Genomic DNA, 115,343 nt, shown 5'->3' on the forward strand with positions numbered 1-115,343 from the left:
TTAATATCTGCATTCATACGGCGGAATTCTTCCACATGCATGAAACGATTTTCAAAGACAGTTTCCGTAATCATCGATGTGCCCTCTGCGCGAAGCAATAAGGCCATCATTTGCGACTGCATATCGGTTGGGAAGCCCGGATGCGGCATTGTTTTGATATCGACCGACTTCAATTGGTCAGGACCGATCACACGAACGCCATCTGTTTCCTCGATAATCGTCACACCCATTTCCTCCATTTTCGCAATCAAAGAAGATAGGTGTTCCGGTACAGCGCCTTGAACCAGCACATTTCCGCCGGTAATCGCAGCCGCCACCATGAAGGTACCTGCTTCAATTCGGTCTGGAATAATGTTGTGGTCCGCACCAAATAACACATCAACGCCCTCAATGCGAAGCGTACCGGTTCCGGCACCTTTCACACGAGCGCCCATTTTATTCAAGAAGTTCGCTAAGTCTACGATCTCTGGTTCTTTTGCGACGTTTTCGATGATCGTTGTACCCTTTGCAAGGGTTGCCGCCATCATGATGTTTTCCGTTGCTCCAACACTTGGGAAGTCCAAATAAATCTTCGCTCCACGCAAGCGGCCATCTACCTCCGCCTCGATAAAGCCATTTCCGACTTTCACTTTGGCACCCATGGCTTCAAAGCCTTTTAGATGCTGGTCAATTGGCCGGGATCCAATCGCACAGCCGCCTGGCAATGCAACACGGGCACGACCATTCCGCGCTAACAGCGATCCCATCACTAGTACAGACGCGCGCATTTTTCGAACATATTCGAACGGCGCTTCCTCTTTCAACACTCTGGATGCATCAACAACGATAGTATTATTGTTAAAACTAACTTCTGCATTTAGATTGCGTAAAACTTCATTTATTGTGTATACATCGGAGAGTGTAGGTACATCACGTATTACACTTTTTCCGTCACTTGCTAATAATGTTGCAGCGATAACAGGCAGGACGGCGTTTTTTGCGCCTTCAACTTTTACCGTTCCATAAAGCCTTTGTCCGCCGCGGACGATGATCTTTTCCAAGAGTATTCCCCTCCGCGTCCATTTTCTCTATATTAATATTCAATCGTAATAATAGGTGTTCCTACGATAATGGTTGTCCCTAAGCCCAATCCTTCGGAACGCGCACCAATTTGTAAATTCATCCCTTCAATCGAATGGCTGAACATAGGCGATGCGGCCGTTACCGACATGAACTTCTCCTCTTTCAGGGACTCAATTTCATTTGCATTAAAATTCGTTACTAGTTTGTGAACTGTTTTACTTAAAGCCGTATCAATCTTATCACTGACTACGCCTTTCATACAAGAAAAAACTGTCGGTTTTCCCCGAAATATGCCAGATAGCTTATTTTTAAATTCATCGGTGGTGAAAAAGGCCTGTGACGACTTGTTCCATACTTTTCCGCTCACACGATATACTATATACGCATCAATAGGTTGTTTTGTGTGGGTTGCCATAATTTGAAGCATTTCCTTGTGGTGTTCAGATGTTGGAGATACAGCTGTTAGTTCCCATGACTGGTCGCTCTCCTTCACAGACCACTCCCAATCGGGAAACTTTCGTTGAAGCCTATTCGCGTATTCCTGCACTTCTTTTTCACTGCTGAAGCCTGTTAAATGTTCACGTGCATAAAACGACCAATCCTGTAGCAAAATATCTTCGGCTTCTAAAACAGCGCCGATCTTTGCCAAGTCCTGAACGTCTTCTGCTGGAAAAAGCGTTCCGCCTACGCCCGGAGCCTTGTTCTCGTAAATAGCTCCATCCTTGCTGCGAACCTTTTCCGCTGGAAAAAGCCCATTTTTGCTGCTGTCAGCTTTTTCACCTGAAAAAATCAACGCCCCGGCTTTTTCTAAAAACGTCTCTCCTTCGGCGCTTACTTTTTCCCCTTGAAACAAATCCAGACCCCCGACTGCCTCTATCTGCTGGTTCCCAATCACAACCAGGAAAATCACTGTTATCAGGCATAAAAAAAATGTACGATTTCTCTTCATCTCTCTTCTCCCCCTTAATACCATTGTTTCCAAGGAGAAAGAGAGCATACTTGGGAATTATCGTCACTTTTTGACAACAGCTAGTTCCTGCCATCATAGATGTAATACGTCTGACCAATTTCTCGTGACAAATCGAACCCTTTTTCGTATGTAAAAAGAGCCGCAACACGTTGTCGACTGTAAAATACTCGATTCACTTTTAATTAGACGGTGGACATGCACTTTTGGTTTCACGGTGCACTTTTTCCACACAAAGATGATTGTACTCAATTTGTTGTGTTTTGGAAACACATATAAAGACCTAAATTTTTACCAATTTCGGCATTTGCCTCCGATTTAACGTCTGAGTTTGGTATTTGCCCCCGATTTAACACGTTTATTGAAAAATTAACGGAAGCTGTCTGGACCATTGCAGATAATCAAGGAAGAAATTGCTAACAGATGATCCAATGAAAATGGCCAATACTATATACAGCAAACGCGCCTGAAACACTCGGTTCGGCCGGAGCAGTTTCTCCAGGTTAATCGCCTGCAGCGCCCACCACGCAACCGCAATAAACACCAAATGCGACATTATACTAACAAGCGCCATCTGACCAAAATCACTAACCATCCCGCAACCCCCTTTTTATCCTAATCCATTCTAACACATAGACGTACAAAAGTCCTGAAAGTTTCCTTAATTGGTTAATTTTTGGAAGATTTTAAAAATAGGGGTCCTCCTTGGTGTCAGGCACCATGTGAAAATTTTACATGGTGCCTGACACCAACCGTAACGTATTAACTGCCTAAACACCGTTTCCCACACTTTAAACGGTGTTTAGGCAGTTAATTTTCGCTCCATCAATATACCTCATTCCACACCTTATTCAGATTTAGCGGCACATAGACCCGGTCGCCTTGAATTTCGCGGTGGATGATTGGCTCTTCAAATGCCTGCTCCAGCGTCTGCTTTCCTCTTCTCCTATGTCTCGCCCGTTTGTGATCGCCTACTAACTTTTCAAAACTTAGATTTGAATACTTCATATCCATTCTCCTCTCCTTTTAGATAAGCAGGGGCTAGATTGCCCCCGCCCAATTATGGCTGCGTTGATGCAATCACGACTACTCGCCCTTGGTCAAGTTCTTCTTCGAAACGCTCAGCTTCCGCATGGGACAATCCTAATGACTCCATTTTGGAGCGGAGTTCGTCGCCGCGAGTTCGAAAAACGTTAGCAACGGAATCGAGAAATCCCTCTTCTTTGACGCCCACGTCCTGAATATCCAATGAATCCGTCAGATCTTCGGTACGGGTTTCGTCGTGCGCCAACAAATAAATGTCATCCTTCGTGAATCCCTGCAGGTTGAACTGCTCAATCACCTTTTTAGCTTCCAAGCCATTTTCTACTACTCTTACTGTATTCATTGTGCATTCCTCCTTCGCATTTACCGGATATATAACCGCTTTTTGAAAAATTAAAACCTCTTTTTTTAAAGTTAAGTAGATTCGCTCGAAACTGGGACGCCGTGTTGTTATTCGCAGTTATTTTGCAGGTTACAAGGGTTCGATCCGCGGGTATATAGACGATAACGGAGGTGCAAATATGAAAAAACTAGTTTGCAGAAAATGTGGGAACGATCAATTCTATGTGTTACATGTTAATGAAACATTGTGTAAATGCGGGGCACGTCTCAACAAGCTGAGCGATTACCGCGCTGAGTGGCCGCCCGGCTGGAAAAAGCATCTTGAATTAGAACGGGAACGGCAGGCAGAAATCATTGCACGCATCAGCTTACTAAAAAGGCAAATTGACAAAAGTCTAGAAAAACGCGACCAGGCCGGCTTTAAAAAACTTACTAATGAATTAAAGGCCTGCGAGCAGCTGCTGCGCGACCCGAAAGCGAAGTCTGGAAGACAGGTAAATAATGTTAATGGGAAGATGATTACTTAATGAGTGTCTTAAAGTGGCGGTATATGTGACCGAAGCGGTTGAAATTTCTTTATTTAGGGCACGTAGACGGGCCGAAACCGTTTCAATTCGCGCAACTAGATTGCCTCTACTTTACCGAAATAACCGAAACAGCTTCAGTTCGGGCAACAACTAGAAAAATCAAAACAACCAATTTACCGGTTTATTTTTCAAAAATCCGGGTATTTCATACAATACGACACCGAAACTTGAAAGGAGAGAAATATCATGGGATTTATTTGGTCATTAATTATTGGAGGGATTATCGGCTGGCTGGCCGGGCTTATTCTAGGACGTGATGTTCCAGGCGGTATCATTGGGAACATTATCGCAGGATTTATCGGGGCTTGGCTCGGATCGCTGATTCTTGGCGGCTGGGGACCAGTGATTGGCGGATTCTACATTATTCCGGCACTGATCGGCGCCATCGTCCTCGTATTTATTCTCAGCCTCATCCTGAAAAGCGTAAGACATGCATAAAGCACAAAAATGGCTCAGTCGACATACGACACTGAGCCATTTTTTATTTTCCTATCAAGTTAAAGCGGCCTTTGCGTTTCGCTTTTTCCTGAAGATTCGTTTATCCAAAAAATAAGTCGAAATGATGATCGCGGCCCACATCGCAAAATAGTTCAGTACCACGAGAAACGGGTTACTGCTGCCGCCGTGTCCTTCTCTTCCATGAAATTTCCCTTCCCGGAAATCCCCGTCCCGCGCACCCCTAAATGAATTTGCATTGCCATCAATAAAGGTATCCGCCTTACCACTACTAAATGCATTCGTATTCCTATCATTATATGAATCCGATGGGCCACTATTAAATGCATTCGATTGGTCACCATTATTCAAATCAGTGTCCCCACCATTATTTGAAGCCGTTTGACCACTAGGCTGACCACCATTTATAGACGGCCCGCCTTGCTGAAATTGCTTCGGCGGGAAATCACCGATGTTTGTAGCTGCCGTGGAGGAAAACCATTGCATGCCACCTGCTAAAATCGCCAGTGACAAGACGACGGATGCCGTGACACCCTTTCGCAGTTTTCCCTCCTTCGATTTGAATGCTTTTTTACAAACACTCATGACCCATTGCCAGTGAACCCCGATATGCAGACCGACTAACGCGAGCGTTACATCGGCAGCAAAGCCGTGGATGCCGCGGATCGAATGACTCTGCTGAACGGCGAAGCTTGGTAAAACAACCCGTGAAATTAAGATGCCACTAATAATAACAGCAGCCATCGAAATCAATAGCAGTACATTTAACAAAAAGCCGAATCTTGTTTTTCCAGGAAGCTTGTGGTCAAATATCTTTCTCGTTGTGTTAACCACCCAGCGATAGTTCAAACCAATGTGAACGAGAATCGCGACTCCTATGACCAGACCGGCAATTTCATGAAACGGAAGCCCGTTTAACAACCTCGGATTCATCAAGAGCACAAACGTGATCGCCAACATTAAATCCAACACAATTTTTGTATAATTCTTTTTCATTTTACGTCCTCCCAACTCAACAACTGATTCACATTTTATTGGGAGAACCTTAAGAATTCCTTAAGACGTCTTTAGTTACAAATAGCTGCTCACTATTTCTTACACTCGTGCGACAGTTACGCCGTTCCTGCATTCCAAGGCTAATAGACGGTCGGTTCGAGCTCAATAAAGGATCTAAAAAAAGCCCCGGTCACCAATTGGACCGAAGCCTTCAAAAACCTAACCCCTATTTCCCTTTCTGATAAATCCGCTCATTCGGATTAAATTCCACGTAGTCCAGCCCTTTCGGCTTAAACAGAATCGACTCTTTGCTGCCGAGACCGACGAAACCGCCGTCAGCCAGGCTGTTGTAAATCAACCGGTGGACCTTCTGCTGCAGCTCTCTGTCAAAATAAATCATCACATTTCTGCATAGTATCACATGGAACTCATTAAACGAGCTGTCCGTCACCAGGTTGTGCTGGGCGAAGGTGAGGTTGTCCTTCATGATTGGATAAAAATAAGCGTACTGATGGTCGGTAGTGTAATACTCAGAAAATGAATTTTTTCCGCCCGCTTTTAAATAATTCTTCGTATACTGCTGCATTTTTCTCAACGGAAAAGCGCCCTTTTGCGCAGATAAGAGCGCTTTTTCATTCATATCAGTCGCGTAGATTTTTGTTTTATTCGCCAAGCCTTCCTCCTTTATCAGAATGGCCATCGAATAAACCTCCTCGCCGGTTGCACAGCCGGCATGCCAGATGCGGATTTCCGGCAGGTCGCGCAAGAGCGGTACGACCTCGCTTCGAAATGCTGCGAAAAAGCTCGGGTCGCGGTACATTTCCGTCATTCGGATGGAGAGGTCATTTAACAACCGTTCGAGATACGCCGGGTCGTGTAGAATTTTTTCCAATAATGCCGTAATCGTCGGCAGCCGCTCCGCCCTCATGCGGTGAATGATCCGCCGGCCCAAGGATGCCCGGACGTAGTGGCGGAAATCGTAGCCATACTTTTGATAGAGGCCCTCGAGCAGCAAATTAATTTCAATTTGCTCGAGCTCGCTAAGCGGCGTGGACTCCGATGTATCATGCAGTAAAAATTGTTCCATCATTACTGCGCCACCTGCTCCGTCAGCCATACTCGCATTAACGAGAACATTTGGTTAATATCGAGCGGCTTCATGATGTAATCCGAGGCCCCCGCTTCCATACACTTGTCGCGCTCTCCTTTCATCGCCTTCGCGGTCAGCGCGATGATCGGCAGCTGATGCAAGCCAAGTTCCCCACGGATAATCTCCATGGCCTCATATCCGCCCATAATTGGCATCATGATGTCCATGAACACAAGGTCAAAATCGGAACCCTCTCTCAGAATGTCGATAGCCTCCTTGCCGTTTTCCGCAACCTCAACGACGATTCCCTTTCTCTCAAGCGCCGTTACAAGTGCAAAAACATTGCGGCCATCATCTTCAACGAGCAATATTTTTTTCCCTTTAAAAATCAGCCCATCTGAATCTTCACTTTCCAACAGCGCCACTTCTTCCTCTTCTACCGGCTCATAGCTGACACTTGCCGCCGCTTCCTCCAGAGCCAGCATTTTAGGCTGCTCGACCACAACATCCGCCATGCTCGGGATATAAAGTGTAAAGTTGCTGCCCTTGCCCGGTTCGCTTTCTAGCGAAAGAGCCCCGCCAAGCAAATGTGTAAACTCGCGGCAAATCGACAATCCAAGCCCAGTGCCGCCATATTGCCTGTTTGTCGTGCCGTCAACTTGCTGGAAGGCATTAAAAATAATTTGCTGCTTATCAAGCGGGATTCCAATTCCAGTATCAATAACGGAAATTGCCAGTACCGGTTTGTCCGTCCCTAGAATTTCCGGATCTGCCTGTTCAATTTGCACTGTAACCGAACCTTTTTCCGTAAACTTGAAGGCATTGGATAAAAGATTTTTTAAAATTTGCTGCAGTCGTTGGCCGTCTGTTGAAATAACAGGCGGGACACCTACATCAGTTACCACATCAAACCGCAAATTCTTTTTCGCCGCCACAGGATCGAACATCGCTTTCATCATTTGCGGCAGTTCTGTCACGTTGACTTCATCAGTTAATATTTCAATTTTCCCCGCTTCAATTTTGGAAAGGTCGAGGATGTCGTCAATTAATCGGAGCAAATCGCCCCCTGCCGTATGAACGACGCGTGCGGAATCGCGTACTTCCTCGAGCTCCATGTCGTCGTCGCTTTCCATCAGCATCTGTGACAAAATAATGATGCTGTTTAGCGGCGTCCGCAGCTCATGCGACATGTTCGCCAGAAAATCCGTTTTATACTGCGAACTTTGCTGCAGCTTGCGCGAATAGTCCTCGAGCTCGTCCTTCGCTCTCTTCAGTTCGAACGCCCGCTGTTCGGCGTATCGCTTCTGCTCTGCTAAAAATTCGTTGGTCGTTTGCAGCTGCTCCTGCTGCATTTGCAATTCTTCCGACTGTGCCTGGAGTTCCTCGGATTGCGCCTGGAGCTCTTCTGTCATGACCTGCGATTCTGTAAGCAGACGCTCCACCTCCATCCGTCCTAAGACACTGGTAATTGCCGAACCGAACTTGTCCTGCAGCAGATCGAGCAATGTTAGATGCTGCGATTGGAACGGTTGAAGCGCCGCAAATTCGACGACCGCTTCGACTCTTCCTTCATATAATATAGGCGCCACTAATAAACTTCTTGGTGAAGATGCCCCTAAGCCTGTGGTCATTTTGAAATGCTCCTCCGGCAGCTGGTCGATTAGAAAAATCCGTTTATCGACGGCCACTTGTCCAACGATTCCTTCTCCAAGGCGGAAGCTTTGAGCCGAACAGTCATCGTTTGCCAGGGCATAGCCGGCCTCTTTTACGTAAACAGGGTCGCCGCATTGATTTTTACGAAGATAAACCACCCCGTAAACCGCGTCCAGCAATGGGGCAAGCCTCTTTAAAAACAACTCGGACAATTCGGTAATATCGGTGATGCCTTGATAAATTAACGAAATATCGGTGACACTTTTTTGGATCCAGCTTTGTTTTTCAAGGTTGCTGAGCAGGTCATTCATCGCTTCCGCCAGCTCGCGCGTCTCGTCCTTAGACTTCACGTTGATCCGCGTTGTCAGGTCAACGTTGGAATCGGAAGTGGTAATATTCTTAATCGTTGACACGACTTGCCTGATCGTACTGACGATGGAACGTGACAGGTAAAACGCAGTTGCGAGGGTAATCACCGTGACAACCAGAATTATTGCATATAAAGTAATTATTAAATTGGTCGTGTTCTGTTTGAGCTCGTCAATGCGCTGGGTTGTCTGTTTCTTTTCAGTGGAGAGAAATGACGCAAATTGCGTACGCAGCTGATCGGTCACTTTCTTTCCTTTGTAGTTCTTGAATTGCTGGTTCAACTCCTCTGTATTGCCAGTCTTTTTATACTGGATCGCCGCTTCCCCATATTTCGCAACCCAGTCGATAATCAGCGGCTTGATCTCCTCCAGATTACGCTGCTGATTGCCGTTTTGCGCCAGCAGGGAATGGAGTTTGTTGTAGTTGTCGAGCCAGCTGCGGTTTGCCTGATTATACGGTTCGAGATATTCCTCATCGCCTGTAAGAACGAATCCCCGCATCCCCGTTTCCATATCAAGCACATTTTTTTGAATCTGGTTCGCCAAATCGTGGACTTCGACGTCATGCTGCGACACGAATTCGACCTCCTTCTGCAGGGCCGTCATCCGGTTCATCACTATCAACAGAGACAGCACCAAGCAAATCAAGATTGTCAAATAGCCTGTAATTATTTTTGCATGTATATTAAACTTTCTCATGGAAATTACCCTCCTTTTTGTAAAAAAATCCTTTTTTCTATCATATCGTTTTAATGGTGCTGACCCAATGGGAAATAGGACCTAAGATGGGAATTGTCCAGATAGTTTGACAGAAAATCGCATAATCATACGGTATCAGCAGCACCCTGCGATTTTCGAAAAATAGTTCCGCAAAAATCTTTTGAGCCCTTTTTTGAAAAACTAGTTTCAAAGAGTCACCAGCAGGGTATCTAATAGGTAACGACACTTTTGGAGGTAGTTACCATGGTAAAAACAATGGAAAAAGTATCCAATACACTAAATAAACAAGTCGCCAATTTTTCGGTTCTTTATATGAAGCTGCATCATTATCATTGGTACGTGAAGGGTGAAAACTTCTTCACACTGCATGTGAAATTTGAGGAGTTATATAAGGAAGCCTCGTTACATCTCGATACGATTGCCGAAAGGATGCTGGCCGTGGGAGAGAAACCGGCTGCTACCTTGAAGGAGCATTTGGAAATGGCTTCGGTTGAAGAAGCATCCAACTCCGGCGAAGAAATCTCCGCTTCGGAAATGGTTAAAGAGCTGGTTGATGACTTTGACACTATATGTAAAGAGCTTACAGATGGAATTAGTGTGGCCGAGGACAGTGACGACCAGCCAACCGCCGACATGTTCATCAGCATCCGCACATCGTTAGAAAAACATAAATGGATGCTACAGGCATACTTGGGATAATCAATTAATGAAAACGGGCCTTTTTTAATGAAGGGCCGTTTTCTCTTAAGAGAGAGCATGTCATTCGGTAGTTTAAAGACAGTTTTGGCATGGAACCTTGGAATTTTGTCCTTCGTCCTAGCGATGAAGGACATTTTCCATGGGAAACCTGCTTCGTTTGGTCTCCATCACGCCGATGAAGGACATTTTGCATGGGAAGCCTGCTTCGTTTGGTCTTCATCACGCTGATGAAGGACATTTTGCATGCGAAACCTGCTTCGTTTGGTCTTCATCACGCCGATGAAGGACATTTTGCATGGGAAGCCTGCTTCGTTTGGTCTTCATCACGCCGATGAAGGACATTTTGCATGCGAAACCTGCTTCGTTTGGTCTTCATCACGCCGATGAAGGACATTTTGCATGGGAAACCTACTTCGTTTGGTCTCCATCACGCCGATGAAGGACATTTTGCAAAAGAGTCTACTAATTTTGTCCTTCATCCCAACAAAGAAAATTCATTTTTTGTGAAAAGTCCATATCAGCAGAACTTCCGACACTATTTTTAACAACCAGCTGAAATTAGCACCAAACATATATCGTCCTTCGGGGCATTCAGCTGATCCGCACTTAGCTGCAGCCGCTCGAGCAGCTCCTCTGCATCATCGGCAGCACCGACAGAATCCTGAAGGCCGCTAACCAACCGCTCCATACCATCCCCGTACTCGTCCTCGAGCCACTCCGACAGCCCGTCCGTGTAGAGCAGAATCCGCGCCTCTTCCTGATATTCAATAACACCTTTTGTAATCTCAATTTCATCAAAAAAGCCCAGCGCACAGGAACCAAAAGTCAATTGCTTTAACTCATCATCTACAATCGCAATCCCCGCCGGATGCCCGGCATTGACATACTCTATTGTCCGCGCCTCGGTGTCCAAAACAAAATAAATCGCCGTAAAATAGTAATTGATCAAGCTATCTGGCATTTGCAGCTGGTTCATCCGCCGGTTCAGCTCCTGCATAACTGCCTCAGGGTCGGCCATCCCCATAATCGTATCTTTTAAAACAGAATATATGTACATGCACACAAGCGAGGATGAAATCCCGTGGCCCATCACGTCCAGCAAAATTACACCATACCGGGTCGGGGAAATCCGGTACCACGCATATAAATCACCGGCGAGTTCAAATGAAGGCTTGTAGACAGCCGAAATGGTCACATTGTCTCCCAAAAGCGGCCCGCTCAGCATGCTGCGCTGCACCTGCTTCGCCAGGTCCAGCTCATATTGAATCCGCTGGTCCCGCTCCTTCCGCAAGTCCTTCTCCTTTTTCAAACGTAAAACGGAACGCATCCGCGCTAGCAGCTCGACTTTATTGATCGGCTTCAACACGTAATCAAGCGCACCGGCATCCATCGCCTCGGCCATCTTGTAGGAATCGCCCATCGCGGTGACAAATATAATCGGCAGGTCGTGGTACCGCGGATCCGCTAAAATCGTGCGGCAGGCTTCCATCCCATCAATCTCCGGCATCATCAAATCCATCAAAACCAAATCCACCTGAACCTCCGCTGCATGCGCCCCGATCGGTCCAGATACAACATGCGAAGCAGTACCAGATACCGTATCGGATGCAGGTCTCGTCACAGATTCAACCCCAAGAGAATCCGAAGACCCTGCCGCACCTCCATCTATCCGCAGATGCTGATATAATTCCTTAGCAGAGGACATCAAGAGGATTTTTCGATAACCGGCCCGCCTCAGAATTTTTTCGATAATCATGAGATTTGTGGCATTATCATCCACAATAACGATATTCATTGTATGCAACGCTGGTTTCTCCTTTCGAAAAGGTGCCTAACACCCGCTGTGCTCCCATGAACGCAACCGGTGTCAGGCACCTTTATTTCGTGAGTGCTTTTCTGAGTTTTTCGAGCGCTTTTTTTTGCAGGCGGGAGACGTGCATTTGTGAGATGCCGAGGGCTTCGCCGGTTTCCTTTTGGCTTTTGTTTTCTAAAAAAGTGCATTGAAGTATCTCTCGTTCCCTGTCCGTCAACACTGGCAGGGCGCTTTCCAGCAGCAGCTTTCGGTCCACTTTTTCAAAGTTGTCATCGTGCGACCCGATAATATCCAAAGCCGTTACCGCGCTGCCCTCGGAGCTGGTTTCAATTGGCTGATCGACAGAGGCCGCTTGATAGCTTTTGCCCATTTCCATCGCTTCGAGCACATCCTCTTCGGACACATCCAAATACTCGGCGATTTCCTGAACCTTCGGCGAGCGCTGATAGCGGTTGGTGAGCTCGTCCATAACGGAATTGATTTTCGTCCACAATTCCTTAATCCCTCTTGGCACATGGACACTCCAGGTTTTATCCCGTAAAAACCGTTTGATTTCGCCAATGACAGTCGGGATTAAATAAGATTCAAATGATTTTCCGGCGCCTGGCTCGTATCTCCTGATGGCAGCTAAAAAACCAACCATTCCGACCTGCATAATATCCTCATGAAAGCTTCTGCCCTTTGAATATTTTCGCGCAAGGCTTGCGACAAGTCCTGTATAATGCTCAACTAAGATGGTTTGCGCAGCGTCATCCTCGTCCTCTTGAAACCTTAGAATCAACGCCTCGATCTCTTCTTTAGACCGTTTCGCCGTTCGAGATGGATTCGTCACGATTTTCACGCTCCCCACTTAGTTGCTTCATCATGAAGACCGTGACACCTGAATTATTCAACACACGGACCTCATCCATGAGCGTTTCGATTAAAAAGAGACCTAACCCTCCCTCAGCGAGCTGATCGACGGTGCTTGATTCTGTATAAGGCTTGAGGGCTTTTTTCGTCTCAAGAAAATCAAAACTCCTTCCGCTGTCCGCAACCATTATTTCGAGCTTATCCTCGTAAACCGCAAAACCAACAATCATTTCGCCGCCCTCATCATTCGTGTACGCATGCTGAACGCAATTCGTTGTTGCCTCGCTGACGGCAATTTTCATATCTTCAATTTCTGCGTATGTAAACCCCATGCGGCTGGCAACTCCTGATAACGTTAATCTGACAACACCTACGTAGTCCGGTTTGGCCGGAACTTTAATTTCGATATAATCCATCACTTGCTTCATCGTCCTCCACCCTTAATTTGCAGAAATATTCATCACGTGACTTAAGCCGGTAATCTCAAACAGACGCTTCAATCGATCAGACAGTTCGATCAGCTGCAATTCGCCGCCTGTATTTTTCAGTTGTTTAAACAAACCAACAAACACGCCGAGCCCGGTGCTATCTAAGTAGGACACATCCTGCAGGTTAACAATGATTGTTTTGTTTCCCCCTTCCGCCAGGGGCAGTAACTCCTCCCGTAGCTTCGGCGCCGTAAAGGCATCAATCTCACCGGCCAGCTTCACCTCAATTTCCCTATCATTTTTCTGTTTCTCTATTTTTAAATCCATTTCATAATCACCTCTGATAGTTTACTAGTTACATACCCGCTCATTCCGAATGCTAAACCTCTTTTTTGAAAAAATTTTTTCTTTTAAAATTATACCAAAATATGCTAGGCGGCCGAATAGACCATATGACCTAGCGGATTGCATCCCGCTCCCTTATCAGTGACCACCGTTTATGCTTCGAGCGCTTTTTCATTGGAATCACTTCTCGCGGGTTTTCTGCAAGTTTTGTTTCCAATGACCCTGATTGGAATCACTTCTCATGTTTTTTCTCCGAGTTTGTTTCCAATGACCCTGATTGGAATCACTTCTCTCTTTTTTTCTCCAAGTTTTGTTTCCAATGACCCTGATTGGAATCACTTTTCGTGGGTTTTCTCCGAGTTTTGTTTCAAATGACCCTGATTGGAATCACTTTTCTCTTTTTTCCTCTCAGTTTTGTTTCCAATGACCCTGATTGGAATCACTTCTCTCTTTTTTTCTCCAAGTTTTGTTTCCAATGACCCTGATTGGAATCACTTTTCGTGGGTTTTCTCCGAGTTTTGTTTCCAATAACCCTGATTGGAATCACTTTTCTCTTTTTTCCTCTCAGTTTTGTTTCCAATGACCCTGATTGGAATCACTTCTCTCTGTTTTTCTCCGAGTTTTGTTTCCAATAACCCTGATTGGAATCACTTTTCTCTTTTTTCCTCTCAGTTTTGTTTCCAATGACCCCGATTGGAATCACTTTTCTCTCTTTTTCTCCGAGTTTTGTTTCCAATAACCCTGATTGGAATCACTTTTCTCTCTTTTCCTCTCAGTTTTGTTTCCAATGACCTCGAATGGAATCACTTTTCTCCACTCCCTCTGAGACTTTTTTCCAATAACCCGTTTAAACTTTTATAAACAGGGTATTTAAAAGGACAAGGAGGAGAAATCAGATGGATAAACAATATGAAAAGTTAAGGTACTCTGATAATAGCTCCATGGCGCGGGATTTGAAGGAGATCAAAAAGCTTGGCAAGGAAATGGAGCAGGAGAAAACCGGCAAAGAGTTGAAGAAAGAGGACGGGCTCACGCAGGACCCGAAGCAATAACAAAGGGTGTCAGGCACCATGTGAAAATTTCACATGGTGCCTGACACCCTTCACTGTAACGACATCTTTAAATTGCATCTGCTCCGACTGCCGCGGTCTCTTTTCGTTTTCCGTGCATGAAGTAGTAGAGAACCGTGCTGGCTAGGGCGACGATGGCCATGATGAGATATAGGTTACGGTAGCCGGTTAATGGGATGATATAGCCGATTACGTATGGGCCAAATCCCAGTCCGGCGTCCAGTGCGATAAAGTACGTAGATGTTGCCAATCCCATCCTCTCAAGCGGTGTTACTTTCACGGCAATGGCCTGTGAACAAGATTGGATATTTCCGAACCCGAATCCAATCAGGACTGCGGCAAGTAAGAAGATTGTGCCGCTCCCGGCTATACTTAATAAGAATAATCCTGCTGCAAAAAGAAGAAAAGTAGGATACATCACTGAGTTGGCGCCTTTCACATCCATTAATCGTCCTGTGATGGGACGAGATACTAAGATTGCTACAGCATAGACGATAAAGAAAAAGCTTGCCACATCTACTAAATGAATTTCAATCGCAAAGAAATTGATAAAAGATAGGACGCTTGCGTAGCCAATGCTGGCAATCATTGTGACTAATGCAATCGGCAGCGCTTTAGGCTCAATATAATTGGAAAGCTTGAATCCTCCCTTGACCGCCGCTTTTTTGGCAGCTGCTTTCACTTCCGGCACTTTCATAAAAAGGGCAATGATGAAGCTGATGATTCCTAATACTAAGCAGAAGCTAAAAATGGCTGTGTAGCTTGTATGCTGGCTCATGTAAATTCCGATGAAGGGCCCGATAGCAGTGGCCAAAGTGGTACTCATGCTGTAGTAGCCAATCCCTTCACCTTTACGTGCAGCCGGAATAATCTGGGCGACAATGGTTCCTGTTGCGGTACTTGCCACCCCTAAAGCTAAACCATGTACCAACCGGGTAAATAGTAAAAAGCTAACCCCTAAATCAATAAAGTATAATAAAGATGTCAAAATAAAAAAGATCAGGCCGAATAACATCGTTTTCCTATTACCGACAGATTCGATAATGCGGCCGATGACAAGACGCCCAATTAAGGTTCCGATAATAAAAATCCCCGTCGCAAGTCCAGCTTGAGCTTCACTGGCATGGTAATGATCGACGGCGTAAACCGCGATGGTCACCAATAATAAATAAAAGATTAAGTATAAGAAAAAGTTCGCGGCCGAAATAATGATAAAATCCTTCGTCCACAATTTTGGTCTTGTTTCCTCCACTCTCTCCATCTCCTATTGAATAATATTTTTTCGTATTTCCTCCATCATAGTGATGGTCGTTTTTAACTCTTCCTCTGATATCCCCTGTAAAATTTCTTCTTCGTATTCATCAACCGTCACACGAACGGTTTGATACAATTGTTTACCTGCGTCCGTCAATTGCATCCGTTTTTCGCGTTTATCCTCTCCAGGGACATGCGCGACATAGCCTAATTTCTCTAATTGACTAATCGTCCTGGTGATGGTTGGTTTCTCGACACCCTGGTAATTGGAAAGCTCCACCAATGTGGCTGAGCCGAAGTTTTCCAGGTAGTAAATAATTGTCCATTGCGCCCGGTGCAGCTCATGCTTGCCAAGCTCGATATTTAGCCTTCTTTCAAACGGGCGATACAGCATTAGTAGTTGATGAAAAAACTTTCGTGAGTAATTAATTGTCAATCACCGTCCAAATTAGTTATCAAGAGTAATAGTTATCAAAGGTAACTATCTAACGTTAACAGAATTGAGTAAATGTGTCAATACTGTGAACGATTAATCCCCCATTCTTACCTAAAAAGGGTGTCAGGCACCATGTGAATTTTTCACATAGTGCCTGACACCCTTTAACTAGGCCCCTTTTATTTAGTATAGGCAGATATAAAAGCTATTCCACCCCGCTTTCGAGAATTGAAAATGTCACCTTTGTACAATCAATTTCTGCCATTGCCCCATACGGCAAAATAAACTTTGGTTCGGTGTGGCCGAAATTCAAATTATAAAGAATCGGCAGGTCCTCTAAAGAGTATTCCTTCATCACCTTCAAGATTTCATGTTTATATTCTTCGTAATACATCTCATCTTGCGGCTTACCAAAAATAATTCCCTTCGTTTTCTGCAGAATTCCTTGGGCCGCATAATTACGCAGCCAATACCGAATATACGTGGGATCTGGCTTATCCTCAGATGTTTCAAAGAAAAGAATGCTATTTTCCCAATATTTTTTCTCAGGCCAAAGTTCCGTTCCTTTCACAAACTCCAGCACTTCGATACATCCGCCAATCAAACGCCCTTGGGCTATACCTGATCCTTGAAGCAGTTCATATCCCGTGTTCGGCCGCATCTTCCGACGTTTATCTTTATTCGCTTCAATCCACTCCAAACGCTCACTCGTCCATTCTTTAACCGGTTGAATTTCGCCAATAGCCTCAGTGGAAAAAAGCGTCCGCTTCACCATTTCAATCGTATACGGATCCATCTCCACGTTTTCAGCAAAATCAGTTAAAATCGCCGGACCGTAAAAGGAAGAAACCCCCGCTTTATGACAAAATAAATGAGAAATAGTCACATCGGAGTACCCCATAAAAATTTTCGGATTTTTGCGGATTACATCAAAATCAATATAAAGAAGTAAGCGAATACTTTCCTCCCCGCCAATATTAGCAAAGATTCCCTTAATCCTTTCATCGCTAAACGCCGTCATCAAATCCTCCGCACGAGCCTGGGGATTGTTATAAAGATACTCTCCGCCCTTCAAACTATTGGGCATCGGGACAACCTTCAACCCAAAAACCTCTTCCAGTCTCTTTACTCCTTGCTCATAACGCCATCTAAGCTCAGGGTCACCTGCCCCGCCCCAGGAAGGACTTACCGTCGCTACACAATCGCCCGGCTGAAATTTCTTCGGCTTGATTAACACATTCACTCTCTCCCTTATATCCTTCGATTAACAGAAACATTTTTAAATACTTATTCGCTTATCAATATTAGTTTCCTTCTTTTCATTCACAAAAAAAGAGCCAACTTTAAGCAGTCAGCCCGCGGGTTCATTTTGAAAAGTAATTTTTTCATAAAACTTCTGAAAGGCGTAATTGATAAAGGCATTTGTAACAAGAAGGGCAAAAAACATGGTTTGGCTAACCTTAATTTTAAAGAAGTTTATTTTTCTAAAAAAAGCGAGGATCGGAAACGCATATATGTAATCGGCGACGATATTGATTAAGGAATATAAGAAAAATTTCCCCTTCGACAAATGGAACGCCCATAAATTTGCGAAAAAGTATGGTCCTGCAATTAAAACCAGCACATGACACATCATCGCAGCTGGTCCGCCCTTTACTTTCCAAAGCTTGTGAACAGTAAAATAGAAAATCTCGATCATAACCACGGTAGATGAAAATAAGGTCACTGGCAAATATTTAATGAACGATTTCTTTGGAAGCTGCCAGGCCGCCAAAATGGAACATAACACTAAAACGGTTCTAATTATATTTTTTAACATCCGATAAAGTCCTCCAACGTTTTTTTTAATTTGTTCAATGAAAATGATTATTATACCAAGCGGGGCAATGGATTTAGTGCAAATAAAAGTCTGTATCAGCGGATGATACAGGCTTTTATTTAGAATCTTCTATTTCCTAAAAATGTTATAATATAGAAAAGGAGTAAAAGGATGGACTTTATGCTGTTAAACTCTTCACTCGCCTATTTGCTTGGATTTATTGCAAGTTTAGTTTATGTCATTGTTCAATTATGCAGAAGGTTTTTTGGAAAAAAGGAATTAAGCCTGTGGCGGATATTTCTATTTGCTACCTTTTTTATCTATATTTCTGTTGTTATAGGACTTACTCTTTTCCCCATACCAGTAGGTTCTCATTTGTTATCTGTTCTTAGGGGGAATAGTTATTTTTCCAATAATAATTTTATACCGTTCAAATCCATCATCGAAACAGCATCCTTACATATTAGAACAGCAAACTGGTATCAATTAATCAGACAATTAGGCGGAAATCTGTTCTTATTATTTCCTTTAGGAATCTATTTGCCGCTGTTGTTCAAGCTGCGTTTTAAAACTTTATTGTTGCTGGGGATTGGTTCCTCATTATCGATTGAAATGTTGCAATTCCTTATTGGACGGATGATCCAACTAAACTACCGCTCTATTGACGTTGATGACCTTATTCTCAATTCTGCCGGCGCAGTAATCGGTTATCTGATGATGAAATATTTTATGATGGCTTTTTTTAAAAAGAATACTTCACTAAATGAATGGTTGGGGGCTTGAGAAAGTGAAAAATTCGCTTTACACGTTATATTTTGTGGTGCTGGCAATTGTTTCGATTTTCACAGGAGAAATTGTCACATTTGTGATGCTCGGAGTTATATTAATTAGTTTGACCAATATCCATACTACATTAAAAGATATATTAAAAACGTTGAAGGATAAGGGGAAATAACCGGATAAGGTGTTTATATAATACATAGGCGTGCACGTTGGGATTTTCTATGTGCACGCCGCTGGGGCTTTTTCTATTTAATGTGTTCATTGGAACCCTCTATGTGCACTTTTTTAGCAATTTCCCTTCTAAATGTGTTCATTGAAACCCTCTATGGGCACCTTTTTAGCAATTCTCTTTCTAAATGTGTTCATTGAAATCGTCCATATAAAGCTTTTAAAAACTCCTTATATAATAGCGAAATTTTCCTCATCCTAAATAAAAAAAACCCCCTATAAAAGGAAGATTCCGTTTTAGTTTCTAAATGATAGCCCCTTTTCCTCCAACGCTGCCCGAAGCTTCGGCAGTGACGCCTGCCCCATGCCGTGAAATTGCAAAATTTCTTTTTCACTATATATCGCCAGATCCTCTAAAGTGGTAATCCCCTTGTTCTCCAATGCGCGTCTTGCCGGTGCCGAAAGCAATGAAAGAAATCCGCTTTCCGGTTTGCGTTCCTGCTCGCACGTCGGACAGGTTGGACAATCACTGCTTTTATAAAACTTATGTCCTTTCTCGCAAGTTCTTAAGGTCTTTTTGGACGTTGTCATATTAAAATCACCTCTTTTTTTTCTGTAAAAATCTCTTTCATCTGTCATTATATCCCGTTGAATACATTTCCCTCAGTCTCAAGTTCTTTTCCATTGGTAATTCAATAATATAAAGATTCGTTAAGCTATGGCCATTTCCTTTTTTAAAAAATAAAAGGAAATTAATTATCGTAAAGCGAAATAAATGAAGAAGTTTCATTTTAGGAGGATCACCTTGAACAACACGCTGACAATCAAAGCCTTAAAGTTTCCCGATATCCCTCATTATGAGTGGGAAGGAACCATCCTGCAAAAAACGCCTGATTATATCATTGTCCATTGCAAATATGGGCGGAAATTAGTTCACCATACAAAAAAGAAGGTTTTCACTATACCTAATACCTCTATAGAGTATTTTTCATTCAAGGAATGGTTTACCGCCGCGCTGGAAGTTGAAGACAGTGCGCTCGTTTCTGGTTATTGCAATGTTGCCATGCCTTCTGTGTTAAAAAATAATGAACTACAATTTGTCGATTTGGACCTGGATTATATAAAAAAGAGAAACCAGGATTGGGAAGTGGTCGACGAAGATGAATTTGAATCCAACAGTTTGAAATATCAATATCCACCGGAATTAAAGCAAGAAGCTCTATTGGCTTTAGAAAGGCTGCAGGATTTTGTGAAGAGCGGCAGATTCCCTTTTAATCAGGAAATTGTGTCACTATTAAAGCGAAGTTGAAACTGCTCAAAATAATTGGAGGCGATTTTTCAATGATTGAACTAAAATATTTTGACCGCTCAGATTTCAAACAACTGATTGATTGGATTGATTCCCCTCAATTCATGCTTCAATGGTCAGGTCCTACTTTTGAATACCCTTTAACGGAAAGTCAGTTGGAAAAATACATCGAGAATGCCAATAGCGAAAACGCAGAAGCCATGATTTATAAAGTAATAGAAAGCGAAACGGGAAAGGTTATTGGCCATATTTCTTTAGGAAGAATCGACCAAAAACACAAATCGGCCAGAATCGGAAAAGTGTTAATCGGCGACCAAAGTGTACGCGGCAAAGGAATCGGGCAGCAAATGATTAACGAAATCCTAAAAATTGCCTTTGAGGAACTCCACCTGCACCGTGTCAGCCTAGGCGTATTTGACTTCAACACCTCTGCCATCACCTGCTACGAAAAAGCCGGATTCATCAAAGAGGGATTACTCAGAGATTCGAGTAAAAACGGTGATGAATACTGGAGCCAATGGGAAATGAGTATTTTAGAAAATGAATGGCAGGAGATGAAGCACGGACTTTAAAGCGGTAATTTTCCCCAATAAATTAGACCCCACTGGGAACTGGGGTCTTTTTAGTTTAAATTAAAGAATAATAAATGCAAACACGATGGCAAGAAGAATACGATAATACGCGAATGTTGAAAGCCTTACTTTGTCCAGTAATTTTAGGAATCCAATACAGGCGAACAATGCTACGACAAAGGCTGTTACAAACCCGATCACAAAAGTAGTGATATCTCCGGAAGTTATTGCATCCATATTTTTCAATACATCTAAACCTGTCGCTCCCACCATAATGGGTAAGGCTAGAATAAAGGAAAATTCAGCAGCTGTTTTTTGGCTTGCGCCTACTAATAATCCTCCAGAAATGGTAGAACCGGCTCTTGAGAATCCAGGCCAAACAGCCAAGCATTGGAACAAACCAATATATAATGCTTGTTTATAGGATAATTGATCAATGGTGTTTGCCGTAACCGTTGTATTCCTTTTGTCCGCATAAATTAATAAAAAGGCGCCGACGACTAACCCAACCAAAACAACCGTGGTTGAGAACAGGACATTTTTTATAAAATCATGTAATACGAAGCCAACAATAACTGCTGGAAGAACGCCTAAAAATACATGGAGAAGATTGAGTCTCTTCCCGTTGTTTTCCTTTATATTTAGGCTTTTAAAGTCTAATAGTGAAAAAAATCTTTTCCAATATAAAACGACAATCGCTAGTATGGAACCTAATTGAATGACCACTTCAAATGTCTTCGCTCGATCCCCTTCGAACCCTAATAAATGTCCAGCTAATATGAGATGTCCTGTGGATGAAATGGGCAGATATTCGGTTAACCCTTCAACGATTCCCATTATCAAAGCAATAATATGCTCGCTCATATGTATTTCCTCCTAATCAATTCTACCTATTCATCATACCTGTTAATCACCCAAAACCCTCGTTAATTTTCAGTAAATTTTTTGTTAATTTTAAAAAGGGCGAATAGCCTCCGCTCCTTCAACCAAGTTTTCTTTCAACTATAAGAGAGTATGCCCAATTAAAAAGCCATAGAAATACCGCAACTCTATAAGCTGCCGCATTTCTATGGCCTAAGTCTATAAACCTATCAACATATAAAGGACCAATTTTTAAAAAACCATCCGCAATACCATCATCGCGATAATTCCCACGACCACGGTTCCTAGCAAGCTGCGGGTGACAATCGCCACAATGAAAGCCGGCAGCGCGGCGAATAGCTCAAGGTTTTGCCACAATGGTGCAAGTTTTCCATTTGGCAATATTAATTCCTGTCCAACTAAAGCGGCCATAACGGCAATTGGAACGTAATTTAGCCAGCGCATTGCCCAGTCTGGCAGCTCAACACGGCTCAAGACGGCAATTGGCAGCACTCGCGGAATGAAGGTAACCAGGGCCATACCGAAAATGATTAGAAAAATTGACCATCTTACTTCCATTTCTCCACCGCCATTCCTATGGTTGAAGCCACAACAGTCGCGACAATTACGCCCACGCTGCCGGATGTCAGCATACTTACTACTACCACAATGGCAACCGCACTTAAGGCAACAATAATATCTCTCATAATTTTTTTCCGGGCGGCCATCTGCAGGACAAGAAGTCCAATAAACATTCCCGGCAAGGCAAAATCAAGACCGAATTTTTCCGGATCAGCAATCCATGCTCCGAAATACGCCCCCGCCATATTGGCGATAAACCAGTTTAAATACGCCGTAAGATTGAGACCGTGCATCCATTTTTCACTGATCATTGTCTTACCTGCGGCCGCATTCATGGCAACACCAAATGTCTCATCCGTTAGTAAAGACCCAATTAATATATTCTTAGACGGAGTAAGATGACGAAAATACGGTGATATGGCCGCACTCATAAGAAGATGGCGAAGGTTCACGAAGAAAATCGTAAAGATAATGGCGAAAGCCGGGCTCCCCGCCGCAATCATTGCTGCCGCAATAAATTGACCCGAACCAGCGTATAAAAGCAAGGACATCAAGCCGATTTCTACAAACGATAATCCTGCTGTTTTTTCCACGACACCTGCCGCAAATCCAATACTTAAGTATCCTAATACAGTCGGCAGACAATCCCGCGCCCCGGCCAGGAAGCTGCTTTCCTCCCGTAAAAGAACGTTATTACTTATGTTCATCCTCTTCCTCCATAATTCAAACAATTTGTATAATTTATACTTTATCACCATCATTGTATGGCTTCAATGGTATAATTGTATGCAAGACAATTTTTAGGAGCGGTACATATGCCCGTAAACTCATTTGAAAATTACCCTATGTCATGGAAGCCTGATAAAAAACAGCTTACCCCTCCATTGTATCGGTCCATCGCAAGCCTACTAGAATATGACATTCTCAACGGCTATCTTGCACCGAATACAAAACTTCCGCCTCAACGGGAATTAGCGGATTATCTTGATATTAACCTTAGCACCGTGACAAGAGCGTTTAAAATTTGCGAAGTAAAAGGGTTAATTTATGCAGTAACCGGAAGAGGAACCTTTGTGACGCCTAATGTGCGAAATGCTATTTTCATGGCTGACAGTGATGAAAATAAAAATTCTATCGAGATGGGGATTATCAATCCACTTGACCATACAAACACATTGGTTACGCAAGCTGTTAAAAACATTGCCGAAAAGGATTATCTGGAAAGTTTGCTGGATTACCGACATCCATTGGGGATGCCCTATCATCGAATGGCCGCCAAGAAGTGGATGCAGCGCTTTAACATGGAGGTGCCGATTGAAAATATCGCCATCACATCAGGCGGGCAAAATTCGTTTACATTGGTTTTGACGACCTTATTTCATCCAGGGGATAAAATTGCCGTAGACACCTATACGTATCCTAACTTTATTGAGCTGGCTAAGTTCTTAAATATCCAATTAATCCCGATTGATGGGGATGAGTCTGGTATGCTGCCTGAAAGGTTAGATGCCGTCTGCAGCACAAATAAATTGCAGGGGATTTATTTAATTCCATCGTGCCATAATCCTACTGCCATCACCATGAATATGAATCGCAGGAAGGAAATAGCACAAATCATTAACAAGCATGGGCTTATTTTAATAGAAGATGATGTATACTCTTTCCTGGCTCCGCAAGATTGTTTGCCTATCTCACACTTTGTCCCGGACAAGTTTGTATATATCCTTAGCATCGCCAAGTCCCTGAGTTCCGGCATGAGGGTCGCCTTTACCGCTTTTGCCAATCCGTTTGCTGAAAAAATTACCTATGGGATTTTTAACGTTAACGTAAAAACTTCTGCGTTAAACGCAGAAGTCATAACAGAATTAATCAATTCCGGAGCGGCTGACCAACTCATAAAGGAAAAAAGAGAAATTTCGAAAGAACGGAATCAGCTTTTTCAAAGTTATTTTCAAATGGGGAATCCAAGCGAAAACCCGCTCAGCTTTTTTCGCTGGCTCCCGCTGCGCAAGGAATGGGGTCTTAAATCATTTGAGGAGCATGCCCTTACACAAGGCATTCATGTCTATCATTCCCACCGCTTCCTAGTCAAAAAAGACGAATCCCTGCAATTCATTCGCATCTCCCTAACCTCCCCCAAAGATGCCAATGAACTGGACAAAGGACTTCGCATCCTTAAGAAACTGTTACCATGAAGCACGTGGACTCCTAGTTCTTGTGCTTCATACCATCACTTCACCAAATTTCCTTTATAATCCGAATCAACAATCTTGGGATAAACATTACAATATTCCAAATCACTTCAAATATGATTTCAAAAAAAGTATCTTTAAAAAAGCCGTATCCTCTTTTCTCTTTCCTATTTTTCATACTCATCCTCCAAACAAATTATTTCCCCCTGAATGGGATTTTACTAGGTATTAATTGATGAAGAAAATAAGAGGATTTTTTTAATAAAAAAAAGAAATTATACAATATAGGAGAGTGATTTTATCATGAACATAACCACGAAATTTAAAATACTCAAACCAGCTAATGAGGTATTTGAAGCCATTGTAGACCCGAAAAAAATCGGGGATTTCTGGTTCTCTTCCAGTTCTGAAAGATGGGAACAGGGCAAGTCGATTACACTAAGATACGATGAATACGAAGCGGAAGGTGTTATAAACGTATTAGAGATCACGAAAAATAAGAAAATTGTATTCTCCTGGGGAGAAACGGAAGTGACAATGACACTAAAAGATCTGGATGATAAAAGTACAATCATTGAAGTGATTGAATCAGGTTTTAATGAAAACGATCCAGAATTAATTAACAAAATAGTTGATCAAAAAGGCGGCTGGGTTTATATGCTATCCTGCTTAAAGGGCTATTTGGAACATGGTGTTACTAATTTAAGAGCCTCATTCATTCATTAATTACAGTCAAAAGAGCGATTCTTTTGGCTCTTTTTGCTTTAAACAAATAAGTAAATTGGCATTTTCACCACTACATCCATTTTAACATAATGTTCTAAATCCACACATTACTAGCATACAAAAAATCCCCTCTTCTGGAGTACCTATCAAAAACTATTTATAATAAAAGTAAAGCAGTGAACGGAGGTCCCAGCATGAAAAAGATTTTCGCAGAGGTCATTCAATTCCGTGGTACCCACTATCATTTCGGCATAAAACAAGGAGAACTGCTTAAGGATTCCACTTTGGTCAAAAACCGGGAACGGCAATGGAAGGTACGAAAACCGCTTTTTAAAATTGATATAGAAGAGACGAAACAAATTTTCCAGCGGTTGGCACCGCCTATTTGGGAGGAGTTTTTGGGGCTGCAGGATGCACTACAATGGCCGATGGAACGGGTTTTGCTGGAATTCGGCGGATATCGGCTAAATATTCGTCCTTCCGGCTGCTCGATTTATGTTGGTGAAAATTATATGATCCGAAATTATGATTATCACCCGAAAACCTATGACGGACGGTTCACGATTTACCAGCCGACGGACGGAGGATATGCGACTATAGGTCCGAGCCAGAAAATCACTGGGCGCTGTGACGGTTTAAACGAAAAAGGTCTCGCAATGGGCTATACCTTTATGAATCGGAAACGTCCGGGTGACGGCTTTATCTGCCATATGATCGGCCGGCTTCTCCTCGAACTGTGTGCAACTACCGAGGAAGCTGTTGATCTGCTAAAAGAAATTCCCCATCGCGGTTCCTTCAGCTATGTTTTGTTTGATCAACGATGCGAGACACCCTATATTGTGGAGACGTCGCCAAGAAGAGTGGAAGTTCGGCATGGTTATTCCTGTACCAATCATTTCCAGGTTATGACGGAGGAGAACCGCCACAAGCTGGATGATTCTCAAAAAAGACTAGATATAATCGAAGAGAATCAAGGTTTGAGTGGCAGCGAGGCATACCAGCTTTTAAATGCCACCGATCAAGGTGTTTTTTCTAATCTATACGGAAGCTGGGCAGGAACCATCCATACCGCGGCCTATTTTCCACAAGAATTGGAAGTCTGGTTTGCTCTTGGCGGCGACCAGGTGCCGAGCAAGTTTGATTTTTCCAAATGGCTGAATGGCGAAGACCTCCCGATTAAACGAATTGAGGGCGGGGTTGACACAGATATTCCTTTTGTTCATATGGAGAAAGCGGACTGGTATCGGAACTAAACTTATTGAAAGCAAAATAAGAATGGCGTGTAAACTGTAACTAGTTCACACGCCATTCTTCTGTTTTACCTCTTTTGTTCCTTTAAAAGCACTATTGTTCAGAATGGTAAGCTGATCAGCCGCCAAAACGCTGCTTTCCATACGGCCGTTCTTCAGGAATTTCACCCTGTCCGCCTTTCAACTGGCGTTCACGGTACTCGTCTATCGACGACCCCTCTAAAATGCGCCGGCCGCCATCCTCTTGGATATCTAAATCAAGCCCCAGCAAATCCGCTTCCTGTTGTTGATCAGCAGCACCTTTCATGGCCTTACCTTGATCGTCTCCACAGCCGCAGTCCTCCTGCCGCTGCCCGTCCTGTTTCATTCTGCCTTCTTCTCTCTGCATCTGACGGTCATCACTACCACTCTGACCATCATTCTTCCGTAACTCTCTATCACTATTTAAAGAAGCGCCTTCCCTTTCACTTTGCTTACCCTGCCTTTGAAAAACCGCTTCGTCACCATTGTATCCTGCTTGTTCCATATCCTGCTCATCTACATCATTTTTTGCCATGTTCCATTCCTCCTTGTAGTTGTAAGATTGCTGACAAATGCCTGTTGTTTACAAGGTATCCGGACCAGCAGCCCACATACTTCCACACACCTTCCTTCTATTTCAAACTAGATATTGAAGTCAGGTCAGCTTGTTCTAACCTTGGTCATGTTGTACCACGTGGCCTCGTTTTAAAACTACTTTTTAAAAATTAATATGTATTCAAAAGACTCATCAATTTGGTGTCAGGCACCATGTGAAAAATTCACATGGTGCCTGACACCAAATTCCATATTATTCAAAAAAAGACCCTTTCTTTTTTCCTTTTAACAGGTCGCCTGTCCAGCCTTTGATTTTTAAGTATCCGTAAAGCAGCAGTGTGGAGATGATGATGAGAATAATGGATAAAATATAGCCATAATGCCATTTGAGCTCGGGCATGTTCTTGAAGTTCATGCCCCACAGTGCCCCGAACGCCATGATTGGGGTGAAAATCGTCGTGATGACGGTTAAAGTTTTCATAATTTCGTTACCGCGGTGGGAGGAAATGATCTCCTCAAGCTTTATCATCGCGTCCACCTCATGTTCATACTCGTTCAAAAGTGCGAATGCACGTCCAATCCGCTGACTCGTGGTGGCAAAGACCTTGCTAGCCTCATGAAGGCCAATTTCTTCTATTCCCATGCTGACTTCTTTCATCGGAATCAACAAATTTTTCCATACCAAAAGCTCATGCCTCCGCTGATACACAAGCTCCAGAATCCCCGTTTCATTCCGCTTTTTCACACCCCAAATCAGCTTTCGGAGTGCCACCTCATATTGATCAATTTCCACCAGTAGCTCATTCATCAATTCCCCCAGTAACAGTAAAAAGCCCTCAACGGCATTATCCGTCCTCTCCAGCCGATGATGCAGCTCGTCCAAATCTGACAGCGAAAGCTCCGTCAAATCGAGGTCAACGGTCACCAGCATCCCCTTCGTCAGGTAAAAATGGAAAATTTTGAAATCCTGTTCCTTGTTCAGACTCTGCTTATAAACCAGCGAACCTTTTACAACCTTCTCCAAGCCGCTCACCCGCAAGCAATTTGTTTGATGCTGCCGGACCTCCTCAAGCCAGTCGTAGACCGTTATCGGAATCCGATCCCCGCCCGCCTCATTTTCACAAAGCTGCACCCATTTCCACTGTTTCTCACCGATATATTCCTCCAACCTGATCACTCCTTTTTTCTAAAATAAATCCCCCTAAACGCGACTATTGAAACCTGTTTAATGTTTGACGGTTTGTTTTAGAGGGTATGCATAGAACAAATAGGATAAAGGAGGAATTCAATATGAAACGTGTTTTAAGTATGGGTTCTTTATTGGCTGTAGGTGTCGGGGCATCGGCAGTATGGTTATCGAATAAACCAAACCGCATCAAAGCCGAAACCTTCCTACGAGATTTAAAGCGAAAAGTCATACCGACTGTCTATGAAAAAAGTGAGAAGCTTCCGATTGAAAAAGGCGGCCATCCCCACCCGCACGATGTTGAAGACAACAAAATGGTCGACGAGGGTGCGATGTATTCGGTTAAATTTTATAACGAAAAAATGCAGTAATCTTGGGCGGGCGATGGCCCCCCTTTTTTTGAGGTGAACCATGATACTCTTCCTATTCATCTATTTCGTCATCATTTTCGCGGTGATAGAAATCTTTGTGATTTTATTTCGGTTAACAGGATTAAAACGAGATGTTTCCCGGTTCCAAGTCATTTCGATGATGACGGCAACCGGCTTCACGACCGGGGAATCCGAGCTAATCCTCGGCCACCCCATCCGCCGTAAGCTCGCCGCGTTTCTAATTCTATTCGGCGTCTTCTCCCTGGCGGTGATCATTTCGTCGATCAGCCAATTTTTGTCGCGCGGCCTCGGACTGCGGGAAATATTGCTTGGCGCCGCTTTGGTTATGCTGGTTTGGGGTGTTTTAAGGATAAACCGCATGCAGCGGATGCTTGGAGCTTTTTTTCAGCGAAAAATCACCCATCAAATTGAACTAGCCGATCTTCCGGTACGGGAGGTTTTTTTGAAAAATAAACACGACGCCTTGGTCAACCTGCATATTTTTCAAGACTCTTCGCTGGCCGGGCAAACTCTGAACCAAGCTATTGCCGAGCATGACGGGCTGGAGCTGGTTGTTCTGTTCGTTAAACGCGGGAATGTGGTGATTAGGAAAAATATTTATGATACTCGGCTGCAAGAGGGAGACCGGGTTTTGGTGTACGGTCTGGAAGAGGTCATTATGGAGATCTTTGGTGATGATATTGCGGTTATGGAGGAGAGATTGGACAAGCTTGAGATCTCTGAGGATGAGGTGTTGTAGGTTACGAGGCTATGAAAGACAAATTTTTTTGGATTTCATGTAAATCGTCTTTCACCGGCTTTAATGAAAGACATTTGTTACTGGTTTTTCGTTTAAAATGGTCTTCATCATCCTTATGAAGGACATTTCTCTTTGGCTTTTCTTTCAAAATGGTCTTCATCTCCCTTATGAAGGACTTTTCTCTTCGGCTTTTCATTCAAAATGGTCTTCATCAACCTTATGAAGGACTTTTCTCCTCGGCTTTTCATCCAAAATGGTCTTCATCAACCCTATGAAGGACATTTCTCTTTGGCTTTTCATCCAAAATGGTCTTCATCTCCCTTATGAAGGACTTTTCTCTTCAGATTTTCATCCAAAATGGTCTTCATCTCCCTTATGAAGGACATTTCTCTTCAGATTTTCATTCAAAATGGTCTTCATCATCCTTATGAAGGACATTTCTCTTCAGATTTTCATCCAAAATGGTCTTCATCATCCTTATGAAGGACATTTCTCTTTGGTTTTTCATCCAAAATGGTCTTCATCAACCTTATGAAGGACATTTCTCTTTGGCTCTTCATCCAAAATGGTCTTCATCAACCTTATGAAGGACATTTCTCTTTGGTTTTTCATCCAAAATGGTCTTCATCATTCTTAACAAACGCTATATTAATTAATTCATTAACACGAGGTCCTTGCCATAAAAATAACCAAAATTTTTATCATCAAAATCAACTCTATATGAAAATATACCTGATCTATTTTTCTTTTGTTCGCGGATCAGCCCTATTTTATTCTCAAAGCCTTTTAGATAAAAGTAATCTTCTGGCTCCATATTTTGTTTAGATTCATGATCAATCTTTTTAATCTTCACCCATTCCCCCATTTCGAATCTATCGTCAGGAGATATATCCACTTTATTCTCTTCCGAAAGCCCATCATGTTGTTCTTGATCAAAGTCCATATCTTACATCTCCTAGTGTTTTACTAATATATTAATCACTATACAAAAGTGATCACCTATTGTCAACAAAGTTGACGATACGAAAAAATAGCTTTACAATATTTTGTAAACCGGGTTTACAATTTTCGAAATAGGAGATATGGGAAATGTTTAGTATTGGTGATGTAATTATTTATTCGGTGCATGGTTTAAGCAGAGTGGACGATATTTGTGAAAAAACTATTGCCAATGTGACCAGGACATACTATGCTCTGCATCCTCTTGAGCAGTCGAACTTAAAATAGAGGAACAGGTAAACAGTATGATCCAGGAGCCATACAAAAAGAGTTGAAGATCATGAAATGGTCGCCAACTCTTTTTTTTTGCTATATGTTTAATCTGCCCCTACTCCCCAATCTGATTTTAATAAATCCTTCAAGAAGGCTACTTGCTTCTCCCCGATGGTATCGGCAATTTTCTTCTCAAGCGAGGCCTTTAATGCCGCGTTTTTCTCGTAGCACTCCTCTCCTAATGGGGTTAATTTTATGCACTTCTCTTTATTGTTGTTTTCGACATTCATAATCTCGACTAAACCCTTTGACTCCAGCTTTTTGATAAATTTATGGACTGCCTGCCTTGATATATCTACATTTTTTGAAACATAGGAAATCGTTGGCTGCTTTTTATAAATTCTCGCCATGATGAACCATTCCGAATTGGAAATATAAATTTCACTGCTGTTATTCCACAATTTTTCTGTGATTTCACGAAGCAAAAGATGACGCTCACTTAATAAGTCAATTAAATCTAAGTGTTCTAAATCATGATTCAAGCGTTTTCACTCCAATCGATGTAATCCTCAACTACTATACAAAAATATTTTTTATATGTCAACCTGGTTGACATTCGATTGAAAATTAACGTAAAATGACTTAGTCAACTTGGTTGACAATATTTTTTATAAAGGAGATTGTTATGAATTCACAGATTCAAATAAAAAAGCCTAAATCAATGGCCTTTATTTTAATGTTAGGGGCATTTATCGGCTTATTTGGGGAAACGGCATTGAATATGGCGTTATCGAATGTTATGGAGCAATTTTCAATCAAAGCAGCGACTGCACAGTGGCTGACAACCAGCTATTTATTGGTATTAGCGATTCTAGTACCGGTTTCGGCACTGTTAATGAAATGGTTTACGACAAGACAATTAGTTGTTGGCAGTATCATCATCTCGCTGTTGGGAGCGATTTTAGCGGCGGTATCACCAAGTTTTGCGATATTATTAGTCGGCCGTTTAGTACAGGCAATCGGAACGGGGCTTTTATTGCCCGTCATGACGAGTGTTCTATTAGTGATTTTTCCGATTCATAAACGCGGTGTTGTCATGGGGCTTATGGGGCTTGTGATCACATTAGCGCCGGCTTTAGGACCCACACTATCAGGGGTCATTATCAGTACGCTTGGCTGGCACTATATTTTTTGGATTAGCGCCGTTTTCTATGTTTTATTGACCGTTTTTGCATTAGCCATCATTGCAAATGTTTCGGAAATTACCAAGCCGAAAATTGATAGTTTGTCGATTCTCTTATCAACCATCGGCTTCGGCGGCTTAATTTTTGCCTTGGCAACGATGGCAGAAGAAGCTTTTTCATCTGCTAAAGTGTGGCTGCCTCTCCTTGCAGGGATAATTGCACTTGTATTATTTTGTATTCGTCAATTGAAGATGGCGCAGCCAATGGTAAATTTACGTGTCTTTAAGTATCCGATGTTCACCTTAGGAACCGTAATGATGTTTCTTGGTATCTTAGTAATTTTATCAACGGCTATTCTATTGCCACTGTATTTAAAAGGGGCTTTATTATTTAGTGCTGCCGTCGCTGGTTTATTATTGCTTCCTGGTAATGCCGTCAATGTGATTTTGTCACCGATTGTTGGAGCTCTATTTGATAAATGGGGACCGCGTCTTTTCGTTATCCTTGGATCTATCATCGTTGTGATTGGAAACGTCATTTTTGCGTCCGTTATTTCTGCTGCAACACCGGCTTGGCAAATAATCGCAGCGTTTATGGTTTTATTTTTTGGATTAACGATGGTCATGATGCCCTCGCAGACAAATGCGCTCAATCAATTGCCACGTGAGTTATATGGAGATGGCTCGGCCGCGATGAATACACTAAACCAGGTAGCCGGCGCAGCAGGCACAGCCATTGCGATTTCACTATTTACAGCTGGTCAAAGCAGTTTCGTCACCGATGTTCCAGATGCCTCTCAGGAAGAAATATTGGCTGCCGGGGTAAAATATGCCTTCTACTTTATGACAGGGATATCAATACTTGGATTCATTAGTTCTTTATTTGTAAAAAAACCGGGCCAAGTCGTTAAGGAACAATCGGCAGCTTCAGCGGTGAAAACAACAGATCCGGTACATTTGCAGTAGATTAGGTAAATTTAAAAGGAAATGGAGAATTGTTTTCCAATTAAATGGAAAATATAGTAAACCGAGAGAAAGTTGAATTTGTATAGGAGGGAACATACAATTCAGATTTTGGGGTTACTTATGTGGATTTTTGCAGCATGGCGATGGGCAGATTGGCGGAATTGGGAACAATATCATACAACGATTCTTTATAAAATTGCTCTTGCGCTTTTGTATGATGTATTAACCTACAATTATCCATTATGGGAGTATAGCGACTTCTTTGTACCTACTCATACTATAAATGGCCTTGCCATCACATTTATAGGCTTTACTTGCACTGTGCTATTGTTTCTTTCTAATTTTCCAAGCTCAAAGGTAAAACAAATTTTTTATTTTGCCTTCTGGGTGTTGTTAAACTCTGCGATCGAGTTATTTTACCATCTAATTGGTTTATTTAACTATTACCATGGGTGGAATTTTTGGTGGTCCGTGTTTTTCAACTGTATAATGTTCCCTATGCTGATCTTACATCATAGAAAACCTTTGCTGGCCTACGTGCTCTCTATACCAATTATCGTTTTTCTTTTTCTAATGTTTGATGTTCCTTTGAATCGTATGAAGTGATGGAAGCAGCAATTGGTATTTTAGCCTTGGCGGGAAAGGTCAGTGTCTATAATATTATAGGGCGGCCATGTATAATCTTTCTACGTTCCCCTGCGAGCTATTTTTCTTCCTGCTCGGGCACGTAGAATTCCTCTACGTTACCCTAAGCTCTTTTTTTTCTCCCACTCGGGCACGTAGAAACCCCTCTACGTTACCCAAGCTTCTATTTTTCCTCCGATTCGGGCACCTAGACCCCCTCTACGTTACCTCAAGCCCTATTTTCCCTATCGTTCGGGCACGTAGAACCTCTCTACGTTACCCAAGCCCTGATTTTTCCTCCGGTTCGGGCATCTAGAACCCTTCTACGTTACCCTTCGCTCTTTTTTTCCTCCCGCTCGGGCACGTAGACCTTTTCAACTTCTAAAAACCGAATATGGTACCCTTCCGCTTCATGAACCTTAAATGACCAGCCACAAGATTCTACTTCCAAACCACCGAATATCTCAGCGTCAGATATTCGTGACAGAAACCAGCCGCCAATCGTATCGAGATCGTCGGGCATCAAATCAACCCCTAGTAGTTCGTTTATATCCCGAATTGACATCTTTGCATCTATAATATAGTGCTTACCCTCGTCTATCGTGCGGATCTCCGGCACCTCATCGGCATCGAACTCATCCCGGACCTCACCGATAATTTCCTCAATCATATCCTCTACCGTCACCAGTCCGGAGGTACCGCCGTACTCATCCAGCAAAATCGCCATATGAATCCGCTCGCTCTGCATCCGCAGCAACAGATCATGAATCGGAATTGTCTCAATTACATGAATCACCGGCTGGATTAACGATCTCATATCCCAGTCCGACCCCTTCGCCATGATTTGCGAGGTTAAAAACATTTTTACATTTAGCATCCCGATAATGTGGTCCTTGTCCCCTTCCATCACCGGATAGCGGGTATAATGTTCCTTTTTCAGCTGGCGAAACACCTCCTGCCTTGTTGCCTCCACGGAAAGGCAGCTCATCTCTGTGCGCGGAACCATGATTTCCTTGGCGGTACGTTCATCAAATTCAAACACATTATTGAGATATTGCCATTCATTCTGGTTAATTTCACCGCTCTCATAGCTTTCGGCAAGGAGGATTCTAAGTTCTTCCTCAGAATGGGCCAGCTCGTGTTCGGATGCCCGCTTTAAGCCGAAAAGACGACCAAGCAGCCGGGCAGAGCTGTTCAAAGCCCAAATAAAAGGATACATAATTTTGTAAAACAGAATCATCGGTTTGGCAAACAGCAGCGTCATCTCCTCCGCTTTTTGGATGGCGATGGATTTTGGCGTTAACTCCCCTGCGACCACGTGGATAAAGGTTACCACCACAAACGCAAGCGTGAACGAGACGACATGGGTAACCGTTTCGTTCAGGTGAAGCAGCTGCAGCACCGGGCGAAACAACCGCTCCACCGTCGGTTCACCGAGCCACCCAAGTGCCAGTGCCGTCACCGTGATGCCGAGCTGGCATGCCGACAAATATTCATCCAAATGGGTAACCAGCTGCTTCGCCGCAACGGCGCTCCGTCTCCCTTCCGCAATCAATTGTTCGATCCTCGACTTCCGGACCTTTACAATGGCGAATTCCATCGCGACGAAGAATCCGGTAAAAGCAATGAGTATGGCAATAATGACTAAATTCAACAACAGCATCAGTATATCCACCTCCATTTTTTAAAATTTTGCGAGTCCAATTTACTAATCGGCGATTTTTACATGTTTATCGGCGAATCTGGGTCATTTATCGGCGAATTGAAGTGACTTATCAGCGAATTCTAGCCATTTATCGGCAAATCCCCAAAACAGCAACATTTTTAATAAAAACAATCCGAAACCGCCTAAGGATTTCGGATTGTCCGCGCCCTATCCATCTATCAAACTAACAATCTATAAACGGTCGTCTAGTTTGTCGTCAAGCTTCTCTAAATATTTCGCGGCAAATGCCTTTCCGCCTAATCCGAAGGCCAGTCCAAAGGCAAGCGCCAGACCGCCGAGTACGAGAATGAAAGCGGCATTGACAATCGAATGGGCGACGCCGAGCTGATCTAATGCCATAAAGATGGTAATCACGAAGATTGCATATTTAGCCACGGCCGCAAGTGTGCGTGTGTAAGTCGATTTTAAAACGTTTTGTAAGATTCGCTCCACAAGATGGCCTAAATATAAACCGATTCCTAAAATTAACAGTGCGGCTAACAGCATCGGCAAGTAGGCGATGACCCCTGTTGCCAAGCTTACTAAGAAGTCTAAATGAACAAGCTGCAGGGCTTCTGCCGTAAATAACAGGATAATCACGATTTTTACAATCAACCCAACGATTTGGGACAAGGTGTTTTTTTCCGGTGTAAGTGACCCGATACCCATTTGGTGAAAAATCGAATCAAATCGTAGGCGCCACAGCAGCTGTGCAACTACTTTTTCTACCCATTTTCCTAACGCAATACCTGCAAGAATCAGAACGATCGCCGCAATAATGTTTGGAATGAGTGTTAAAATATCATGTAGCATCGCAATTGCCGGATTGGAAATCCCTTTTAGGTCCAATTTTTCTAATGCTGTAATAATCGTTGGAATTAAGATTAGGATGAACACAATATTTCCGATAATACTTGAAAAATTAGGGCCGTCTGGCGTTTTTATCATGCCAAAACGTTCACCAAGCCTGTCCGCACCAATCCCTTTTAAAAAGTTGGTTAAAATATCGCGGACCACTTTTGCAAGAAGCCAGCCAATGAATACGATTAAAGCGGCAGCAAATAGCTTGGGGATGAAGGCTAACATCGCTGACAGGGCATGGGTAAATGGTCCTGAGATCCCATCCATATGCAAAGCGCCTAGTACTCCCGGTAAAAATAGAAGTAAGACAAAGTAGAAGACTGTTTTGGCTATACTATTTACTTTTTGGGCAGCCTCCAGTCTGGTTTTTGCCATATTCCATTTGACTAGACGGTCTTGGAAGTGAAACATGTCAGCTGCTTTTGTAATCAGCAGGCGGATGAAGTAAGCAGCAATCCAGGCAAATAATAGAATGAGGGCTGCTTTTAATAGATTAGGAATCGCTGCAGTTATCATCGAAACCATTTCAACCAACGGTTCAGCGATCAAGTGCAGGTTCAGCATGTTAAAAAAGATAATCCAAACAAACACGAGCAGGATATAGTAGATAAATTTTCCGATGATGTGCTCTGACGAATATTTTCCTTTTCCTACATTCGTAAATAACTTATCATCGAGGCTAGTTTTGCTTAAACCCTTTTCAACGGCTTTGCCAATCGCTTTTGCGACAAGCCAGCCAACTAATAAAACTAACAGTGCTAATAATAGATGAGGAATTTGGTCGGTGTATATGTACCAGCCATTTAGAATATCTCTCCCTTTCATGTACCATCTCTCCTTTTCATCAATGTTTGCTTCATGTAATACCCGGCCGGCCGGTTTTCAAACACCTGTTATCAAAATGTTTCGTTTGCTAATCTGTTGGGAATATAATCAGCAATCCTATTAACCGAAGGAGGAGTTAAAATGAAAAGGATTTTAGCTGGCGGCTTGAGCGTGCTGCTAACATTCGGCGGTTTGGCCGGCTGCGGCGACGGTGTCGACCAGGATAACGGCATTAATGATGGCGAACAGAAGGATGCGGTTGACAAAGATACAAAGAAGGATACAAAGGAAGGCTTTGAAAAAGCGAAGGAAAATATGAAAGAAGTAAAGGAGGATGTTGAGAAAAAGTTAAAAGAAGAAGGCGTTGGGGACGGTGTTGACCAGGATAACGTGGATAACGACGGAAAAACCGACGATAAAGAAGACAACAAAAGACCTTAGAATCAGGATGTTTAGTATTTCTACACGATGGGTAATAGATTAATAGAACGCAATTTAAGAGGAGGAATGGGACATGAATGAAGAAAAAGTAAAAGGCGGTTATGATCAAGTAAAAGGTGAAGCTAAAGATCAATGGGGTAAATTAACGGATGACCGTTCGACACAGGCCGAGGGCAAGTTCGATAAAGCCAAAGGGAAAGTCAAAGAGGGCATTGGCGAACTGAAGGATAAGTTAAAATAAGTGGAAAAAAGCCAGCTGCACGTTAAAGCAGCTGGCTTTTTTGTTGGTGTCAGGCACCAATATTATTTAAAGAAATCCCCAATGACATCCAAGTTGTTTTGCAGGAAGTCGAAGGCGATGTTTGGCATGATGCCTAATAACACGGAGCCGACTACTGCAATAATTAATACGACAAGAATGCCGAATGGGATGTTAAATTTGCTTTCGTCCGCAGCTGGGCGGAAGAACATTTGTGTCATGACGCCGAAATAGTAGAAGTATGACACGACGGTAGTCGCAATCATAATGGAGGCGATCACGTAATGTCCTGGTTCCGCGTAGAACGCACCCAAGAAAATGTTCAATTTACCGATAAAGCCAGCAGTTCCTGGGAATCCGGCAAGTGAAATGAGCAAAATCCCCATCGCGACGGCTAATACCGGTGCGCGGCGGTACAGCCCGGCAAAGTCGGCAATCTTTGTTGAGCCCGCTTTTTCTGTTACCACTTGGATAATCGCAAAGGCACCAAGGTTCATTAACAGATAGGCAAGCAGGTAGAACCAGATTGTCTGGAACATATTCGGAGTCATTGACGTTAATGCCACTAACAAGTAACCCGCGTGGGCAATACTTGAATAGGCAAACATCCGTTTAATATCCGACTGTCTTAAAGCAACAACGTTACCGATGATCATGGTTGCTCCGGCGATTACCGCCAGATAGTTTTGCATGTTAAACAAAATCGGCACTGAGTTCGGACCGTCCGTTGCCGCAAAGCCAAACACTGTCAGCAATACGCGGATGACAATCACAAAACCGGCAATTTTCGAAACGACACTCAAGAATGCCGTAACCGGTGTTGGTGCGCCTTGGTACACGTCTGGCGCCCACATATGGAACGGTGCGGCTGCCAGTTTAAACGCTAAACCAACGACAATCAGCAAGAATGCGATGGTAAGCAGATACACATGGTTGCTATTAGCAAGTGTAGCCAGCTGGCTTGCCATATCAAGCAAATTCGTTGTGCCGGTCAACCCGTACACATAGCTCATCCCGAATAAGGTAATGGCAGAAGAAATACTGCCGTTGATGACATATTTCATCGCCGATTCATTGGACTGGCCGTGGAACTTGCGGATCCCCGCCAAAATATAAGAAGTAATTGATAACAACTCAAGCCCGATGAATAAAGTAATTAAATCACCGCTTGAAGTCATGATCATACCGCCAAGCATAGCCGCTAAGAATAAGTAATAGAACTCTGCCTGATAGCGTTCGACCCCATCTTTTGGTTCATAGCTGATGGCTAAGAATAAGACGAGTGCACCCCCGCCAAGGATTAGCAGTTTAAACGCTAACGCAAAGCTGTCGATTCGGAACGTGTCATGCAGGATCGACTGCACTGGGCCGCCGACCATCGACAATGTATACACCAGCGCTGCAAAAATCGCCGCAATGCCAATCCAGCCGAGGATTTTTCGATCCAGCGTTTTTGGCATAAATAAATCCATTAATACTAGGATGGCAATCACACCAAGGATGATGAACTCCGGTGTCATGATGCTCCAATTTAGTTGTGAAAATGTCTCAAAGCTCATCCTTCATCACCCTCCTAACCCAAGCATAATAGTCTCAAGTGTGGCTTGAAGCGGTGAACTTAGGACACTTGGGTAAACACCAATTAACACAATCAACAGCATCAACACGATGACTGGCACCAATTCCAAGCCGCGAAGGTCAAGCACCCCTTCAAAATCGCGATGTGCTTTGCCATACGTCATGCCAAGTACCGCACGAAGTAGGTAGGCAGCCGTCATGATAATTCCGATTGTACCGACTGCGGCAATCCATGGCTGCACTTTAAATAAGCCTAGGAATGCCATAAATTCGCTGACGAAACCAGACATACCTGGAAGTCCGAGAGAAGCCATTGCCGCGGCAAGTAAGAACCCGGCTGCAAGCGGCATTCCCTTTGCCAAGCCTCCCAAATTGTCGATAAACGATGTATCGGTCCGTTCGTACAAGACCCCCACAAGGAAGAACAATAGTGCTGAAATTAAACCGTGCGATACCGCTTGGAAAATCGCCCCTTGAATTCCTGCTTCGTTCATGGCAGCAAGTCCGATTAACACGATTCCCATGTGAGAAATCGAGGAATAAGCCAATACCATTTTAAAGTCTGTTTGAATGAATGCCAGGAACGCCCCGTACAGCAGGTTAATCACGCCAAGGATGGCAATCAATACAGCAAGCTTTTCAAACTGCTGTGGGAAAATCCCCATGCCAAAGCGGATTAAACCGTAGGCACCGATTTTTAAAAGAATACCAGAGTGAATCATAACAACAGATGGCGGTGCTTGAACGTGCACGCGCAGCATCCAGGTGTGCAATGGAAAAATCGGTAATTTGACACCGAAAGCAATCAATAATGCAATAAACAAACCAAGCTTAGCACCGCCGCTTAAAGGACCTGATGGGTCAGCAACGATTTGCTTCAATAGCTCGATATTCGTTGTCCCTGTTTTCGCAAACAGAATCATGATAACAATCAGCAGAACAGCAGAGCCTAAACCGTTATAGATTAAGAAGCTGTAAGCTGCCTTTTCTTTTTCAAAATAACCCCATTTTCCAATCAGGAAGAATGTCGGAATTAATGTTATTTCAAAGAAAATGAAGAACAGTATTAAGTTTTCCGCTGTGAAAACGCCAAGCATGCCGGTTATTAATAGAAGGAACAGCATGAAATAGCCTTTCCATTCTTTTTTAATAAACTTCACCGCGCCGATTGCCGCAAGTGTTGAGATAACGGAGGTCAATACGACCATCAGCAGCTGGAAGCCGCCCACCGCAAGCTCATAATCCACCGAGAAAATCGGCTCTTGAACGTTAATGCCGCGGAACTGAATCCAAGGAACCGATACGGAAAAATCAGCCAGGCTTTTTCCAGCTAGAAAATGTGCATAGACCGCAAGCGATAGAATCAGTGCCGGCAGGGTTGCGAGAAAGCCAACCGCCTTGATTGCTTTTTCCTGCGTCTTTGGCAGCATGGCTAAAACGATAATACCTAGTAAAGGGGAGAATACTAGGATTGAAAGTATAGAATGTAAATTCATCGTAAGTACCCCCCTGTTAATGCAAAGATGACAACTAGAACAGCGAGACCAAGGAAGGCCACGGCACCGTATGTCTGTACCTGTCCGGATTGCATTTTCGAGCCAGTACGACCAAGCCCTTGAACAATGCCCGTAACGCCTTTGACGAGCCCTTCCACTATGAAGACATCAATGAAGCGAAGCAGATAGCTGAAGCCTGCTACTAACGCAATAATTGTCTTCTGATATAGTTCGTCGATGTAGTATTTGTTGTATAAAACCGTGTGCAGCATGTCGCCTTTGCCGCTGAGCCAGTCAGGAGCAATCGAGCGCTTGCCGTAAATTAAGTAAGCGAGTAAAATTCCTGCTAGTGATACAACAGTAGCAGCAATCATAATCCATGCTGGACCTTCGATATGACTGTGTCCGAGCGCCGGGTTGCCGTCTACGAGCCAGTCGCCAAGGAAAGAGCCAAACCATGGTGTGTTGACATAACCAGCGACAACAGCGAGGATACCAAGCAGCACCATTGGCAGAGTCATAACAGATGGTGACTCGTGTACATTTTTCTGATTTCCGCGGTTTTCACCGGTGAAGACCATGAAGAACAAGCGGAACATATAAAATGCTGTCATGAAGGCAGCGATAAGCGCTAATAAGAAGAGAACTGGATGTCCGCCTTCCCATGCAGCGACTAAAATTTCATCTTTACTGAAGAAACCGGATAATCCCGGTACCCCGCTGATTGCGAGTGTTCCAATTAGGAATAGGGGCGCAGTGAACTTTAATTTTTTCCAAAGCCCGCCCATTTCCTCGATGTTCTGCGTATGTACCGCATGAATGACGGAACCAGCAGCAAGGAATAACAATGCCTTGAAGAATGCGTGTGTCATAAGGTGGAACACACCGGCAACATAACCGGCAGAACCCAGTGCAAGCATCATGTAGCCAAGCTGTGAAACCGTTGAATACGCAAGCACGCGCTTGATGTCGGTTTGCACAAGACCGATGCTGGCAGCAAAAATTGCGGTAATACCACCGATTGTCGCAACAGTTAGTAATGCTGTTTTGCTCGCTAAGAACAATGGGAATAACGCAGCCACTAAGTATACCCCTGCAGCAACCATTGTTGCGGCGTGGATCAACGCGGATACAGGCGTCGGCCCTTCCATTGCATCAGGAAGCCATGTATGGAGCGGGAACTGACCTGATTTCCCGATTGCTCCGACAAAAATCAAGATCGCAGTTAAGGTAATCATTGTATTTGATACCGCACCGGCTTCTACAGCTTTAAAAATTTCGCTGTATTCAAAGCTCTTCGTTTGCCAGAAAAGAAGAATCATCCCAATTAAGAGACCAACGTCCCCGATACGGGTCATGATGAAGGCCTTTTTAGCAGCAGCCTTCGCTTCTTCCTTGTAATAGTAGAAACCGATTAATAGGAAGGAACCAACACCAACTAGTTCCCAGAAAATATAGGTTTGCAGAATGTTAGGCGAAATAACGAGGCCCAGCATTGCAAAGGTAAACAGCCCTAAATAGGCATAAAATATGTGGAACCGCTCGTCTCCGTGCATGTAGCCCTTGGAGTAGGTATGTACCAAGAAACTTACGAGCGACACAATAAATAGCATTAATGCATTTAATTGGTTCACTTCAAACCCCGCTGTTAAATGCATATCCCCTATCGTGAGCCAGTTAAATTTCGCAAGATAGCTCGGCTCTGAAAAGCGCTCAAATAATACTAGAATTGAGAAAACAAGTGACGCCAATGTCAGGAGAATCCCCACATACGCACTAGCTTCCTTAAGTCGCTTACCGATCAGAAGAAGGAGCAAAAACGATAATAGCGGGAAAAGCGGTATCAGCCATGCATTTTCCATCATTATCAAATCCCCTTTTTGAAATGGGTGTCAGGCACCACATAAAGGTTTTCTAGTTTTTCATTTCGTTCATTTCGTCGATGTGGACAGTTTTCTTATTGCGGTACAGCGCCATTAAGATCGCAAGTCCAACGGCTGCTTCGGCAGCGGCCACGGCCATAGCGAAAAGGGCAAATACCTGTCCGTCGATTGACGGGTTTATGCCGTACTTACTGAAGGTTACGAGATTAATATTCACGGCATTCAGCATCAATTCAACTGAAATTAACACGATTACTGTATTTCGTTTTGTCAATGCACCGTACAAGCCGATGCAGAATAATATAAGTGCCAGTGCCAGGAAGGCTGAAGCGGGGATTGAACTCATTCCTCATCCGCCTCCTTATCCTCTCGTTTTGCTAAAATAATTGCCCCAATTAAGGCTACTAATAGTAAGACGGATACGAATTCAAATGGAATAATGTATTTCGTGTATAGCACTTTACCAATTTGCAACGTATTGTCTTCATGTAACGTTGTTGGCACCTGTTGAATATCGAAATTGTAGATTCCAACATAAACCGCAAAGGCAAAGCCAACAACTCCGAGAAAGACGAGAATCTTTCTCCATTTTCCTGATTTTGCTTCACTTTCGTCATATGGCTTCGTTAACATGATGCCAAACAGCATGATGATGGTGATCGCACCGGAATAGATTAATACCTGGACAGCGGCAACGAATTCCGCTGACAGCAGGATGTAGACTCCGGCGATGCTGACGAAGGTGAAAATAAGGGCCACGACCATATGAACGACTTTATTCAGGTTTAATAACAGCACGCCGCCGATGATCGCCACAAGTGCGAGGGCCATGAACGCGAAAAATTCACCCGAAAAGGTCATGGTTTATTCACCTGCCGTATATTTTCATCGTTTTCATCCAACCATTCTAGGTTTTTAAATAACATGTCACGGCTGTATTCAGCGAGCTCAAAGTTATTTGTCATGATGATTGCTTCGGTTGGGCACACCTCTGTACATAGGTCACAAAGGATGCAAATTTCAAAGTTAATATCGTACGTATCGATGATTTTCCCTTTTTTATTAGGGTCCGGATGCTTCTTCCCGGTTAACTGAATGCAGTCTGTCGGACAAATGTTGGCACACTGGTTGCAGACAATACATTTCTCCGGATAGAACTTCTGGATTCCGCGGAACCGGTCCGGAAGCGGCAGCGGTTCATTCGGATAATCATACGTCACCTTTTCACGCGTCAACTGTTTTAGGGTATACTTCAAGCCTTTAGCTAATCCAGTTCCAAGCACGTTGTTCACCCCTTTAAATAATATTCAAACGTAATTAAGTTTTGGTATCAGGCACCATTTTTAGAAAAACAACGACTTAATTAATGCCGTTAAGAAGATGTTCGCAAGTGCGATTGGCATTAGGACTTTCCACGCGAATTCCATTAGTTTGTCGGCACGCATCCGCGGGAAGGTGCTTCGGAACCATAGATAAACGAACAGCACAGCACAGAACTTAAGCGCAAACCAGACGGATGCCGGAATGAAGCTTAAGAAACTAAATGGAGCGAGCCAGCCGCCGAAGAATAGAATGGTCACTAATGCGGTCATCGCGAATAAGTATACATACTCCGCAAGCATGAAGAATGCCCAGCGGAAACCGGAATATTCAACATGGTAACCGGCAACAAGCTCTGACTCTGATTCCGGCAAGTCAAATGGCGTACGGCTTAATTCTGCAACCGATGCGGTTAAAAAGATTAAGAAGCCGATTGGCTGCAGTAAAATAAACCAGCCGTGCTTTTGCGCATGCACAATATCGTTCAGATTCAAGCTGCCTGATAGTAAAATAACACCCAATACGGACATAACTAGCGGAATTTCATAGGAAATCATCTGCGCTGTTGCCCGTGCTCCCCCTAATAGAGAGTATTTGTTGTTCGATGCCCAGCCTCCAAGCAGCACGCCGAACACAGTCATTCCGGAAATCGCCACATAATAGAGAAGTCCTACGTTTAAGTCGGCAAATTGAAACTTATCCGTAAACGGAATTGTTGCCAAGACCATAAACGACGGAGCAAAGGCAATCACCGGTGCGATGATGAACAACGGCCTGTCAGCCACTTTTGGGATAATATCTTCTTTAAGTAAAAGCTTCAGAACGTCGGCCACGGTTTGCAATAGTCCGAAGCGGCCGCCGACTTGGTTAGGGCCGTGACGGTTTTGCATGTAACCCATAACCTTCCGCTCTGCCAGGATTGAGTAGGTTACGAAGCCTAGTACAACTAATAGTAAAACGACGCCGAATAGAAAGAAGATGGCAAAGTTGTACAGGCCGGGACTTGATTGGAGCATATCTTCGATCATTAGCCGTCCACCTCTCCAAGAACAATATCAATTGCTCCTAAAATAGCAATCATGTTTGCAATGTTTTCCCCTTCTAACAGCTTAGGAAGAATTTGCAGATTATAGAATGATGGTCTTCTAAACTTTAAGCGGTACGGTTCTTTTTTACCTTCGCTGGAAATATAGCAGCCAATTTCGCCCCGCGGCGATTCGATTCTGACATACGCTTCCCCTTTGGGCGCCTTGATAATTTTCGGCACCTTCGCCATAATCTCACCTTCAGCAGGGAACTGCTCGCAGGCTTGCTCTAAAATTTTCAGCGATTCTTCGATTTCCTTCGTACGGACATGGTAACGTGCTAAAGCATCGCCGCCTTCTTGGGTAATCACGTCGAAGTCAAAGCGGTCATAAATACTATATGGCTCATCCTTGCGAAGATCCCACTTCACGCCGGTACAGCGAAGGTTTGGTCCGCTCAGCGAATAGTTAAGTGCGTCTTCTTTGGTATACTTGCCGATCCCTGTTACTCGGTTGACGAAAATTTCATTCCCGGTTACAAGAGTATGATAGCCCTTCACTTGTTCTCTCATGTAAGGGATAAATTCTTTTACTTTTTCAATCCAGCCCTCCGGCGCATCCCACTTGACACCGCCAACACGCATATAGTTGAAGGTTAAGCGTCCGCCTGAGAGTTCGTTCAGCATGTTGATAATCATTTCCCGCTCACGGAACATGTAGATGAACGGACTTGTGGCCCCAAGGTCCAGCAGGTATGTACCCCACCATACAAGGTGGCTGGCAACACGGCCTAATTCCATTGCGATGACCCTTAGATACTCGGCGCGTTCCGGCACCTTGATGTTCATCATGGTTTCAACCGCGTGACAGATCACATAGTTATTCGTCATAGCCGATAGGTAGTCCATACGGTCTGTGTAAGGGATGATTTGTGTATATTGCAGATTTTCCGCTAATTTTTCCGTTCCGCGGTGCAGATAGCCGATAACCGGTTCAGCTTTGGTGATCAGCTCCCCGTCGAGGTGTACCAAAAGCCGGAATACTCCGTGTGTACTTGGGTGCTGCGGACCAACGTTCAGGATCATTTCTTCTGTTCTAATCACTGGCTACACCTCCACATCATACGGCTCATAATCTTTTCTCAGTGGATAGCCAATCCATTCTTCACCAAGGAAGATCCGGTGCAGGTTTGGATGCCCGGTAAACTTGATTCCAAGCAAATCATAGGCTTCACACTCAGGCCAATCAGCCCCCGCCCAAATCGGCTGTACCGATTCAATTACCGGGTCATTCCGGTCAATCTTCGTTCTGATGGCAACCGACTGACGGTTTTTGTATGAATATAAATGAACGTAAATTTCCATATGTGTTTCAAAATCAGACCCGTGCAGCTCGGATAAATAATCAAATCCTAACAGCTCGTTATATTTTAAAAACTGAGCAAGCTTGAAGTAAGAATCGCTCTTCACAACCAATGTAGGGACGTCTTTTGAGAGTTTATTAATATAAAAATCTTCCAATACGTCGGAGCCCAGATTTTCTCCAATTACCTTCACATACTTGTCAAGGTATGGCTGGTTTGGTGACGGCTTTGCTTCCTCGGCTTCGATATCCGCTGCCGCCGCACCGCCTTTTGCTGCTGCCGCTGCTTTTGCCTTAGCCGCTGCTGCTGCCTTGGCTTTCGCTTTGGCTGCGGCAATTGCTTTCGCCTTTTCATCATCACCAGCTGCTGCGTCCCCGCCGGCTGCCGCCTTTGCCTTGGCTGCCGCGGCGGCTTTTGCTTTTGCTGCCGCCTTCGCCTTTGCCGCTGCTGCTGCTTTCGCTTTCGCATCGTCCCCGGCTGGAGCATTGTCGCTTTCCGTTGCACCGCCTGCAAGTTCCATCGCTTTTCGTTTTGCAGCTGCTGCTGCTTTTGCCTTGGCTACTGCTGCGGCTTTTTTCTTCGCCAGGTCATCCGCATCGTCGGAGCCACTGGCTGCTGGAGCTTCTGCTGTCGGCTCTTCTTCGTCCGCGATGCCTTCGCGTTTCTTTTTCGCTAATGCTGCTACTTTCGCTTTCGCGGCTGCTGCGGCTTTTTTCTTTGCTAGGTCATCTGTGTCGCCTGTGGTGCTGGCTGCTGTTGCTTCTGCTGCCGGCTCCTCTTCGTCCGCGATGCCTTCGCGTTTCTTTTTCGCTAATGCTGCCGCTTTTGCTTTCGCGGCTGCTGCCGCTTTTTTCTTTGCTAGGTCGTCTGCGTCAGCTGCTGCCGATGCAGCCGTTTTTTCAGGTTCTGCCTGTTTTGGCGTATCCTGCGTTTGTCCCGCTTCGGCTTCCGCTTTTGCCTGACGTCTCGCCAGCGCCGCGGCCTTCGCCTTCTCAGCAGCCTCCCGCTTTAATTGCTCAAGATCTTTTTCCCCGCTCATCGACTAGATCACCTTCTTCCCAGTCTTCGCTTCATATTTTATTTTTTCCTTTAACTTATTAATTCCATAAATTAATGCAGCTGGGTTTGGAGGGCACCCAGGAATATATACATCTACAGGGACGATTTGGTCGACCCCTTTTACAACGGAGTACGATTTCACATACGGTCCGCCCGCAGTCGCACAGGAACCCATGGCAATAACCCATTTTGGCTCAGGCATTTGGTCGTAAAGGCGTCTTAAAATCGGCGCCATTTTTTTCGTTACCGTACCGGAGACAATCATGCAGTCCGATTGCCGCGGTGAAGGACGGAAAAACGATCCGAAACGGTCCAAGTCGTAGTGCGCCGCACCAACGCCCATCATTTCAATCGCACAACAAGCCAGACCAAATGTAACCGGGTACAGTGAGCTGCTTCGTGCCCAACCCTTCACTTGCTCTAGCGACGTCATAAATACATTTCTTTTTAACTCTTGCAATTCTAACTCTGAAATACCATCTACTTTTAAATCCATCGTAGCACCTTCTTTTTCCAAGCATATACCAGGCCGATTAATAGCATGATAACGAACAGCGTCATTTCAATCAATGCAAACACGCCCAGCTTATCATAAGCGACTGCCCATGGATATAAAAACACTGTCTCCACATCAAAAATAACAAACATCAGGGCAAAAATATAATAGCGGACATTGAACTGTACACGGGAATCGTGAACCGGATCAATACCGCTCTCATATGTGGTATACTTCTCCGCACTAGGCTTAAATGGGCGCAGAAGCTTCCCCAAAGTTAACGCCACCACCGGCAGCAAAATCCCCAGACATAGGAACACAAAGACTATCAGATAATTATTCTGATATACATTTAAAAGTTCCATGTCTATCCCCTCCAATGTTAAATATTTTCAAACATACGAATATTGTAACCGAATTCATTATAGCATTGTTACAAACCCCTGTCGACAAGCCTTATTATATAAAAATTGGAATTTTAAGCGCCGTTGAATTTTCCCAAATTGGTTTTGTGAGCCCACTCACAAGGATGTGAGTTTTTGGACGTTTTATTCAAATTACGGCGTATATTCGATTGGGTTTTCCTATTTAAAATACTATGTAAAATTCGACAACAACTCCTATTAAATAACAAATTTCGTTTCCTGTCAGTGAGGTTTGTCAATGTTCACAAAGTTATCGTATTTTTTGCTTCATTAAATCGATTAACTTCTATATATATGGGCGGCCCCGAATAAAGACTTACCCCTACCATCATATTCTTAAGGTTCGGTTTCATTCGAACTTTCCTTAAACTAGGACATCTTCACTATGAATTATTTCGATAATCGAATGAGGCATGCGAACCGTCCCCATGCATTACAAGTTTCATGAAAAAAGCCCCTTTGGAAGGCGCGGTTGCCGTCCAGAGGGGCCTTGTGTTTTGAAAAAAGTTTAGAATTTACGTTCTGCTACGTTGAGGCGGTTGACGGCGCGGCGCAATGCTAACTCGGCACGTTTGAAGTCAACATGCTCAAGCTTTTGCTGCTTCATGCGCTGCTCGGCACGTTCTTTCGCTTTTAAGGCACGTTCCACATCGATGTCTTCGGACTTTTCAGCAGATTGAGCTAGTACCGTTACTTGTTCTGGACGAACTTCTAAAAACCCGCCGCTGACAGCGACCAATTCAGTTTTACCATCCTTCTTCAAACGAACGATGCCAATCTCAAGTGGAGCCACCATCGGCACGTGTCCAGGCAAAATACCAAGCTCGCCTGTCTTAGCCTTTGTACTCACCATTTCCACTTCGGATTCATATACCGGACCATCGGGAGTAACAACACTGACTTTAATCGTCTTCATTTTTTACCCTCCCCGGTTTGATTAGACCTCTACACCCATGCGTTTTGCGGCCTCAACCACTTCTTCAATGCGGCCGACAAGACGGAACGCATCTTCAGGAAGGTGGTCATATTTACCTTCAAGAATTTCCTTGAAGCCTTTAACTGTTTCTTTAACCGGCACGTATGATCCAGGCTGACCAGTGAACTGTTCAGCAACGTGGAAGTTTTGTGATAAGAAGAACTGGATACGACGCGCACGTGCTACGACTAACTTATCTTCATCAGAAAGTTCGTCCATACCAAGGATTGCGATAATATCCTGTAATTCACGGTATTTTTGTAGAGTTTGCTGTACTTGACGAGCAACCTCGTAATGCTCTTCACCAACAATATCAGGTGATAATGCACGAGATGTTGATGCAAGCGGGTCCACCGCTGGGTAGATACCCATTTCAGAAAGCTTACGCTCAAGGTTTGTTGTTGCATCTAAGTGAGCGAAAGTTGTAGCCGGTGCCGGGTCAGTGTAGTCATCGGCTGGTACGTAAATCGCTTGGATTGATGTAACAGAACCTTTATTAGTTGAAGTAATACGCTCTTGTAATTTACCCATTTCAGTTGCAAGTGTCGGCTGGTAACCAACGGCAGATGGCATACGGCCAAGAAGCGCGGAAACCTCAGAACCTGCTTGTGTGAAACGGAAAATGTTATCGATGAACAATAACACGTCTTGTCCTTGCTCATCACGGAAATATTCAGCCATTGTCAAACCAGTTAAGGCAACACGCATACGTGCACCTGGTGGCTCGTTCATTTGTCCGAATACCATCGCAGTTTGCTTGATAACGCCGGAATCTGTCATTTCGTGGTAAAGGTCGTTCCCTTCACGTGTACGCTCACCTACACCAGCGAATACAGAAATACCGCTGTGCTCTTGTGCGATGTTATTGATTAATTCCTGGATTAATACGGTTTTACCTACACCGGCACCACCGAATAGACCGATCTTACCACCCTTAATATATGGTGCAAGAAGGTCAACTACCTTAATACCAGTTTCAAGAATTTCAACCTCAGTTGAAAGATTTTCATATGTTGGTGCTTCACGGTGAATGGAATCACGGCGTGCACTTGCTGGAATTTCACCTTTAAGGTCAATTGCTTCACCTAATACGTTAAATACACGACCTAAAGTTGGCTCACCAACTGGTACAGAAATCGGTGCACCAGTATCTTCTACTTCTAATCCGCGAGTTACACCATCAGTTGATGCCATCGCGATTGTACGAACTGTATCATCACCTAAATGAAGGGCTACTTCAAGGGTTAAGTGAATATCTACTTCAGATTCATTTTGCGCCTTTTTCACGACTCTAAGCGCATTATAGATCTCAGGAAGATGACCATCATCGAACTTAACGTCAACAACCGGACCCATAACCTGAAGAACATGTCCTTTGCTCATCATTTTTCCCTCCTAACTTACTCTTTGCTGAAACATTACCGAACTTATTGTTAAAAAAGGTGTCAGGCACCAATTATTTATTGTCTAGCTCCAGCGCCCTAGCGGCTAGTGTCCTTCGCTCTCCGCCCTACGATAAGTCAACATCGAATCGCCTATACGGCTCTTCGTGTTTCCTTTATCTCAGTTGGAGCGCTCCAGAAGGAAAGCTTCGGCAGCATAGGCATCGCACGAAGAAAAAGTGTTAGCTTTTTCGAGGAGGCCATACGCCGCTGAACAGGGCGCTTCCGCTTTTCTATCTATTCTAATGCTGCGGCACCGCCGACGATTTCGGTAATTTCCTGTGTGATCGCTGCTTGGCGGGCGCGGTTGTAGCTTAGTGTCAGGCCGCGGATGAGTTCTTGTGCATTGTCGGTTGCGTTACGCATTGCAGTCATCCGGGCAGCGTGCTCACTTGCTTTACTGTCTAAAAGCGCACCATAAATCAAGCTTTCTGCATATTGAGGAAGCAGCACTTCTAAAATCTCTTCAGCATTCGGCTCGAACTCATAGGAAGTGAGTTTATGTGAAGATCCTGCTAAATCCGTTAATGGCAACAGTTTCTTCTCCGTTACTTCCTGTGAAATCGCACTAATATAGTGGCTGTAATAAACATATAATTCATCGAATGTTCCATCAGAGAACATGCCGACAGTAGTGCTTGAAATGTCTTTAATTTCTTGGAAGCTTGGCTGGTCGTTAATCCCAATGATATCAAGGACAACGTTATAACCCCGCTTCACAAAAAAGTCACGCCCCACTCGGCCAATCGCAATAATCGCAAATTCGTCATTAGATTTATGACGGCTTTGGATTGTTTGATGGACACGGCGGATTACGTTACTGTTAAACGCACCAGCAAGACCGCGGTCGGAAGTAATCACGATGTAGCCTGTCTTTTTTACAGGACGGTGGGTCAGCATCGGATGAATCACGCCGCCTGCACCAAGGGCAATCGATGCAGTAACTTCCTGGATTTTTTCCATATAAGGCACGAATGATTTCGCGTTCATAACACCGCGATTCCATTTCGCGGCCGAAGTCATTTCCATTGCCTTTGTAATTTGACTCGTCTTTTTCGTCGAATTAATCCGCGTTTTTATATCGCGTAATGAAGCCATAGGTTCTCACCACCCTCATTCAAAGAATGTTCTTTTCATGGGGTCTAACCCCTCTTTCAGCATCCAATAACTTATTGGAATTTGATAGAGGGGTCAGCCCCCTTCGAACTAATGCTAGACCTTATTATTCAGAAACAGCAAACGTCTTTTTGAAGGCGTTGATTGCTTCAGCCATTACATCATCTTTAGGAAGATCCTTCGTTGTCGTAATTTGGTCTAACAGATCTTTACGGTTGTGGTCTAACCAGCTATGGAATTCTCCTTCAAAACGGCGAATATCCTGTACTGGAATATCATCAAGGAATCCACGAGTTAATGCATAAAGAATCATAACCTGCTTTTCAACGGAAAGCGGCTTGTTAAGGTCTTGTTTTAGGACCTCAACTGTACGGGCACCACGGTTAAGCTTTGCTTGAGTCGCCTTATCAAGGTCAGAACCGAACTGAGCAAATGCTTCTAATTCACGGTAGGAAGCAAGGTCAAGACGCAATGTACCAGCAACCTTCTTCATTGCCTTGATTTGCGCAGAACCCCCTACACGGGAAACGGAAAGACCTGCGTTGATCGCCGGACGAACACCGGAGAAGAATAGGTCTGATTGTAAGAAAATCTGTCCATCTGTGATGGAGATAACGTTTGTTGGGATATAAGCAGAAACGTCACCTGCTTGTGTTTCGATAAATGGTAATGCTGTGATAGAACCAGCACCAAGCTCATCGTTTAATTTTGCAGCACGCTCGAGCAGACGTGAGTGTAAGTAGAATACATCCCCTGGATATGCTTCACGACCTGGAGGACGGCGAAGTAACAAGGAAAGCTCACGGTATGCAGAAGCTTGTTTTGTTAAATCATCATATACGATTAATACGTGCTTACCGCTGAACATAAATTCTTCTGCCATTGCAACACCTGCATATGGTGCTAAGAATAGCATTGGAGCAGGCTGTGATGCAGACGCAGACACAACGATAGAGTATTCTAATGCGCCGTTTTTACGAAGCGTTTCAACGGCGTTACGTACTGTTGATTCTTTTTGTCCGATTGCAACATAGATACAAATCATGTCTTGGCCTTTTTGGTTGATGATTGTATCGATTGCTACAGATGTTTTACCAGTTTGACGGTCACCGATGATTAACTCACGCTGTCCGCGTCCGATTGGCACAAGTGCGTCAATCGCTTTAATACCAGTTTGAAGAGGCTCATGAACGGATTTACGAGCCATTACGCCTGTTGCTACTTGCTCAACTGGGCGGGTTTTCTTTGCATTGATAGGACCCATGCCATCGATTGGTTGTCCCAATGAGTTAACTACACGTCCAATTAGTTCCTCACCAACCGGAACCTCCATGATGCGTCCTGTACGACGAACCTCGTCACCTTCTTTAATGTCAGTGAAAGGTCCAAGAATAATGATACCGACGTTATTTTCTTCAAGGTTTTGTGCCATACCCATAACGCCGTTTGCGAATTCAACAAGTTCTCCGGCCATGACATTGTCAAGACCATGGACACGTGCGATACCGTCACCAACGGAGATAACAGTACCAACATCGGTCACTTGAATTTCTGCCTGATAGTTTTCGATCTGCTGTTTTATCAGGGCACTGATTTCTTCAGCTTTGATGCTCATGAGTTTCACCCCTATTCTACATTGCTTTACATATACTTTTCGCAACATTCAATTTCGATAATTGTCCAGCTCCGGCTCCCAGCGACTAGTGTACTTCGGTCTTCTCCCTGCGATAAGTCAACATCGAATCGCTTGCGCTCTTCGTGTTTCCTTTATCTCAGTCGAACCCCTCCAGTCCATACGTCGCTAAACGGTCGCCTCCGCTTTTCGTTCTAGCCTAACATTGTACGTTCTAAACGATCGAGTTTGCCGCGCAAACTGCCGTCATATATACGATTTCCGATGCGCAGCTTCAAACCGCCGAGTAAATCGGAATCAACGAAATTTTTAATATTTAATGCTTTTTTGCCAACTTTCGCTGCAAAAACAGCGGAAACTGCTTCACGCTCTGCGTCAGTTAATGCCCGTGTGCTGTAAACATCCGCTTCAGCAACACCCATTTCCTCATTTGCCAGCGCTAAAAATTCGTCTGCCACTTCTGTTAAATAATCTTCACGGTGGCGGTCAACTAATAACAATAGTGTATTAAGCACATAGCCATTTACAGATGCAAAAGCCTGTGTTAATACTGCCTTTTTCGTTTCTTTTGTCAGCTTGGAAGAATGAAGAACAGCTTTTAGTTCAGGAGTATAGCCGGCAACTTCCTTCACCACGCGAAGGTCTTCGGCCATTGTCCCGAGCAGCTGCTTTTCTTTAGCAATTTGCAAAAGAGCCAGCGCATAGCGTTTTGCTACGATTGAGCTACTCATCGTAATTCTCCTGCCTCTTTAATATAATCATTAATGAGTTTGTCTTGGTCTTGTGCACTTAATTCTTTTTCAATCACTTTAGAAGCCACTAAGACAGACAAGTGTGCCACTTGCTCGCGGATTGCGACAACGGCTTTTTCTTTTTGCTGTTCGATTTCCAATTTCGCTGATTCTTTTAAACGCTCAGCTTCACTGCGAGCTGTTGCAATAATTTCTTCACGCTGAATGTCGCCTTGCTTTCTCGCATTTTCGATTAAGCCCTGAGCTTCATTGCGTGCTTCTTTTAATAGATTACGCTGTTCATCTAACAATTTCTGTGCTTCTTTGCGGCTGTTTTCGGCTGCATCGATTTCACTTGCAACATGCTGTGCACGCTGATCCATGATTCCCATAAGAGGGCCCCATGCAAATTTCTTCAGCAACAGCATTAGAATGATAAACATCACAAGCTGGAATACAATATCACCAGTATTAATACCTGTATGTGCTGCTTCACCTAGTACAAGACTGCTTGTTAACACCTCGCACTTCACTCCCTTCCAGAGACATTCCTTTATATCAAGTTTCGCTTGTATTCAAATTCATTTTTTCAAAAAAACCTGCTTCGCCGCCGAAAAAAGCACGTCTGAAGCTTCCAATGACATAATAGAATGGCGAAGGTTCTCACGAATGATCTTCGCCATCTGTTTACGTCTAAACTCTTAATTATCTGCCTTGAACCATGAACGCGATAACAACCGCGATGATAGGAATCGCCTCAACTAACGCAACCCCGATGAACATTGTAGTTTGAAGCATACCACGTGCTTCTGGTTGACGGGCAATCCCTTCAACTGTACGAGATACGATAAGACCGTTACCAATACCAGCACCTAGTGCCGCTAAACCAATTGCAATTGCTGCTGCTAAAAGACCCATTTCTAAATTTCCTCCTTAAATGTATAAAAAAGTTTATTTGGTTTATTATTAATGGTCGCTGCTCACTTTGTGAGACAAATATACCATTGTTAACATAGTAAAGATAAATGCTTGGATTGCACCAACAAAGACTGAGAATCCTTGCCATGCAAGTGTTGGAATAATCGCACCGATTGTTCCCCATAGGCCTGTTGCCATGCTTCCGGCAAGTAAACCTAGTAAGATTTCACCGGCGTAAATGTTTCCGTAAAGACGGAGACCGAGAGTCAGAGTATTTGCAAACTCTTCGATAATTTTAATTGGGAGCATAAACCAGAATGGTTTTAAGAATTCCTTCGCATATGCGCCTGTCCCTTTTAACTTCACACCATAGTAGTGTGACAAACCAACAACCATTGTTGCCAGTGTTAATGTTATCGCCGGATCGGCTGTTGGTGATTTCCACCAAAGTTGACCGTTAATAACTACTGAGAATGGTAGTCCCAGCATATTAGATACAAATACATACATAATGAGGGTAATTCCTAGAATATGGAATCTGCCGCCATCCTTCCAGTCCATCGTACTGTTGATAATGTTTTTTACAAAATCCATGACCCACTCCATGAAATTCTGCATGCCTGTCGGCTTCATGGCGAGTGCCCGCGTCGATAGAACGGCTAATAAAAATACTACTACTGTGGCAACGGTAATCATAAGCACGTTTGCCAAGTTAAATTGCAGTCCGAGTAAAGTAACTATCGGATTTTCGTGATGCAACAGTATTCACCTCGCTTCCCTGCTATTTATTTATTCTTAATGTGTGTATAAAAAAATCTATCATAATGACAATATAGGATGTCATTAATCCCAAAACAATAGAAATGATATTAAGATAATCCGGATATCTTAGAGCAATGATGACAGCGAATGCTCCAGTAGCCATTCTGGAAAAAGTCCCAAGCGAGCGGATCTTCTGCCCTTTTAGCACTTTATCGCCAAATTGATCGGCTTTTCGGACCATTAACCACAAATTAAAAAGGCTCAAACCCGTCCCAAGAATCAAGCCCAAAAAGACCGATTGATAAGACGTGAACCCCCAGCCAAGTACGTAAATAGCCAGCAAATAAAACATCCATTTTTTACTTCTTGTAAAAATCTCCTGAAGTTCAGGCATGGTGGTTTAATCTCCCGAAAAAAAGTGGCGGATTGAGACAAACATGGAATAAATACCAGCTGTCAGTCCGATGAACAATCCGATGATGAGAAAAATTGGTTCTGAATCCCATTGCTGATCCAGCCATCTTCCTCCGAAAACACCAATCAGGACGGAGCCTGCAAGCTGTGCAAGAATGGCAGACATCAAGCCCATCGCTTTCAATGGATTGCGGTCATTTTTCATATAAAATCATCCTCACTTTCGAGAATGAGAAACGGACTTTACGCTATTTTGAGGGTTGTGACAACTTTGTGAAAACCCTCCCAAGCACACCCTTTGTTAGCATACAATAGGCACCTGTCAATGTCAATGAATTTAAGGGAATTATTCCACTATTCCTCTACCAAAATTTTTTCCAATTGGCATCAATAGTAAACACTATAATTGTATTGTAAATTCGTCCATATTTCCGACAAAAATATGAACAATTTGTGAACATTTTGTTAAGTAGTCGTAAATCCCCAATAAAAAAGATATCACATTTTTTGATTTGTGATATCTTTTTTTAAAATTATTTTAAAATTGTGATCATCGTTTCAATAAAGTCCTCTTTCCCTGCTTTTTTGGCAAATACCTTTGCTAAGTAAGTTCCTTCCGGCGGCAGCTGGTCTGCGGTGAATTCCTGCCTTTTGAGGCCGTTCTTCACATTCACGCTTGTATCCAAAAAGCCGACAAACCGAAAGCTCTCTGGGTTAAATAAGGCAATCCCAAACTCCTCGGCACCGCCTGGTAAGTAGACTTCATAGTGGTACGTTCCTGGCTGGTCCCCTTCGGCAAATTCAAAGCCCATCACCCTCGGATACCCCGGCTCCTCAAGTACATATAAATATGGAATGTTAATGGTTTTCGAACCGGCGAACAGTTTTATATAGCCATCATGAATTTTCTTTTTAAAAACGTCCGGATCCACTGTTAGGTTAACCGTCACATCCTTTGACTGTTTCGGCCCCAATGTGAACGATAACGGAAACCGCCAGTCGAGTCCGTCTTCCTGATACGGAATCGCAAACGAGTATCCCTGCTTTTTATCGCTGGTATTTTCCACATGCAGCCGTACTTTATGCCTGTTGTGCTGATTCGTATACTTACCGAACTTAATGCTCCCGGGAGAGACAAGCGACTCTGTTTTGATGGCATCGGCCACTTGAATCCGTCCGGCCCCCTGCTCATAGGTGCGGTACAGACCAGCAGCGTTGGATTGGCTTTGTTCCCGCCGTTCCGGTTTAGATGTTCTATACCACGGTGCCCCGGCCTCTGTCTTTTCGCCAAGCGGTTTAGCCGTATTCATTAAGGAGGACTTAATTTGCTCCGGCGTCCAATCAGGATGCGCCTGCTTAATAAGCGCGCAGGCCCCGGCAACATGCGGTGCGGCCATACTCGTCCCCTGCAATGACAAGTATCCGCCCGGGACCGTCGAGTTAATCGCCACCCCTGGTGCAAGAATATCGGGCTTGATTTCCCATGTCCCTGTCACCGGGCCTCGTGAACTAAAGTCGGCCAGCTGATCTTTTTCTTTCTTAATCTGGAGCCGGGCTGTCTGTGGTTTCTGTTTTTTTAAAAAATCTCCGTCTTTCTTTGATAACGAACCGACCGGAATGGAAATCTCCGTTTCCAGATTGCCGATGAAGCCGCCGCCGATATTGTTGTAGATAAGGACTGCCTTCGCCCCCGCCTCCTTCGCGTTTTTTGCCTTTTCGGTAAAAGTGAAAGTACCGCGCTTAATGAGGACAATTTTCCCCTGAACATTCTGAAGGTCCTTCTTCCGGCCGAGACCGCCGTCGACCATTTCATACGAGCGGTCCAACGCCCATTCCGCCGAGCCTTCCATCGGCTGAATCCGGATTTTATCCCGCGTTCCTTCTATTAATAAATAAGGGATCTCCATTGTTGGCGTGGAAGCCCCGACCGATATCGCTTTTGACGAAGTACCCGGCGAGCCGACCGTCCAAACATTCGGACCGGAATTGCCGGCCGCCGCCACCGCAACGATGCCTTTCCCGACAGCGCGGTCAAGAGCCAGGCTGATAGGAAGATCTGGTCCGTTAATGCTGTTGCCAAGCGAGAGGTTGACAATATCGACTTTGTCTTTGATGGCCTGGTCGATCGCTGCAAGCACCTGCTCCGTCGTACCGCCGCCGCCCGGACCGAGCGCCCGATACGCTAAGATTCGAGCTTCAGGGGCAACCCCTTTTATTTTTCCATTCGCTGCGATAATGCCGGCCACATGGGTACCGTGGATTGTCTGCCTGCCCGGGGTGAGAGTTTCCATCGGGTCGGTGTCGTTATCGACTAGATCATGTCCGCCTTTATAGTTTAGTTTAAGGTCCGGATGGGTGTAGTCGACTCCGGTGTCAATGACCCCGACGGTGACTCCCTTGCCGGTTAGCCGCTTGTTCTTGCTGTCAAAAAAACTGCGGACCTCATCGACGCCGATAATTTTGACACTTTCCTCCGTTTGCACCTGGTATTTGGTTACCGGCGAAACGTGGATAATTTGTTTTTCCTGCTGTTGCTGCTGTGTTAGGCGGGCAATTGTTTCCGGTGATCCTTGGACGGAAAAGCCGTCTAAAGCCTCATGAAAAATTCGCCTCAGCTTCACGCCTTTGTACGGCTTGATGAGGCGTTTAATCTCCTGCTCGGTGTGCGGTTTGTCCAATACCACAATAGCAACGGTGTCTTTTGTCGATTTTGGGATTGGCGGGTGAACGAGCTGTTTGGGTTGTGTTTGGGCTTGTATTGACACCAGCGTCAGGTTTTTTGCAGCCGGGAATAGTTGAAATGCTAGAAGCATGGATAATAGAAGTTTCATTTGAAGAAGTCCCCTTTTTTCATATCGTTTTCATTGGGCGGGGAAAGTATGCAGTTGTTTGGTAGAGAATATTTTGTCCCTCGCTTTGAGGTAAGGGTTATGGCTTGAATTATAAACTTCTCATGGGAGAATTGTCATTGATGAAGGACATTTTGGGGGCTTTCCTTTACGATTTTGGTCTTCATAAGAGCGATGAAGGACATTTCGGCGGCTTTCCTAATATGATTTTTGTCTTTCAAAACACTATAAAAGACATTCTGAGCTTTATCATAAAGCATTTGTCCTTCATAAATTAAGCACCAAAAAGCCAGGCGTCAACCGCCTGGCTTAGGTAACTTTCAAAAAATTATTTCGTTCCGAACAACCGGTCTCCGGCGTCGCCGAGTCCTGGTACGATGTAGCCGTGGTCGTTCAGCTTCTCGTCTAGGGCAGCGATGTAGATGTCCACGTCAGGATGTTCGTTTTTAACTGCTTCAACGCCTTCTGGTGCGGCAATCAAGCACATGAATTTGATATGTTTCGCGCCGCGTTTTTTCAAGGCATGAATCGCATCAATCGCGGAGCCACCTGTTGCCAGCATCGGATCTACGACAATGAAGTCGCGCTCTTCTACATCATTTGGGAGCTTCACATAGTATTCTACCGGCTTTAATGTTTCCGGGTCGCGGTATAGACCAACGTGGCCCACCTTTGCAGCAGGAATCAACTTTAACACGCCGTCCACCATGCCAATGCCTGCACGTAAAATCGGTACCAGCCCGATTTTTTTACCGGACAACACTTTTGACTGTGTTTTGCAGACTGGTGTTTCGATTTCGATATCTTCAAGCGGCATATCCCTTGTAATTTCAAACGCCATTAATGTAGCTACTTCGTCGACAAGCTCGCGGAACTCCTTCGTTCCCGTATTGATATCACGTATGTATGTCAGCTTATGTTGAATTAATGGGTGGTCGAAGACGTAAACCTTTGCCACAATAATCGCCCCTTTTTATGAAGTATTTAATTTTTTACACTGCGGTTAATTTTACAGAAAAACGATCGAATGAGCAACTCCAATACTTGGCTTATATGTAAAAAAAATCGGCCTACTATTATAGTTAGGCCGATTCTTGGAATTAATATTCAGGATAAAGTTTAAATTTATCAGTTAACGTATTTACGCGTTCACTTGCTTCTGCAAGTTTTGCTTCATCCTCATGGTTTTTCAATGTAAGGGCAATAATAGATGCAATTTCATCCATATCTTCTAACCCAAAGCCGCGGGAAGTAACCGCCGCCGTACCAATGCGGACACCGCTTGTTACGAATGGACTTTGCTGGTCGAATGGAATCGTATTTTTGTTTACCGTGATGCCGACTTCGTCAAGAACGTGCTCCGCCACTTTACCAGTAAGGCCGATTGCTGAAACGTCCACAAGCAGCAAGTGGTTGTCAGTACCGCCGGAAACAAGAGTTAAGCCTTCTTTTTGCAGGCTTTCTGCTAAACGCTGTGCGTTATCAATGATGTGCTGTGCATATTCTTTAAAGCTGTCCTGCAGTGCTTCGCCAAAGGCAACCGCTTTAGCCGCAATCACGTGCATTAATGGACCGCCTTGAATTCCAGGGAAAATCGACTTGTCAATCTTCTTGCCGAATTCTTCGGTTGTTAAAATCATCCCGCCGCGTGGACCGCGAAGAGTTTTGTGAGTTGTTGTTGTTACGAAATGTGCGTATGGCACTGGGTTTTGGTGCAGACCTGCCGCAACAAGACCAGCAATGTGAGCCATATCGACCATTAAGTACGCGCCAACCTCATCAGCAATCTCGCGGAACTTCGCGAAGTCGATTTCACGAGGGTAGGCGCTCGCACCTGCTACAATCAGCTTCGGCTTGTGCTCAAGTGCTTTTTCCCGAACATCTTCATAGTTGATGCGGTGTGTTTTTTCATCTACGCCGTATTCCACGAAATTATATTGAACACCACTGAAGTTAACCGGGCTGCCGTGTGTTAAGTGGCCGCCGTGGGAAAGATTCATACCAAGCACGGTGTCTCCCTGCTCAAGAATCGTGAAGTAAACCGCCATATTCGCCTGCGCGCCTGAATGCGGCTGAACGTTAACATATTCTGCGCCAAAGATTTCTTTCGCACGGTTGCGTGCTAAATCTTCCACGATATCGACGTATTCGCAGCCGCCATAGTAACGGCGTCCAGGATAACCTTCTGCGTATTTATTGGTTAAAACGGATCCTTGTGCCTCCATAACGGCTTCGCTAACAAAGTTTTCTGAGGCAATTAGTTCGATTTTTGCACGCTGACGGCCAAGTTCTTGCTGTATCGCTTTAAAAACCTGCTCGTCCGCTTGAGACAAATGCTTCATGTTCGATCGTCCCCCTAAGTATGTATTAAATAATTTCGAAAATTCCTTTTTTATTGTAGCACGAATAACAGCAAAAATATACTATTTTTCGGTTTTGGTAAAAATAATAATATTTTACTGCTTATTTATTGGTGGTATTTATCCTAAATACGAACATTAATAGTGACTAACACTTATAATTTTCGGTTTTATTCTCATAAACCGCTCTAGCACCGCCGATGAGTTTTGGTCTAGTTTTTGCCAGCGTCACAAGGGCATTGCCGACGGTTTTCTGTGAGACTCGGATTGGCACGGCGACATGTTTTAAATGCATGCCGATTAAGGTTTGGCCGATATCTATTCCTGCTTCCGCCTTGATATGTTCGACAACAACAGCATCTTCAAGGTTGTTAAACGCATATGTCGCCATTGCTCCGCCCGCTTTGCGGACAGGAACAACAGATACCTCTTCCAGCTGCCGCTTTGCTGCCACGGCCCGCTCAACAACAATGGCCCGGTTTAGGTGCTCGCAGCATTGAAACGCAAGCTCGACCCCTGTTTTTGCCTGCAAGTTTTTTAACGCTTGAAAAATCATTTCAGCGGCCTCGAAGGTTCCCGCCGTTCCGATTCGCTCGCCGGCGACCTCACTTGTACTGCAGCCGACGACCAAAAGCTCACCTGGTTTTAGCGATGCCTGCTCGTTAAATTCCATTAAAATCGTTTCCAGCTGTTTTTCCCATTCGTGAATCATGCATCCCCGCCCCTTTCTGGAGATTTTTTATAGTAATGAAGTTTAGTGGTTTAATACGGACTCTCATTGACCGGTTAGAGGGTATTCTTCGTATTTTGGGTAATGGAACCCGCTTTCATTGACCTGATACGGGATTTTTTTGTGTTTTGGGCAATGGAACGCTCTTTCATTGCCCAAAACAAGTTTTCCCACACGCTTTGGTCAATGGAACACACTCTCATTGACCAAAAATGAGATTTCCCTCGCGGTTCGGGCAATAGAATACACTCTCATTGACCAAAAACGAGACTTCCCTCGCGTTTCGGGCAATGGAACACACTCTCATTGGCCAAAAACGAGACTTCCCTCGCGGTTCGGGCAATGGAAACGGGTCCCATTGTCCAAAAACGAGATTGCCCACACGTCTCGGGCAATGGAACCCCCACTCATTTACCTACAACAAGATTAGCTCCGCTCTTACAGATGCTTGTCCTCATACTCGGTAATTTTTCCAACGCGGTTGGCATGGCGGCCGCCTTCGAATTCGCCGGTGAGCCATACAGCCGCAATGTCCCGGGCCAGGCCGGGGCCAACCACGCGCTCACCCATGGCCAGAATGTTGCTGTCATTATGGGACCGAGTTGCCTTTGCGCTGAACGTATCGTGACAAAGGGCACAGCGAATTCCCTTTACTTTGTTGGCTGCAATCGACATGCCAATGCCTGTGCCGCAAATTAAAATGCCGCGGTCAAATTCGCCGCTCGCCACCTTCTCCGCAACCGGCAGCGCGTAATCCGGATAATCGACCGATGTTTCACAGTCACAGCCAAAATCAACGTATTCAATCTTCAATTCATCAAGCAAATTGGCGATTTCCTTGCGAATATGGATACCGCCATGGTCAGATGCAAGTGCTACTCTCATGTCCATTTCCTCCTGGATTGTAATCTGTCTTAATTTTGACATACTGCCTGAAAAATATAAAGTATTCAGACCAAAATAAAAGGCCCTCCATTTTTAAAATGGAGAGCGTTACTCGTTTATTTTTCCGATGACCTTATCAATAAGCTGCTGCAGTTCCCGGAAGGTCTCCTCGTATTCCATCACGCTGCCGCCAAAAGGGTCGATTACATCCAGATCAAATGCCCCGCTGCCGCTAAACTCCTTTAAGGTGAACACTTTTTCCACAGCCTGCGGGAAATGCTGCTGGATCACAGATTTATGGGATCCTGTCATCGTTAAGATCAGGTCAGCCCAATCCACCTCCGCTCCTGTTAGCGGCTGTGACCGATGGCTGCAGGAAATTTGGTTGTTCTCGAGCACCTGCTTGGCATGTTCGGATGCATCACTGCCGTTCGCCGCAAAAATCCCAGCGGACTTCACCTCGATGCCTTCAAGGGCTTTATTTTTCAAAATGGCCGCCGCCATCGGGCTCCTGCAAGTATTACCTGTACAAACAAATAAAATATGCCGCATATGCGCTTCCCCCTTTCCGTCTACTTGTTTATTTCATTTTACCACATTGTTTGTCTATTAAAAAAATGGTTCGAGTATTTGGGCAGGTGAAAATCATAGCCCCAAAACGATTCGAGCCATAGATTTTTAAGCGAAATCCATCCCAAATACCGATCCAAGCTCTCGGCCTCAAATCGAAATCCACTCCAAGCTCTCGGTTCAAAACCTACCCAAAAAACGTGCCCAGCAGCTTGATTCCAAACGCCAGCAGGATTGCCCCGCCCAGCGCCTCGCTGTACGTTCCGAGCCAGCCCCTGACCTTTCTCCCCAACAATAGGCCGGCCCAGGTTTGCACGGTTGCTACAATACCAAAACAAATAATAACCAATACCGTTTTAGCCCCGTATATTCCCAATGTCAGCCCGACCGAGAAGCTGTCGAGACTGACGCTTAATGCGAACAGTAATAGGCCGAAGCCAACCGGAGTAATGACACTCTCGGCTTCTTTTTTCAGGCTTGACCAAATCATTTGCGCTCCTAGGAGGATTAACAGCAGGCCCCCAATCCACGAAGCGAGGGTCCCGAATTTTTCCGATAATAATTTGCCGGCTAAAATTCCGGCCAGCGGCATGATGACATGAAAGATGCCAATCAAGATGCCGATTTCAAAGATTTTTCGCAGCCGCAATTTATACATTCCCATGCCCAGTCCAACCGAGAAGGCATCCATTCCAAGTGCAGCTGCCATGATTAGAAGTGTTAAGAGTTCACCGACTATTTCTGTCATTCTTTCCCGCCCCCTTGGACTAACTAATTCAACTTATGCACGTCCCAGGGGATTTAGAAGCCATTTTGGGAAATCTGGAGCTATACCAGAGATTTCCCCAAACAAAAAGCACCCGAACCTCCTTTTAAAAAGAGGATCCGGTGCTTATCTGGTTATTCGGAAATAATCTTATTCCCCGCCGCCTTTTGCAGGCGGTTCATGATCGCGAGCCCCACTCCTGAGGTCGGGAACATTTCGCTAAAAATAACATCCACATCAACTTGATTAAACTTCCTTAATGTATCATAGAGCGCAGCCGCAACCGTCTCCAGCTCCGCACGCCGGCCGCAAGCCAATACAACATCTGCAGCAAACTCAGTACTATGCTCCTCCGTCGTCAACACCCCTACCCGCAAACCTTCCTGCCGCTTTTCATCTACCAAACGCTGCAAAAATTCTCTGGTGCCTGACACCAAATAAAGCGGCGCATTGGGGGCATAGTGGCGGTACTTCATTCCGGGCGCTTTCGGGCGGGCGTCCCCTTCCGTATTTGTTAATGCCGGGTCCACCCGAACTTCGCCGACGACTTCTTCCAGCTGTTCTTTCGTGACTCCGCCTGGTCTTAAGATGACCGGAATTTCCTCGGTGCAGTCAACCACCGTTGACTCTACACCCACTCCAGTCGGTCCTGCGTCGAGAACACCGGCGATTTTCCCGTTCAAATCATCCACAACATGATCGGCCGTTGTCGGACTCGGTTTACCGGAGCTGTTGGCGCTCGGTGCGGCAATCGGCAGCCCGCACTCTCGGAACAACGCTAATGCCACCGGATGGTCCGGCATTCTCACGGCGACAGTGCTAAGACCCGCCGTCGCCTTTTCCGACAGTACGCCTTCTTTCTTATTAAAAATAATCGTCAGCGGTCCCGGCCAGAACGCGTCGATTAAGTTTTTAGCTTTTTCCGGAACCTCTTTTACAAATCGGTCCAGCTGCACTTTGTCAGCAATGTGGATAATTAACGGATTATCCGCCGGCCGCCCTTTCGCGGCAAATATTTTCGTTACCGCCTCATCATTCTCGGCATTCCCGCCAAGCCCATAAACTGTCTCCGTCGGCAGAGCCACCACTTCATTTTCCCGTAAAAAATGTGCTGCATCCACAATATGTGGATTACTTTCTAATTTATCCACACACTTATCCACTTTCCAAACATTTGTGTTCATAAGTTATCCACCTTCATATTCTTTCAGGCCTTTATCGAATTTTGGCGAATTCAGGCGCTTTGACACATATTTTTCACATAATACGTTTGAAAGTATAAAAGAAGGTGGGCATAAATACAAGCTTTATCCACAATTTGTGCATAAGTTATCAGAAAAAGTGGATAACTTTGGCGATATATCCACAAAGTTATAAGGAAAGTTTTAAAAACAACGAGTTATCCACATTTAGAATATGTCGAATATGCTCGGAATTAAAAAAATTGCCCGGCAGCTCGCTGCGTTCGACCTGCTTAAAGCCCATCAGTTCAAAAAACGGTACCGTCACCGCTTTATTGGTGGCTAAAAATAAACTCTCCATGCCCTTTTCTTTCGCAAACTTCACCATTTGGTCAAACAGGACGAAAATTTCCCTTTCGGCTTGTCCCGGCGAAACGACTAATGACCGTAGCAGCCCAGCCCCTTGAAATACTTCCATTCCAAGTGTACCCTTTATTTCGCTGTTCCCATCCTCCAAAATTAGAAACGAGCCAATCGTTTCAGCCGTTAGTCCATCCGTCCCAAGATTAGCCCTCTCCAAAAATTCCTTCAATGGGACCAAATCCTCTATATTCGCCTTCCGAATCAAAGCCTGCATCCTTTTCCACCTCATTTTTTTAAATTCTATTCTATGAATATGGAAAAATAGGAGAAATAGAACATTGATTCTACTAAATTTTTTAAATAAGAGGATTCCTATGATGTCTTGCGCCGGGAGATGGGTGTTTACCCGTCGACTTTGTTGGATTACCCGCCTAAAATCGAACTTTACCCGTCTATTTTCCCAATTTACCCGTCGAAAAATAAGTTTTATCCGTCCACAAAAATAAAAGAAGAACCACCCCCGAATTCAGGACTGGTTCCTTGTCTTAGTTAAACAGTTTCTCCCACAGTTCGACTACGAAAAATTTCACTTTGATCGGCTGCTCATCTTCTTTTGTGTACACTGGTGTGGTGTCCACAAGTTTTTTAGAATCTGCTTCCGATTGTTCAACTGATCCTTTATTAGAATCTGCTTCTGGCTTTTCAACAGGTACTTCTTTTTCGTATTTAGGTTCTGGTTTTACTACAGGAATTGTTTCTTTGGAGTTATCTACAGAAGATTCAGACTTATCCACAGATGTTTCAGATTTATCCACCGATTCTGTCTTATCCACAGTTTCCGTTTGTGGATGTTCCACTTCCGTTTCCTGTTTTTCCACAGCCGGTTTAGATTCAGCTGCCGGCTGCTCTGGAGTTTCCGCTGTCTCTTCGACAACGTGCTCAGTCACAGCACCGTCTTCCGGTATCGCCGCTGCTGCGCTTTCTTCAAAACCATCACTCGTTACGGCAACCCCATTTGAAAAATCAAGAAAGCATAACGGCGGGTACAGCACGCACCACCAGTTGGCACCTTCACCCTTACCCAAGGTAATTAAGATGGCTTGATACTTTCCGGCTGGATATAAAAATTGACCATATAGTTTAGTTGGAAACTGCACTTTGCGGAATTCTACTTTTACTGATTGATCCGATCCTTGTTCCTGAACTGTTTTTTCAGCAATGGCTTGAATTTCCGGGAGCTTGGATTGGATGACCTCTCTCGCTTTTTCCATAGAGGTCAGATCCTTGACCCACAGCTCGACCTTGGCATTGACGGCATCGCGCACTTTCCGTTTGATCTGCTGGTCCTCTTCAAAGTCACTGTTGGCGAGAATCCTGAGGCGAATCGCTTCCCCTGGAATGACAATCGATTCCTTCGCGACCGCTTCGTTTTTTGGCATATATAAATTTAGCATCGTAGCTAACGATAAAACAAATAAATATCCCCAAACTAATAATTTACTTCTCATTTCTGGCACCATCCCTTCGCTATCTTCATTGTGGTCAAAATGCCAGAATCTTAAACTATTAAATTGAAAAAAATCTATTAAAACAAGTTTTTAAAAATAAAGGCCTCGGAGCCCTACTCTCCGAAGCCGATTTCCGCAAATACCATCCGGTCCTTGCCGTTAATATCATTAACAACCTCAATTTTTGCACCTGGAAAAGTCTCTTGCAAGAGCCCTGCAACCGACTCGCCCTGCCCAGCGCCAATTTCGAAGCAGACAAGCGCTTTGGGTGCGAGCACCTGCGGCAGCTCGTCCATAAAGCGGCGGTAAAAATCAAGCCCATCCTCACCAGCAAACAACGCACGATGCGGCTCATGCTCTGTCACCACCTCTGACATCCATTCCTGATCCCTTACAGGAATATACGGCGGATTCGACATCACCACATCCAACCGCTCACCACGCTTAATAAACGGCCGTAGCAAATCCCCCTCAATAAACTCTACATCCGCCCCCAGCCGGGCAGCATTCTCACGCGCCACATCCAATGATTCAGGAGAAATATCAGTGCCTGACACCATAAAAACACAGGATTCCACCCCACGTGGACAGTCGGTTTCGAGTTTCATGGTGATGGCGATGGCGCCTGAGCCGGTGCCGATGTCGGCGAGTTTGATTTCGGATTTCCGGTCGCTGCCGTTGCTCCCAAGCAGGCGCTGGATTCGTTGCAGTGTACCGTAAACAAGCTCTTCTGTTTCCGGTCTCGGGATCAGCACCTTAGAGTTCACCAGGAAGGTCCGGCCGTAAAATTCTTCCGAGCCGATGATGTACTGTACCGGAACACCGAATGCATGCTCGTGAACCGCTTCTTGAAACCTTAACCAGACTTCATCCGTCAAGTCATCCCTCATCCCAGCAAACAGCTGTGTCCGCGACATCCCGCTCACATGCCGCAGCAGCAGCTCCCCAGCATTGTCATCCCGGCCCGCCTCCGATAAAAAAGAAGAAGCCCATTTGAGAGCTTCGAATACCTTTTTACTCATTTGAGGCGTTTTCCAATCGCTGCGCTTGGTCCTCAAGGATTAGCGCTTCAATCACTTCCTCCAGCTTGCCCTCAATGATTTGATCAAGCTTTTGGATCGTTAAGCCGATGCGGTGGTCGGTCACGCGGTTTTGCGGGTAGTTATATGTGCGAATCCGCTCAGATCGGTCACCGGTACCAACAGCTGATTTACGCACTTGGTCATATTCCGCCTGTGCTTCCTGCTGGAATTTATCGTAGATACGCGCACGTAAGATTTTCATCGCTTTATCCTTATTTTTATGCTGGGAACGTTCGTCCTGACTTGTTGCGACGATACCTGTCGGGATATGCGTTAAACGGACGGCCGACATCGTTGTGTTAACGCTCTGTCCGCCAGCGCCGCTGGATGCAAACGTATCAAAACGAATATCCTTATCGTTAATCTCGATATCAAATTCTTCTACTTCCGGCAGGCAGGCAACCGTTGCGGTAGAAGTATGAATCCGTCCGCCAGATTCTGTTTCCGGCACACGCTGTACACGGTGGGCGCCATTTTCAAATTTAAGTTTCGAATAAGCACCTTGCCCGGTTATCATAAAGCTGATTTCTTTAAAGCCGCCAAGTCCAGTTTCGTTGGCATCCATAACCTCTGTCTTCCAGCCTTGTGATTCCGCATAACGGCTGTACATGCGGTAAAGCGTTCCCGCAAACAATGCCGCCTCTTCCCCGCCGGCCGCGCCGCGAATTTCTATGATGACGTTTTTGTCATCGTTCGGGTCTTTTGGAATCAACAAGATTTTCAAGCGCTCTTCTAATTGCTCAATTTGTTCTTCCAGCTCGTTTACTTCTTCTTTTACCATTTCGCGCATGTCGGCATCCAGCTTCTCATCAAGCATCGCCTTTGCGTCTTGCAGCTGGGACTTCGCTTCTTTATACTGGCGGTAAGCTTGCACCGTTTCTTGGATATCGGCTTGCTCTTTTGAATACTCGCGCAGTTTTTTTGAATCATTTATAATTTCGGGATCACTCAACAGCTCATTCAATCTATCGTAGCGATCTTCCACTGATTGCAGACGATCAAACACAGTCCATTCACCTCTATTTTTTCTATAACATGTTTATAAAAAAAGCAAAATGCTTTGTTCTTTTTTTAGTCCATAACATTCTAATTATAGTATAGGTAAAAACGAAGGTCAAAAACATTTTCTGTTGGGAAATTTTTTCGCAGGGGAAAATTGAAAAAAACATGCCCTGAAATCAGAGCATGCTATCTTCGGTCCTCTTTCACCCGTACTTCGATATTGTATCGTGGCAGGGCTGTGATTAACTTTTTGTGTAGACGGGCCTCGGCATCAATTTTTCCACGGTCGGAAAACATCCCTTTCTTAAAAACGGAAACCCACATCCGGTCGCCGTTAATCCAAACAGAATCGGTGACAAACTCATTCGTTGCGGCCACGACCTCTTTTGCCTTATTTATATCATCGGCTTGGTTGCCGGCACCTGTTTCACTGCCGCTTCCCGTTCTGTTTAGTTCAAGGAAGTTCGGGTTTTGGTTGGTAATATCATTCTCCACCATATGCTGCTCGCCCTTGTCGCGGTCCGCCAAATAATCCGACGTATCCTCAGCATTATTCGCGATGTTTTTGTTGGACATATAATTCGGAGCACTTTTGTCCCTGCGCAAATCATAAGCGGTATCATCCGCATTTTGTTTACCATTTTGGCACCCAGCTGCAAACATTAGCAGCATAATAAACGTGGGAAACATCCATTTTTTCATGTAGTACACCTCCCATTACCATTTATCATGCCCTAGTGCAATGGGGAACTGAACAAGTGAATTGTTTCCAAAGGATACAAAAAAACCGCCCAAAGACGCAAACCTTAGGCAGCTTTCCTTAAAATGGATATTGGTGTCAGGCACCTAATGACAAAAAATAACAGAACCCTATACAAAACCTATAAAAACACCTATACTTCTTCCACCGCTGCTTGGTAAGCGGCTGTTTTTGGTACTTCGTGGTGGTGGCGGCAGCGTGGTTCGTATTTTTCGGAGGCGCCGACTAGTATGACGGGATCGTGGTATGATGCCGGGCGGCCGTCGATTAGGCGCTGTGTGCGGCTTGCCGGCGATCCGCAAACGGAGCAGACTGCCTGCAGCTTTGTAACGGATTCAGCGATGGCCATTAGCATTGGCATTGAGCCGAACGGTTCGCCGCGGAAGTCTTGATCGAGCCCAGCGGTAATTACCCGATGGCCCTGATCGGCGAGCTGCTGTACGACGCGGAGAATGCCCTCATCAAAAAACTGAACCTCGTCAATCGCAATCACATCCATATCGGCTTCCACATGGTGCAAAATTTCGATGGAATGGGAAATTGGTTTCGCTTGAAAAGAAGATCCATTATGGGATACTACAGATTGGTCGCTGTAGCGATTATCAATTTTCGGTTTAAACACTACGATTTTTTGTTTGGCAAATTGAGCGCGGCGCACACGGCGGATCAATTCCTCTGATTTTCCAGAAAACATACTGCCACAGATAACCTCTACCCATCCGCTTTGCTTCATTACATACATAAACGGTGTCTCCTTCCTCTTACGAACCCTTTTAACTAAGTATCTATACGACTTTTTTTAAAAATCCAGCCGCAAAAACGGTGGATGCCATTGCAAACGCAAACGACCCTTCCACCGGTATTTAATCTATATATGTCATGCCCCAGCGGCTTATAAAACTCACGAATCATCCGCTGTTGCTATTATCCTGTCTAAATTAAAGCCGCCTTTAGGCCTAGTGCCTGCACAAGGCTTTTTGCCCCCAAAAAGGCAATCTCATTTTTATCATAACCAATAAAAAACAGGCAAGTCGGATTTCTTCTTGCCTGTTCCTCGCAAAAATTATTGTTGCTTAAGGCCAAATCTCTTGTTGAAACGGTCAACACGTCCGCCAGCTTCAGCGAATTTTTGACGACCTGTATAGAATGGATGGCATTCTGAGCAAGTTTCAACGCGGATTTCGTTTTTAACAGAGCCGCTTTCGAAAGTGTTGCCGCAAGCACAAGTCACCATTACTTTTTTATAATTAGGATGAATTCCTGCTTTCATTCTTTTCATCTCCTTCCGCCCTGAATCATTCGAAACAGAGTTATAAATCAAAGTGCTTGTCTGAAACAGGCACTTGAAGTTACTAAAAACACACTGTACACATTATAACAACGCATGCTTACTTTTGCAAGCTGGGATTTTTAGGAACGATACAATTTTTTTAAAAGCCGCGAGGGCTCTTAAACCCCAAAAACCTACGATCTGCGTGCTTTTAATTCCACGTCTAGTTGTTCGAAAAACTCGTGGTTTGACTTGGTATGCCTTAATTTTTTCAGGAAGCGCTCGGCAAAGTCTGGTGAATCTGACATGGATTTACGGATTGCCCATAATTTATCAAGGTGGTCCTTCGGAATGAGCAATTCTTCCTTACGCGTCCCGGAGCGGCGGATATCAAGCGCCGGGAAGATACGACGTTCGGCAAGCGAACGGTCAAGGTGCAGCTCCATATTGCCTGTCCCTTTAAATTCCTCGTAAATGACATCGTCCATACGTGATCCAGTATCGACCAAAGCCGTTGCTAAAATCGTCAAGCTGCCGCCCTCTTCAATATTTCGGGCAGCCCCAAAGAAACGCTTTGGACGGTGGAATGCCGCCGGGTCAATACCACCGGAAAGTGTCCGGCCGCTTGGCGGAATGACAAGGTTGTAAGCGCGCGCCAAACGAGTGATACTATCCATCAGAATCACGACGTCGCGTTTATGCTCGACAAGACGCATCGCGCGGTCAAGAACAAGTTCCGCCACTTTAATATGGTTTTCCGGCACCTCGTCAAACGTTGAGCTGACAACATCGCCGGCAACTGAACGCTCGATATCAGTTACCTCTTCTGGACGTTCGTCAATTAATAAAACAATCAGTTCCACATCAGGATGATTGGTCGTAATACTGTTTGCAATTTCCTTTAACAGCATTGTTTTACCAGCCTTTGGCGGCGCAACAATCAGACCGCGCTGGCCAAAACCGACTGGCGCCACTAGGTCCATAATTCGTGTGGATAAATGTTTTTGCGTTGTTTCCAGCTTCATCATTCTATTTGGATATAGCGGTGTTAACGCTGGGAAATAGACACGTTCCTTAGCGGACTCCGGATCCTCGCCGTTTACCGCTTCCACATGCAGCAAGCCGAAATAACGTTCATTTTCCTTCGGCGGGCGTACCTTACCGGATACCTTATCTCCGTTTCTTAAATCGAAGCGGCGGATTTGTGAGGCGGATATGTAAATATCCTCTGAGCTTGGCGAATAGTTAATTGGGCGTAAGAAACCAAAACCTTCAGACTGGATAATTTCTAGAACGCCTTCCATGAAAAAATAACCCTGCTGTTCAGCACGAGATTTTAAAATGGCAAAAATTAATTCCTTTTTCGTTAATTTGCTGTAATAGGTTACTTTATACTCGCGAGCCAGCTCGTAAAGCTCCTTCAGCTTCATATTTTCTAAAATTGATATTGTTAAGTCCATTTGTACACCACTCTTTTAAATTTTTCCGTCCGAGCCGCTTGTGAGAGCGGGAGATGGTTTTTTCGAATAATTAATTATAGAGGATAATAAATAGAAGTTGAATATGAAATGAATAGAATAGCAGAAAAAATGCATAATATAAAAACAATTTCTATTTTACCCTCTCAGCTGAAAATTAATCAACTACATTTTATGGCAAATCAGAAACCCTGAACGCAGTCTATATAGGATTCGTCGGAAATTTTCTATCTGGAAGGAATTCCCCTAGGAGATTTCGGAGTTTTTCTCTTTCTAGTTATTTTGGTGTCAGGCACCAAGAAAAGCGTAAGCGCCTTGGTCAGCCCCGACAAGCATAAGACGAGCCGGCCGAAAGGTTGCTTTTTAACCTTTTGGACGGATTGGCTTATGACTCGAGGGGCTAGGCGCTGGAGCTGGACATGTGAATTTTTCACATGGTGCCTGACACCTTGTAACATTTATTAACTTATAGCACAAATTTTGGTTTTTTCTTTAAGCTATGGCGTCCTTCGATGAAGCGGACGGTTCCGGATTTGGCACGCATGACGATGGAATGTGTGGTAGCGTGGGATCCTTTGAATTGTACGCCGCGCAATAGTTCGCCGTCGGTGACACCAGATGCTGCGAAAATGGCGTCGTCGCCTTTTACAAGGTCTTCCATGCGCAATACTTTATTGATGTCTAAGCCCATCTTCTTGCAGCGTTCAACTTCAGCATCATCCTGCGGCAGAAGTTTCCCCATGATTTCACCGCCAAGACATTTCAATGCAACGGCAGAAAGAACACCCTCTGGTGCGCCGCCTGAACCGAATAAAATATCAACACCCGTGTTATCAAAAGCAGTATTGATTGCTCCAGCTACGTCACCGTCATTGATTAATTTAATCCTTGCACCAGCTTCACGAATCTGTGCAATGATATGCTCGTGGCGCGGACGGTTCAATACTGTAGCAACAACGTCTTCGATATCTTTATTTTTCGCTTTGGCAACGGCCTTAAGGTTGTCAATGACCGGTGCATCGATATCAATTAAGCCGACCGCTTCAGGTCCGACAGCGATTTTTTCCATATACATATCTGGTGCATGCAAGAGATTCCCATGGTCGGCAATGGCTAGAACCGCTAAGGCATTCCAGCCGCCTGATGCCACAATATTAGTTCCTTCAAGCGGGTCTACAGCAACGTCAACGCGTGGACCATAGCCTGTCCCAAGTTTTTCGCCGATGTAGAGCATTGGTGCCTCATCCATTTCACCCTCACCAATGACGACAGTTCCTTTCATTGGCACAGTGTCAAACACATTCCGCATCGCCGTTGTTGCTGCATCGTCAGCCTCGTCCTTTTTCCCGCGTCCCATCCAACGTGCGGATGCAAGTGCCGCCCCTTCTGTTACGCGAACAAGCTCCATCGTTAAACTTCTTTCCATTGCTACTTCCATCTCCCATTTTTTCTCTTTTTGATAACAAAGAGGTTGTTAAACGTGCTATACTAAAAAGTCAGTTTACTAAGGACCTTTAAAACGGCCCCTATCCACTATACTAAATATTCTTCATATGTTCCAGTTCCTCTTGGGTCAGCGCTTCACGCCAGACCGTGGCACCGAGGCCGTTTAGCTTTTCGACAAGATCGCTGTAGCCGCGGTCGATATGCTCAAGTCCGGTCACTTCGGTAACCCCCTCGGCCATGAGACCGGCAATGAACAGCGATGCCCCAGCCCTTAGGTCGCTTGCCTTAACTTTAGCCCCCTGCAGCTGAATCGGACCATTAATGATTGCCGAACGCCCTTCCACCTTGATATTGGCATTCATTCTCCGCAATTCATCAATATGCTTAAATCGGGCACCATAAATGGTATCGGTTACAACACTCGATCCAGCGGCCCGCGTTAACAGCGTCGTGAACGGCTGCTGCAAATCAGTTGGAAATCCTGGATACACCAGTGTTTTAATGTCTACCGCTTTTAACTCTGGCGCGGTTTTGACAAAAATTTGATCATCACCGGATTCTACGTGAACTCCCATTTCACGCAGCTTCGCAATCACTGATTCCAAATGGTGTGGGATCACATTATCAATCAGTACCCCTTCGCCCATCGCCGCACCTAGAATCAGATAAGTGCCGGCTTCAATCCGGTCAGGGATAATGGTATGACGGCAGCCATTCAAACGGTCAACTCCGTCAATGCGGATGACATCCGTTCCAGCCCCTTTAATTTTTGCACCCATATTCGTCAGCAATGTGGCCACATCAATAATTTCCGGCTCCTTCGCGGCATTTTCAATAATCGTCCGACCTTTAGCGCGTACAGCGGCCAGCATAATATTGATGGTAGCGCCGACGCTGACAACATCGAGATAAATCCGGGCGCCGCGAAGCTCATCCGCCCTAAGATAGATTGCGCCCTGCTCGTTCGTCACTTGAGCGCCAAGTGCTTCGAAGCCTTTAATATGCTGGTCAATCGGCCGTGGTCCTAAATGGCAGCCGCCCGGCAGACCAATAACCGCCTTTTTAAAACGGCCAAGCATTGCACCCATAAGATAATAGGAGGCACGCAGCTTCTTGACCTTGCCATTTGGCAGCGGCATGGAAATCATCGTCTGTGGGTCAACCGTCATTTCGTCCTCGTTAATATTTACCTTTCCGCCAATCTCCTCGAGGAGATCCTTCAAGATTTCAACGTCAGAAATATGCGGCAGCCCTTCAATCGTTACTGGTGATTCAGCTAAAATAGTGGCAGGAATAAGCGCGACAGCACTGTTTTTGGCACCGCTGACCCGCACTGTCCCCTTTAATGGATATCCGCCCGCAATTTTAAGTTTTTCCATTTTCGACTCCCTTCTAAGCCCTATGTAAAAACATGAAAGTGAACCGGCTTGGCCCGAGGGTAATCCCGAGCCTGGCACGAGCTATTAGGTATATTTTTCCAATCATCATAACTAAAATCCGACAGTTTGTCTAACTTATAGTTTACACGAAAAAATAATTTTCATGTATGTGATTTAAAAAAATTTACACGAAAATGGAAAAAATTTGTGAAATCTAGGCTTCTGTCCGTGAATTCCAGTCTTTTAAGAACGCTTCAATCCCTTTATCTGTCAATGGATGCTTCGTTAAGCCCATTAATACTTTGTAAGGAATCGTCGCGATATGAGCACCGCGTAACGCCGCTTCTGTTACATGCAATGGGTGGCGGATAGATGCCGCGATGATTTCTGTTTCAATTCCGTGGATGGCAAAAATTTCAGAGATGGTGGAGATTAAGTCTAAGCCGTTTTGGCCAATATCATCTAGTCTGCCAAGGAATGGCGATACGTAAGTTGCTCCGGCTCTTGCCGCTAGCAATGCTTGGTTGGCGTTAAAAATAAGGGTGACGTTCGTTTTGATGCCTTCTTTTGAAAAAGCATGAACCGCTTTTAAGCCGTCCGGCGTCATTGGAACTTTAACGGTGATATTTGGAGCGATGGCTGCAAGCTCTCTGCCTTCTTTAATCATACCTTCAGCATCAAGTGCAATGACCTCGGCGCTGACAGAGCCAGTAACTAGGCTGGTAATTTCTTTTAACCGTTCATGGAAAGAAACACCTTTTTCCTTTGCCACAAGTGTTGGGTTTGTTGTTACCCCCGCTAACAATCCAAGGTCATGCGCTTCACGAATTTCATCTAGATTCGCTGTATCGATAAAAAATTTCATCCTAATCCCTCCAGTTTTGCAATTGAATTTCATGTCTTTGAACAGACGGAAACCGCCCTTTGATTGTGGGCGGTTCACTTATTATCATGTGTCCAGCTCAAGCGGACAGCCGGTGCCTGACACCAAATCAGTCAAAATTACGCTTTTTGGGATGAACCGAATTCGCGCATTTTGCCGATAACTGTTTCTTTAATCGTTTCGCGAGCTGGTCCTAAGTATTTACGTGGATCGTATACCTTTGGGTCTGCAGCTAATACTTCGCGGACCGTTTTAGTGGACGCAATTTGGTTTTCAGTGTTAACATTGATTTTCGCTGTACCAAGAGAAATCGATCTTTGGATATCCTTTGTTGGAATTCCAGTGCCGCCGTGAAGAACTAATGGCAGACCAGTTGTGTTGCCAATTTCTTCCATCTCTTTGAAACCAAGATTTGGTTCGCCTTTGTAAGGGCCGTGAACAGAACCGAGTGCTGGCGCAAGGCAGTCAATACCAGTGCGTTTAACCAATTCTTCACACTCTTTTGGATCTGCATAAATTACGCCGTCCGCAACCACATCGTCCTCTTGGCCGCCAACTGTTCCTAGTTCAGCTTCTACAGATACACCTTTGGAATGAGCGTATTCTACTACTTTAGAAGTGATTTCTACGTTCTCATCAAATGAATGATGAGAAGCATCAATCATAACAGATGTGAAGCCGGCATCAACCGCTTCTTTACATTTTTCAAAGCTTGAGCCGTGGTCAAGGTGGATCGCTACCGGTACGGTAATTTTATAGTCTTCCATTAGTCCTTCAACCATTTTAACAACTGTTTTGAAGCCGCCGATATAACGTGCCGCACCTTCAGATACCCCAAGAATAACAGGTGATTTCTCGGTCTCTGCCGCTTGCAGAATCGCCTGAGTATATTCCAGGTTGTTAATATTAAACTGGCCAACAGCGTAATGTTCCGCTTTTGCTTTATTCAGCATGTCTGTCATTGAAACTAAAGGCATATCGATTCCTCCTTAAATTAAGTCGATGGCTTTTCCCTCGATAGAAGTCATTCATCATAAATAGTTTCCCTCTATTTCGGCAAATATGTATGTGAAAAGACCATCCACAATTTAAAATTCATATGTAATCATATCAAATAGAATCTAGAAATACCATTAATTCAAGCGCGTTTTTTAAACTATCAAAATGTAAGCGGACCCATTGGTAAATCTAGCCTAATTCGCTTTTTGGGGGATATGCTTCCTCACTGCTGCCCGGATATCATCGATGTCAAATGGCTTGGCAAAATGGGTGATGGCACCGAGGTCCTTCGCTTCCTGTATCATATCCAGCTCACCATAAGCGGTCATAATGATAACGCGAATGTCTGGGTCAATGACCTTCATTCGTTTCAAAATTTCAATCCCGTCCATACCTGGTATTTTCATGTCTAAGAGGACCAAATCCGGTGCGTGCTTGGTTACAATATCAAGTGCCTGCACCCCGTTTGCCGCCTGAAACGTCTTATATCCTTCTTTTTGAAACACCTCATTCAGCAATATCCGAATACCAAATTGATCGTCCACGATTAAAATTTTCTCTTTCATTCTTCCACCTCTTCCCAATTTACTAATTTATAAATCCCCTTTTATCCTTTGTTATAATTCTACCCCAGCCGCAAAAAATCCTTCTAATATGTGTTATATTGTGGAAATTTACTGAAAGCGGTGTCAGCAGAGCTGCAACCTCCACAGCTTAAGGTGGTAAATTTCTTTTGTTTATCTTAGACTTATTTTACTAAATACGTTTTTGTGACGCTCCTTTTCCTAAAAAGGTTATAATGAACTCGCAATGTAAGGAGGATTATGATGTTAAAAATGTTTACTACCCAGCTTACTGGTTTATTTAAAAAAATTGCCGACAATGAGGAATTTTCCTTTGAGGACGGGGCGCGTCTGCTTGCCCAGGCTGCTGCCGGCGACGGTTCGATTTATCTCTTTGGTGTCGGCGAAATGAAAGCTGTTGAATTTGAAGCATTAGAAGGAGCAGAGCCGCTTCAATCAGCAAAAGTGCTGGATTTGACCGCCGTTTCGGAGCTTACCGACGCCGACCGGGTGGTGCTGTTTGCTAGAAGCTCTACGGACGAAGACGCTTTGCAGGCAGCCCAGATGCTTCAGGAAAAAAATATCCCTTTTGTCGCGGTATCGACAATAATGTCTGAGGGCGGCCTATCGGAAATGGCCGACGTCCATATTGAATTAGGGCTGAAAAAAGGCCTGATTCCTGATGACTTTGGCGGGCGAATCGGCTACCCATCCTCGATGGCCGGCTTGTTTGCGTATTATGGCCTAAAATTCACCATAGATGAAATTTTGGCGGAGTACGAGATTTGATCATAAGTGTAGAAACGACCTTAAATATGTGGGGTCGTTTTTGTTTTGGCTATTTATTTGGGGATTTTGGCCATTTTTTTATTGGTTTTGGTCATTTTCCTGAGCTTTTTGGCTATTTTTCTACCCCATTTGGCTAAATAGACATTTCCTGGAAACCAAACACAACAAAAAGCCAGCTCCCCAAAAGAGAACCGGCCAAAATCAAAATCCACCAATATTTATTTTTCAATTGTCGCTTTAACAAATTCACGGAAAAGCGGCTGTGGACGCTGTGGTCTTGAGACGAATTCCGGATGGAACTGGGATGCCACGAACCATGGGTGATCCTTCAGCTCAATAATTTCCACTAAACGGCCGTCTGGGCTTGTCCCTGAGAACACAAAGCCTGCTTCTTCCATTTCTTGACGGTAATGATTATTAAATTCATAACGATGGCGGTGGCGCTCGTAAACCACTTTTTCACTGTAAGCGGCAAACGCCTTCGTGCCCTCTGCTAAGCGGCAAGGGTAAAGACCTAAGCGCAATGTTCCGCCTAAATCCTCTACATCCTTTTGCTCAGGCAGCAAATCGATCATTGGGTGCTTTGTATCCGGCACAAATTCAGATGAATGAGCATCAGCATAGCCAAGCACGTTGCGGGCATACTCAATCGTTGCCAGCTGCATGCCTAAGCAGATGCCAAGGAACGGCTTCTTATTTTCACGAGCATAGCGAGTTGCTTCAATTTTCCCTTCCACACCACGGTCACCGAATCCGCCTGGAACTAGGACGCCATCAACATCATCCAGCAGTTCAGCCACATTTTCACGAGTCACACAATCAGCGTTAATCCATTTTACTTCCACATCGGTATCAAATGCATAACCGGCATGCTTTAGTGCCTCTACAACAGAAATATAGGCATCCTGAAGCTCAACATACTTTCCGACAAGACCGATACGCGTTTTGCCTGACAAGTTTAACACCTTGTCGACCAATTTCTTCCACTCCGTCATATCCGGATCTTGGGTCACTAATTTCAAATGATCGCAAACGATCTGGTCCATATGCTGTTCCTGCAATGCAAGCGGGATAGAATAAAGCGTATCGGCATCCTGACATTCGATTACCGCTTTATTATCGATATCACAGAACAAAGCAATTTTATCCTTCATATCCTGGGAAATTGGCATCTCGGTACGAACCACAATAATATTTGGCTGAATGCCAAGGCTGCGCAGTTCTTTTACACTATGCTGAGTCGGCTTCGTCTTCATTTCACCGGCAGCTTTGATATAAGGAACAAGCGTACAGTGAATGTACATCACATTGTCACGGCCAATATCGCTCTTGATTTGACGGATTGCCTCTAAGAACGGCAGTGACTCGATATCGCCCACGGTTCCGCCGATTTCCGTAATGACTACATCGGCATTTGTTTCTTTGCCTGCACGGAAAACACGGTCTTTAATTTCGTTGGTAATATGCGGGATTACCTGAACAGTTCCGCCTAAATAATCGCCGCGGCGCTCTTTACGAAGTACTGTAGAATAGATTTTCCCAGTTGTAACGTTGCTATATTTGTTTAAATTAATGTCGATAAAGCGCTCATAGTGTCCTAAATCCAAATCAGTTTCAGCGCCGTCATCCGTCACGAACACTTCACCGTGCTGGTACGGGCTCATGGTTCCTGGGTCGACGTTAATGTACGGGTCAAATTTTTGAATCGTTACGTTCAAGCCGCGGTTTTTCAATAGTCTTCCTAAAGATGCAGCGGTAATCCCTTTTCCAAGCGAGGACACCACTCCGCCTGTTACAAAAATATACTTTGTCATAAAAAATTCCCCCTTAGGTTACAGTTTGTGCATTATTTAGAATGTTAAAGGGCTTTTTTGAAAAATTATTCTCAAAATGAAAAAAGCACAAGCACCCTTGCCAGGCGCTGGAGCTTGAAAATGAAAAAACCCCATTACGAGGGAGTTTTTTTCAATAAAAAAGCGCTCCACTTCACATATCGTAAGGGAGCGCATATTTGTAAATACGAATTGTCCTTTTTAAGGAGCCCAAACAAGATATTACAAGGTGGCGAAATAAAAGTCAAGCCTAAAAAAGTCCAACCTGATATTACAGGTCTTCCTCTTCTTCCTCTTCATCAAGTTCTTCCTCTTCGAGTTCAAGCTCTTCATCAAGCTCTTCCTCTTCGTCGATGTCGAATTCTTCGTCATCCTCTAATACTTCGTCCTCATCATCGAATTCATCGACTTCATCAATATCTTCGAATTCTTCCTCGTCATCGAGAAGATCATCCTCTTCGAAATCATCAACATCATCGAAATCCTCATCGAGTTCATCGTATACGTCAAGATCATCCTCATCGACAACCTTCTTCGCCTTTTTCTTCTTCGGCTTCACGACAGTAACGACTTCCTCCTCCTGGGTATCAACAGGATACCAGACACGAAGCCCCCAGCGGTTCTCGCCTAATGAAAGAAACCGGCCGTCAATATTGATGTCTGTATAAAATTGTGCCAGACGAGACCGCATTTCTTCTTGGGAAATATCGGCAGCTGCAGAAATTTCTTTAACTAAATCCTGAAACGAAATTGGCTGCTTGCTGTTTTTTAAATATTCAAACGCCATTTCAATGAGGGATAACTCTAGTAACTCCTCTTTTGAGTATTGTGCTAGACTCAAGGTAAGGCACTTCCTTTCTCTATTAAACACGGCAATAGTTATGGTTGATCCAAATGCATATTCTCCATTATAAACAAATTCCCCCTGTTTATGCTAGTTCCAACAGAGGTTTCCTGAAAAAATTACTCGCCGTCCCGTTCCTTTTGTTCACGAAACTTTTTATATTCCTTGATCGAGACGATAAGAAAGAAGATAGCCAAGAGCAAAAAGGAGATGGCCCCTAGCTGCAGTTCATACAAATAATATAATGGCCAGGCAAATATAAGTAAAATAATGATCATATAACTCAACTTCATAAGGGGAACACCTGCCCATACTCTCAAGATGTTTGTTTTACTTATATGTGATTTTAACATAAAAATACAATGGCATAAAATCGCCATTGTATTTTTATTTAAGTCATTGTTGGTTTGCGCTAGAGGCGCTTCGCTTTTCACGATTTACATATTGCGTCGGTATTGTCCGCCGACCTCGTAAAGCGCTCTTGAAATTTGGCCGAGGCTTGCGACCTTGACAGTTTCCATCAGCTCGGCAAAAATATTGCCGCCGCTGACTGCAGATTCCTTCAGACGCTTTAAGGCAGCCACCGTTTTGTCAGCATGCTCTTCCTGGAAGGCGCGCAAATTATGAATTTGCAGTTCCTTCTCTTCCTTCGTTGCCCGTGCCAGCTCCATATTATCGACTTCTTCCGCAGAAGGCGGATTCGGATTCAAATACGTGTTAACTCCAATAATTGGCAGCTCACCGGTATGCTTTTTCATTTCATAATACATTGACTCATCTTGGATTTTCCCACGCTGGTACTGCGTTTCCATCGCCCCAAGAACACCGCCGCGGTCATTTAAGCGGTCAAACTCCTGCAGTACTGCCTCTTCCACAAGGTCGGTCAGCTCTTCAACAATAAACGAGCCCTGCAGCGGATTTTCGTTTTTCGTTAATCCGTGCTCTTTCGTAATAATCATCTGAATCGCCATCGCCCGGCGGACTGATTCCTCGGTCGGCGTCGTAATTGCCTCGTCATAAGCATTCGTATGCAGCGAGTTACAGTTATCATGAAGTGCCATCAAGGCCTGCAAGGTCGTCCTGATATCGTTAAAATCAATTTCCTGGGCGTGCAGCGAGCGTCCTGATGTCTGCACATGATACTTCAGCTTCTGGCTCCGCTCGTTAGCACCATACTTATCACGCATAACGGTAGCCCAAATGCGCCGGGCCACGCGGCCGATGACGGTATACTCCGGATCCAAGCCATTTGAGAAAAAGAACGACAGGTTCGGTGCAAAATCATCAATGTTCATGCCACGGCTTAAATAGTACTCCACATACGTGAAGCCGTTTGCCAGCGTGAAGGCAAGCTGCGAAATCGGGTTCGCCCCCGCTTCAGCAATATGGTAGCCGGAAATCGACACCGAATAATAGTTACGTACCTGATGATCAATGAAATACTGCTGGATATCGCCCATCATCCTTAGCGCAAATTCCGTTGAAAAAATGCACGTGTTCTGGCCTTGGTCTTCTTTTAAAATATCAGCCTGCACGGTGCCGCGGACAGTTTTTAGCGTATACGCCTTCACTTCAGCAAATTCTTCCACCGTTAACATACGGCCAAGCTCGGCTTCCTTCCGTTTCACCTGCTGGTCAATCGCCGTATTCATGAACATCGCCAAAATAATCGGCGCCGGTCCGTTGATTGTCATCGAAACCGATGTGGAAGGATGGCATAAGTCAAAGCCGTCATACAGCTTTTTCATATCGTCCAACGTACAAATGCTGACACCGCTCTCGCCTACTTTGCCGTAAATATCCGGGCGGTAATCCGGATCCTCACCATACAATGTCACCGAATCAAACGCCGTACTTAAGCGCTTTGCCGGGTCATCCTTCGATAAATAATGGAAGCGTCGGTTGGTCCTTTCTGGTGTCCCTTCGCCAGCAAACTGGCGTTTCGGGTCCTCGCCCTCGCGCTTGAATGGGAAAACCCCTGCGGTGAATGGGAACGAGCCCGGCACGTTTTCGCGGTATACCCAGCGCAGAATTTCGCCGTAATCTTTATATTTTGGTAACACCACTTTGGGAATATCAAGGCCAGACAGACTTTTCGTTGTTAACACAGTGATAATCTCTTTATCACGGATTCTCGTGACAAATTTGTCGCCGCTGTAGGCCGCCTTTGTCTGAGCCCAGCCGTCGAGAATCTTTTTCGATTCAGGTGTCAGCTTGGATTCGGTTTCAGCCTTCACCACTTCCAACGCAGCCACAACTTCCGGCTGGTCTTTCACGGCTTCCATTGCTCCTTCCAGCTGGAACAGCTTTCGAGCAAGGTTCGCCTGCTCCTCCGCTTTCTTATGGTAGCCGCGGACAGTATCGGAAATCTCTCGCAAATAATATCGTCGATCCGTTGGTATAATGACATTTTGCTTTTCCACAACAGCGCTTTTACTATATGTTGTCACCCAACCTGTTGCTGCTTTGTCATTGATTTTCTCAACTAAAGCGGCAAACAAGGCGTTTGTACCCGGGTCATTGAATTGACTGGCAATCGTGCCATAAACCGGCATTTCCGATAGGTCCTTTTCAAACAGCATATGGCTGCGCTGGTACTGCTTTTGCACCTGGCGCTTCGCATCTTCAGAGCCCTTGCGCTCAAATTTATTGATCACAATCAGGTCAGCAAAGTCAATCATATCGATTTTTTCCAGCTGTGACGGCGCTCCGAACTCGCTCGTCATCACATACATCGACACATCGCAAACCTCTGTAATCCCAGCATCCCCTTGACCGATGCCGCTCGTTTCGACAATCACAAGGTCAAATCCGGCCGCCTTCGTTACCGCCACCGCGTCCTTAATCGCCAGCGACAACTCGCTCCGTGCGGCCCGTGTCGCCAGGCTGCGCATATAAACATTCGGTGAAAAAATTGCATTCATCCGAATTCGGTCGCCGAGAAGCGCCCCGCCGGTCTTTTGCTTTGTCGGGTCAACGGAAAGAATCGCTACCTTTTTATCCGGGAACTCGTTAATAAAACGGCGGATCAACTCGTCAGTCAGCGAGCTTTTTCCGGCGCCGCCCGTACCGGTAATTCCGACCACCGGAATCTCCTTCTCGAGCTGCTTAACTTTTTCCAGCACCTGCTCGGCCGCTGCCGCCGCTTCGCTTTTTTGATCAACATGAAGCTCGGCTAAGGTAATCAGCTTGGCAATCGCATTAACGTCGCCTGCCGGCAGCTTTTCAATATGCTCGGCCACATCGCCGCTGACGGTTGAAAAATCGCAATCCACAATCATTTGGTCAATCATGCCCTGCAGCCCTAATTCGCGGCCGTCATCCGGTGAAAAAATCCGCGCGATGCCGTAGTCATGCAGTTCTTTGATTTCTTTCGGGATGATGACCCCGCCGCCGCCGCCGTATATGCGGATATGCGGCGCCCCTTTTTCCTTCAACAGATCATACATATATTTAAAATATTCCACGTGCCCGCCTTGATAAGAGGAAATTGCAATTCCCTGAACATCCTCTTGAATCGCGGCGCCCACGACCTCCTCAACCGAGCGGTTATGGCCGAGGTGAATAACCTCCGCCCCGCTCGCTTGAAGAATGCGCCGCATAATATTGATCGAGGCGTCATGCCCGTCGAAAAGACTCGATGCCGTTACAAAGCGGATATGGTGTTTAGGCTGATATTTCTTACTCATCCTGCTCCCCCTTTTTGTGGTTGATACTGGCTTAAGCCTGCCAGTAAAAGTTCCGTTTGTAGTTCAATATATTCGTCAAGCGTATATAATTTCCGTAATGCCCAGCGGCGGAAGCCCCACATTTGCCCCTGCACAAAAATATTGTGAGCGAGCATTTGGATTTGTTTTTCCGTTAAAACCAATTCCCCGTTCTCTACACATTTACGCAGCAAGGTTTCAAACATGCCGACCATTTCCATTTCCTTCTTTAACACATATGGCAGGGCATCCTTCGTTAGTGATTTCACTTCCTGATACATGACGAGGACCTCTGCCTGCATTTCATCCATGACTTGGAAAAAATTCGCCACGCCGAGCTTCAGGCTTTCCAATGTGCCCTGTTTCAGCTCAAGGTCTTGCTGCAGCCGTTCGCTGACATGGTCGTAAATGCTGTCACAAACAAGATAGAGAACATCCTCTTTGGTGCGGATATACTCATACAACGTCCCGATGCTGAAGCCCGCCGCCTTCGCAATCTCCCTTGTTGTCGTCCGGTGAAACCCCTTCTCTTTAAAAAGCTGTACGGCCCCTTTGATCATTTGGTCGCGTCTTTTTTGAACCAGACGTTCATCCTTGACCGAAGCCAGTACCTCACGTTTATTCATTTCTCTAACCGCCTTTGTTCAAATTAGGCGAGCACTAATACCGCCTTTCTATTATTAAAAATGGTAAGCACCCGGGCAGTTTGTCAAGTGTTTTTTGAATTTTCCGCCGTGTCTTTGGTTAAAAGAAACCCGAACAATTGTAATAAAGCAATGTATTCGGAACTTTTCCTGCCCCCGCATTATTGTCTCGGAACCTTTTGTGATCCGGTGATATTGGTTTACTTCGTTAACATCCGGGAAATGACAAGGCGCTGAATTTCCTGGGTGCCTTCGTAAATTTGCGTAATTTTCGCATCGCGCATGAAGCGTTCCACCGGATAATCCTTTGTATAGCCGTAGCCGCCAAAGACTTGCACCGCTTCTGTTGTTACCTTCATCGCCGTGTCGCCGGCAAATAATTTCGACATTGCCGATTCTTTACCGTATGGCAGCCCGTTTGACTCCAGCCATGCCGCTTGATAGGTTAATAGTCTTGAAGCTTCAATCGCTGTGGCCATGTCCGCAAGCTTGAAGCTGATCCCTTGATTAGCGGCGATTGGCTTGCCAAACTGGTGGCGTTCTTTCGCATAATCAACTGCCGCATCCAGCGCCCCTTGGGCAATCCCGACTGCCTGCGCGGCGATTCCATTACGGCCGCCGTCCAGTGTCATCATCGCAATTTTAAAGCCTTCCCCTTCTTCGCCGAGACGATTGGCTGCCGGAACCTTGCAATCTTCAAAAATAATTTCAGTTGTCGGCGACGAACGAATGCCGAGCTTCTTTTCTTTTTTACCGACAGAGAAGCCTGGGAAGTCTTTTTCAATAATGAATGCCGTTGTCCCTCTTTGCTTGCTGGAAGGATCGGTTAAAGCAAACACGACATAAATATCAGCGATCCCGCCGTTAGTGATGAAAATTTTTGAACCGTTCAGAACATAGTGGTCGCCATCAAGTTTCGCTGTCGTGCGCATTCCGCCGGCATCAGAACCGCTCCCTGGCTCCGTTAAGCCATACGCGCCAATCTTGCTGCCCTCTGCCATCGGACGAAGATATTTTTGCTTCTGCTCTTCATTGCCGAATTTATAGATGGGCCAGCCAGCAAGTGATGTGTGGGCAGAAAGGGTAACACCGACTGATGCGTCAACGCGGGACAGCTCCTCCACGGCGATGCAGTAAGCCAGATAGTCGCTGCCAATGCCGCCATACTCCTCCGGCCACGGAATCCCCGTTAAACCAAGCTCCGCCATTTTGTTAAAAATCTCCTGGTCAAAACGCTCTTCCTCATCGCGCTCTGCTGCTGTCGGAGCAACCTCATTTCTGGCAAAATCACGCACCATTTTACGAATCATTTCATGTTCTTCGGTTAATTTAAAGTTCATTTTAGGTGGACCTCCCTATAATTTTTCAAAAAAACTTATTCCGGATTTGGGATATCTACACTGTTTGTGACGATATCTACACTTTTGAATCGGATATCTACACTATTTGTGGCGTTATCTACACAAATTTTGAATATATCTACACTTTTTTCGAACATATCTACAATTTACAAATACTTGCTGATCACAATCCGCTGAATCTCGCTGGTGCCTTCGTAAATTTCTGTTACTTTGGCATCGCGGAAGTAGCGCTCGACCGGGTAATCCTCGGTGTAGCCGTAGCCGCCGAAGACTTGGATTGCCTCCGTTGCGACTTCTACCGCTGTTCTGGTCGCGAACAGCTTCGCCATTGAGGCTTCCATCCCGCACTTCAAGCCGCTTGTGCGAAGATTTGCGGCACGATAGACTAGTAGTTTTGCAGCCTCCACACTCGTCGCCATGTCGGCAAGCTTGAAAGCGATGCCCTGCTGTGCTGCGATTGGCTTGCCAAATTGGTGCCGCTCTTTGGCGTAGTCAGACGCTGCCTCCAATGCCGCTTCAGCAATGCCAAGCGCCTGGGCAGCAATCCCGATCCGCCCCGCGTCTAGATTGGCCATTGCAATTTTAAAGCCTTCTCCCTCTTTACCAAGAAGATTAGCAGCCGGAACACGCATGTTATCAAACGTAAGCTGCACTGTTCTTGAGCCGTGCAAGCCCATTTTCTTTTCATCCTTGCCAATCACGAGGCCGGGGGTATTTTTCTCAACAATAAACGCGGCGATTCCCTTCGTACCTAATCTCGAATCAGTGGTAGCAAAAACGATATACACGTCCGCCTCTCCGCCGTTAGTGATGAACACCTTAGAACCGTTTAAAATATAATCATTGCCATCGCGGACAGCCCGCGTTTTTAAACTCGCGGCATCCGACCCCGCACTCGGCTCCGTCAGGCAAAAAGCACCCAAGTACTCCCCCGAGGCAAGCTTCGGCACATACTTTTGCTTCTGCTCTTCAGTTCCAAAATAGACAATCGGGTTCGTACCGACCGAAGTGTGCACCGAAAGAATGACCCCCATCGTCGCGCTCACCTTGGAAAGCTCATGAATCGCGATGATGTACGAGGTAAAATCCATCGCGGCCCCGCCGTAATCTTCCGGAATCGGAATCCCCATCAGCCCAAGCTCGCCCATTTTACGAAGAATCTCGCGAGGAAATTCTCCGTTTTCCATATTTTCAATGAATGGTGCAATCTCTGCCGAAGCAAAGTCACGCACCATTTTTCGCATCATCTCTTGTTCTTCTGTAAATGTCAGATTCATGTTCGTTCTCCCCTTCTCCGAGGATAGTTATTATTGATTCGCGGATGTATGGTGCTGAACCGCTGGATATTGCATAGTGATACGCCGATATCTGATGATGATTCTCACATATTGCCTGGCGATACGCGGAAATGTGGTGATGATCCTCGCATATTGCCTGGCGATACGCCGATATGGTGCTGATTCGCGGATATTACTTAGCGATACGCGTATATATGGTGCTGGTCCTTGGATATCGCTTGCCGATACGCGCGCATATCTGGTGCTGATCCCCGCATATTGCCCGGCGATATGCCGATATCTAGCTCTGAATCGCCGATATTGTGACCTGATCCGACGATATCACTGCTAATCCGCAGATAAATCAGCTTTATTCGTACACGTAGAATCCGCGGCCGCTCTTCTTGCCGAGCCAGCCTGCTTTTACATATTTACGAAGCAGCGGGCACGGGCGGTATTTATCGTCGCCGAAGCCCTCGTGGAGCGTTTCCATGATGTACAGGCAAGTATCAAGTCCGATAAAATCAGCCAAGGTCAACGGTCCCATCGGATGATTCATCCCGAGCTTCATCACCTCGTCAATCGCTTCCTTCGTCGCCACTCCCTCATACAATGTGTAAACCGCCTCATTGATCATCGGCATTAACACGCGGTTGGCCACAAATCCTGGGAAGTCATTCACCTCTACCGGTACCTTGCTCAAAGTCTTCGTCATATCTTCAATCACCTGATACACTTCATCAGCTGTTGCCAAGCCGCGGATAATTTCCACCAGCTTCATGACCGGCACCGGATTCATGAAATGCATCCCGATTACTTTTTCCGGACGCTTAGTCGCCGCCGCAATTTCGGTGATCGGCAATGATGACGTATTGCTGGCTAAAATCGCGTGTCCCGGTGCGATTTCATCTAACTGGGCAAAAATTTTCGTCTTAATTTCCATATTTTCAACTGCTGCTTCGATGATAAGGTCAACCGTGCCGGCATCGTTTAAGTCGGTTGAAGCTGTTAAGTTATTTAAAATTTCCTGTTTTTGATCTTCGGTGAGACGGCCTTTGTCGACATTGCGGGAAAGATTTTTGTTAATCACCCCGAGCCCGCGCTCCACAAATTCTGGTTTCAAATCATTCAGCAGCACCTTGTATCCTGCCTGTGCACAAACCTGGGCAATCCCTGAGCCCATTTGACCTGCTCCAACAACCATGACTTTTTCAACCTTCATGTTTTTCCCTCCGGTTTCTTTATTTGTTTTAGGTTTTGGCAATTTTTTAACGGGTTTTGGCTACTTATTTAGATGTTTTGGGTATTTTTTAATAGCTTTTGGCTATTTTTTCGAGCGTTTTGGCTAAATAGCCAAAAACTGGTACACCCTGCTACTCTTTAGGCACTTCAATCATAATCGCATCGCCCTGGCCGCCGCCTGAGCAAATAGCTGCTACCCCTATTCCGCCGCCGCGGCGCTTCAATTCTTGTATCAATGTGATGATAATGCGCGCCCCGCTGGCCCCGATTGGATGGCCGAGGGCAACCGCACCGCCATTAACATTGACCTTTTCCGGATCCAGCCCGGCAATTTGTCCGCTCGCCAGCGCCACCGCAGCGAACGCCTCATTAATTTCAAACAGATCAATTTCCCCAAGGCTTTTGCCAGTTTTGCGTAAAATTTCATTAATAACCAATCCCGGTGTTTTTGGGAAGTCTTTCCCCTCAACCGCAATAGCCGCCTGACCAATGATCACAGCTTCCACTTTACGGCCCTCACGCACTGCGCGTTCTTCACTCATCAGCACGAGTGCACCGGCACCGTCGTTGACTCCCGGAGCGTTCCCTGCAGTGATTGTTCCTTCACCATTAAAAGCCGGCCCGAGCTTTGCCAATTTTTCTAAAGAAGTGTCCTTCCTTGGTGCTTCATCGTGCTCGACAACTAGTGGTGCACCTTTTCGCTGCGGTACCTCCACCGGAATTATTTCCTCGGAAAATTTCCCGCTTTCAATGGCAGCGATCGCCCGCTGATGGCTTCTAAACGCCCACTCATCCTGAGCTTCACGGCTGAGTCCCATGTCTTCCGCGGTGGAGTTACCGTAAGTACCCATGTGGACGCCGGTGAAACTGCAGCTCAAACCGTCATGAATCATCAAATCCTGAACAGCGGCATCGCCCATCCGCAGTCCCCAGCGTGCTTTCGGTAAAATATAAGGAGCATTACTCATCGATTCCATGCCGCCAGCGACAATGACCTCTTCGTCTCCCAGCCGGATGATTTGATCAGCCAGTGTCACGCTGCGCAGGCCTGACGCACACACTTTATTGATCGTTTCTGTTTTCACTTCCCAAGGCAGTCCGGCGTTTCGTGCTGCCTGACGGGATGGGATTTGCCCTTGTCCGCCTTGCAGAACCGTTCCAAAAATAACTTCACCTACATCCTCAGCCGCTACATCGGCCCGCTTCAGCGCTTCTTTGATTGCAATGCCGCCAAGCTTTGCGGCGGATAGACTGCTCAAGCCTCCGCCAAACTTGCCAAATGGTGTGCGGACACCGCTTAAAATAACCGTTTTCCCCATTCAAAACACTCCCCCTTTTGCCAAAATTCAGTCTTATATTTTTATAAAAAGCTATCGCCACCGAACGACTGAACGCTCGCTCGATAGAAAAGCAAAAACGAGCGCAGACTACATAACAACAGCCCACGTGCACAAATGGAAATGAAAGCGTTTTATCCATAATTCTATTTTACATAAAAAATAGTAGAAGTTGAATTGTTTTACACAAAATTCCTAAAATTTTGTTTTTCAACCTCTACTATTCATGAAGCTGGAAGGCACAGCGACAATTGGAATGTGCTATACGACAATTGGACCTACCTATCCGACAGTTGCAGCTCCCTTTACGACAATTGATTCGAACCCCGACAATTGGAGTGTGTTATTCGGCAATTGAAACTGCCTATCCGACAGTTGCGGCTCCCTTTACGACAATTGAAGAGGCTCATCCTCCCATAACACCCCAGCTTCACCAACACTCACAGCAAGTTACGCGCTAACTGCCGCCGGCTCGCCGCAAACGGATTTTTCGAGAATTTCTGCGACATCGTAAGTGCTGATCTTTTCTTCTACTTCCTTCGCCTTCGTTCCATCAGAAAGCATTGTTAAGCAGTATGGGCAGGCGGAGCTGATCATCGACGACTGAGTTTCCAGCGCCTGCTCGGTCCGTGCTACGTTGATGCGCTGGCCGGTGTCTTCCTCCATCCACATCAGACCGCCGCCGGCACCGCAACACATCGCCTTGTCGCGGCTGCGTTCCATTTCCACAAGCTTCACGCCAGGAATGGCCTTCAAGATTTCACGCGGCGGATCGTATACATCGTTGTAACGTCCTAGGTAGCAGGAGTCGTGGAACGTAATTGTTTCGTTCACGGCATGCTTCGGCACAAGCTTGCCGTTACGGACCAATTCAAACAAAATTTCCGTATGGTGGTAAACCTCGACACCCTCCAAGCCGAAATCAGGGTATTCATTTTTGAAAATATTATAAGCATGCGGGTCGGTTGTGATGATTTTCTTGACGCCCGCTTTTTCAAATTCCTCGATATTCTTCGTTGCTAATTCCTGGAACAAGAACTCGTTGCCTAAGCGGCGCGGTGTGTCTCCGGAGTTCTTTTCTTTGTTTCCAAGGATGGCAAATTTCACGCCGGCTTCGTTTAACAGCTTCGCAAACGACAGCGCGATCTTCTGACTGCGGTTGTCGTAAGAGCCCATGGCCCCCACCCAGAAGAGGTATTCGAACTCTTCGCCCGCCTTGTTCATTTCTTTTACCGTTTTCACCTCGACATCCTTGCGAAGCTCGCGCCAGTCCTCGCGCTCTTTCCGGTTCAAGCCCCATGGATTGCCTTGTCGTTCGATGTTGGTCATTGCGCGCTGGGCATCCGGATTCATTTTTCCTTCGGTTAACACAAGATAACGGCGAAGGTCAATAATTTTTTCCACGTGCTCGTTCATAACCGGACATTGGTCTTCACAGTTACGGCACGTCGTACATGCCCAAATTTCCTCTTCAGTAATAACGTCGCCAATCAGGCTTGGGCTGTACAATGCAGCGGCAGATTCCTGCGCTCCTTGGCCGCTTGCTGCAATCGCCAGCTGATTTCCTTGTGTATTGTTAAACGCAAATGTCGGCACCCACGGCTTTTTTGATGTCACGGCTGCACCATAGTTTGTCAAATGGTCGCGCATTTTCAGAATCAAATCCATTGGCGACAGCATTTTGCCGGTTCCGGTTGCCGGACACATATTCGTACAGCGGCCGCACTCCACGCAGGCGTAAAAATCAACCATTTGCAGCTGGGTGAAGTCTTCAATTTTTCCAACCCCGAAGGATTCCTGAGTTTCATCTTCAAAATCAATTTTCGTTAACTTGCCAGGCTTCTCCAGACGGTTTAAGTAAACATTGGCCGGGCCGGCGATTAAATGCGCGTGCTTGCCCTGCGGTACATATACTAAGAAGGACAGCAGGAACAGCAGATGAGCCCACCAGGCAATATAGAAGACGACGATGGAGGCGGTTTCACCAATGCCTGAAAAAACCATCGAGATAATGGATGCAACCGGCTCCGACCATGACGGTTCTTCCCCATGCCAGATGATGCCCATGCCGTTTCCGAGCAGGACAGAAAGCATTAAGCCGCCGATAAAAATTAACACAAGGCCTGCTTTAAAACCGCGCTTTAGGCGGACCAGTTTTTCAATGTAACGGCGGTAGAAAGCCCATACAACCGCTACTAAAATCATTAACGTGACAATTTCTTGGAAAAAGGTAAAGGGTGGATACAGCGGACCAAGCGGCAGGTGCGACCCAGGTTTGATCCCTTTCCAGATAAAATCAATCGCGCCAAATTGCACGAGAATGAAGCCGTAAAAGAACATGACATGAATCATGCCGCTCTTTTTATCCTTTAGCAGCTTCTTTTGGCCGAAAACCATGACCCAGATTTTGTTCAGCCGCTCCTTGATATTGTTGTCAAACTCCGTCTTTTTACCGAGCTTGATGTACTCAATCCGTGTTTTGACAACATAAACGAACAGACTGATACCGTAAGCGGTTACAGCGAGAAACGCAATAAGGTTAACCCATAACAGACCATTCATATAAAACGCCCCCTTCTTTTGATTCTCCCCTGTTGTTATCTCAAGTTGTTGAAAATAATCAATTTTCTGAAATAGTCTTATCCCTATTATATAATGAATGAGCATTCAGTCAACCAATTTTTTAAAGGATTAAAGTATATAATTTTCTGAAAAGATCTTACTCCCTATTATAAAGTGAACCATCGCTCAGTCAACCTATTTTTAAAATATTCCACCAATTCTATAGATTGTACACCCTATAGAGCAGACACAGTGTTGTAATAGAATCTTACTGCCCTGGAAAAACTAATTTCACTGATTGGAGGAATTCCAATGTATGTGTTGGGCATCAGTTTACTACTTTTCATTATATGGCTTGTTCTAGATTTTAGGTTAGGCCGAAAGAGGCATCTTACGTTTGTCCGTGACCGTGGAACACCGGTGCTGTCCGGCCGGTTTGAGATTTTCACGCATGGCAAGGAATTGTTCCGTAATTATTTTGATGTGCTCCGGCAGGCGAAAAAGCGGATTTATGTATTGTTTTATATCGTTAAAGATGATCCGTTTGGCGAGGAATTTTTTTCAATTTTAAAAGCAAAGGCACAGGAAGGAGTCGAGGTGCGGCTCCTGGTTGACCGGCTCGGCAGTTTAACAGTAAAAAAGGCAGCTGTTGCAGATTTACGGCGAGCGGGCGTCAAGGTTGCTTTCAGTGACCGTGTCGAGCTTCCTTTTCCGTTTTATTCCGCCAACGTCCGAAACCATCGAAAAATTTCTGTGGTAGATGAAAAAATCGGCTTCCTCGGCGGGTTTAATATTGGCATGGAATATATTGATGAGGGATCTCCCCCACTTAATCCGTGGCGCGATTATCACTTAAAAATCACCGGCGAGAGCGCTCATTTCTTGCAGGAAGAGTTTTTGTTCGACTGGCATCGGGCAACAAGCGCTGGCTTGAAAAACTTTCAAAAGGAGCGATTACCGGTGTTTGTCAGGGGGGCGGCTGATATGGAGGCTTCCGCGGAGCTGACTTTTTCCCCGCAGCGGGATTTTGATGCCGGGATTCGCCATAGGCTGATCCCGACCGAGGGCAATCAGCTGGAGGAGCTGTTTATTCGGTTAATCCAGCAGGCAGAGGAAAAAATCATGATTGGTACTCCTTATTTTATTCCCAGCCGACGGATTTTGGATGAGCTGCTCGAGGCATTGCGCCGGGGCGTCGAGCTTACGATCGTGGTTCCTTTTACTGCGGATCATATACTCGTCCAAGAGGCATCGTTCCGTTATTTCCGCCGGCTGCTGCGAGAGGGCGCTGTGGTTTACCAATATAAAAATGGTTTCTATCATGCAAAAATCATTGTCATCGATGACAAGGTCTGCGACATCGGCACCGCCAACTTCGACAAACGCAGCCTTTATCTAAACAAAGAAATCAACTGCTATATCTACGATGCTGATTTTATCAACCGCCTAAAGGACGTTCTAGCAAAAGACATCCGCGACTCCGAACCGCTGACACTCGAGACCTTGGAAAAACCAAACCTATTCCGATCACTAAAGGAAATCCTAGCACGGACAGTGTCTTACTTTTTATAAAAATTTGTGGTGTCATTTTTGGTGTCAGGCACCACAAAAAGACACAATTCCACCCCAGACGGACAGTTGCTTTATCCATTTTGGAAAGGTCGCAGATATTTTTGCTGAAGTCGCAGATAAATTAGTTAACTCGCAGATATATCGTGCGAAGTCGCAGATAAATTAGTCAAGCCCGCAGATATAATCGTTAATCAACAAAAGAGTCCCCGAATGTGTTCCGGAGACTCTTTGTTAGTCTTCTATTAAGTTGAGGACAGGGACATCGCGTTCATTATCCGGGTCCTTTCGGGAATAAATCCGCGCCATTTTCGTCGTTTCGTCGACATGCTGGATGATCACCGGCGTCCCGTCATAGGTGACGTTGATCATCTCCACCGATTCGAGAATTTCTTTGGCTCTACCCACATTCATTTCGGTCCACTCCTTGCAAAAAAGTACATTACTACTATTTGCATTTTTTTGGATATTATTCATTACATGTGGTCAGGCTGGAAATGAATTTGTAAATGATAGGTACCTGCGTGTGAACCCTGCATCTCGAAATCATAGACTATTTCAATTTGACCGGCGGCATGTCCATGTTCTTGTTCTTGGCTTGGGACAAACTCCATTTTCCGTGCCAAAGTCGCCGTCTCAAAGACTCCAAACGGCATTTCGTAACTTCCGGTTAATTTTTGCTGCAGCTGAAACGGGAGTCTCATTTTGATTGCCCCGCTGCGTAAAATCAACATTTCCCCTTCTGATACCTTTACGATAGTGCGAACCGTGCCTACCTCCTCTAATACTTCCTCATATTGCAAATAGGATGCATTTTCTTTCTGGAAGTAGCGGCCGAAAACGATCAGCTCCATCGGGTCTGTTTCATCTATTGTCGTTTTTACCGTCACTTTTACTGGTATTTCTTTTGTCGCCAAAAATCGCACTTCCTTTTAAAATGTTTCGCTAATAAAAGCTGAAAATCCGCTAATAGACCGGGAAATTTCGCTAATTTAAGTATAGCCTGAAGCAGTCCCTATATAAAACAAAGATGCCCGCCCTATGCAGGCGGACACCTAAAGTTTATTTTACCCAGCCAAGCAGCATTTCGCGAATCAGTTTGCTTGCGGTATTGGCGGTTTGCTCGGAAACATCATAAATCGGAGCGACTTCCACGAGGTCGGCGCCGACTACGTTTACTTCAGAGCGGGCAATTTCATGAATCGAGGCAAGAAGCTCTTTCGACGTAATTCCTCCTGCATCCACAGTTCCGGTACCAGGCGCATGGGCCGGGTCGAGCACATCGATGTCGATTGTGACATAAACTGGACGGCCGGCAAGCTTCGGTAAAATTTCTTTTAACGGCTCAAGCACTTCAAATTTGGAAATATGCATGCCGTTTTGCTTTGCCCATTCAAATTCTTCCTTCATTCCGGAACGGATTCCGAAAGAGTACACATTGGATGGCCCAATCAATTCGGCAATTTTGCGAATCGGTGTGGAATGCGACAGCTCTTCCCCTTCATAATTTTCACGAAGATCAGTATGAGCATCCATATGGATAATCGCAAGGTCAGGATACTTTTTATAAACCGCGCGCATAACCGGCCAGGAAACAAGGTGTTCCCCGCCCATGCCAAACGGGAACTTGTCCGCATCCAGTACTTGTTTAACGAACTCCTCGATTAAATCAAGGCTCTTATGCGGATTGCCAAACGGCAGCGGAATATCCCCGGCATCAAAATATTTCACCTCGTCAAGCTCGCGGTCGAGGTACGGGCTGTACTCCTCAAGACCAATCGACACCTCGCGAATCCGCGCGGGACCAAACCGCGAACCCGGACGATAACTCACCGTCCAATCCATCGGCATCCCATAAAGCACAACCTGGCTCTCCTCATAATTCGGATGACTCTTAATAAACACATTCCCTGAATACGCCTCATCAAAACGCATCTCGGCATTCCTCTCTTTCTATCAGTTCGTTGGTGTCACATTGGTGTATTTAATTTTGGTTTGGTGTCAGCACCATTCATGGACACGATTCCACATGGTGTGGACACAATTTTTTACAGTTAGTTTTGTTCATCCACTCTACTTAGTATCTAAACCGGATTTTCCTTTTTAGACATCACTTAGACGGTCTCTACTTAATGTCTAAATCGGATTTTTCCTTTCAGACATCACTTAGACGCCTTCTACTTAGTGGCTAAATCGGATTTTCCTTTTTAGACATCACTTAGACACCTTCTACTTGTTGTCTAAACTGATTTTCCCCTTTTAGACATCAATTAGACGGTCTCTACTTAATGGCTAAATCGGATTTTCCCTTTCAGACATCACCTAGACGCCTTCTACTTAGTGTCTAAATCGGATTTTCCTTTTTAGACATCACTTAGACGGACTCTACTTAGTGTCTAAACCGAATTTTCCCTTTCAGACATCAATTAGACGGACTCTACTTAGTGTCTAAACCGGATTTTCCCTTTCAGACATCAATTAGACGGACTACTTAGTGTCTAAACCGGATTTTCCCTTTCAGACATCACTTAGACTGTCTCTACTTAATATCTAAACCGGATTTTCCCTTTCAGACATCACCTAGACGCCTTCTACTTAGTGTCTAAACTGATTTTTCCTTTTCAGACATCACCTAGAACGCCTCTACTTGAACTCTAAAGCCGCATTTCCCCTTCCAGAAGGCGGCTAGAGTTTATTTTACCAAATCTCCGACAAATTTCGGCAGGACAAATGCTGCTTTGTGGAGCTCTTTTGTGTAGTATTTTGTTTCAATTTCGTGGAAGCGGTCATCTGATACCTCCATCGGGTCATATTTTTTCGAACCGATGGTAAAGGCCCATAAGCCGCTTGGATAAGTTGGAATGTTGGCTACATACAGGCGGGTAATTGGGAAGATTTCACGAACATCGCGCTGCACATGGCGGATTAATTCTCCCTTGAACCATGGATTGTCTGATTGAGCAACAAAAATGCCGTCCTCCTTCAATGCCTTGGAAATCCCTGCATAGAACCCCTTTGTGAACAGATTGACCGCGGGACCAACCGGCTCGGTCGAGTCCACCATAATGACGTCATACTCATTGTTGCTTTGGGCGATATGCATGAAGCCGTCGTCTACCTGGACATCCACCCGCGGGTCATCCAGCCAGCCGGCAATCTCGGGCAGAAACTTCTTCGAATACTCAATGACTTTTCCATCGATATCGACAAGTGTCGCCTTTTTCACGCTCGGATGCTTTAACACCTCGCGGATCACACCGCCATCACCGCCGCCAACGACGAGCACATTCTCCGGATTTGGATGGGTAAACAGCGGCACATGTGCAACCATTTCATGATAGACAAATTCATCCTTCACAGAGGTCATGACCATGCCGTCAAGCAGTAGCATGTTGCCCCATTCCGCCGTTTCCACCATTTCCAGCATTTGAAAATCGGTTTGCTCTGTATGTAAGGTTTTATTCACTTTCATGGTGATCCCAAAGTTCTCGGTTTGCTTTTCCGTAAACCAAAGTCCAGCCATATGTAATCATCCTTCCATTTTTTCTTCACAGCCACTCCCAATTGACCGAAATGCGCCTTTCAAACGGACAATCCCCCGTAAATCAAGTCATTCAACACTATCCATCTCACAGCGCCTAGCGTACGTCGCTGAACAGGCGCTTCCGCATTTAAATTTATACTACCCAAACTATTGAATTACAATCACACCAAATTGTCTACTAAAAATAAAATTCGCGGTAAAAAATGTTTAAAAACCCATTATTTTTTCAATACTATTACTATCTGATTTTTACCCAAAAACCGCCCTCCTACAGGCGGATCTTAAAAGGTGGTGGCCATTGTGGAAATCATGACGGATCACGGGTTTCGTAAGACGATTAAAATTTTTCGTGCTATATTCTTCATCAGTTTGATCGGCATGGTTTGTATGGCTATTGTCCTGATCGGCATTCTAACCTACGCAAAAATACTAGGCGCCCCGCCGCTCGCTGTGCCGCAGTCAACGCTCTATTTCGCGGATGACGGCGCGCTGATCGGCGAAAGCAACAGCGGGCAAAAAAGGTATTGGGCCAAGCTCGACAAAATTTCGCCCGATTTGGTGAATGCCACCATTTCTATTGAGGATAAAAATTTTTTCGATCACCATGGCTTTGATTATAAGCGGATTGCCGGGGCGGTCATTGCTGATATCAAGGCGTTTGCCAAGGTGCAGGGGGCGAGCACCATCAGCCAGCAGTATGCCCGCAATCTGTTCCTCGAACACGACAAAACGTGGACACGGAAGCTTCATGAAGCGTTTTATACGATCCGCTTGGAAATGAATTATTCAAAGAAAGATATTTTGGAAGGCTATTTAAATACAATCTACTATGGTAACGGTGCATATGGTGCCGAAGCCGCAAGCCAGTTTTATTTTGGAAAAAAAGCAGCGGAGCTCAGCCTGGCAGAGGCCAGCATGCTTGCTGGTATTCCAAAGGGACCTGGGCTCTACTCGCCGCTTCGATCACCGGAAAACGCGAAAAAACGCCAAACAATTATTTTAAACAGCATGGTGCACAACGGCTATATTACCAAAAAACAAGCGGCGGCCGCTTCCCAAGAGAAGCTTACATTCACAGGCGTTCATACGACGCAAAAGGTGAAGGCGGCCCCATATTTTCAGGATGCCGTCAAAAACGCCTTGAAGAATCAGCTCCATTTAGATGACCGCACAATTGCCCTTGGCGGACTGAAGGTGTACACCACCCTTAATGTTAAGCAGCAAAAAGCGGCGGAGGAGCAAATTCAAAAATATGTATCTCATTCTTCTGAGATTCAAGTGGCATTAGTCGCCATGAATCCGAAAAACGGTTATGTCAAAGCTATGGTTGGCGGCCGGGATTACGAGAAAAGCCCGTTTAACCGGGCTGTTCAGGCGATCAGGCAGCCAGGGTCAACCATTAAGCCGCTGCTCTACTACGCCGCCTTAGAGAATGGCTTTACCCCTTCATCCATGATGCGAAGCGAGTCGACAACGTTTCATTTTGATGACGGCAGCTTGGATTATAAGCCGCATAACTTCAACAACAAGTATGCCAACGGTGAAATCACGCTCGCCCAGGCGCTGGCCGTGTCCGACAATATTTATGCCGTGAAAACCCATTTGTTTTTAGGCGAAGAAGTGCTGGCGGAGACCGCAAAGAAATTCGGGCTGTCGACAAAAATGATGCAGGTGCCTTCACTTGCCCTCGGCACATCCGGGGTCCGTGTGATTGAAATGGCCAATGCTTACAGCCTGTTTGCCAATGGCGGCAAGCGCGTCTACCCGACGTTGATTACGAGAGTGGAAGACTATAATGGCAAGGTGATTTTTGAAAGAAAACAAGAAACGGAAAAGATTCTTGACCCGGCCAAAGCCTATGTGATGACGCAAATGCTGACCGGCGTGTTCGATCGGAAGCTGAACGGCTATGCCAAAGTAACCGGCAGCACGATTGCGGACGACCTGACAAGACCGTATGCCGGAAAATCCGGGTCGACGGAGACGGACAGCTGGATGATCGGTTATTCGCCCCAGCTTGTTACCGCTGTTTGGGCAGGCTATGATGTCGGCAAACCGATTGAGCTTCGGCCGGAAAAATCGTATGCGAAAAATGTTTGGGCCAATTTTATGGAGGAAGCCCTGGATGGCAAACCGGTAAAAGCCTTTAAACCGCCAAAAGACGGGGTCATCGGGGTCTATGTCAATCCGGCAAACGGGAAGCTTGCGACTAAGGACTGTCCGGTCCGGCGCTTTACCTACTATGTCGCCGGGACAGAGCCGAGCGAATACTGTACCGAGCACTTAAAGAACGGCGGCAGGAGCGAGGAGCCGGCCCAAGGCGGGAAAAAGGTGAAAAAGCCTTGGTACAAGAAGATTCTGCCATGGAGTTAAGTTTCGATTAAAATAATAATATTGAGGCTGGCTGAGCGCCGATTTGGGACCAGCAGTCCCCTATCTCACAAAACGGAAAAAGCTCCGGAATGGGTCCCGGAGCTTTTTCCTGTCCTAGTCTTACAGTGTTTTTCACACTTCTTATAATACTACCCATTTTTTTAAAAAACTACAAGAGATTACACATTTTATTTTCCCAAAAAAATTTCTAAATTTCACAAATTTGTCAAACTTTCCTTCAATTCATCACTTGAATTATTCCATAACACTTCATTATGGGCGCGGAGGAAGTCAGCCAGCACCTTCTTGGACTTTGCATCCATCTCATCGACGATAATATGGCGCTTCAGCGATTTATCCATGCGGTTGACATGCACAGGCAGCGACTTGTAGCCGCGGCGGATTTCCCGGTCCACGGTCATGTAGCACGCGGTCACGCCGGCATAATACGGCCCTTCTTCTTTGCGGTCAATGGTGACCCACACAAGCCAGTACGGCTTGCCGTTTGGAACTTCTTCTTTATTCGGTAAAAACTTGATCCCCTTTTCGACGGCACTGCGGGCATGCATTGCACCGATGTCAATTTCCGCCTCGCCTGCCTCGACGTCAATGATGACCGGAGAAACGTTATCGAGACTGAGAGCACCTTTACCAAAGCCTTTATGCCCGTCAGTCGGATCACTTTTGATAATATTAAAGCCTATTTTTTTCTTTTTTTCTTCCATTATGGCTCAAAACCTCCTTTAAAAAAATACACCATAAAAGAAATTGCTTAACACGCTGGATACCCACGGAATGACAACGCCGAACAGCGGCTGAATGGTCATCGCATTAAGCGGCGGGATCAGAACTAAGATTAAAAAAACCAGTACTCCATATTGTTCATATTGTGTCATTTTCGCCCGGACATCATTAGGGGCAAGGTCTTCGATAATCCGATAGCCATCAAGCGGCGGCAGCGGCAGCAGGTTAAAGATGAACAAAACGATATTCAGCTGGATAAAAATATTCAAGAAATCATTGAAATTACCGGTTATGTTGAAGCCCATCCGGGATAAACCATAGCCCACTATAAAGCCAACGCAGGCCAAAAGCAAGTTCGACAGCGGGCCGGCGGCGGAAACGAGAATGCCTGCCAAACGCGGCTTTTTGAAAAAGTAACGGTTGACTGGTACCGGGCGGGCCCAGCCGAATCCGGCAATCAAGATTAAGATCGTGCCGAACGGGTCTAGGTGCTGCATTGGGTTTAACGTCAGCCGTCCTTGTTTTTTCGCTGTCTCGTCACCGAATTTATAGGCGACATAGGCATGGGCAAATTCATGCAATGTAAAGGCAAACACTAACGTAATCGCCACATAGGGAATCCACTTTAGCGGGTATGCCAGAAATCCTTCCAAAGAATCCAAACGGGTCTCTCCTCCTTATTGAAAAACGGGTTGAATTTCAACCGAACTGGCTCTATTTTCCTTATAGTATACATGAAACGGCTTCGAAAAAGAAAATCAAATGTGCGCAGGAGATATTGCAATTTTTCGTCAATTGTGGAACACTACTAGCGTAGTACATATTTAAGGAGGAATAGAGCATGCCATACGTAACTGTCAAAATGCTTGAAGGACGCACCGAGGAACAAAAGAAAGCATTGGTTGCAAAAGTAACCGACGCCGTCAGCGAAACCACCGGCGCCCCAAAAGAAAACGTCACCGTCTTCATCGAAGAAATGAGCAAAAACCACTACGGTGTAGCAGGCGTCCGCTTCAGCGACAAGTAATTGTAACTGCAGTAACTTTTTACACTTTGGTGTCAGGCACCATGTGAATTTTTCACATGTCCAGCTTCAGCGCCTAGGGGTCGAGGTCACAAGCCAATCCGTCAAGAAGGCCTGACTTGTGCTTGTCGCCCCTGAGCGAGGCGCTTCCGCTTTTCTTGGTGCCTGACACCGTTTTATAGTTTTAGATTGTCCTTTGGGCTGTCGAGTTTCATTTTTTCGAGTTCGAGGCGCATTTTTTCTGTTTCGATTAGATAGTTTTCATGTTTTAGTTTTTCTAGCTCCAGCTGATCCTTGACCATTCCTACTTTTAATTTGGTCTGCTTTTGAAAATGGAATGTTAGAATGGCGGTGATTGGAATCCCTAAAGTCATTACAATTGCCACCAGTCCTATAAAATCATCCATGCCGTATCCCCCTTACCCTCTGATAGACAAATCATAACAGAATTTCAAGAAAATTCATATTACCCAAAATAAAAAACACTTAGGCCCACCCCGCTTTCGGTACCCAAGTGTTTAACACAATCCTACAATCTATTGAACTTTTGCTTTTAAGCTTTCAATATACTGATACGCCTCATCGATTTCCGCCTCTGTGTAGCGCTGGCTCTTTTTTAACGTAAACACCTTATTCATAACCTCTTCCTTTGGGAGGTCATCGAAAAACAGCACTGTTGAGACAAGCTCTAAAAATCTCGCATTTTGATCGTTCATATCCAAAAGACAATCCCCTAAAAACGGCATGTCCACTTCATTTAAGCTCAAAAACTCTTTCCCGGGCTCAGTCAGCGTGTAGCGGTATTGAAAATAACCGCCCTTTTTTTCCTTGACCTCGTTCAAAAAACCCATGTTGCATAGCTCTTCTACTCTTGTCGTTAACTCCTCGGAGTATGGACCGTAAAAATGAAACTGAAATCTATCATTAAATGGAAATTGAATCTTTTTCGCAATGTATATCATCTTTTGCAGCTTTTTCCGCCCAATGATTTCGCCGGAAACCATAATCGCCTGCATCAGCTTAGCATGATCTTTTAACACTATTCGTCATCTCCTACTCCATGTAAAACCTATATGGCGTTTCATTCCGCTAGTTACGATTGAAATAAATTCAGAGAATCCTGCCTTAGCCGCTTAATAAAGGCGGTGCGAGCAGAGCTATGCTTCACTTTATTCATCGTGAAAAAATAGGTATCCGTACCGCAATGGATATTACTGATTCCATTTTGCAGCGCTCCGCCCCTTTACCAAACAGCTTCTCTATTCTAAAAGGGCAAGTATTTGCTTTTTAATATCCTTCCCCGTTGATTCGTCGGCCAGAAAATCAGCAGGATAATAGAGTTTGTGGTCGGTTCTTCTTTTTCCTGAAATCGCATCGACAATCTCTGATTCTCTGGAAAGCTCCCGTAATTCCCCGTTTTTCATCAACAAATGGATTGGCAGCCGCTCTTCTTCCTCGCCCGGGCGGTAAAAGTCGTATGGTAAATCAGAGGAAGAATCCACCACCAAATAATATTCAGGGTCAATCCCCGCCTTTAAAAACAGCACATTTAACTCGGCCAGCTTTTTGTATTCCTTGGCCGGGTCGAACTCGGCATACTTAAACAAATTCCGATTGACAAAGCGGCGGCACAAATCGCTCAAAATCAGATCAGTCTCGTTCTGCCAGATTTGAAAATAAAACATGATAACCGCTTCATCTAACTTTAAATAGTCTTCTAATGTCACGTTTTCACAGAAAAATGAGGTAAAATGCTGCGGCTCGTGCTTGAAGGCATAGTTTTCCTTATATAACTGCTTCGCGCGGTGGAGAATTTTCGTCAAAATCACCTCGGCGCTGCGGGAAACAGGATGGAAGTATACCTGCCAATACATTTGATAGCGGCTCATGATATAGTCCTCAACCGCGTGCATGCCGCTCTTTTTGATCACGACCTGCTCTTCCCGCGGGCGCATGACGCGCAAAATCCGCTCCATATCAAACTGGCCGTAGCTGACTCCAGTAAAATAAGCATCACGCTGCAAATAATCCATCCGGTCGGCATCAATCTGGCTCGATATCATACTGACGACGATTTTTTTCTCCGACGTCTTGGCAATCACCTCGGCGACTTTTTCCGGAAAATCAGGTCCAACGTTCTTTAAGACTTTATTTACTTCGGTTTCCCCTAAAATAATCGCCCGTGTAAAATCTTCATGATCGAAATCGAACACTTTTTCAAATGCGTGGGAAAACGGCCCATGGCCTAGGTCATGAAGAAGGGCAGCACATAAGGTCAGCAGGCGGTCATCATTGTCCCATTCCGGCCTGCCGTCAAAAACATCGTCAATAATCCGGCGGACAATCTCATAGACGCCAAGAGAATGGTTAAAACGGCTGTGCTCTGCCCCGTGGAAGGTCAAAAAGGTCGTGCCAAGCTGCTTAATCCGTCTGAGGCGCTGAAACTCCTTCGTTCCGACTAAATCCCAAATCACCCGGTCACGCACATGAACATAGCGGTGCACCGGATCCTTAAACACTTTCTCTTCATTTAACTTCTCCGCCGAATAGGTCATCCGCTTCCCTACTTCCCATTTACATTCCAAATAACAACCGAAAATCATTATTTCTATTATATACCAAAAAAGAACAAAATTCCGCAGGATTTTTCGACAATTGGTGTCACTGCATTCAATCGTGGTGTCAGGCACCATGTGAATTTTTCACATGGTGCCTGACACCAACGACTACACAAAAAAGAAAAATCACCTTTGTCCATTTGAGCAGCAAAGGTGATTTATTCTTTTTTATTTTATCTTTTTGTTTACTTTTTCCATTAATTCCTCTTCTGTCAGTGCGGCGACTGGGCGGTTGTTGACGAAGGCGAAGGTCTTTTTCCGGCCGGGCCCGCAATATGATTGGCAGCCGATTTTGATTTCGGCATCCGGATCAGCTTCTTTCAAACGAGGGATTAATGTCTTCAAATTCACGGCTTGGCAATCATCACAAACGCGAAATTCATTAGCCACTTTCCGACAACCCTTTCTTCAAACGCTTTTCTTAACAATCTATAACATTATTTTACCCAACCGGCAGCATAGAATTTCACCGGTTGGCAAACAATAGAACAATAATCACGATCATCCATTTTACTCCTAACGTATTTTACAGTTTCTTACCGCCCATTGCAAGCCGCAATCGTCATCCTCCATCCCCTTAACCCGCAGAATTCCAACAGGACCAGCCAATCATCCGAAGGGAACAATTTTTACCAAAGAAAATAGCTATTTAAAAAATCTATTATCCTTTTAACCATTTTGGTATAAACCGTGAAAAACTTGTCCATCATATGACTAGAACTTTTAAACTATAGCCAATATAGGGCTAGTATTCATGAAAAAAATTTAGGGAGTTGAAACAGATGAAAGTTCGTCAAGATGCATGGACAGATGAAAATGATTTGCTTTTGGCTGAAACGGTCCTCAGGCATGTAAGAGAGGGAAGCACCCAGCTGAACGCATTTGAAGAAGTAGGTGACAAGCTGAACAGAACCTCCGCGGCTTGCGGCTTCAGATGGAATGCCGTTGTCCGCCACCGCTATGAAAAAGCCTTGGCCCTAGCGAAAAAACAACGCAAGCAAAGGCAAAGAATCTTAGGTAAAGACCAAGGCGGCAAGAAAAAACTGCTCTACAGCCCGCCGGTCGGTTCTCCTGAAGAACTGGATACACTGCCGGTTGCTGCGGAGGTCCCGGTAACCATTCCGGAAATGCCTATAGCGGATGTACCAGCTTCTGAGGTTCAGAATTTAACCGCAGAAATGGCGATGGAAACATACGTCAAGCCGCAGCCGCAAGTCTATACACAGCAGGCTCCAGCAACAGGACTGACGCTTGATTCCGTAATTAATTTCTTGCAAAACTTTAAACATTCCAATCTGCAAAATGAAGCATTAAAAAGTGAGAATGAAAGATTGAAGCGGGAAATGGCCGAATTGAAGCGGCAAAATGACGAATTGAACAACAAGCTTAGAGGCCTTGAGGAAAATTCGGAAACGATGCAGGAAGACTACGAAACATTGATGAAGATTATGAATCGCGCCCGCAAGCTGGTGTTATTTGAAGAGGAAGAAAGACCCGCTACCAAATTCAAAATGGACCGAAATGGAAACTTAGAAAAAGTAGCGGAATAGTTTCTAAACAAAAGTTTAGGGAGAAGAGAACTTGCGCAGCAGCTCTTTTTAAAAAAAGAGAGGCCGACTCGGGATAAGGTGTTTACCCCTGCGAGTCAGCCTCTTTTTGCATTTCCAAAAACGCAACATTCCGGTCAACAATCCGTTCCACGTACCCAGGCAGAAGCTCGAGTTCATACTCATTTAACGGCCCGGCATAAAGCAGGCCGCTGTGCTGCTTTAACTGGTTTAATAGACGCTGCATCACATTGCCTATGGAAAAATCACAGCCGTACAGCTCTGACAAGGACGCCATCACTTCCGGAACAATCATCGGATAGACAAACTTTGTCTCGTCGTTCCGTTTCGCTCTCGAGTAAAATTCACGTACAATCTCAGCCCGCTGGGAACCGCTGCCGTTCACACACAAATAAATCTGAACCGCCACGCCCCTTCGCAGCCGCCTTTGCGAGATTCCGGCAAATTTTTTCCCATGAATGCTAAGATCATAGCTTCCGGGACAATAGGAGCCGGTAATTTCACGGGCTTCAATGGTCTCAGGGAAATCGGCAAACATCCTCTGAATCAACGCCCACATCGTATCATAGCCGCGGTTGATATCAATCCCTTTGTCACTTTCCGGAAAAATAAGCGAAATATTGAGGACCCCCTGATCAAGGACAACGGCCAAGCCCCCGGAATTTCGGACAATCACCTGATAACCCTGTTCATTTAAAAATTGAATCCCCTCTTGCAAATAGGGCAGCTTCGTATCCTGAATCCCCAGCACAATCGTATCGTGATGCACCCAAGTGCGCGCAGTGGAAGGCGCCTTCCCAGCCCCAACCGAAGCACACAGCGTATCATCATAACCAAACGACTCCAGCGCCAAAAACTGCCGACCAGCCGAAGACTGATCAATCACCCGCCATTCCGCCTGACGCAACAAACCTTCCATAATGGTAACTCCCTTAATGTTTTACAGTTGAGTTGGGTGTCAGGCACCATGTGAAAAATTCACATGGTGCCTGACACCCTTTATATTATAACCCCTGCGCTGCTGTAATGAGCGCGAGTTTGTAGACGTCTTCTTCGTTGCAGCCGCGGGAGAGGTCGTTTACGGGGCGGTTTAAGCCCTGCAGGATTGGCCCGACTGCTTCGAAGCCGCCTAGGCGCTGGGCTATTTTGTAGCCAATGTTGCCCGCTTCCAGGCTTGGGAAAATAAATACATTGGCATCGCCTTGGAGCACGGAATCCGGCGCCTTGCTTTTCGCAACGGACGGAACGAACGCGGCATCAAATTGAAATTCACCATCTAAAACAACCGATGGATCACGGCGCTTTGCTTCGGCAACAGCTGCGACCACCCGCTCCGTTTCCTCTGATTTTGCCGAACCCTTTGTGGAAAAGCTTAACATTGCCACGCGCGGCTCGATATCAAATGTCTCCGCTGTCTTCGCGCTCTCTATTGCAATCTCCGCTAAATCATTGCTGTCCGGCGCAATATTAATCGCACAGTCGGCAAAAACATATTTCTCATCATCGCGCACCATAATAAACACACCTGACGTTTTCTTGACGCCTTCCTTTGTCTTGATGATCTGCAGTGCAGGACGGACAGTATCTGCCGTCGAATGGGTCGCCCCGCTGACCAACCCGTCCGCTTTATTTAAATATACAAGCATCGTGCCAAAGTAGTTAACATCTAGTAAAATCTTGCGGGCATCCTCTTCGGTTGCCTTCCCTTTGCGGCGCTCAACAAACGCAGCGACAAGCTCGTCCATTCCCGCATAGTTAGAAGGGTCGTAAATTTCAACCGCCTCCAGCGATACGCCCAGCTCACTTGCCTTAGCCTGCACCTGTTCAATGTTGCCAAGCAGAATCGGCGTCAGCAGTTTTTCCTCTGCCAAACGGCCCGCTGCCCTTAAGATCCGTTCATCCAAGCTCTCCGGAAAAACTATTTTCATTTCTCGTTCGGAAATCTTACTTTTCAATCCTGTAAATAAATCGCTCACAACAAAACCTCCTATAATCATACTCTACCTTTAGCATACTTGACCAAGGCGGATTTTCAAACTATGTACATCACAGATTGCGCTTTCAAACGGAAATTTTTTTAATATGCCCTGCTTTTTACTATCTGCTTCATTTTATGAAAATATCCAACAAGATAATGCAGGTTTTATACGGGCATGTCTTGGTCAAACTATGTTATAGTAGGGGTGGTTCTAAGAACAATGATGATGTAGGAGTGATGATCAATGAACGAAGCAGCACAAACGCTTGATGGCTGGTATTGCCTGCACGATTTCCGCAGCATCGATTGGACAGTTTGGAAGATGCTTTCCAGTGATGAGCGCCAAACGGCAATCCACGAGTTTTTAAGTCTAGTTGAAAAATGGAATAAAACTCAAGAACGTAAAGAAGGCAGCCACGCATTATATACAATTGTTGGTCAAAAGGCTGATTTTATGATGATGATCCTTCGTCCAACAATGGAAGAGCTCAATGAAATTGAAACCGAATTCAATAAAACCAAATTAGCAGAATACACCATTCCTGCTTTTTCTTATGTATCCGTAGTAGAGCTCAGCAACTATATTCCATCTGACGGCGGGGACCCATACCAAAATCCATACGTTCAAGGCCGTCTTTACCCAATCCTGCCTAAAGCGAAGCATGTCTGCTTCTATCCAATGGACAAGCGCCGCCAAGGCAATGACAACTGGTACATGCTGCCGATGGAAGACCGTCGTAATTTAATGAAGAGCCACGGCATGATCGGCCGCCAATATGCCGGTAAAGTTAAGCAAATCATTACCGGCTCTGTCGGCTTCGACGATTACGAGTGGGGTGTTACCTTATTCGCCGACGAGGTCCTGCAGTTCAAAAAGCTTGTTTATGAAATGCGTTTTGATGAAGTCAGCGCCCGCTACGGCGAATTCGGAGCATTCTTTGTCGGAAATATTTTAGAGGAAGAACGCGTAGCCAGCTTTCTTCATGTTTAACTAACAAAGGCTCTCAGCTGCTGCTGGGAGCTTTTTTATTTTCCCGCCACATCCTCAAGTCATATATCCTCATTTTATCTCATACTATTAAACAGTGAGTGTATAAGCTAAGCCCCGAAAAGCCAGACCCTTATAGAAAAAAATAATTCCTGCCCTTATACGTACCTAATTTGGGGTTTATGGAGTATGAATACAATGTTGGCCAATGATTATTTTTTAATAGGAGGGAAAAAGATGTCATATTATAATCCTCAAGGGTACCAGCCTTATACTGGTGCAGCCGGGCAGCAGGGAGCACAGCCGATGGCGGGAGGTCAGGCGTTCCAACCGACGCAGCAGCAATTTCCACCGCCAAGCACCGGCGTTGTGCCTAGACCGCCATCGGGAGCTCCGTCCATACCAGGCATGCTGCCAATTGAGCAGTCATACATTGAAAACATTTTACGTTTGAACAAAGGAAAATTAGTCAGTGTGTTTGCCACCTTTGAAGGCAATACACAATGGAATGCCAAGGAATTCAAAGGGATTATCGAGGCTGCCGGAAGAGACCATGTTATTTTAAGTGATCCGCAAGTCGGCACCCGCTATCTCATCCCAATGGTAGCGGTCGACTACATCACCTTTGCCGAGGAAATCGAGTATGATTATCCATTCGGCGGCGGTCCTCAGTTAGGTACTTTTCCACCACGTTAATAAAAAAGGCATTGGAGCTATTTTTAAAGCCCAATGCCTTTTTCCATCTGTTAAAAATGTTTCACCGCACCGACAATCAACAAAATCCATGCTGCTAAGAAACAAACCCCGCCAATCGGCGTAATTGCTCCTAATGGCCCGATTTTTGTTAGGCTCAGCAAGTACAAGCTGCCGCTAAACAAAACAATCCCAATCAGCATCAACCAGCCCGACCAAGAAAACAATGAGCTTGTTGCGGCCTTTCCAAGCAACAGAGCAATCACCAATAGTCCCGTCGCATGAAACATCTGATACTGCACACCAGTCTTCCAAATCTCCAAATAATGCGCATCCAGCCTATCCTTCAACCCATGCGCCCCAAAAGCCCCAAGCGCCACCGCCAAAAACGCATTAACCGCACCAATCACAATAAACGTCTTCATCATTCACTTTCCTCCCATTAATGAAGCATGGGGACAGTTCTCGTGCCCTAACGCGCAGAAGCCCTTTTTGCGGCCAAAATCACTATATCCGCCTTTCCTGCGCCCAGCCGAAACTTGCACCTTAAAAATCAAACAACGAATCCCCGTTTGCTTCATCATCTAGTTCCAGTTTTTTCGGCTGAAAGGTGGATACCGGCTGTGATATAGGTATAGATACCCCCTGCTGCTGTACCGCAACAGGCACCTGCCGGCTAATGACCGGTTCATTCCATGATTCCGCCGTCTTCAACTGGTTTTCTTCAAGTATCAACTCGCATAATATTTTAATAGAGTGAACTCTTTCTCGCAAGCTTTCCTGCTTGGGAGCCGCCTTTGCCTGGTTTAATTCCTCTTCCATCTTCGCCAACAGCTTTTGCACCGAAATATTCACAAACGCCACCTCTGCCATTCAATCTCGTCTCTATTCTACATGAGTATCGTCGTTTTTTCGAAAAATTAGACCCCTCGACATGTTTCCGCATGTTTCACGTGGAACATGTCGGAATTTGGAAAAAGTATTCCCAAACTATTAGTTCCAGATTTAGCGTTGGATTTTAAGCCTAAAAAACCCGTACCTTAAAAGTACGAGTTTATTATCATCCCATAATCCGCTGATAAATCGTCTTGGCATGTGTTAAATCCTTTGTTCCATGAATAAGGGCGCGGCCGTCTTGAAAAATAACCATCCGCTCTCCGCCCATTTCAACCGACAGCAAATACGGGTTTCCTTTTACCTTATAGCCAAGTGAGCATAGCTGGGCAGAAAGCTGCTCTAAGGAAATCTCCCCTGCCTTTGCGGGACGGATCTGCACAGTATCCCTGCCGCAAAGCACTGTTGTCTTTGTCATATTCTCACGGTCCAAATATGGATATGTCCGCTCCTCACCGCAGGACAAACAGCCGGCAAACTTAGCCTTCGACATTTTCATGCTTGAGTATTGATTGCGCCACAAGTCAAAGCTGACAAACGAAGTCCGGACAGCCTCCCAATCCTCTACAAGCATCTTCAACGCTTCGGCTGTCTGGTGGGAAATCACCATTTGCACCGTCGGCGAAATAATTCCGCCGGTATCGCAGGTCATCCCTTGCAGCGGAATTGTGCGGAGCAAACAATTTAGACATGGTGTTTTTCCCGGTATAATCGAAAAACTCATCCCGAAGCTGCCGACACACGCCCCGTAAATCCACGGAACATTATATTTTTGGGCAGCATCATTCATTGCCATCCGTGTTTCAAAATTATCAGTGGCATCGATCATGACGTTTACATCAGGGACCAGCTCTTCCAGCATTTCTGGTGTTGCGTCGCCAATGATTGCGCGTACTTCCACGTCCGAATTAATCGCCTTTAGCCGTTTTTCTGCTGCCGCTGCTTTGGGAAGTTTTTCAGCCACATCCTCTTCGGTATACAGCTGCTGGCGCTGCAGATTGCTTGCCTCTACATAATCGCGGTCCACAATCGTGATTTTGCCGACTCCCGCGCGTGCGAGGATTTCAGCATTTCCCGATCCCAGTGCGCCGGCGCCGATGATAAGGACATGCTTGCGGCTTATTTTCTCTTGGCCTTCTTTCCCAATCCCGGGGAAGAGCACTTGCCGTGAATAGCGTTCGTTCATTTTTTATCCCCCTTTTGAAAGGAAAACTCGCCGGGTTGGCGAGCTTTTAAGAAGTTTTCTATTTATTGGCGTCTTTTATATTAGCGGATTTTTCTCTTTTATTAGCGAATTTCTCTGTTATATTAGCGATTCGCCAACGTTAGCCGCACAAACTCCTCATCCCCCGCTAACCGGAGGGATTAACGCGATCTCATCGCCGTCCTGGATAACCTCATCATTGGACGCAAACTCTTCATTAATCGCCGTCATCACAGTTTCAAGCCGCGGCAGGTCGTATTTCCCGGCCAATTCGGCCTTCAGCTCAGCTACTGTTTTGCCGCTAGCCTCCACCATAAGAGACTCTTCGCCGACAACATCGCGCAAATGGGCGAAAAATAATACCTTATTCATCTAAATCACCTGCCTCGGGTTTTCCGCTCGGGTAGGCGACCGTTTCCAATTGATTGCCTACCCACTCTTCGCCGTCCTCCCAATGCTCTTTTTTCCAAATGGGGACGATTTCCTTAATCCGCTCAATCGCATAGCGGTTCGCTTCATAAGCATCGGCACGGTGCGGCGTCGACACCGCAATCACAACCGCCACATCGGTAATATCAAGGCGCCCCACCCGGTGGGTAATCGCTACACGCGAACCTTCCCAGCGCTCCTCAATTTCCTTGCCAATTTGCTCAAGTTTCTTAACCGCCATCGCTTCATACGCTTCATAGATTAAAAACAAAGTTTTTTTGCCATAAGTTAATTCACGGACGGTGCCGATAAAGGTCGTAATCGCGCCGGCTTCGCGCTGGACGACCTTATCAATAACTGATTGTATGTTAATCGGTTCTTTTGAGATTTCGTAGAACTTCAATGAATTCACCTCTTAGTCCAAGCACTTCGGCCCGGCATTTTCCACCACTTGATAACCGCCAATCTGCTCCACCCGCGCTTTGAAGGCAGATGAATGTATAATCTTCTGCAGCAGCTGGCCTTGCTCACTTTCGAAAAACTCGCGCGTCATCAATAAATCATATTCTTCATCAGCAACCGGTACAAACTCTAACCCCATCGCTTTAGCCGCCGGGTAAATACCCAAGCCGGCCGCTCCAGAGTCGCTGTTCACTTCAGCTGCCACTGCCAAATGCGAGAACATTTCCCGGTCGTAGCCGGTAATCGCTTCGGGCTCCAAACCAGTCTCTTCCAGCAGCAAATCAAACAGAATTCTCGTGCCTGCCCCTTTTTGCCGGTTAACAAAACTGACGCCTTTTTCTGCCACATCAGCGACCGACTTGATTTCAAGCGGATTGCCCTGCGGCAGAATCCAGCCCTGCTTTCGTTTTAAAAATGGATACAAAACAACGTCCTGCCCGGCTAATATTCTTTTTACATATGAAATATTATATTGCTTCGTCTCCGGTTCAAGCAAATGAATCCCGGCCACATGGGCCTCGCCTTTGCGAATTGCCATGATGCCGGCCATACTGCCAACGTGGGAGGAAACAATTTTCATCTCGGTCCGCTCCCGTTTCAGTTCGGATGACAACAGGTCAATCGTTAAGTCATGACTGCCGGAAAACACGATGGCGTTCTTAATTTCCTCAAGCGGGCGGAGGAGCTCCACTTCTGCCTCATCCCCCTGCTCATAACCGATCACGTTCGGCGGTACTATCAATAAACCGTCCGCCCTAACAAGGGACATTGTCACCCCAGCTGCCCGTGTCAACGGGTTGGCGACAAATCGCCCGTTTATATAGCCGATATTCATCCGTACAAAGTCCTCAGACCCCATCGTTGAGACAATCCGGCGGCCAAGCGTTACCTTCACTTTCTGCCGCTCAGGCTCTGGAATTCCCAAGTACTTGCAGACAAGCGGGCGGACGAACCACTCTAATGCCAGATAAGCGGATACCGGGTAGCCTGGGACACCGACAACGATTTTACCATTTATTTTTCCTAAAATCACCGGCTTTCCCGGCCGTGCGGCGACCCCGTGAGTAAACACTTCACCGATTTCCTCGATAATATGTACGGTGTAGTCCTTGCTGCCCGCGGAAGAGCCGGCATTGATGACGATAATATCAGAACTGCCCACCGCCTGTAAAAGCGCCTCTTTAATCTTCTCGGGTTCGTCCTTTACAATCGAACGCAGCTTCGGCTCGCCGCCCCATTCTTTAATAAAATTCGCAAATACCGTACCATTGAATTCAATAATTTTTCCCGGATCTATTTCGGCGCCAACCTCTACCAGCTCATTGCCGGTTGGAATGATGGTGACCACCGGCTTCTTAACCACCGGAATGACTGTCAGCCGGGAAGTCAGCAGCACTCCTAGATCTGCCGGCCGCAATACATGCCCCTGCGGAAACAGCATTTCCTCCTGGACAATATCCTCGCCAATTGGGCGGATATGCTGCCATGGGGTTGCCGGCTCGATGATCTCAATAGTCTCGTCATCGACGACATGCA

At 45.2% G+C, this 115,343-nt stretch carries 122 protein-coding genes (2 of these 122 cut by a window edge); 25 read left to right on the forward strand and 97 right to left on the reverse strand.

Annotated elements, in window-relative coordinates; translation table 11 throughout:
* The 5 genes from murA to A6749_RS11015 form a co-directional block, all read right to left on the reverse strand.
* Window positions 1-1,040: the 5' portion of a UDP-N-acetylglucosamine 1-carboxyvinyltransferase gene (gene murA, locus A6749_RS10995; protein WP_066389387.1), read on the reverse strand. 271 nt of this gene lie to the left of the window's left edge; the window shows 1,040 of its 1,311 coding nt (coding positions 1-1,040); it begins with the start codon at window positions 1,038-1,040; its stop codon lies off the left edge, out of view.
* 32 nt (window positions 1,041-1,072) lie between these two features.
* Window positions 1,073-2,011, reverse strand: a complete 939-nt coding sequence (locus A6749_RS11000; RefSeq protein ID WP_066389389.1) for a YwmB family TATA-box binding protein — start codon at window positions 2,009-2,011, stop codon at window positions 1,073-1,075.
* Between the two features lie 376 nt (window positions 2,012-2,387).
* Entirely contained in the window at window positions 2,388-2,624 is a 237-nt protein-coding gene (locus A6749_RS11005; protein WP_066389390.1) for a DUF1146 family protein, read from the reverse strand.
* 230 nt (window positions 2,625-2,854) lie between these two features.
* Entirely contained in the window at window positions 2,855-3,037 is a 183-nt protein-coding gene (locus A6749_RS11010) for a hypothetical protein (protein WP_084798065.1), read from the reverse strand.
* A 52-nt stretch (window positions 3,038-3,089) separates the two neighbouring features.
* A complete protein-coding gene (locus A6749_RS11015) occupies window positions 3,090-3,416 on the reverse strand; it encodes a YflT domain-containing protein (RefSeq protein WP_066389392.1) in 327 nt (108 codons plus the stop codon).
* 178 nt (window positions 3,417-3,594) lie between these two features.
* On the opposite strand from A6749_RS11015, the gene A6749_RS11020 reads away from it, so the two are divergent.
* Together A6749_RS11020 and A6749_RS11025 are read left to right on the forward strand one after the other, a co-directional pair.
* Entirely contained in the window at window positions 3,595-3,942 is a 348-nt protein-coding gene (locus A6749_RS11020) for an IDEAL domain-containing protein (RefSeq protein WP_066389393.1), read from the forward strand.
* Window positions 3,943-4,188: 246 nt separating this feature from the next.
* Window positions 4,189-4,440, forward strand: coding sequence for a GlsB/YeaQ/YmgE family stress response membrane protein (locus A6749_RS11025; protein ID WP_066389395.1), 252 nt, complete (start codon window positions 4,189-4,191; stop codon window positions 4,438-4,440).
* A gap of 54 nt (window positions 4,441-4,494) precedes the next feature.
* Here the strand turns inward: A6749_RS11025 and A6749_RS28905 are convergent, their stop codons facing one another.
* The 3 genes from A6749_RS28905 to A6749_RS11040 form a co-directional block, all read right to left on the reverse strand.
* Window positions 4,495-5,454 (reverse strand): DUF4405 domain-containing protein, encoded by a 960-nt coding sequence (locus A6749_RS28905; RefSeq protein WP_236719654.1) that lies wholly within the window; start codon window positions 5,452-5,454, stop codon window positions 4,495-4,497.
* A gap of 226 nt (window positions 5,455-5,680) precedes the next feature.
* A complete protein-coding gene (locus A6749_RS11035; protein ID WP_066400927.1) occupies window positions 5,681-6,541 on the reverse strand; it encodes a CheR family methyltransferase in 861 nt (286 codons plus the stop codon).
* A gap of 2 nt (window positions 6,542-6,543) precedes the next feature.
* A complete protein-coding gene (locus A6749_RS11040) occupies window positions 6,544-9,264 on the reverse strand; it encodes a CHASE3 domain-containing protein (RefSeq protein WP_066389397.1) in 2,721 nt (906 codons plus the stop codon).
* A gap of 264 nt (window positions 9,265-9,528) precedes the next feature.
* Between A6749_RS11040 and A6749_RS11045 the strand changes: the two genes are divergently transcribed.
* Window positions 9,529-9,984, forward strand: coding sequence for a Dps family protein (locus A6749_RS11045; RefSeq protein ID WP_066389401.1), 456 nt, complete (start codon window positions 9,529-9,531; stop codon window positions 9,982-9,984).
* A 541-nt stretch (window positions 9,985-10,525) separates the two neighbouring features.
* On the opposite strand, the gene A6749_RS11060 is transcribed toward A6749_RS11045, so the two are convergent.
* From A6749_RS11060 to A6749_RS11075, 4 genes are all read right to left on the reverse strand, one after another.
* On the reverse strand, window positions 10,526-11,779 hold the full coding sequence (locus tag A6749_RS11060) for a fused response regulator/phosphatase (protein ID WP_084798066.1): 1,254 nt from the start codon (window positions 11,777-11,779) through the stop codon (window positions 10,526-10,528).
* Between the two features lie 82 nt (window positions 11,780-11,861).
* Complete coding sequence (gene sigB / locus A6749_RS11065; RefSeq protein ID WP_066389407.1) at window positions 11,862-12,629, reverse strand: RNA polymerase sigma factor SigB; 768 nt, start codon at window positions 12,627-12,629, stop codon at window positions 11,862-11,864.
* Complete coding sequence (rsbW, locus tag A6749_RS11070) at window positions 12,595-13,077, reverse strand: anti-sigma B factor RsbW (protein ID WP_066389409.1); 483 nt, start codon at window positions 13,075-13,077, stop codon at window positions 12,595-12,597. Before rsbW ends, sigB begins: the two co-directional genes overlap by 35 nt.
* A gap of 12 nt (window positions 13,078-13,089) precedes the next feature.
* A complete protein-coding gene (locus A6749_RS11075; protein WP_066389410.1) occupies window positions 13,090-13,404 on the reverse strand; it encodes an anti-sigma factor antagonist in 315 nt (104 codons plus the stop codon).
* Between the two features lie 914 nt (window positions 13,405-14,318).
* Here A6749_RS11075 and A6749_RS28615 point away from each other — a divergent pair.
* Complete coding sequence (locus tag A6749_RS28615; protein ID WP_164745731.1) at window positions 14,319-14,474, forward strand: hypothetical protein; 156 nt, start codon at window positions 14,319-14,321, stop codon at window positions 14,472-14,474.
* Between the two features lie 67 nt (window positions 14,475-14,541).
* Here the strand turns inward: A6749_RS28615 and A6749_RS11080 are convergent, their stop codons facing one another.
* From A6749_RS11080 to A6749_RS11095, 4 genes are all read right to left on the reverse strand, one after another.
* Window positions 14,542-15,744, reverse strand: a complete 1,203-nt coding sequence (locus tag A6749_RS11080) for an MFS transporter (RefSeq protein ID WP_066389411.1) — start codon at window positions 15,742-15,744, stop codon at window positions 14,542-14,544.
* A 12-nt stretch (window positions 15,745-15,756) separates the two neighbouring features.
* On the reverse strand, window positions 15,757-16,140 hold the full coding sequence (locus A6749_RS11085) for a MarR family winged helix-turn-helix transcriptional regulator (RefSeq protein WP_084798067.1): 384 nt from the start codon (window positions 16,138-16,140) through the stop codon (window positions 15,757-15,759).
* Window positions 16,141-16,387: 247 nt separating this feature from the next.
* Entirely contained in the window at window positions 16,388-17,419 is a 1,032-nt protein-coding gene (locus tag A6749_RS11090) for a S66 family peptidase (RefSeq protein WP_066389412.1), read from the reverse strand.
* Window positions 17,420-17,533: 114 nt separating this feature from the next.
* The gene (locus A6749_RS11095; protein WP_066389418.1) at window positions 17,534-18,001 is read right to left on the reverse strand and encodes a hypothetical protein; all 468 of its coding nucleotides are present in this window, start codon (window positions 17,999-18,001) and stop codon (window positions 17,534-17,536) included.
* Window positions 18,002-18,172: 171 nt separating this feature from the next.
* Here A6749_RS11095 and A6749_RS11100 point away from each other — a divergent pair, with 171 nt between their 5' ends.
* Together A6749_RS11100 and A6749_RS11105 are read left to right on the forward strand one after the other, a co-directional pair.
* Window positions 18,173-18,784, forward strand: a complete 612-nt coding sequence (locus A6749_RS11100; protein WP_066389419.1) for a VanZ family protein — start codon at window positions 18,173-18,175, stop codon at window positions 18,782-18,784.
* Complete coding sequence (locus A6749_RS11105) at window positions 18,765-18,956, forward strand: hypothetical protein (protein WP_066389421.1); 192 nt, start codon at window positions 18,765-18,767, stop codon at window positions 18,954-18,956. Before A6749_RS11100 ends, A6749_RS11105 begins: the two co-directional genes overlap by 20 nt.
* 293 nt (window positions 18,957-19,249) lie before the next feature.
* On the opposite strand, the gene A6749_RS11110 is transcribed toward A6749_RS11105, so the two are convergent.
* Window positions 19,250-19,543 (reverse strand): RNA polymerase alpha subunit C-terminal domain-containing protein, encoded by a 294-nt coding sequence (locus A6749_RS11110; protein WP_066389423.1) that lies wholly within the window; start codon window positions 19,541-19,543, stop codon window positions 19,250-19,252.
* A gap of 214 nt (window positions 19,544-19,757) precedes the next feature.
* On the opposite strand from A6749_RS11110, the gene A6749_RS11115 reads away from it, so the two are divergent.
* Window positions 19,758-20,261, forward strand: a complete 504-nt coding sequence (locus A6749_RS11115) for a DUF402 domain-containing protein (protein ID WP_066389425.1) — start codon at window positions 19,758-19,760, stop codon at window positions 20,259-20,261.
* Window positions 20,262-20,293: 32 nt separating this feature from the next.
* Window positions 20,294-20,833: a GNAT family N-acetyltransferase gene (locus A6749_RS11120; RefSeq protein WP_066389430.1), complete on the forward strand. Its 540-nt coding sequence runs from the start codon at window positions 20,294-20,296 to the stop codon at window positions 20,831-20,833.
* A 60-nt stretch (window positions 20,834-20,893) separates the two neighbouring features.
* On the opposite strand, the gene bacA is transcribed toward A6749_RS11120, so the two are convergent.
* The 3 genes from bacA to A6749_RS11135 all read right to left on the reverse strand — a co-directional run bounded on the left by bacA (window position 20,894) and on the right by A6749_RS11135 (window position 22,983).
* Window positions 20,894-21,697 (reverse strand): undecaprenyl-diphosphate phosphatase, encoded by an 804-nt coding sequence (gene bacA, locus A6749_RS11125; protein ID WP_066389432.1) that lies wholly within the window; start codon window positions 21,695-21,697, stop codon window positions 20,894-20,896.
* 249 nt (window positions 21,698-21,946) lie between these two features.
* Window positions 21,947-22,273, reverse strand: coding sequence for an AzlD domain-containing protein (locus tag A6749_RS11130; protein WP_066389433.1), 327 nt, complete (start codon window positions 22,271-22,273; stop codon window positions 21,947-21,949).
* Window positions 22,264-22,983, reverse strand: coding sequence for an AzlC family ABC transporter permease (locus A6749_RS11135; protein WP_066389434.1), 720 nt, complete (start codon window positions 22,981-22,983; stop codon window positions 22,264-22,266). The genes A6749_RS11130 and A6749_RS11135 overlap by 10 nt, the downstream gene beginning before the upstream one ends.
* A 108-nt stretch (window positions 22,984-23,091) precedes the next feature.
* Here A6749_RS11135 and A6749_RS11140 point away from each other — a divergent pair, with 108 nt between their 5' ends.
* Entirely contained in the window at window positions 23,092-24,471 is a 1,380-nt protein-coding gene (locus A6749_RS11140; protein ID WP_066389435.1) for an aminotransferase-like domain-containing protein, read from the forward strand.
* A gap of 40 nt (window positions 24,472-24,511) precedes the next feature.
* On the opposite strand, the gene A6749_RS29145 is transcribed toward A6749_RS11140, so the two are convergent.
* Complete coding sequence (locus tag A6749_RS29145; RefSeq protein WP_269085695.1) at window positions 24,512-24,646, reverse strand: hypothetical protein; 135 nt, start codon at window positions 24,644-24,646, stop codon at window positions 24,512-24,514.
* A 125-nt stretch (window positions 24,647-24,771) separates the two neighbouring features.
* Between A6749_RS29145 and A6749_RS11145 the strand changes: the two genes are divergently transcribed.
* Window positions 24,772-25,194, forward strand: a complete 423-nt coding sequence (locus tag A6749_RS11145; RefSeq protein WP_066389441.1) for an SRPBCC family protein — start codon at window positions 24,772-24,774, stop codon at window positions 25,192-25,194.
* Between the two features lie 194 nt (window positions 25,195-25,388).
* Window positions 25,389-26,447, forward strand: coding sequence for a C45 family autoproteolytic acyltransferase/hydolase (locus A6749_RS11150; RefSeq protein ID WP_066389443.1), 1,059 nt, complete (start codon window positions 25,389-25,391; stop codon window positions 26,445-26,447).
* Between the two features lie 115 nt (window positions 26,448-26,562).
* On the opposite strand, the gene A6749_RS11155 is transcribed toward A6749_RS11150, so the two are convergent.
* Together A6749_RS11155 and A6749_RS11160 are read right to left on the reverse strand one after the other, a co-directional pair.
* Window positions 26,563-27,000, reverse strand: a complete 438-nt coding sequence (locus A6749_RS11155) for a hypothetical protein (RefSeq protein ID WP_066389445.1) — start codon at window positions 26,998-27,000, stop codon at window positions 26,563-26,565.
* A 273-nt stretch (window positions 27,001-27,273) separates the two neighbouring features.
* Window positions 27,274-28,188 carry a magnesium transporter CorA family protein gene (locus A6749_RS11160; RefSeq protein WP_066389447.1) on the reverse strand — a complete coding sequence of 305 codons (915 nt, stop codon included), beginning with the start codon at window positions 28,186-28,188 and terminating at the stop codon, window positions 27,274-27,276.
* A 122-nt stretch (window positions 28,189-28,310) separates the two neighbouring features.
* On the opposite strand from A6749_RS11160, the gene A6749_RS11165 reads away from it, so the two are divergent.
* Together A6749_RS11165 and A6749_RS11170 are read left to right on the forward strand one after the other, a co-directional pair.
* A complete protein-coding gene (locus A6749_RS11165; protein WP_066389449.1) occupies window positions 28,311-28,577 on the forward strand; it encodes a hypothetical protein in 267 nt (88 codons plus the stop codon).
* A 40-nt stretch (window positions 28,578-28,617) separates the two neighbouring features.
* Window positions 28,618-29,337 carry a TrkA C-terminal domain-containing protein gene (locus A6749_RS11170; protein WP_066389451.1) on the forward strand — a complete coding sequence of 240 codons (720 nt, stop codon included), beginning with the start codon at window positions 28,618-28,620 and terminating at the stop codon, window positions 29,335-29,337.
* Window positions 29,338-29,989: 652 nt separating this feature from the next.
* Here A6749_RS11170 and A6749_RS11180 read toward each other — a convergent pair.
* Window positions 29,990-30,280: a hypothetical protein gene (locus A6749_RS11180; protein ID WP_066389456.1), complete on the reverse strand. Its 291-nt coding sequence runs from the start codon at window positions 30,278-30,280 to the stop codon at window positions 29,990-29,992.
* Between the two features lie 146 nt (window positions 30,281-30,426).
* Here A6749_RS11180 and A6749_RS28395 point away from each other — a divergent pair, with 146 nt between their 5' ends.
* Window positions 30,427-30,564 carry a CarD family transcriptional regulator gene (locus A6749_RS28395; RefSeq protein WP_161487140.1) on the forward strand — a complete coding sequence of 46 codons (138 nt, stop codon included), beginning with the start codon at window positions 30,427-30,429 and terminating at the stop codon, window positions 30,562-30,564.
* A gap of 89 nt (window positions 30,565-30,653) precedes the next feature.
* Here the strand turns inward: A6749_RS28395 and A6749_RS11185 are convergent, their stop codons facing one another.
* Complete coding sequence (locus tag A6749_RS11185) at window positions 30,654-31,091, reverse strand: MarR family winged helix-turn-helix transcriptional regulator (RefSeq protein ID WP_066389458.1); 438 nt, start codon at window positions 31,089-31,091, stop codon at window positions 30,654-30,656.
* Between the two features lie 143 nt (window positions 31,092-31,234).
* On the opposite strand from A6749_RS11185, the gene A6749_RS11190 reads away from it, so the two are divergent.
* Complete coding sequence (locus tag A6749_RS11190) at window positions 31,235-32,698, forward strand: DHA2 family efflux MFS transporter permease subunit (protein WP_066389459.1); 1,464 nt, start codon at window positions 31,235-31,237, stop codon at window positions 32,696-32,698.
* A gap of 120 nt (window positions 32,699-32,818) precedes the next feature.
* Window positions 32,819-33,304, forward strand: coding sequence for a CBO0543 family protein (locus A6749_RS11195; protein ID WP_066389461.1), 486 nt, complete (start codon window positions 32,819-32,821; stop codon window positions 33,302-33,304).
* Window positions 33,305-33,650: 346 nt separating this feature from the next.
* Here A6749_RS11195 and A6749_RS11200 read toward each other — a convergent pair whose 3' ends face one another.
* Both A6749_RS11200 and A6749_RS11205 read right to left on the reverse strand, forming a co-directional pair.
* Window positions 33,651-34,985, reverse strand: coding sequence for a hemolysin family protein (locus A6749_RS11200; protein ID WP_066389462.1), 1,335 nt, complete (start codon window positions 34,983-34,985; stop codon window positions 33,651-33,653).
* A gap of 234 nt (window positions 34,986-35,219) precedes the next feature.
* Complete coding sequence (locus A6749_RS11205; protein WP_066389463.1) at window positions 35,220-36,713, reverse strand: mechanosensitive ion channel; 1,494 nt, start codon at window positions 36,711-36,713, stop codon at window positions 35,220-35,222.
* A 141-nt stretch (window positions 36,714-36,854) separates the two neighbouring features.
* Here A6749_RS11205 and A6749_RS11210 point away from each other — a divergent pair, with 141 nt between their 5' ends.
* Together A6749_RS11210 and A6749_RS11215 are read left to right on the forward strand one after the other, a co-directional pair.
* Window positions 36,855-37,154, forward strand: a complete 300-nt coding sequence (locus tag A6749_RS11210) for a hypothetical protein (RefSeq protein ID WP_066389465.1) — start codon at window positions 36,855-36,857, stop codon at window positions 37,152-37,154.
* A 73-nt stretch (window positions 37,155-37,227) separates the two neighbouring features.
* Window positions 37,228-37,395, forward strand: coding sequence for a CsbD family protein (locus tag A6749_RS11215; RefSeq protein WP_066389467.1), 168 nt, complete (start codon window positions 37,228-37,230; stop codon window positions 37,393-37,395).
* A gap of 62 nt (window positions 37,396-37,457) precedes the next feature.
* Here A6749_RS11215 and nuoN read toward each other — a convergent pair whose 3' ends face one another.
* The 42 genes from nuoN to A6749_RS11425 form a co-directional block, all read right to left on the reverse strand.
* Window positions 37,458-38,972 carry an NADH-quinone oxidoreductase subunit NuoN gene (gene nuoN, locus A6749_RS11220; protein ID WP_066389470.1) on the reverse strand — a complete coding sequence of 505 codons (1,515 nt, stop codon included), beginning with the start codon at window positions 38,970-38,972 and terminating at the stop codon, window positions 37,458-37,460.
* A 6-nt stretch (window positions 38,973-38,978) separates the two neighbouring features.
* Window positions 38,979-40,487, reverse strand: a complete 1,509-nt coding sequence (locus A6749_RS11225; protein WP_066389475.1) for an NADH-quinone oxidoreductase subunit M — start codon at window positions 40,485-40,487, stop codon at window positions 38,979-38,981.
* Window positions 40,484-42,352 (reverse strand): NADH-quinone oxidoreductase subunit L, encoded by a 1,869-nt coding sequence (gene nuoL, locus A6749_RS11230; RefSeq protein WP_066389477.1) that lies wholly within the window; start codon window positions 42,350-42,352, stop codon window positions 40,484-40,486. The genes A6749_RS11225 and nuoL overlap by 4 nt, the downstream gene beginning before the upstream one ends.
* A gap of 49 nt (window positions 42,353-42,401) precedes the next feature.
* Window positions 42,402-42,716, reverse strand: a complete 315-nt coding sequence (nuoK, locus tag A6749_RS11235) for an NADH-quinone oxidoreductase subunit NuoK (protein ID WP_066389478.1) — start codon at window positions 42,714-42,716, stop codon at window positions 42,402-42,404.
* Complete coding sequence (locus tag A6749_RS11240) at window positions 42,713-43,231, reverse strand: NADH-quinone oxidoreductase subunit J (protein WP_066389479.1); 519 nt, start codon at window positions 43,229-43,231, stop codon at window positions 42,713-42,715. Before A6749_RS11240 ends, nuoK begins: the two co-directional genes overlap by 4 nt.
* Window positions 43,228-43,653 carry an NADH-quinone oxidoreductase subunit NuoI gene (nuoI, locus tag A6749_RS11245; RefSeq protein WP_066389480.1) on the reverse strand — a complete coding sequence of 142 codons (426 nt, stop codon included), beginning with the start codon at window positions 43,651-43,653 and terminating at the stop codon, window positions 43,228-43,230. Before nuoI ends, A6749_RS11240 begins: the two co-directional genes overlap by 4 nt.
* A 60-nt stretch (window positions 43,654-43,713) precedes the next feature.
* A complete protein-coding gene (gene nuoH / locus A6749_RS11250; protein ID WP_066389482.1) occupies window positions 43,714-44,718 on the reverse strand; it encodes an NADH-quinone oxidoreductase subunit NuoH in 1,005 nt (334 codons plus the stop codon).
* Window positions 44,718-45,818, reverse strand: a complete 1,101-nt coding sequence (locus A6749_RS11255) for an NADH-quinone oxidoreductase subunit D (protein ID WP_066389487.1) — start codon at window positions 45,816-45,818, stop codon at window positions 44,718-44,720. Before A6749_RS11255 ends, nuoH begins: the two co-directional genes overlap by 1 nt.
* Window positions 45,819-45,821: 3 nt before the next feature.
* Window positions 45,822-47,117, reverse strand: a complete 1,296-nt coding sequence (locus A6749_RS11260; RefSeq protein ID WP_066389488.1) for an NADH-quinone oxidoreductase subunit C — start codon at window positions 47,115-47,117, stop codon at window positions 45,822-45,824.
* Window positions 47,118-47,120: 3 nt separating this feature from the next.
* Complete coding sequence (locus A6749_RS11265) at window positions 47,121-47,633, reverse strand: NuoB/complex I 20 kDa subunit family protein (RefSeq protein WP_066389489.1); 513 nt, start codon at window positions 47,631-47,633, stop codon at window positions 47,121-47,123.
* A complete protein-coding gene (locus A6749_RS11270) occupies window positions 47,624-47,998 on the reverse strand; it encodes an NADH-quinone oxidoreductase subunit A (RefSeq protein WP_066389491.1) in 375 nt (124 codons plus the stop codon). Before A6749_RS11270 ends, A6749_RS11265 begins: the two co-directional genes overlap by 10 nt.
* Window positions 47,999-48,566: 568 nt before the next feature.
* The gene (locus tag A6749_RS11275; RefSeq protein ID WP_066389496.1) at window positions 48,567-48,974 is read right to left on the reverse strand and encodes a F0F1 ATP synthase subunit epsilon; all 408 of its coding nucleotides are present in this window, start codon (window positions 48,972-48,974) and stop codon (window positions 48,567-48,569) included.
* A gap of 21 nt (window positions 48,975-48,995) precedes the next feature.
* Window positions 48,996-50,417: a F0F1 ATP synthase subunit beta gene (atpD, locus tag A6749_RS11280; protein ID WP_066389503.1), complete on the reverse strand. Its 1,422-nt coding sequence runs from the start codon at window positions 50,415-50,417 to the stop codon at window positions 48,996-48,998.
* A gap of 296 nt (window positions 50,418-50,713) precedes the next feature.
* Window positions 50,714-51,574 carry an ATP synthase F1 subunit gamma gene (gene atpG / locus A6749_RS11285; RefSeq protein WP_066389505.1) on the reverse strand — a complete coding sequence of 287 codons (861 nt, stop codon included), beginning with the start codon at window positions 51,572-51,574 and terminating at the stop codon, window positions 50,714-50,716.
* A gap of 124 nt (window positions 51,575-51,698) precedes the next feature.
* Window positions 51,699-53,207: a F0F1 ATP synthase subunit alpha gene (gene atpA, locus A6749_RS11290; RefSeq protein WP_066389507.1), complete on the reverse strand. Its 1,509-nt coding sequence runs from the start codon at window positions 53,205-53,207 to the stop codon at window positions 51,699-51,701.
* A 212-nt stretch (window positions 53,208-53,419) separates the two neighbouring features.
* On the reverse strand, window positions 53,420-53,956 hold the full coding sequence (locus A6749_RS11295; protein ID WP_066389510.1) for a F0F1 ATP synthase subunit delta: 537 nt from the start codon (window positions 53,954-53,956) through the stop codon (window positions 53,420-53,422).
* On the reverse strand, window positions 53,953-54,477 hold the full coding sequence (locus tag A6749_RS11300; RefSeq protein ID WP_066389511.1) for a F0F1 ATP synthase subunit B: 525 nt from the start codon (window positions 54,475-54,477) through the stop codon (window positions 53,953-53,955). Before A6749_RS11300 ends, A6749_RS11295 begins: the two co-directional genes overlap by 4 nt.
* A 184-nt stretch (window positions 54,478-54,661) precedes the next feature.
* Complete coding sequence (gene atpE / locus A6749_RS11305) at window positions 54,662-54,874, reverse strand: F0F1 ATP synthase subunit C (protein WP_061578892.1); 213 nt, start codon at window positions 54,872-54,874, stop codon at window positions 54,662-54,664.
* Between the two features lie 48 nt (window positions 54,875-54,922).
* Entirely contained in the window at window positions 54,923-55,633 is a 711-nt protein-coding gene (atpB, locus tag A6749_RS11310; RefSeq protein ID WP_066389517.1) for a F0F1 ATP synthase subunit A, read from the reverse strand.
* 22 nt (window positions 55,634-55,655) lie between these two features.
* A complete protein-coding gene (locus A6749_RS11315; protein ID WP_066389521.1) occupies window positions 55,656-56,030 on the reverse strand; it encodes an ATP synthase subunit I in 375 nt (124 codons plus the stop codon).
* Window positions 56,031-56,036: 6 nt separating this feature from the next.
* Window positions 56,037-56,255, reverse strand: a complete 219-nt coding sequence (locus A6749_RS11320; RefSeq protein WP_066389522.1) for an AtpZ/AtpI family protein — start codon at window positions 56,253-56,255, stop codon at window positions 56,037-56,039.
* A gap of 328 nt (window positions 56,256-56,583) precedes the next feature.
* Window positions 56,584-58,881, reverse strand: a complete 2,298-nt coding sequence (locus tag A6749_RS11325) for a S8 family serine peptidase (RefSeq protein WP_084797810.1) — start codon at window positions 58,879-58,881, stop codon at window positions 56,584-56,586.
* Between the two features lie 346 nt (window positions 58,882-59,227).
* Window positions 59,228-59,857 (reverse strand): uracil phosphoribosyltransferase, encoded by a 630-nt coding sequence (gene upp / locus A6749_RS11330; RefSeq protein WP_066389523.1) that lies wholly within the window; start codon window positions 59,855-59,857, stop codon window positions 59,228-59,230.
* 142 nt (window positions 59,858-59,999) lie between these two features.
* Window positions 60,000-61,241: a serine hydroxymethyltransferase gene (glyA, locus tag A6749_RS11335; protein WP_066389524.1), complete on the reverse strand. Its 1,242-nt coding sequence runs from the start codon at window positions 61,239-61,241 to the stop codon at window positions 60,000-60,002.
* Between the two features lie 166 nt (window positions 61,242-61,407).
* Window positions 61,408-61,971, reverse strand: a complete 564-nt coding sequence (locus A6749_RS11340) for a TIGR01440 family protein (protein WP_066389526.1) — start codon at window positions 61,969-61,971, stop codon at window positions 61,408-61,410.
* 456 nt (window positions 61,972-62,427) lie between these two features.
* On the reverse strand, window positions 62,428-62,874 hold the full coding sequence (gene rpiB / locus A6749_RS11345) for a ribose 5-phosphate isomerase B (RefSeq protein WP_066389527.1): 447 nt from the start codon (window positions 62,872-62,874) through the stop codon (window positions 62,428-62,430).
* 108 nt (window positions 62,875-62,982) lie between these two features.
* Entirely contained in the window at window positions 62,983-63,426 is a 444-nt protein-coding gene (locus A6749_RS11350) for a low molecular weight protein arginine phosphatase (RefSeq protein WP_066389529.1), read from the reverse strand.
* A 205-nt stretch (window positions 63,427-63,631) separates the two neighbouring features.
* Window positions 63,632-64,192, reverse strand: coding sequence for a manganese efflux pump MntP (locus A6749_RS11355; RefSeq protein ID WP_066389531.1), 561 nt, complete (start codon window positions 64,190-64,192; stop codon window positions 63,632-63,634).
* 152 nt (window positions 64,193-64,344) lie between these two features.
* Entirely contained in the window at window positions 64,345-65,394 is a 1,050-nt protein-coding gene (locus A6749_RS11360) for an L-threonylcarbamoyladenylate synthase (RefSeq protein ID WP_066389532.1), read from the reverse strand.
* Window positions 65,395-65,581: 187 nt separating this feature from the next.
* Window positions 65,582-66,028 carry a GNAT family N-acetyltransferase gene (locus tag A6749_RS11365; protein WP_066389533.1) on the reverse strand — a complete coding sequence of 149 codons (447 nt, stop codon included), beginning with the start codon at window positions 66,026-66,028 and terminating at the stop codon, window positions 65,582-65,584.
* Window positions 66,029-66,299: 271 nt separating this feature from the next.
* Window positions 66,300-67,262: a stage II sporulation protein R gene (gene spoIIR, locus A6749_RS11370; protein WP_180321125.1), complete on the reverse strand. Its 963-nt coding sequence runs from the start codon at window positions 67,260-67,262 to the stop codon at window positions 66,300-66,302.
* Between the two features lie 113 nt (window positions 67,263-67,375).
* Window positions 67,376-68,284, reverse strand: a complete 909-nt coding sequence (gene prmC, locus A6749_RS11375) for a peptide chain release factor N(5)-glutamine methyltransferase (protein WP_066389536.1) — start codon at window positions 68,282-68,284, stop codon at window positions 67,376-67,378.
* Window positions 68,277-69,350, reverse strand: a complete 1,074-nt coding sequence (gene prfA / locus A6749_RS11380; RefSeq protein WP_066389544.1) for a peptide chain release factor 1 — start codon at window positions 69,348-69,350, stop codon at window positions 68,277-68,279. Before prfA ends, prmC begins: the two co-directional genes overlap by 8 nt.
* Window positions 69,351-69,532: 182 nt before the next feature.
* Window positions 69,533-70,048: a hypothetical protein gene (locus tag A6749_RS11385; RefSeq protein ID WP_066389545.1), complete on the reverse strand. Its 516-nt coding sequence runs from the start codon at window positions 70,046-70,048 to the stop codon at window positions 69,533-69,535.
* 191 nt (window positions 70,049-70,239) lie between these two features.
* Window positions 70,240-70,848, reverse strand: coding sequence for a thymidine kinase (locus A6749_RS11390; RefSeq protein ID WP_066389547.1), 609 nt, complete (start codon window positions 70,846-70,848; stop codon window positions 70,240-70,242).
* A gap of 321 nt (window positions 70,849-71,169) precedes the next feature.
* On the reverse strand, window positions 71,170-71,376 hold the full coding sequence (rpmE, locus tag A6749_RS27640) for a 50S ribosomal protein L31 (protein WP_084797811.1): 207 nt from the start codon (window positions 71,374-71,376) through the stop codon (window positions 71,170-71,172).
* Window positions 71,377-71,570: 194 nt separating this feature from the next.
* A complete protein-coding gene (gene rho / locus A6749_RS11400) occupies window positions 71,571-72,836 on the reverse strand; it encodes a transcription termination factor Rho (protein WP_066389552.1) in 1,266 nt (421 codons plus the stop codon).
* Window positions 72,837-73,320: 484 nt separating this feature from the next.
* Window positions 73,321-74,280 (reverse strand): class II fructose-bisphosphatase, encoded by a 960-nt coding sequence (glpX, locus tag A6749_RS11405; RefSeq protein WP_066400931.1) that lies wholly within the window; start codon window positions 74,278-74,280, stop codon window positions 73,321-73,323.
* Window positions 74,281-74,392: 112 nt separating this feature from the next.
* Window positions 74,393-75,679, reverse strand: coding sequence for a UDP-N-acetylglucosamine 1-carboxyvinyltransferase (locus A6749_RS11410; protein WP_066389554.1), 1,287 nt, complete (start codon window positions 75,677-75,679; stop codon window positions 74,393-74,395).
* Between the two features lie 214 nt (window positions 75,680-75,893).
* Window positions 75,894-76,544 carry a fructose-6-phosphate aldolase gene (gene fsa, locus A6749_RS11415; RefSeq protein ID WP_066389556.1) on the reverse strand — a complete coding sequence of 217 codons (651 nt, stop codon included), beginning with the start codon at window positions 76,542-76,544 and terminating at the stop codon, window positions 75,894-75,896.
* A gap of 137 nt (window positions 76,545-76,681) precedes the next feature.
* Window positions 76,682-77,539 carry a class II fructose-bisphosphate aldolase gene (locus A6749_RS11420; RefSeq protein ID WP_066389558.1) on the reverse strand — a complete coding sequence of 286 codons (858 nt, stop codon included), beginning with the start codon at window positions 77,537-77,539 and terminating at the stop codon, window positions 76,682-76,684.
* Between the two features lie 216 nt (window positions 77,540-77,755).
* The gene (locus tag A6749_RS11425; protein ID WP_066389559.1) at window positions 77,756-78,127 is read right to left on the reverse strand and encodes a response regulator; all 372 of its coding nucleotides are present in this window, start codon (window positions 78,125-78,127) and stop codon (window positions 77,756-77,758) included.
* A 261-nt stretch (window positions 78,128-78,388) separates the two neighbouring features.
* Here A6749_RS11425 and A6749_RS11430 point away from each other — a divergent pair, with 261 nt between their 5' ends.
* Entirely contained in the window at window positions 78,389-78,913 is a 525-nt protein-coding gene (locus tag A6749_RS11430; protein ID WP_066389564.1) for a DUF2529 domain-containing protein, read from the forward strand.
* Window positions 78,914-79,131: 218 nt separating this feature from the next.
* Here A6749_RS11430 and A6749_RS11435 read toward each other — a convergent pair whose 3' ends face one another.
* The 10 genes from A6749_RS11435 to A6749_RS11475 all read right to left on the reverse strand — a co-directional run bounded on the left by A6749_RS11435 (window position 79,132) and on the right by A6749_RS11475 (window position 93,719).
* Window positions 79,132-80,727, reverse strand: coding sequence for a CTP synthase (locus A6749_RS11435; protein ID WP_066389566.1), 1,596 nt, complete (start codon window positions 80,725-80,727; stop codon window positions 79,132-79,134).
* 289 nt (window positions 80,728-81,016) lie between these two features.
* Window positions 81,017-81,586, reverse strand: coding sequence for a DNA-directed RNA polymerase subunit delta (gene rpoE / locus A6749_RS11440; RefSeq protein WP_066389568.1), 570 nt, complete (start codon window positions 81,584-81,586; stop codon window positions 81,017-81,019).
* A gap of 122 nt (window positions 81,587-81,708) precedes the next feature.
* On the reverse strand, window positions 81,709-81,882 hold the full coding sequence (locus A6749_RS28400; protein ID WP_161487141.1) for a hypothetical protein: 174 nt from the start codon (window positions 81,880-81,882) through the stop codon (window positions 81,709-81,711).
* Between the two features lie 144 nt (window positions 81,883-82,026).
* Window positions 82,027-85,278, reverse strand: coding sequence for a fused isobutyryl-CoA mutase/GTPase IcmF (icmF, locus tag A6749_RS11445; RefSeq protein WP_066389574.1), 3,252 nt, complete (start codon window positions 85,276-85,278; stop codon window positions 82,027-82,029).
* The gene (locus tag A6749_RS11450; RefSeq protein ID WP_066389580.1) at window positions 85,275-85,922 is read right to left on the reverse strand and encodes a TetR/AcrR family transcriptional regulator; all 648 of its coding nucleotides are present in this window, start codon (window positions 85,920-85,922) and stop codon (window positions 85,275-85,277) included. The genes icmF and A6749_RS11450 overlap by 4 nt, the downstream gene beginning before the upstream one ends.
* 218 nt (window positions 85,923-86,140) lie before the next feature.
* The gene (locus A6749_RS11455) at window positions 86,141-87,280 is read right to left on the reverse strand and encodes an acyl-CoA dehydrogenase (protein ID WP_066389581.1); all 1,140 of its coding nucleotides are present in this window, start codon (window positions 87,278-87,280) and stop codon (window positions 86,141-86,143) included.
* A gap of 167 nt (window positions 87,281-87,447) precedes the next feature.
* Window positions 87,448-88,578 carry an acyl-CoA dehydrogenase gene (locus A6749_RS11460; RefSeq protein WP_066389584.1) on the reverse strand — a complete coding sequence of 377 codons (1,131 nt, stop codon included), beginning with the start codon at window positions 88,576-88,578 and terminating at the stop codon, window positions 87,448-87,450.
* A 370-nt stretch (window positions 88,579-88,948) separates the two neighbouring features.
* On the reverse strand, window positions 88,949-89,800 hold the full coding sequence (locus tag A6749_RS11465) for a 3-hydroxybutyryl-CoA dehydrogenase (RefSeq protein WP_066389585.1): 852 nt from the start codon (window positions 89,798-89,800) through the stop codon (window positions 88,949-88,951).
* 151 nt (window positions 89,801-89,951) lie between these two features.
* Window positions 89,952-91,139: an acetyl-CoA C-acetyltransferase gene (locus A6749_RS11470; protein WP_066389586.1), complete on the reverse strand. Its 1,188-nt coding sequence runs from the start codon at window positions 91,137-91,139 to the stop codon at window positions 89,952-89,954.
* A gap of 468 nt (window positions 91,140-91,607) precedes the next feature.
* Window positions 91,608-93,719 carry a (Fe-S)-binding protein gene (locus A6749_RS11475; protein WP_066389587.1) on the reverse strand — a complete coding sequence of 704 codons (2,112 nt, stop codon included), beginning with the start codon at window positions 93,717-93,719 and terminating at the stop codon, window positions 91,608-91,610.
* Between the two features lie 312 nt (window positions 93,720-94,031).
* Between A6749_RS11475 and cls the strand changes: the two genes are divergently transcribed.
* On the forward strand, window positions 94,032-95,291 hold the full coding sequence (gene cls / locus A6749_RS11480; protein ID WP_066389590.1) for a cardiolipin synthase: 1,260 nt from the start codon (window positions 94,032-94,034) through the stop codon (window positions 95,289-95,291).
* Between the two features lie 231 nt (window positions 95,292-95,522).
* On the opposite strand, the gene A6749_RS11485 is transcribed toward cls, so the two are convergent.
* From A6749_RS11485 to speE, 4 genes are all read right to left on the reverse strand, one after another.
* On the reverse strand, window positions 95,523-95,702 hold the full coding sequence (locus A6749_RS11485; RefSeq protein WP_066389592.1) for an H-type small acid-soluble spore protein: 180 nt from the start codon (window positions 95,700-95,702) through the stop codon (window positions 95,523-95,525).
* 62 nt (window positions 95,703-95,764) lie between these two features.
* Complete coding sequence (locus A6749_RS11490; RefSeq protein WP_169809859.1) at window positions 95,765-96,214, reverse strand: YwiB family protein; 450 nt, start codon at window positions 96,212-96,214, stop codon at window positions 95,765-95,767.
* Window positions 96,215-96,350: 136 nt separating this feature from the next.
* Window positions 96,351-97,223 (reverse strand): agmatinase, encoded by an 873-nt coding sequence (gene speB, locus A6749_RS11495; protein WP_066389599.1) that lies wholly within the window; start codon window positions 97,221-97,223, stop codon window positions 96,351-96,353.
* 757 nt (window positions 97,224-97,980) lie between these two features.
* On the reverse strand, window positions 97,981-98,811 hold the full coding sequence (gene speE, locus A6749_RS11500; RefSeq protein WP_066389600.1) for a spermidine synthase: 831 nt from the start codon (window positions 98,809-98,811) through the stop codon (window positions 97,981-97,983).
* 321 nt (window positions 98,812-99,132) lie between these two features.
* Between speE and A6749_RS11505 the strand changes: the two genes are divergently transcribed.
* Window positions 99,133-101,205, forward strand: coding sequence for a transglycosylase domain-containing protein (locus tag A6749_RS11505; protein ID WP_066389601.1), 2,073 nt, complete (start codon window positions 99,133-99,135; stop codon window positions 101,203-101,205).
* 215 nt (window positions 101,206-101,420) lie between these two features.
* On the opposite strand, the gene A6749_RS11510 is transcribed toward A6749_RS11505, so the two are convergent.
* Together A6749_RS11510 and A6749_RS11515 are read right to left on the reverse strand one after the other, a co-directional pair.
* Window positions 101,421-101,930 (reverse strand): YwhD family protein, encoded by a 510-nt coding sequence (locus A6749_RS11510; protein WP_066389603.1) that lies wholly within the window; start codon window positions 101,928-101,930, stop codon window positions 101,421-101,423.
* Window positions 101,931-101,948: 18 nt separating this feature from the next.
* Window positions 101,949-102,602 (reverse strand): site-2 protease family protein, encoded by a 654-nt coding sequence (locus A6749_RS11515; protein ID WP_066400933.1) that lies wholly within the window; start codon window positions 102,600-102,602, stop codon window positions 101,949-101,951.
* Between the two features lie 188 nt (window positions 102,603-102,790).
* Between A6749_RS11515 and A6749_RS11520 the strand changes: the two genes are divergently transcribed.
* Window positions 102,791-102,976, forward strand: coding sequence for a 2-hydroxymuconate tautomerase (locus tag A6749_RS11520; RefSeq protein ID WP_066389605.1), 186 nt, complete (start codon window positions 102,791-102,793; stop codon window positions 102,974-102,976).
* Between the two features lie 173 nt (window positions 102,977-103,149).
* Here A6749_RS11520 and A6749_RS11525 read toward each other — a convergent pair whose 3' ends face one another.
* The 4 genes from A6749_RS11525 to A6749_RS11540 all read right to left on the reverse strand — a co-directional run bounded on the left by A6749_RS11525 (window position 103,150) and on the right by A6749_RS11540 (window position 105,981).
* Window positions 103,150-103,380 carry a hypothetical protein gene (locus A6749_RS11525; protein WP_066389607.1) on the reverse strand — a complete coding sequence of 77 codons (231 nt, stop codon included), beginning with the start codon at window positions 103,378-103,380 and terminating at the stop codon, window positions 103,150-103,152.
* A gap of 129 nt (window positions 103,381-103,509) precedes the next feature.
* Window positions 103,510-104,013, reverse strand: coding sequence for a YwgA family protein (locus A6749_RS11530; RefSeq protein WP_066389609.1), 504 nt, complete (start codon window positions 104,011-104,013; stop codon window positions 103,510-103,512).
* Between the two features lie 219 nt (window positions 104,014-104,232).
* Window positions 104,233-105,528 carry an HD domain-containing protein gene (locus A6749_RS11535; RefSeq protein WP_066389611.1) on the reverse strand — a complete coding sequence of 432 codons (1,296 nt, stop codon included), beginning with the start codon at window positions 105,526-105,528 and terminating at the stop codon, window positions 104,233-104,235.
* Window positions 105,529-105,759: 231 nt separating this feature from the next.
* Window positions 105,760-105,981 carry a YuzB family protein gene (locus tag A6749_RS11540; RefSeq protein ID WP_066389612.1) on the reverse strand — a complete coding sequence of 74 codons (222 nt, stop codon included), beginning with the start codon at window positions 105,979-105,981 and terminating at the stop codon, window positions 105,760-105,762.
* Between the two features lie 392 nt (window positions 105,982-106,373).
* On the opposite strand from A6749_RS11540, the gene A6749_RS11545 reads away from it, so the two are divergent.
* Complete coding sequence (locus tag A6749_RS11545) at window positions 106,374-107,141, forward strand: RsfA family transcriptional regulator (protein ID WP_066389616.1); 768 nt, start codon at window positions 106,374-106,376, stop codon at window positions 107,139-107,141.
* 82 nt (window positions 107,142-107,223) lie between these two features.
* Here the strand turns inward: A6749_RS11545 and A6749_RS11550 are convergent, their stop codons facing one another.
* On the reverse strand, window positions 107,224-108,078 hold the full coding sequence (locus tag A6749_RS11550; protein WP_066389617.1) for an octanoyl-[GcvH]:protein N-octanoyltransferase: 855 nt from the start codon (window positions 108,076-108,078) through the stop codon (window positions 107,224-107,226).
* Window positions 108,079-108,163: 85 nt separating this feature from the next.
* Complete coding sequence (gene pta, locus A6749_RS11555; protein ID WP_066389618.1) at window positions 108,164-109,135, reverse strand: phosphate acetyltransferase; 972 nt, start codon at window positions 109,133-109,135, stop codon at window positions 108,164-108,166.
* 246 nt (window positions 109,136-109,381) lie between these two features.
* Between pta and hemQ the strand changes: the two genes are divergently transcribed.
* Together hemQ and gerQ are read left to right on the forward strand one after the other, a co-directional pair.
* The gene (gene hemQ / locus A6749_RS11560) at window positions 109,382-110,128 is read left to right on the forward strand and encodes a hydrogen peroxide-dependent heme synthase (protein WP_066389619.1); all 747 of its coding nucleotides are present in this window, start codon (window positions 109,382-109,384) and stop codon (window positions 110,126-110,128) included.
* A 234-nt stretch (window positions 110,129-110,362) separates the two neighbouring features.
* Window positions 110,363-110,821, forward strand: a complete 459-nt coding sequence (gene gerQ, locus A6749_RS11565) for a spore coat protein GerQ (RefSeq protein WP_066389622.1) — start codon at window positions 110,363-110,365, stop codon at window positions 110,819-110,821.
* A gap of 50 nt (window positions 110,822-110,871) precedes the next feature.
* Here gerQ and A6749_RS11570 read toward each other — a convergent pair whose 3' ends face one another.
* The 6 genes from A6749_RS11570 to A6749_RS11595 form a co-directional block, all read right to left on the reverse strand.
* Window positions 110,872-111,243, reverse strand: coding sequence for a DUF423 domain-containing protein (locus A6749_RS11570; RefSeq protein WP_066400934.1), 372 nt, complete (start codon window positions 111,241-111,243; stop codon window positions 110,872-110,874).
* 121 nt (window positions 111,244-111,364) lie between these two features.
* Window positions 111,365-111,673, reverse strand: coding sequence for a YwdI family protein (locus tag A6749_RS11575; protein ID WP_066400935.1), 309 nt, complete (start codon window positions 111,671-111,673; stop codon window positions 111,365-111,367).
* Between the two features lie 205 nt (window positions 111,674-111,878).
* Complete coding sequence (locus tag A6749_RS11580; protein WP_066389624.1) at window positions 111,879-112,898, reverse strand: thiazole biosynthesis adenylyltransferase ThiF; 1,020 nt, start codon at window positions 112,896-112,898, stop codon at window positions 111,879-111,881.
* A gap of 156 nt (window positions 112,899-113,054) precedes the next feature.
* Complete coding sequence (gene moaD / locus A6749_RS11585; protein ID WP_066389630.1) at window positions 113,055-113,288, reverse strand: molybdopterin converting factor subunit 1; 234 nt, start codon at window positions 113,286-113,288, stop codon at window positions 113,055-113,057.
* Window positions 113,281-113,748, reverse strand: a complete 468-nt coding sequence (locus A6749_RS11590; RefSeq protein WP_066389632.1) for a molybdenum cofactor biosynthesis protein MoaE — start codon at window positions 113,746-113,748, stop codon at window positions 113,281-113,283. The genes moaD and A6749_RS11590 overlap by 8 nt, the downstream gene beginning before the upstream one ends.
* Window positions 113,749-113,760: 12 nt before the next feature.
* Window positions 113,761-115,343: the 3' portion of a molybdopterin biosynthesis protein gene (locus A6749_RS11595; RefSeq protein ID WP_066389634.1), read on the reverse strand. Its footprint extends 340 nt past the window's final position; only the last 1,583 of its 1,923 coding nucleotides appear in the window; its start codon lies beyond the right edge, outside the window; it ends in the stop codon at window positions 113,761-113,763.

Origin of the sequence: Neobacillus mesonae (assembly GCF_001636315.1) — a bacterium.
In the GTDB taxonomy this organism is placed as follows: Bacteria; Bacillota; Bacilli; order Bacillales; family Cytobacillaceae; genus Neobacillus; species Neobacillus mesonae.

Bases quoted from the DNA above. Each gene is read 5' to 3' on its own strand.
- A6749_RS11000 (WP_066389389.1), bottom strand. From the start codon at position 2,011: ATGAAGAGAAATCGTACATTTTTTTTATGCCTGATAACAGTGATTTTC.
- A6749_RS11005 (WP_066389390.1), bottom strand. From the start codon at position 2,624: ATGGTTAGTGATTTTGGTCAGATGGCGCTTGTTAGTATAATGTCGCAT.
- A6749_RS11010 (WP_084798065.1), bottom strand. From the start codon at position 3,037: ATGAAGTATTCAAATCTAAGTTTTGAAAAGTTAGTAGGCGATCACAAA.
- A6749_RS11015 (WP_066389392.1), bottom strand. From the start codon at position 3,416: ATGAATACAGTAAGAGTAGTAGAAAATGGCTTGGAAGCTAAAAAGGTG.
- A6749_RS11020 (WP_066389393.1), top strand. From the start codon at position 3,595: ATGAAAAAACTAGTTTGCAGAAAATGTGGGAACGATCAATTCTATGTG.
- A6749_RS11025 (WP_066389395.1), top strand. From the start codon at position 4,189: ATGGGATTTATTTGGTCATTAATTATTGGAGGGATTATCGGCTGGCTG.
- A6749_RS28905 (WP_236719654.1), bottom strand. From the start codon at position 5,454: ATGAAAAAGAATTATACAAAAATTGTGTTGGATTTAATGTTGGCGATC.
- A6749_RS11035 (WP_066400927.1), bottom strand. From the start codon at position 6,541: ATGGAACAATTTTTACTGCATGATACATCGGAGTCCACGCCGCTTAGC.
- A6749_RS11040 (WP_066389397.1), bottom strand. From the start codon at position 9,264: ATGAGAAAGTTTAATATACATGCAAAAATAATTACAGGCTATTTGACA.
- A6749_RS11045 (WP_066389401.1), top strand. From the start codon at position 9,529: ATGGTAAAAACAATGGAAAAAGTATCCAATACACTAAATAAACAAGTC.
- A6749_RS11060 (WP_084798066.1), bottom strand. From the start codon at position 11,779: ATGAATATCGTTATTGTGGATGATAATGCCACAAATCTCATGATTATC.
- rsbW (WP_066389409.1), bottom strand. From the start codon at position 13,077: ATGAAGCAAGTGATGGATTATATCGAAATTAAAGTTCCGGCCAAACCG.
- A6749_RS11075 (WP_066389410.1), bottom strand. From the start codon at position 13,404: ATGGATTTAAAAATAGAGAAACAGAAAAATGATAGGGAAATTGAGGTG.
- A6749_RS28615 (WP_164745731.1), top strand. From the start codon at position 14,319: ATGGATAAACAATATGAAAAGTTAAGGTACTCTGATAATAGCTCCATG.
- A6749_RS11085 (WP_084798067.1), bottom strand. From the start codon at position 16,140: ATGCTGTATCGCCCGTTTGAAAGAAGGCTAAATATCGAGCTTGGCAAG.
- A6749_RS11095 (WP_066389418.1), bottom strand. From the start codon at position 18,001: ATGTTAAAAAATATAATTAGAACCGTTTTAGTGTTATGTTCCATTTTG.
- A6749_RS11100 (WP_066389419.1), top strand. From the start codon at position 18,173: ATGGACTTTATGCTGTTAAACTCTTCACTCGCCTATTTGCTTGGATTT.
- A6749_RS11105 (WP_066389421.1), top strand. From the start codon at position 18,765: ATGAATGGTTGGGGGCTTGAGAAAGTGAAAAATTCGCTTTACACGTTA.
- A6749_RS11110 (WP_066389423.1), bottom strand. From the start codon at position 19,543: ATGACAACGTCCAAAAAGACCTTAAGAACTTGCGAGAAAGGACATAAG.
- A6749_RS11120 (WP_066389430.1), top strand. From the start codon at position 20,294: ATGATTGAACTAAAATATTTTGACCGCTCAGATTTCAAACAACTGATT.
- bacA (WP_066389432.1), bottom strand. From the start codon at position 21,697: ATGAGCGAGCATATTATTGCTTTGATAATGGGAATCGTTGAAGGGTTA.
- A6749_RS11130 (WP_066389433.1), bottom strand. From the start codon at position 22,273: ATGGAAGTAAGATGGTCAATTTTTCTAATCATTTTCGGTATGGCCCTG.
- A6749_RS11135 (WP_066389434.1), bottom strand. From the start codon at position 22,983: ATGAACATAAGTAATAACGTTCTTTTACGGGAGGAAAGCAGCTTCCTG.
- A6749_RS11140 (WP_066389435.1), top strand. From the start codon at position 23,092: ATGCCCGTAAACTCATTTGAAAATTACCCTATGTCATGGAAGCCTGAT.
- A6749_RS29145 (WP_269085695.1), bottom strand. From the start codon at position 24,646: ATGAAAAATAGGAAAGAGAAAAGAGGATACGGCTTTTTTAAAGATACT.
- A6749_RS11145 (WP_066389441.1), top strand. From the start codon at position 24,772: ATGAACATAACCACGAAATTTAAAATACTCAAACCAGCTAATGAGGTA.
- A6749_RS11150 (WP_066389443.1), top strand. From the start codon at position 25,389: ATGAAAAAGATTTTCGCAGAGGTCATTCAATTCCGTGGTACCCACTAT.
- A6749_RS11155 (WP_066389445.1), bottom strand. From the start codon at position 27,000: ATGGCAAAAAATGATGTAGATGAGCAGGATATGGAACAAGCAGGATAC.
- A6749_RS11165 (WP_066389449.1), top strand. From the start codon at position 28,311: ATGAAACGTGTTTTAAGTATGGGTTCTTTATTGGCTGTAGGTGTCGGG.
- A6749_RS11170 (WP_066389451.1), top strand. From the start codon at position 28,618: ATGATACTCTTCCTATTCATCTATTTCGTCATCATTTTCGCGGTGATA.
- A6749_RS11180 (WP_066389456.1), bottom strand. From the start codon at position 30,280: ATGGACTTTGATCAAGAACAACATGATGGGCTTTCGGAAGAGAATAAA.
- A6749_RS28395 (WP_161487140.1), top strand. From the start codon at position 30,427: ATGTTTAGTATTGGTGATGTAATTATTTATTCGGTGCATGGTTTAAGC.
- A6749_RS11190 (WP_066389459.1), top strand. From the start codon at position 31,235: ATGAATTCACAGATTCAAATAAAAAAGCCTAAATCAATGGCCTTTATT.
- A6749_RS11195 (WP_066389461.1), top strand. From the start codon at position 32,819: ATGTGGATTTTTGCAGCATGGCGATGGGCAGATTGGCGGAATTGGGAA.
- A6749_RS11200 (WP_066389462.1), bottom strand. From the start codon at position 34,985: ATGCTGTTGTTGAATTTAGTCATTATTGCCATACTCATTGCTTTTACC.
- A6749_RS11205 (WP_066389463.1), bottom strand. From the start codon at position 36,713: ATGAAAGGGAGAGATATTCTAAATGGCTGGTACATATACACCGACCAA.
- A6749_RS11210 (WP_066389465.1), top strand. From the start codon at position 36,855: ATGAAAAGGATTTTAGCTGGCGGCTTGAGCGTGCTGCTAACATTCGGC.
- A6749_RS11215 (WP_066389467.1), top strand. From the start codon at position 37,228: ATGAATGAAGAAAAAGTAAAAGGCGGTTATGATCAAGTAAAAGGTGAA.
- nuoN (WP_066389470.1), bottom strand. From the start codon at position 38,972: ATGAGCTTTGAGACATTTTCACAACTAAATTGGAGCATCATGACACCG.
- A6749_RS11225 (WP_066389475.1), bottom strand. From the start codon at position 40,487: ATGAATTTACATTCTATACTTTCAATCCTAGTATTCTCCCCTTTACTA.
- nuoL (WP_066389477.1), bottom strand. From the start codon at position 42,352: ATGATGGAAAATGCATGGCTGATACCGCTTTTCCCGCTATTATCGTTT.
- nuoK (WP_066389478.1), bottom strand. From the start codon at position 42,716: ATGAGTTCAATCCCCGCTTCAGCCTTCCTGGCACTGGCACTTATATTA.
- A6749_RS11240 (WP_066389479.1), bottom strand. From the start codon at position 43,231: ATGACCTTTTCGGGTGAATTTTTCGCGTTCATGGCCCTCGCACTTGTG.
- nuoH (WP_066389482.1), bottom strand. From the start codon at position 44,718: ATGATCGAAGATATGCTCCAATCAAGTCCCGGCCTGTACAACTTTGCC.
- A6749_RS11260 (WP_066389488.1), bottom strand. From the start codon at position 47,117: ATGAGCGGGGAAAAAGATCTTGAGCAATTAAAGCGGGAGGCTGCTGAG.
- A6749_RS11265 (WP_066389489.1), bottom strand. From the start codon at position 47,633: ATGGATTTAAAAGTAGATGGTATTTCAGAGTTAGAATTGCAAGAGTTA.
- A6749_RS11270 (WP_066389491.1), bottom strand. From the start codon at position 47,998: ATGGAACTTTTAAATGTATATCAGAATAATTATCTGATAGTCTTTGTG.
- A6749_RS11275 (WP_066389496.1), bottom strand. From the start codon at position 48,974: ATGAAGACGATTAAAGTCAGTGTTGTTACTCCCGATGGTCCGGTATAT.
- atpD (WP_066389503.1), bottom strand. From the start codon at position 50,417: ATGAGCAAAGGACATGTTCTTCAGGTTATGGGTCCGGTTGTTGACGTT.
- atpG (WP_066389505.1), bottom strand. From the start codon at position 51,574: ATGGCTTCATTACGCGATATAAAAACGCGGATTAATTCGACGAAAAAG.
- atpA (WP_066389507.1), bottom strand. From the start codon at position 53,207: ATGAGCATCAAAGCTGAAGAAATCAGTGCCCTGATAAAACAGCAGATC.
- A6749_RS11295 (WP_066389510.1), bottom strand. From the start codon at position 53,956: ATGAGTAGCTCAATCGTAGCAAAACGCTATGCGCTGGCTCTTTTGCAA.
- atpE (WP_061578892.1), bottom strand. From the start codon at position 54,874: ATGGGTCTTTTAGCAGCAGCAATTGCAATTGGTTTAGCGGCACTAGGT.
- A6749_RS11315 (WP_066389521.1), bottom strand. From the start codon at position 56,030: ATGCCTGAACTTCAGGAGATTTTTACAAGAAGTAAAAAATGGATGTTT.
- A6749_RS11320 (WP_066389522.1), bottom strand. From the start codon at position 56,255: ATGAAAAATGACCGCAATCCATTGAAAGCGATGGGCTTGATGTCTGCC.
- A6749_RS11325 (WP_084797810.1), bottom strand. From the start codon at position 58,881: ATGAAACTTCTATTATCCATGCTTCTAGCATTTCAACTATTCCCGGCT.
- glyA (WP_066389524.1), bottom strand. From the start codon at position 61,241: ATGAAGCATTTGTCTCAAGCGGACGAGCAGGTTTTTAAAGCGATACAG.
- A6749_RS11340 (WP_066389526.1), bottom strand. From the start codon at position 61,971: ATGATTCACGAATGGGAAAAACAGCTGGAAACGATTTTAATGGAATTT.
- rpiB (WP_066389527.1), bottom strand. From the start codon at position 62,874: ATGAGAGTAGCACTTGCATCTGACCATGGCGGTATCCATATTCGCAAG.
- A6749_RS11350 (WP_066389529.1), bottom strand. From the start codon at position 63,426: ATGCGGCATATTTTATTTGTTTGTACAGGTAATACTTGCAGGAGCCCG.
- A6749_RS11355 (WP_066389531.1), bottom strand. From the start codon at position 64,192: ATGACAGAAATAGTCGGTGAACTCTTAACACTTCTAATCATGGCAGCT.
- A6749_RS11360 (WP_066389532.1), bottom strand. From the start codon at position 65,394: ATGAACACAAATGTTTGGAAAGTGGATAAGTGTGTGGATAAATTAGAA.
- A6749_RS11365 (WP_066389533.1), bottom strand. From the start codon at position 66,028: ATGCAGGCTTTGATTCGGAAGGCGAATATAGAGGATTTGGTCCCATTG.
- spoIIR (WP_180321125.1), bottom strand. From the start codon at position 67,262: ATGAGAAGTAAATTATTAGTTTGGGGATATTTATTTGTTTTATCGTTA.
- prmC (WP_066389536.1), bottom strand. From the start codon at position 68,284: ATGAGTAAAAAGGTATTCGAAGCTCTCAAATGGGCTTCTTCTTTTTTA.
- A6749_RS11385 (WP_066389545.1), bottom strand. From the start codon at position 70,048: ATGAAAAAATGGATGTTTCCCACGTTTATTATGCTGCTAATGTTTGCA.
- A6749_RS11390 (WP_066389547.1), bottom strand. From the start codon at position 70,848: ATGTATGTAATGAAGCAAAGCGGATGGGTAGAGGTTATCTGTGGCAGT.
- rpmE (WP_084797811.1), bottom strand. From the start codon at position 71,376: ATGAAAGCAGGAATTCATCCTAATTATAAAAAAGTAATGGTGACTTGT.
- rho (WP_066389552.1), bottom strand. From the start codon at position 72,836: ATGGACTTAACAATATCAATTTTAGAAAATATGAAGCTGAAGGAGCTT.
- glpX (WP_066400931.1), bottom strand. From the start codon at position 74,280: ATGGAAAGAAGTTTAACGATGGAGCTTGTTCGCGTAACAGAAGGGGCG.
- A6749_RS11410 (WP_066389554.1), bottom strand. From the start codon at position 75,679: ATGGAAAAACTTAAAATTGCGGGCGGATATCCATTAAAGGGGACAGTG.
- fsa (WP_066389556.1), bottom strand. From the start codon at position 76,544: ATGAAATTTTTTATCGATACAGCGAATCTAGATGAAATTCGTGAAGCG.
- A6749_RS11420 (WP_066389558.1), bottom strand. From the start codon at position 77,539: ATGCCTTTAGTTTCAATGACAGACATGCTGAATAAAGCAAAAGCGGAA.
- A6749_RS11425 (WP_066389559.1), bottom strand. From the start codon at position 78,127: ATGAAAGAGAAAATTTTAATCGTGGACGATCAATTTGGTATTCGGATA.
- A6749_RS11430 (WP_066389564.1), top strand. From the start codon at position 78,389: ATGTTAAAAATGTTTACTACCCAGCTTACTGGTTTATTTAAAAAAATT.
- A6749_RS11435 (WP_066389566.1), bottom strand. From the start codon at position 80,727: ATGACAAAGTATATTTTTGTAACAGGCGGAGTGGTGTCCTCGCTTGGA.
- A6749_RS28400 (WP_161487141.1), bottom strand. From the start codon at position 81,882: ATGAAGTTGAGTTATATGATCATTATTTTACTTATATTTGCCTGGCCA.
- icmF (WP_066389574.1), bottom strand. From the start codon at position 85,278: ATGAGTAAGAAATATCAGCCTAAACACCATATCCGCTTTGTAACGGCA.
- A6749_RS11450 (WP_066389580.1), bottom strand. From the start codon at position 85,922: ATGAATAAACGTGAGGTACTGGCTTCGGTCAAGGATGAACGTCTGGTT.
- A6749_RS11455 (WP_066389581.1), bottom strand. From the start codon at position 87,280: ATGAACTTTAAATTAACCGAAGAACATGAAATGATTCGTAAAATGGTG.
- A6749_RS11460 (WP_066389584.1), bottom strand. From the start codon at position 88,578: ATGAATCTGACATTTACAGAAGAACAAGAGATGATGCGAAAAATGGTG.
- A6749_RS11465 (WP_066389585.1), bottom strand. From the start codon at position 89,800: ATGAAGGTTGAAAAAGTCATGGTTGTTGGAGCAGGTCAAATGGGCTCA.
- A6749_RS11470 (WP_066389586.1), bottom strand. From the start codon at position 91,139: ATGGGGAAAACGGTTATTTTAAGCGGTGTCCGCACACCATTTGGCAAG.
- A6749_RS11475 (WP_066389587.1), bottom strand. From the start codon at position 93,719: ATGAATGGTCTGTTATGGGTTAACCTTATTGCGTTTCTCGCTGTAACC.
- cls (WP_066389590.1), top strand. From the start codon at position 94,032: ATGTATGTGTTGGGCATCAGTTTACTACTTTTCATTATATGGCTTGTT.
- A6749_RS11485 (WP_066389592.1), bottom strand. From the start codon at position 95,702: ATGAATGTGGGTAGAGCCAAAGAAATTCTCGAATCGGTGGAGATGATC.
- speB (WP_066389599.1), bottom strand. From the start codon at position 97,223: ATGCGTTTTGATGAGGCGTATTCAGGGAATGTGTTTATTAAGAGTCAT.
- speE (WP_066389600.1), bottom strand. From the start codon at position 98,811: ATGGCTGGACTTTGGTTTACGGAAAAGCAAACCGAGAACTTTGGGATC.
- A6749_RS11510 (WP_066389603.1), bottom strand. From the start codon at position 101,930: ATGGAAGAAAAAAAGAAAAAAATAGGCTTTAATATTATCAAAAGTGAT.
- A6749_RS11520 (WP_066389605.1), top strand. From the start codon at position 102,791: ATGCCATACGTAACTGTCAAAATGCTTGAAGGACGCACCGAGGAACAA.
- A6749_RS11525 (WP_066389607.1), bottom strand. From the start codon at position 103,380: ATGGATGATTTTATAGGACTGGTGGCAATTGTAATGACTTTAGGGATT.
- A6749_RS11535 (WP_066389611.1), bottom strand. From the start codon at position 105,528: ATGACCTATTCGGCGGAGAAGTTAAATGAAGAGAAAGTGTTTAAGGAT.
- A6749_RS11545 (WP_066389616.1), top strand. From the start codon at position 106,374: ATGAAAGTTCGTCAAGATGCATGGACAGATGAAAATGATTTGCTTTTG.
- A6749_RS11550 (WP_066389617.1), bottom strand. From the start codon at position 108,078: ATGGAAGGTTTGTTGCGTCAGGCGGAATGGCGGGTGATTGATCAGTCT.
- hemQ (WP_066389619.1), top strand. From the start codon at position 109,382: ATGAACGAAGCAGCACAAACGCTTGATGGCTGGTATTGCCTGCACGAT.
- gerQ (WP_066389622.1), top strand. From the start codon at position 110,363: ATGTCATATTATAATCCTCAAGGGTACCAGCCTTATACTGGTGCAGCC.
- A6749_RS11570 (WP_066400934.1), bottom strand. From the start codon at position 111,243: ATGAAGACGTTTATTGTGATTGGTGCGGTTAATGCGTTTTTGGCGGTG.
- A6749_RS11580 (WP_066389624.1), bottom strand. From the start codon at position 112,898: ATGAACGAACGCTATTCACGGCAAGTGCTCTTCCCCGGGATTGGGAAA.
- moaD (WP_066389630.1), bottom strand. From the start codon at position 113,288: ATGAATAAGGTATTATTTTTCGCCCATTTGCGCGATGTTGTCGGCGAA.